The organism is Microbacterium sp. NPDC060117, assembly GCF_042729315.1.
In the GTDB taxonomy this organism is placed as follows: domain Bacteria; phylum Actinomycetota; class Actinomycetes; order Actinomycetales; family Microbacteriaceae; genus Microbacterium.
On the sequence record NZ_JBHWXR010000003.1, the window covers coordinates 622401 to 733231 of the forward strand.

The following is a 110831-nucleotide window of genomic DNA, read 5'->3' on the forward strand; positions in this document are numbered from 1 at the left end:
CAACCTCGGCGGGATCCTCGGCGGGATCACCGGCAGCCTTCCGGGGCTGCCCACCGTCCCCGGTCTGCCCTCGATTCCGGGTCTTCCCGGAACCGGCGGCACCCCGGGCAACGGCAGTGCCCTCCCGGGTCTGCCGAACCTCGGCGGCTTGACCGGGGCCCTCACGGGCGTCCTCCCCGGCGAGCCGAACCCCGGTGCCGGCCTGCCGAACCTCGGCGGAGTCCTCAGCGGGATCACCGGCAGCCTTCCGGGGCTGCCCACCGTCCCCGGCCTGCCCTCGATCCCGGGCCTCCCGGGAACCGGAACCTCGGGCAACGGCAGCACCCTCCCGGGCCTGCCGAACCTCGGCGGAGTCCTCAGCGGGATCACGGGCAGCCTTCCGGGGCTGCCCGCCGGTTCCGGGGTGCCCTCGATCCCGGGTCTCCCCGGAACCGGCGGCACCCCGGGCAACGGCAGCACTCTCCCAGGTCTGCCGAACCTCGGCGGAGTCCTCGGCGGAATCACGGGTGGCCTTCCGGGGCTGCCCACCGTCCCGGGGCTCCCGGGATCCGGTAACCCGGGAACCCCCGGCAACGGCGGAACCCTGCCGGGCCTGCCCAACCTGCCCATCGGTGCCGTCACCGGCGCACTCGGCGGACTGACCGGCAACCTGCCGGGCCTGCCCACCGTCCCGGGAACGGGAACCCCCGGCAACGGCGGAACCCTCCCGGGCCTGCCCGGTCTTGGGAACCTGACGGGTGCTCTCTCGGGGATCCTCCCTGGTGAGCCGCACCCGGGCACGGGCCTGCCCAACCTCGGCGGAGTCCTCGGCGGAATCACCGGCAGCCTTCCGGGGCTGCCCACCGTCCCCGGCCTGCCCTCGATTCCGGGTCTTCCCGGAACCGGCGGCACCCCGGGCAACGGCAGCACCCTCCCGGGCCTGCCGAACCTGCCCATCGGTGACCTCGGCGGCCTCGTCGGCGGTGTCACCGGGTCCCTTCCGTCGACGCTCACCGGCGTCGTCGGCGGGATCACAGGCGCGCTGCCCGGTGTCGTCGGCGGGATCACCGGATCCCTCCCCGGCGTGATCGGCGGGATCACGGGATCCCTTCCCGGTTCGCCCACCGTTCCCGGAACCCCGGGCACGGGCACTCCGGGCACACCCGGCACCGGAACGCCCGGGACAGGCACCGGAGCGACCGGTCCGGGCGCCGGCAACGCTGGAGTCCAGGTCGTGTCCCACGTGACCCGCGGTCTCGTGGGGGCCGCACGCAGCCTGCATGCAGCAACCCCGAGGAACGGCTCTCTCGCGCAGACCGGGTCCTACGACCCGTTCCTGCTCTTCGCCGGACTGATCCTGCTGGCCGCAGGAGCAGTCACGAAGGTGATCGAGCGTCGCTGAACCTCATTGCGGAGGGCCGCCCATTCGGGTGGTCCTCCGCTTCTCTGTCCACCCTCGTCCCCCTGCGCGAGCCGCCAGAATTCCGCGGGGTCGCACGATGCTCCTCCGAGCTCGGACAGCATAGGTTAGGCTTACCTATCTACCCGTTGCCTTCCTCGAGGAGACCTATGCCCTCCCTCCGCCTGCGCCGCGGCGCGGCCGTTCTCAGCCTCCTGACCGCCGGCGCTCTCGCACTCTCGGCGTGCTCCACCGGATCCGCGCCCGGTGCCACCGGAACCGGTTCCTCCGTCGGCGGATTCCCCGCCACCGTCGAGCACGTCTACGGCAAGACCGTCGTCGAGTCGGCGCCCAAGAGCGTCGCCACGATCGGCTGGGGCAGCTTCGACGCCGCGATCGCCCTGGGCACCATCCCGGTCACGATCCCGAAAGCGACCTTCGGCGACCCGGACGGCGACGGCTACCTGGAGTGGACGAAGAAGGCGATCGACGCCGACAAGGCGACGCTCCCGCCGATTCACGACGAGACCGACGGCATCCCCTACGAGAAGATCGCCGACACCTCGCCGGATCTGATCCTGGGCACCAACTCCGGCCTCACGAAGCAGGAGTACGACACCCTCACCAAGATCGCGCCCACCGTCGCCTACCCGGGCGCCCCCTGGGGCACGTCCTGGCGCGACTCCACCACGATGATCGGCACCGCGCTCGGGAAGTCCGCAGAGGCGAAGGCCCTGATCGCGGACACCGAGAAGGCCATGGCCACCGAGATGGCGAAGTACCCGGCGGCCAAGGGCAAGACCGGCATGGTCATGTGGGTCGACGCGAAGGATCTCGGCAAGGTGCAGTACTACGTGCCGAGCGACACCCGCGTGCAGTACCTGAACGACCTCGGCTTCGCCACCCCGACCTCGATCACCGACCTGGCCAAGAACGAGAAGGGCTTCGTCGGCACGATCTCGGCCGAGCAGGCCGGCAAGCTCGACGCCGACGTCGCGGTCGTCTACGTGCAGGGCGGCGACCTGTCGACCCTTCAGAACGATCCGCTGCTCAGCCGGATCCCCGCCGTGAAGAAGGGATCCGCCGTGCTCGTGAACGACGAGGCCCTTCTCATGGCCGTCTCCGCGCCCACCGTGCTGTCCATCCCGTGGGCGCTGCCGACCTACGCCAAGATGCTCGGCGAGGCCGCCGCCAAGGCCTGATGACCCTCGCCCCTGCGCCGACGACACCCACGTCGGGATCCGAGGCACGCCGTCGCGTGCGTCCGTCCCCGACGTGGGCGCTCGTCGTGTGCCTGGTCGCCCTGCTCGCCGCGACAGTGCTCTCCTTGGCGCTGGGTGCGCGCATCGTGCCGCTCGGCGCCGTGTGGGACGCGTTCCTGCGCCCCGACGGATCCACCGACCAGGCGGCCGTGCTCTCCCGGGTGCCCACGACGATCACCGGGCTGCTCGTCGGCGCGGCGCTCGGCATGGGGGGCGCCCTCATGCAGGGCATGGCCCGCAACCCGCTCGCCGACCCCGGGCTGCTGGGCGTGAACGCGGGGGCGTCGCTGTTCGTGGTGCTCGGGATGACCCTGTTCGGGTGGCAGGCGCCGCTCGTGATCGTGTGGTGTGCTCTGGCCGGCGCGGCCGTGGCGGTCGTGCTCGGCTACGGCGCCGCCGCGGCGAGTCCCGGGGGTGCGACCCCGGTGACGCTCGCCCTCGCGGGTGCCGCGGTCACGGCGATCGCGACGGCCGTGATCACCGGGATCCTCATCGTCGACCAATCGACGCTGGAGAGCTTCCGGTTCTGGCAGGTCGGATCCCTCACCGCGGCGTCGTTCTCCTCGCTCGCGCAGCTGAGCGGGCTCCTCGCCGTGGGAGCCGTGCTCGCGGTCGCCTGCTCGGGCCGGCTGAACGCGCTCGCCCTCGGGGACGACGTCGCCCGCGGGCTGGGCGTGCGCGTCGGAGCCTCCCGCCTCACCGCCGTGCTCGCGGTCGTGCTCCTGTGCGGCACGGCCACGGCCCTCGCCGGCCCCATCGGCTTCGTCGGGCTCGCGGTTCCGCACGCGGTCCGCTTCCTCGCCGGCAGCGACTACCGCTGGATCGTGCCGCTCTCCGCCGCGGCCGGTGCGACGTTCCTGCTCGTCTGCGACGTGACCGGGCGGATCCTGGCGCGCCCCGGCGTGCTCGAGGTGGGCATCGTCACCGGGGTGGTCGGCGCCCCCGTGTTCATCGCCCTCCTGCGCCGTCGCAAGGCGGTGGGACTGTGACGGTCCTCGACACCGCCCGCACCGCCCCCGGCACCACACCCGCGGAGCGGCTCCGCACCGCGCGTCGCCGCAACGCGGTGCGCGACGCCGCGCTCATCGCGGGACTCGCCGTCGTCGTCCTGGCGCTGTGCATCGCCGGACTCCTCTTCGGCGCGAAGACCCTGGCCCTGCCCGACGTGCTGCGCGCGCTCACCGGACAGGCCGTGCCCGGAGTGAGCTTCGCCGTGGTCGAGCTGCGTCTGCCCCGTACCGTCGGCGCCCTGCTGGCGGGGGCCGCGTTCGGCCTCGGCGGCATGCTGTTCCAGACGCTGCTGCGCAACGTGCTCGCGAGCCCGGACGTGATCGGCATCAGCACGGGATCCAGCGCCGCGGCGATCACCGCCATCTCGTTCTTCGGCGCGTCCGGGCTCGTGGTGTCCGGCGCGGCCGTCGCCGGCGGTCTCGCGACGGCGCTCCTGATCTGGGTGCTCGCGTACCGCCGCGGTCTCTCGGGCCTGCGCTTCGTGCTGGTCGGCATCGGCGTCGCCGCAGCTCTCCAGGCCGTGATCAGCTATGTGCTCACGCGCTCCGACGTCAAGGCCGCCGAGCAGGCGACCGTGTGGATGGCCGGATCCCTCAGCCGCAGCCTCTGGGATCAGCTGGCCCCGACCGCGCCCGTGCTCGTGGTGCTGCTGGCGATCGGCCTGCTGGCGGCGCGGGCGCTGCCGGTCCTCCGCCTCGGCGACGACTCCGCGACGGCGCTCGGCGCTCGCCCGCAGCGCTCCCGGATCCTGCTGATCCTGTGCGCGGTGCTGCTCATCGCGGTGGCGACCTCGCTGACCGGGCCGATCTCGTTCGTCGCATTCCTGGCCGGACCCATCGCCCTGCGGCTCGTCCGGCGCGACGCGGCGCTCCCCCTGGTCTCGGCGCTCCTCGGCGCGATCATCGTGCTCGCCGGCGACGCGGTCGGGCAGCACCTGTTCCCGATCACGCTGCCCGTCGGCGTGGTCACCGGCGCGATCGGCGCGCCGTTCCTGCTGTGGCTCCTGATGAGAGGACGCACGCGCGCATGAGCTCGCACACCCTCGAGGCGAATGCCCTGATCGTCGGCTACGACGGCGACCCGGTCATCGACGGACTCGACCTGACGCTCCCCGGATCCGGGATCACGATGATCGTCGGCGGCAACGGCTGCGGCAAGTCGACCCTGCTGCGCACCCTCGCCCGGCTGCTGAAGCCGCGCAGCGGAGCCGTGCTGCTGGACGGATCCGCGATCGCGCAGCTGCCCACGAAGGAGGTCGCGCGGATCGTGGGCCTGCTGCCGCAGGCACCGGTCGCCCCCGACGGGATCAGCGTCGCCGACCTCGTCGACCGCGGCCGCACCCCGCACCGCGGCTGGCTGGGCGGACGCGACCACCGCGACGACGAGGTCGTCGCCGACGCGCTGCAGGTCACCGGCATGACGGAGTTCGCCGAGCGCGCGATCGACGAGCTCTCCGGCGGGCAGCGGCAGCGCGCGTGGGTCGCCATGGCGCTGGCACAGGAGCCGGACATCCTGCTGCTCGACGAGCCCACGACCTACCTCGATCTCGCCCATCAGGTGGAGCTGCTGCAGCTGCTGGTGCGGCTCTCGCGCGAGCGCGGCACGCAGGTGGTCGTCGTCATGCACGAGCTGAACCTGGCCACGCGCTACGCCGACCATCTCGTCGCGATGCGCGACGGCCGCATCGTCGCCGAGGGCGCGCCGGGCGACGTCGTCACGGTCGAGCTGCTCCGCGAGGTGTTCGACCTCGAAGCCGTCGTGATCCCGGATCCGATCGCCGGCACGCCGATGATCGTGCCCGTCGACGTGCACCGGGACTGAACCCGGGCTGTGCCTAGGATCGTCCCATGGGCGCGGAGCAGTTCGAGATCAAGGGGCATCCGGTCGACGGGCAGACCCGCTGCGCGCACTATCGCACCGAGCTCGACGTGGTGGCGATCCGCTTCGCGTGCTGCGGCGAGTACTACCCGTGCCACCTCTGCCACACCGAGACGGCCGACCATCCGTCCCGCCCGTGGCCGCTCGCCGAACAGGACGCGAAGGCCGTGCTGTGCGGCGTCTGCGGCCACGAACTCGAGATCCGCGAGTACCTCGGGGTCACCGCCTGCCCGCACTGCGCTGCATCGTTCAATCCTCGCTGCGCCCTGCACGCCGACCTGTACTTCGAGGTGGCGCAGGACCGCGACTGACCCGGCAGTCGCCCAGCGTGCCGTCGCAGCTCGGCCGCTCAGCCCTTCAGCCCGGAATGGGCCAGACCCTCGACGAACTGCCGCTGTGCGATCAGGAAGACCACGAGCACCGGCACGACGGTCATGGTCGCGGCTGCCAACTGCGTGTTCCACATCTCGCCGCCGTATGCGTCGGTGTAGCGGGTGAGCGCCTGGGGCAGGGTGAACAGATCCGGCGAGGTCAGGTACACCGTCGGCTCGAGGTACAGGTTCCAGGAAGCGAGGAAGGTGAGGATCGCGACCGCGGAGAGCGCGGGCTTCGCGAGCGGCAGGCAGATCCGCCACCAGATCGCCAACCGGCCGAGTCCGTCGAGCCTTGCGGCCTCCTCCAGTTCGACCGGCAGCGCGATGAAGAACTGCCGCATGATGAAGGTCGCCAGTACGCACGGCGCGGCGAAAGCGGTCACGAGGATCAGCGGCCAATGCGTGTTGATCAGCCCCACGCCTTTGAACATCTGGAAGAGGGGGACGATCGTCACCTCCCCCGGCACGAGCAGTCCGACCAGCACGACCAGGAAGAGGACGTTCTGCCCCGGGAACCGCAGGCGTGCGAACGCGTAACCCGCCAGGCTCGACACCAGCAGCACGATGAGCGTCACCACGACAGCGATGTAGACGCTGTTCGCGTACTGGCGGGCGAAGGGCTGGAAGCCGAACGCCTGCACATAGGCGTCCCCGGTCGGCGACGCGGTGAAGATCGAGGGCGGAGAGGCAAAGATCTGGTCGAGCGGCTTGAACGAGGAGGCGACCATCCAGACCGTCGGCACGACGAACGGCAGCGCCATCACGGCCAGCGCGACGTAGAGCACGATCCGACGGAGGACGGCGCCCCAGGGCCGGCGGGCACCGACGAACGGAGCCCTCGGAACGGGGATCTTCGACCCCGCGGCGGGCAACGTCTCAGTGCTCATAGAAGACCCACTTCCTTCGGAGCTGCCACTGCAGCACGGTGAGCAGCATCACGAAGGTGAGCAGCATCAGCGCGAGGGTCGAGCCGTATCCGATGTTGTTGAACGTGAACGCCTGCTGGAAGACGTAGTAGACGAGTACCGTCGTCGACAGCGCGGGGCCGCCCTCGGTCAGCACGGCGATCTGCGCGAACGCCTGCAGCGCACCCACGATCGTGATGATGCTCGTGAGCAGCAGCGTCGGCGAGATGAGCGGCAGAGTGATGCGCGTGAAGATCGTGCGGCTGCCGGCGCCGTCGATGCGCGCCGCCTCGTAGAGCTCGCGGGGAACCCCCTGCAGCGCGGAGAGGAACAGGACCATGTTCACGCCGACGCTGCGGATGACCTGCGTGACGATCACGGCTCCCATCGCCGTCGGGCCCTCCTGCAGCCAGTTGGGTCCGTGGATCCCGATCTGAGCAAGCACGGCGTTGATTCCGCCGTTGTCCTGGAGCAGGAACCCCCAGACGAGGGTCCAGGCGACGACCGAGATGACCACCGGGGAGAAGAACAGGGTGCGGAAGAACGTGACGCCGCGGAACCGGCGGTTGAGCATCACGGCCAGGCCGAGCCCGAGCCCGATGTTGAGCACGACCACGCCGAGGGAGAAGACCGCGGTGGCGCCCAGCACGCTCGGCAGTTGCGGATCTGCAGCGAGCGCGGCGTAGTTCGCCCCGCCCACGAAGGTGAGCTGCCCTGTGAAGATGTTCCACTTGTTCAGGCTGTAGACGATCGCGAGGCCCACGGGGATGAGCACGAACAGCACCACGCCGATCATCTGAGGCGCGATGAAGAGGTAGCCGGCGGCGGCGTCGCGACGCCTCATGGTCCAGAACCGTCTGGCGGGCCGGCGCACCGGATCCTGGCCGCCGGGAGTCCGGGAGGCGGCGAGGGCCGCCTCCCGGGGCACGGTGGGGGTGGAGGTCATCGTCACTTCGCCAGGAGCGGGGAGATCGCCGAGCAGACGGAGCTCAGCACCTTCTTGACGTCGGCGTCGGGCTTCCACATCGCATCGAGAGCGGTCTTGCCCTTCTGCGCGATCTCCGCGGGGCTGGTGTGGTTCGGCAGGGTGACGGCGTCGGGGATCTGATCCACGACCACGCTCTGCAACTGCTCCGCCGTGAGCTTGGTGTTGTTCGCCGCGAGCTTCTCGCCGGTCAGCAGCGAGGTGCGCGCCGAGGGGAAGAACTGAGAGAGCTTGGCACTGTTCTCCGGGCCGGTCAGATAGGCGAGGAAGGATGTCGCCTCCTGAGGATGCGCGCTCGTGCGGAGAACACCCATGCCCGCCTGCCCGATCACCGAGTACGCTCCGGCGGGACCTGCGGGAAGCGGCACGACGTCGTAGCCGAAGGTGCCGGTGAGCAGCGATGCCCGGGAGACCTGCGCAACGGTGAATGCCGAGTCACCGGCGAAGAAGTCGGCCTTGGTGCCGGGGCCGGGCATCGCGGAGTCCTTGAAGACGGCGTCGTGCAGGAAGGTGAACGCACCCACCATCTTGTCGTCGTCGAAGGTGCACTTCGTGCCGTCGGCGTTCCATGCGCTCGCACCCCACCCTGTCCAGACCGTGGCCAGGGTGTTCCATGCGGAGTAGTCGAAGTCCCGGATGACGAACCCCGCCTTGCCCGTCGCCGCGTTCACCGCCGCTCCGATCTTCGCGACCTCGTCCCAGGTCACGCCGGAGGCGGGCAGCGACTGGCCCGCGGCGGCGAGGAGGTCCTTGTTCACGTAGAGGGCGTACGGCGAGTTCGAGAACGGGTAGGCGTAGAGCTGGCCGTCGCGGGTGAACTCCGCTGTCGCGCTGGGCAGCAGGTCCCCGTACCCCCACCCCTTCGTGCCCTTCAGTGCGGGAGTGAGCGGAAGCAGTGCGTCCGAGGCGATCAGATCCTTGGAGAGATCCCCCATCCACGCGAGATCCGGGGCGTTGCCGCCGGCGATCTGCGTCGTGAGCGTCGTGTTGTAGTCGGCGAACGGGAGGCTGTCGAAGGTGATGGATTTGATCTCGGGGTGCGTCGACTTGTAGCTGTCGGCGATCGAGGCGAACAGCGCGAGCTGCGCCTCGTTCGAGGTCCACACCGTCATCCGGAGCGCCACGCTGTTCGGGGCGGCGGTCGTGGAGACAGGGGCGCTCGGGGTGGCGCTGCAGCCGGTGATCGCGACGATCGCGGCCGTCGCCAGGGCCGCGGCGCCGACCAGCTTCTTTGCTGTGTTCATGGGGGGCTTTCTTGATAGGAGGGGACTCGCTAGTAGCCGAGGATTTCCGGCCAGTGGAGCTCGATACCGGACTCGACGAGCCGGCTCTGGAACCGCTGCCGCAGTTCCGGGTCCGAGAGCACATGTCTCGGAAGTGTGGATTCATCGATGCAGAAGCTCGCGAGCTCGCCCGCGGACTCCCCGATGTTCCATTCGACGGGATGGAGCCGGTAGGCCCCGTTGGTGATGTGGGTCGTGCCGATGTTCTTCGCGGCCGGGATGAGGTTGCGCGTTTCGACCGGGACGAGCGCGCCGAGCGGGATCTCGAACGGTGCGCATTCGACATCGATGTAGTTGTCGCCGCCCGTCGACGGGTGCAGATCGATCCGGTACATGCCGATGCCGACCGAGTCGGGGAACGTCGCCGGTCCGGCATGACCGCGCGACGTGACCGAGATGTCCTGCTCGACGACGGTGGTGACCGCCTTGATGCGGCGCGACTCGCGGATGTACGGCGCCTGCGCGAACCCGTCCGCGGTACCCGTCTGATCGCCGCGCGGACGGAGTCCTGGCCAGCCTCTTCCGCCGTCGGGCCGCGGCGCCTCGGTCTGCAACCAGTACAGGTACGAGCGGGACAGCTCCTTCGCGGCCGCACGGTGGGCCTCCGCGTCCGGATCGTCGATGATCGACCCGTCGAGATAGTCCAGCATCGGCCAGTTCGCCACGACGATGTCGCTCTCGTAGGCACCGGGCAGGAAGTTCTGACGGGCGATGATCCGGCGGAACTCCCAGAGGTCCAGGTCGCCGGGATCCTCACGGGGATCCTGCGCCGCACGCTCCGCGCCGTAGGGCGGGTTGACGTGGAGCGTGCGGGATTCGGGCTCGAGGGTGCGGGGCTGGGGTGCGGTGAACGACAGCAGCCGGTCGCCCCAGAACGCAGGGGCGTAGTCGCGCCAGTAGTCGTAGGTCTCCGGTCGCTCGATCGTGAAGTCGGCACCCTCGACGTGGTCGAAGACGAAGCACCACGAGATCGCCTGCAGGTTGCCGGGATCCGCCTGCTCCGGCGCGCTCGGCTCCCCCGTCTCGGAGCGCGACTCCGCACCGGCGACGTGGTCCGTCCCGGTCAGCGGGAGCAGCTCGCCCGTCTCGGTGGCGTCGAGCACGAACGGCGCCGAGACCCGCACCTCGGTGCCGTCATGGACATGGCGAAGGGTCACGGACGAGACGACGTGTCCGGCCGCCGCGGCCGCCGTCGGCGCGTAGGGCTGGAGGACGGTGAGCCGGCCGCTGGAGAGGTGCGGGGCGAGCTGCTGTTCGATGACCGCGACGGCGACCCGGGGCTCATGGCAGAGCCTGCTCACGCGTCCGAGCCCGGGGTTGAGCCGCGGGTCACGGCGAGCGGCCTCGGTGAGCGGGTAGAACGAGCGGTAGTGGTCGCGGATCCCGTCGCGCAGCGCGCGGTACCGGGCCGTGACGCCGAACTGCTCGACCCAGATGTGCTCATCGGGGGGAACAGCCTGGGAGGTGAGCTGGCCGCCCAGCCACGCATGCTCCTCGGAGAGGATCACGCGGTTGCCGCGGCCGAGGGCGGCGAGTGCCGCAGCGACGCCGCCGAGCCCGCCTCCGATGATCGCGACGTCGGCATGGAGCTCCCTCATGCGTCGGCCCGACGTGCCACCAGCGTCTCGCCGAGCTCGAGGGATCCCTGCAGGAGGCGCTGCCGATCGATCGCACCCGCGCTCTCGGGGTCGGCCGCGATCAGCTCCCTGAGCAGGCCCAGCGCCTCGAAGGCGATGCGCTGTCGGGGCGTGTGGAATCCGGAGAGGCGCAGGCCTCCGACGGTGTGGCTCTGCACCTCGCCGAGCGCGGCGATCGAGACCTGGGCCGGCAGTGCGACGCCCTGCCGTTCGAGGGCGAGCGCCAGATCTTCGGCGGCGAAGGCGTCCTCGGCGACCACGAGGGTCGCGCCGCTCTCGATGATCCTGTGCGCGGTCGCGGCGAGATCCCCACCGACCTCCGGCAGCGAGCGGAAGGACAGCGCTCCGTTCGCGCCCGCCGCCTCGATCTCGGCGAGTCGATCGCGGGACGACGGGGTGTCCCGGTCACCGTGCAGGTACACCGCGGACGTGTGGCCCAGCTCGGCTGCCCGCGCGACCAGATCGCGGGTGAGTGCGCGGTAGTCGATCCCGACATAGGGCACGCCTTCGGCCTCGTCGCGTCGTCCGACGGCGACGAACGGGAAGCCCTCGCTGACCAGACGGGCCAGTTCCTCCCCGTCCATGTGCTGACCGAGCAGGATGCAGCCGTCCGCGAGGCGCAACCGGGTGTTCCGGTGGAACAGGCGGCGCGAGCCGTTCTCGACGGGCGAGCTGGTGAAGAACAGGAGGTCGCAGTCGTACTGCTCGGCAGCGCGTTCGATCCCGTTGAGCAGCGGTCCGTAGAAGTCCATGCTCTCCGCGGTCAGAGCGGACTCGTAGGTGAAGACGCCGAGGATCTTGTTGTCGAGCCCGGCGAGCCTGCGCGCGGCGGGATCGGCCACGTACGTCGTCTGCTCGATAGCGCGACGCACCCGCTCCCTCGTCGCCTCGGGGATGCGGACGTTCGTGCCGTCCCGATCGTTGAGCACGAGCGACACCGTCGTCTGGCTGACCCCGGCGATCCGTGCGATCTCCTTCTGGGTCGTCTTGCCCGTCTTCCCCGACATGTCCATCCTCCGCGTCTGATAATGCCTATCACCAAGGCGTGACGCCGACGCTAATGCGTATCTTCAGAAAGCGCAAGTCATCTTGACTTCGAACCGGAAGGACGATCAGACTGTAGAACGCTCACGCGCTAATGCGCATTATCACGATCGATGGAGATCCGATGACCAACCAGGACGAGAGAAGCGCAGGATTCACGCGCCGAGGATTCCTCGGCGCGACATTCGCGGCCGGAGCACTCCTCGTGGCAGCCCAGAGTCCGATCCGCGCCACTGCGGCGGCGGGTGATCTGACCCTCAGCGCCGACGGCGTGAGCATCGTCGCCAGCCCCGGTGGCCGTGTCGCGATCAAGGACGGCACAGGCGTCATCCGCCTGCAGGGCTCCAAGTTCCAGACCAAGGACACCGTGACGGGGATCCAGGTGTCCACCGACGGAACGCCCACGCTCGTGACGCTCGCCGACGGCACCCCGGCCATCCGGATGGACTACGTGATGCCCGCCGCAGCCGGGCCGATCGCCGTGTACGGGCTCTTCTCGATCAGCACCCGCCACGTCCGGCTCGAATGGCATGCCTCGGGGTCCAGCACCTTCACCCCGGAGGGCTTCCTGTTCAGTCGCGCGGTCCTGTCGGCGACCGAGTCGGACGGCTATGTCGCACTCACCGAGTGGAAGCGGGACGCCGCCGGCGGGATCCCCTTCGAGGACGCGGTGGGCGTCGCGCACACGTCGACATGGGGCGCGCTGCACGGGCTGCTCATCCTCGACCGCTCCCGTCAGTCCTGGACCAATTCCACCTGGGTGCACGCGCCCGGCGTGCTCCAGACCGACGGCAGCGTCGTGAGCCGGGCGGATTTCTTCTTCAGCGACAAGCGGCCGTCGGCGGTCGCCTCGATCGGCACGGCACAGGACCTCGGCATCGAGGTGTGGACGGACCGGCCGTTCGGGCTGTGGGCATCCGCCGGACAGCAGATCGCGATCTCCGCCCAGGTCGCGAACGGCGCGGCGGCCGATCGCGCCGTCGACCTCGTCTGGTGGGCGCGCGATTTCAACGGGACCCTGCTGGCCAGCCAGACGGTCTCCGTGGTCGTGCCCGCCACCGGGACCCTCGACCACGCCTTCACCCTGACCGCGCCGGGATCCGGCTTCGTCGTCACCGAGGTCGCCGCGGTCTCCGGCGGGATCGAGGCGTTCGCCCGCACGAATCTGGCGGCGGTCCCGCCCCGAGACCACCCCGCGACGGCGGACAGCATGTTCGGAATGGCCAACTACCCCTGGCTCCAGGTGCCCTCCGCGACCGCCGTGCTCGACCTCTGGCAGAGCATCGGCGTGGACCGGGTCCGGATCTCGTACGACGGCGGCCCTGGACTGCCGCCCTCCGCGTTCGACGCACGCGGCATGTCGCACAACATCGAGTTGCAGCCCTCACTGACCGCCGCCGCTGCCGAGGCCACCGCCTGGGCGGCCACGAACACCACGACCGCCGTCGCGGCCGGCGCCGAGTACTTCGAGGTCGGCAACGAGCTGAACCGCCCGTTCAACACCGGGACGGCGGCGCAGGCGTACGTCGACAAGGCGCTGCGTCCGGTGCACGACCGCGTGGTCGCCACCGGGGCGTCGCTCAAGCTGCTGAACAACGGTCTCGCAGGAATGGACGAGCCCTGGGTGCAGAACTTCCACAGCGCCGGCGGCTGGGATCTCATCGACGGCATCGCCTTCCACCCCGGTCGTGGCAACTTCACCCCCGACTACGATCCGCAGGGCCCCGTGGACGCGGGCGCGAACGGCACCTACTGGAATTTCCTCGGCGGCCTGCGCAGGCTCAAGGCGCTCATCGCGCAGTACGGGCCGAAGGAGATCTGGATGACCGAGGCGTACGCCTGCACCAAGCCCAACGCGTGGTGGTACGACACCTACCGGCACGCCGCAGAGAACGTGTTCCTGAGCCTCGCACTCGCGAAGGCCGAGGGCGTCCGCTGCGTGTGCTGGTACCAGTTCCACGACAGCGTGCTCGGCAACCCCCAAGTCGCGAACCCGACCGACGCCGAGTACCACTACGGCTTGATGAACCGCGACACCAGCGCGAAACCGTCCCTGCTCGCTTACGCGAACGCAGCACGACTGCTCGATCGAGCGACGTTCGTCCGCTGGCTCGCCTTCACGGACGACGACAACAAGGGCCTCCTGTTCGATACGCCGGAGGGCGAGCTCGCCGTGCTGTGGAACCGCGCCGACGGCTACATCCTGAACGCCGGCCACGACCCTTCCGGCACCACGTTCGCCGCCCCCGAGCTCTGGCTGGATCCATGGCCGACAAAGACCGCGCTGACGGTCGCGGCGACGGGCGCGAGCGTCACGCAGATCGACTGCATCGGACAGGAGATGCCGCTCACCGTCGGCGCCGGGACGGTGGCCCTCACCCTCGACGGCGCGCCTCGCGTCTATCGTGGGCTCGATTGCAGCGGAATGTGAACCGGAGGCGCCATGAACCCCGTACCCCCCGATCTTCTCGAACTCGAATACGAGGGACTCTTCCTCCGCTTCGATCGGGGCGTCTTCGAGCTCTTCGAGTTCCCGCCGACGACCGACTTCCACTTCCGGACTCCGGCGCGCTGGCTCGCGGCCCAGTTCGACGTGCGCCGTGCGGACCGGTGCCGGTTGAGGTTCGGATTCGTGGAGTCCCCCGATGCTCCGCTCTTCGGGACCCGGCCGGTGCCCTTCGTCTTCACGCAGACGCCTTCCGCCGTGCTGCCGCAGACGGCGGAGGGCGTGTTCCGCGAGTACTTCACGCGCGTCGCCGAGGCGACCGGCCGGCGGCTCGGCACCTAGCCGTCGTCGTGGCGACCGGAGCGCCGATCTGACGGCTATGGCCGGGTGAGCTCCTCGAGCACCTCGACCACGTGCCGGTACGGCCGGCCGGTCGCGCGACTCATGCCGAGCTCGCACGTGCGGTTCGCCGAGACGTAGGCGTCGAAGCCACCGCGATCGGCGCCGGCCGCCGCGACCTCGGCCGCCTCGACGGCGGTCGCGCTCGCGGTCAGCTCGGGATGCAGCATGCCCCGGTCGCCCGCGAACGCGCAGCAGCCCCAGCCCTCGGGCACGTACACCTCGTCCGCGACGGCGCCCGCGAGCGCGCGCAGGGCGTCGTTCGCGCCGAGCTGCGTGGTCGAGCACGTCGGGTGGACCGCGACCGAGTGGATCCGTTCCCGCACGGTCAGCTTCGGCAGAGCCTCACGCGCGAGGAAGGTCGTCGCGTCCTCGATCCGCAGGGCGGCGTACTCGGGGCGCTCCGCAACGGCCTTCGCGAGCATGACGTGCAGCCCCTCGGTGCAGGATGCGGCATCGCAGACCACGGGCAGGGCGCCCTCGTGGCTCGCCCGCCACAGTGCGGGCAGGACGCGTTCGCTCATCGTGGTGTACCCGTCGAGCTGCCCCTTGGACTTCCACGGCGTGCCGCAGCAGAGGCCACCGGCATCCGGCGGCACGCTGTACGAGATCCCGGCCCGCTCCAGCAGCAGCCGCACGGCTTCTCGCGAGCCCTCTCCGTGCACGCCGTCCGCGTCCTGCTCGGCGCCGAACATCGTCCCGATGCAGGATCCGAACAGCACGGCCTGCGCGTCGGCGGGGCTCTGGGCTCTCGGAGCGCGCGAGCCTCCACCAGGGAGCCTCGCGTCATACAACGGCACGGTGTCGGCGCCGAGCACGGCACGGGCGGCCTTGGTCACGCCGGCCACCAGGGGCGCCGGCAGCGCCTGTGCGACGTCCAGCGCGAAGCCGCCGCCACGGGTGATCGCGCCCCAGCCCTTCGCCGCGGCGTTCCACACACCCTGCTCGAGCCGGCCGGCCTCCTCGGCGCGCAGACGGCGCACGAGATCCCCGGTGTTGATGTCGACCGGGCACGCGACCCCGCACATGCCGTCGACGGCGCAGGTCTGCACGGCGTCGTAGTCGTAGTCCCGCGCGATCTCGGCGGCCACCTCGACCTCGCCACGGTGCAGGGCGGCCGTCATGTCGCGGCGCAGCACGATGCGCTGGCGCGGGGTGAGCGTGACGTCCTTGCTGGGGCAGGTCGGCTCGCAGTACCCGCACTCGACGCAGCGATCGACCTCGCCCTCGACCGTCGGAACGAGCTTGAGGTCGGCGAGGTACGATCTCGCATCGTCCGAGAGGACGACACCGGGATTCAGGATCCCGTCCGGGTCGATGAGCCCCTTGATCTCCCACATCATGTCGGTCAGCACATCGCCGTACTGTCGTCGCACGAACGGCGCCATGATGCGGCCCGTGCCGTGCTCGGCCTTCAGCGTCCCGCCCTGGGCGAGCACGAGCTCGACGAGGTCCTCGGTGAAGGCCTCGTAGCGGCGCAGCGCCTCCGGGTCGTCGAAGCGCTCGTTGACGAGGAAGTGCACGTTGCCGTCCTTGGCGTGCCCGAAGATCACGCAGCCCTCGTAGTGGTGCTTCTCGAACAACGCCGTGAGCCCCTCGCACACGCCGAGCAGCCGCTCCACCGGCACCGCGATGTCCTCGAGCAGCGCCGTCGTGCCCGACGGGCGGGCGCCGGCGACGGCGGTGTACAGCCCCTTGCGGACCGTCCAGAGCTCGCCCCGCTCGGCGGGATCCTCGGTCATCCGCGCCGGTGCCGCGAGCGGCAGCTCTCCGATGTGCGCGAGGGCCGTCGCCTTGCCCGCCTCGAGGGCGGTCGCGTCCGCCGCATGGACCTCGACGAGCAGCGCGGCGTGCCCCTGCACCTCGATCCCGGCGATCACGTCGGGCACGGTGCTGAGCCCCTGCGCGACCCTGAGCGAGGCGGCATCCATGAGCTCGATCGTGGCGAGCCCGAGGGCGGTCAGACCGGGCAGCGCCGCCATCGCATCGGAGAGCGTGTCGAACACGAGGAGCCCGGTCGAGATCGCGGGCTGGATGGGGATCGTGCGGAACCGCGCCTCCGCGACGAACGCCAGCGTCCCCTCGGATCCGATCACGAGGTGCTCCAGGATCCGCACCGGATCGTCGAAGTCGAGCAGGGAGTTGAGGCCGTAGCCCATGGTGTTCTTCATCGAGAACTGACGTGCGACCTCGGCGCTCAGAGCGGGATCGCCGCGGAGGCGGTCGCGGAGATGCTGCAGGCCCCGGGCGATCTCGGGCTCCCGATCGCGCAACTGCGCCAGGGCGTCGGGCGCCGCGGTGTCGAGGATCGTGCCGCTCGGCAGCACCAGCACCATCGACTCGATCGTGCGATAGGAGTTCTCCACGATGCCGCAGGCCATGCCGCTCGAGTTGTCGGCGACGACGCCGCCGATCGTGCAGGCGATCTCGCTCGCCGGATCCGGTCCGAGCTTGCGTCCGAACCGCGCCAGGCGCGTGTTCACCTGGCGCACGGTGGCGCCGGGCTGCGCCGAGACGGAGGCGCCGTCGGCGCTCACGCTGATGCCGCGGAACGCCGAACGCGTGTCGACCATGACGTCACCGGTCACGCCCTGTCCGCTGAGGCTCGTCCCGCCCGAGCGGAAGGTGAGGCTGCGGCCCGCCGCGCGCACAGCTGCGAAGACCCGCGCGACGGACGCGGCGTCCTGCGGCACGAGCACCGCGTCGGGCACGAGCAGGTAGTGCGAGGCGTCGTGCGCGCGGGCGAACCGGTCGATCGTGCGCGAGGCCACCCGCACGTCGGCGCCGAGCAGGGCGGCGTCGAGCGGTGAGGTCACGGTGGCGGGCATGCGGAACTCCTCGGCGGATCGGGGTTCCTCCAGTATCGTCCTCGCATCGGGTCGGCGCGGCGCCCGATGCGCGCGACGGCCGCCGGTTCAGGACAGCCGCGGATCCACCACCCGGAACACCCCGTCCACGAGCACCGGGACCGTGGTCGACACATCGGTCTGGGCGGCGAGCTCCACATCCGCGCCCTGGCCTTCCTCCCGCAGCTCGACGCCGCTCGACGAAGCGGTGAACAGATGGCGGGTCGCCCGCGCCAGGCCCGTGTAGGTGGCGCACGCCGCGGCGGCCTCGGGCGAGCAGGCGTCGATGCCGAGCGCGCCCAGGGCGTCGATCACGGCGCCGGCGGTGAGCATGTCCTCGACGGAGAAGCGCACGGTCTCGTCGTCGCGGACCTCGCCGCCCGCGACCACGGCGACCTTCACGCGGTGCCCGGTGGCGTGCTGGTGGTCGAGGATCCACTGCGCGACGGCGGAGCGGTTGCGCAGCGAGGCCGCGAGCACCGGCACGCCGAACCGTGCGGCCGCCGCCGCCAGACGGGAGCCGTTGAACGACGGCACCACGGCACGGGTCGCGCCGAACCCGGCGACGTTCTCGGCGGTGAGGCTCGACGGCGAGAGCGTGACCCCCGCTCCCCCACGCGGGCCCGCGAGCCGCGCCGGGCCGAAGCCGTCCTCCGCCGCGAGGCGCTCGGCCTCGGCGCGAGTGCCGGGGAACGGCTGCACTTCGAGGCCCTCGGTCAGGGCCCGCTCCACGGTCGTCGTGAACGAGATGGCGTCGATCACGACGATGACGCCCGCCCCCTGCGCGATCGAGCGCAGGCCCTCGCGCGCCCAGTCGAAGCGCACCTCGTAGTCCTGCTGCAGCGGGTGGTCGGGGCTCATCGGGGATCTCATCCGGGGAATGCTACCCGGCGGTAGTCCGAGCCCTGCGACTCACCTCGGACGACCGCGACCGCGAACTCAGCGCGAGTCGTCGGCACGCAGCGGCGCGCTGCTCCAGTTCGATGCGGATCCGGTCAGCGCCGCGTCGAGGGATTCCTGCGCGTACCGCATGTTCTCGGCATAGCGCGGCTCCTGCAGGCGCTGCCACATGACCTCCTCCGGCACATCCTCTATCTGGGCGGTGATCCACCAGATGTTGCCGAACGGATCCTTCACGCGCCCGCCGCGCTGCCCGAAGGCGTTGTCGCCGAGCTCGGTCACGACCGTCGCGCCGCGTTCGAGCGCCCGGGCGAACGCCGCATCGGCGTCCGCCACCCATACGCGCAGCAGGCTCGGCATCACCGGCCAGTCCTGACGCCGGTCGAAGGCCAGAACCACGGTGTCCCCGACGCGGATCTCGCCGTGGCCGACCGAGCCGTCCTCGGTCTGCACACGGGCGAGCTCCTCCCCCTCGAATGCACCCGTGATGAAGTCGAGCAGGGCGCCGGTGTCATCGGTCACCACCCAGGGCGCGACGCTCGTGTAGCCGGTCGGAGTAGCGGAGTCGATCATCGCCATGGGGGGATCCTCTCGTCGTCGTGGCGAGCCTACGAGCGGCCTCCGACATCGGACCGGATACCCTGTACTCCGCTGTTCCGCTGCCGCAGACCACCCGAGGAGGGCGATGTTCGACAGTCCGCTCTCCGCCTCCGCGTACGAGGTGCTCGACGTCGCCGCGCACGTCTCCGACGACGAGCTCCGCCGCGCCTACCGTCTCCAGCTGCGCCGCACGCACCCCGATACGGGAGGCGACGCGACCGTGTTCATCCAGGTGCAGCGCGCCTGGGAGCTCGTCGGCACGCCGGAGCTGCGCGCCGCCTACGACCGCGGGCACGGATTCTCCGACGACGAGGCCCCGTGGGACGGTTGGCGTGCACCCGACGCGCGCACCGACACCCGGCCACGAGCGAAGACCTACGGAGCCGCGGGCGGGAGCCGGCGCCGGCACTATGTCGCGCAGGTGCGCGCCTGGGCCGGATCCGACGTGCCGGATCCGTATGATCCCGCCTTCGTGCGCACGATCCCCCGCGAGCTGCGCCGCATACTCGCGAACGCCCTCGCCGAAGAGCACACTGCCCGCACGGTCGCCGATCTGGGCATGGGCTTCACCGCCTGGCACGACGTGGCGGTGCCGACCGGCGCTCCCGCGGCCGGCACAGGCGTCGGGGCGCCCCCGCACCCCGACACCCTCGACCACATCGTGCTCGGACCGAGTGGACTCTACGGCCTGATGTCGGCCGATTTCGGCGAGATCGCGCGCTTCCGCGCCGGCGAGGTCATCGGGTCCGGCGCCGGATCCCGCGCTCCGATCACCGCGCTCGTGACGCAGGTCCGCACGATCGCGCGCGCGGCGCGGGTGCGCTTCGGCGGGGCGATCCTGGTGCTCCCCGACGACGACCTCGCGCAGGCGACGACGCCTCTCGGCGCGATCCGCGGCACCACCGTCGTGGTCGTGCGCCGCAGCGCTCTGCGCCCCGTGCTCCGCACCGGCGTGCCGGGATCCCGCACGATCGGCGGCACCGAGCTGTTCGACCTGCGCACCCGGATCCAGCAGACGGTCCGGTTCGCCTGAGCGACGGATCCCTCCACCGCGATTCCCTCCTCTCAGCGTCTTCCCCTCCTCTGGTTGAGGCTCACCAGAGGAGGTGAACACGCCGAGGGGAGGGAAACGCAAGAGGCGTAGGAGCAGCCTCGCTGTGGCAGCGCACCTGCACAGGACCCAGGCCCATGGTCATCGCACCCCGCCGCGCGACATCATGGGGTGTGCACGTCGTGCGCACCCGGTGCGGCGAAGAAGGAGAGCGATGACGGATCCGGCGACCGTCGACCCGTCCTCCGCCGTGCACCGTCGCGGCGGCTCCGAACACCCCCTGCCCGCGGCCCTCGTCATGATCGCGGTCTTCGCGTTCCTCCTCGGCGCGGTCGAACTGGGCGTCGGGCTGCGCACCCCCGACACGCTCTGGGTGGTGGCGCTGTTCACCGGCGTGTTCTGGATCTGGGTCGCCGCGGGACTGCTCGCGTGGTGGCGCCGCCCGCACAACAACACCGGCCTGCTGCTCGTGATCGGCGGCATCGCGCTGTTCCTCGCCGGGCTCGTGAACCTCGACGTCGACGCGCTCTCGGTTGTGAGTGCGATCTTCGCGACGAGCCCGCTCGCCATGACGATGCATCTGCTGCACGCCTTCCCGTCCGGGCGCCTGCGCGGTCGCCTCTCGATCACGACCGTGGTGCTGGGCTGGGTCGCCTGCCCGGTCTCCCAGCTCGCGCTCGTGCTCCTCTCCTCGTCCGCGCCGGGTGCCGTCCCGCTCGTCGGCGCCGCGCAGAAGACGCTCGGGATCACGGTGATGGTGCTCACGGCGGTCGTGCTGGCCCGGCGTCTCGTCGTCGCCGACCCCGGCCATCGGCGCGTGCTGTTCCCCCTGTTCGGCTACGGCATCGTGGCCGTGCTGCTGCTCGCCTTCGCACCCACGATCGTCGGCGCGCTGGGGTGGGACAGGTCGATCGGCGGCGTCACGCAGCTCATCGTGTCCGCGGCGATCCCGGTCGCATTCCTGCTCGGGGTGCTGCTCGGCGGGTTCCGTCGTACCGGCGAGCTGGAGCCGCTCAGCGCGTGGCTCGGCATCACCGGCGCGGGCGGGCCGGCCGTCGCCCGCGCCCTGGCCGGCACCCTCGGCGATGACTCGCTGCGCGTCGTGTACTGGTCCGCCGAGCGCGGCGAGTACGTCGACGAGACCGGCGGACCGGTCGACCCCGCCCAGCGCGGCCCCGACCGCGGCTGGTGCGAGATCCGGGTCGACTCACGACTTGTCGGCGCGATCGTCTACGACACCCGGATGACTGCGGATCCGGCGCCGGTGCGACGCGCGGGCGATGTGCTCGCGATCGCGATCGACCGCGAGCGGCTCACCGCTGAGCTGCTCGCGAGCAACGACGCCCTCACGCAGTCGCGGATCCGGCTCGTCGAGACCGCCGATCGGGAGCGATCCCGCATCGCACAGGATCTGCACGACGGCATCCAGGTGCAGCTCGTGCTGCTCGCCCTCGCCGCGCAGACCATCGCGAACGCCCCCGACGCGAGCCCCGAGACGAGCGCGGCCTCGGCACGCCTCCGGCACGGGATCGACGAAGCGGCGGCCGACCTGCGTCGCCTGGTGCACAACGTGCTGCCGGTCACACTCACCGAGCGCGGGCTGACCGCCGCCGCGGAGGATCTCGTCGACCGGCTCGCGATCCCCGCGACCCTCGAGGCCGCCATCGACGACGCCACGATCTCGTCGACGACCGCGCACACCGCGTACTTCATCATCGCGGAGGCGCTGACGAACACGGTCAAGCACTCGAAGGCGTCGTGGGTGCGAGTCAGCCTGCGTGCCGAGGACGGCCTGCTGCGCATCGCCGTCCGCGACAACGGCGTGGGCGGGGCGAGCGTGGACCGCGGTGCGGGTCTGCGCGGCCTGCTCGACCGCGTCGACGCGCTGGGCGGCCGCTTGCGGATGCGATCGGATCCGGGACACGGCACCGAGGTGAGGGTGGAGCTGCCATGCGCGTGATGATCGGCGAGGACGAGGTGCTGCTGCGCGAGGGCCTGCGGCACCTGCTCGCACAGGACGGGTTCGAGGTCGTGGCGGCCGTCGGCGACGCCGAGGCGCTGCTCGAGCAGGTCGAGCTGCTCGCGCCGGAGCTGGTGATCACCGACATCCGCATGCCCCCGACGCACACCGATGAGGGGCTGATCGCCGCGCTGCGGATCCGCGAGGCGCATCCCCGGATCCCGGTCGTCGTGCTCTCGCAGTACGTGCAGCGCCGCTACGCGACGGAGCTGCTCGACCAGAACAGCGGGGGCTTCGGGTATCTGCTCAAGCAGCGGATCGCGGACGTCACCACGTTCACCGCCGATCTGCGCCGGGTGGCCGCGGGCGGCACGGCGCTGGATCCCGAGGTCGTCTCGGTGCTGGTCACCCGGGCGAGCCGCGCGAGCGGAGCCGTCGGCTCGCTCACGCCGCGCCAGCTCGAGGTGCTCTCGCTCATGGCGGAGGGCCGCAGCAACGCGCGGATCGCGACGGACCTGTTCCTCTCCGAGAAGGCCGTCGTGCAGCACACCTCGCACATCTACACCGCGCTCGGGCTGTCCGTCGACGGCGACGACCACCGCCGCGTGCTCGCCGTGCTGCGGTTCCTCGCCTCGGTCGCGGAGGAGTACCGCTGAGGCGGATCCATCCCCAAGGGCCCGGGCGTCACTTCCGGGGCGGCGGGACGTAGGCGGTGCCGAGCTCACCGGTGAGTGCGACCAGGAGCCGCACGGCGGGCGTCTGGCAGATGGCGTCCCCGGGATCATCGGTGAGCGTGGGCGAGGTCGTGCAGCCGCCCGACGCGATGTCGCTGTTGGTCTGCACCGCGACCGTGGTGTCCGTCGCCGTGTCGTAGAAGAGCGAGGTGTTGTAGCCGGCGAGGTCGCCGGTGTGCCCGACCCACCCCTGCGAGCAGCTCAGCCCGAAGCCGTAGCCGATGTCCGAGAACGACGTCAGCCGCAGAGTCTGGGTCTTGGCGTCGACCAGCCCCTGCCCGGTGCCCAGCGCGCGGCCCATGGTCAGCAGATCGTCGATGTCCGAGATGATCTCGCCGGCTGTGAAGCTCCAAGACGGGTTCCAGTCCGTGGAGTCGGCCGGGGCGTCCGGGGTCGCGCTGTTCCCGTTCAGCGTGTACCCGCGGGCGTACGGCTCGGGCATCGCGGCCGAGGTCCCGGGCCACGAGGTGTTCGCCAGGTGCAGCGGGGCGAAGATCCGCGACTGCATGAGGGCGCCGACGTCCTGGCCCGTCACCTTCTCGATCACCTTCCCGAGCAGCACCGTGTTCGTGTTCGAATAGGCGAAGCCCTCACCGGGAGGGAACAGGGGCGAGACGGCGGCGCCCGCGGCGATGACCTCCTCGGGCGTGTAGACGGCGGTCGGATCCGCGAAGTACTTCGCCAGGAGCTTGTCGTTCATGGTGTAGCTCGCGATCCCACTGGTCATGTCGGCGAGCTGCGTGAGCGTGATGGTGTCGCCGTTCGGGATGCCGTCCACATACATCCCGATGGTGTCGTCGAGCGTGAGCCTGCCCTCCTGCGCGAGCTGCAGCACGATCGTCGCCGTGTACATCTTCGTGAGCGAGGCGATGCGGGTGTGCATGCCGACCTGCATCGGTGTCCCGGCCAGATCGGCGTTCCCGTAGGCCTTTGTCCAGGTGCCCGCGGGCGTGCGGACCCCCACGACCGCGCCCGGGGAGGCACCGAGGGCGAAGGCCTTCGCCGCCGCGGCGTCGAGCGCGGCGACGGTCTCCGCGGGCAACGCGGACATCGTCTTCGCGCCGGGCTTCGCGGCGATGGTCCTGGCCGGATCCGCGACGCATCCGGCCGCCGCCGGGGTCGCGGACCGCGACGGCGAGGCCGTGCCGGGCGCGGCGCCGGACGGACCGGAGCAGCCGGCCAGGACGAGAGCGCCGGTGACCGCGGCGAGCGCGAGCGCGCGGCGCAGGGCTTGTGGGACAGTGCGGGAGGACGCCATCGTCTCAACCTCCGTAGGTGCGCTTCATGGGCGATGTGGCGATCGTGGCCGCGGGCGGGCGCCCGCCGGCGGTCCCGGTCATCGCGTCCGGGTCGGAGCCGATCCGGAAGCGGTCGTCGGGAGAAACGAGGACGGATCCGTGCCGCTGCGTCACGCCGAAGGTCGCGGTGATGTCGCCCTGTGAGGTGCGCACGAGCATCGTCGCTCCCCGCTGCACCTCGGCATCCGTCGCCATCGTGAGCCTCCTCGTCGCGCACATCGGTCCACCGCGCGTGCGGATCCGACCCTCGTCTCCCCCCTCGAGCATCCCCATGCGACCACAAGTCTCCCCGGGTCGGGCGGGCGCCGGAATGGGCCTACGTCTATTCCTCCCGGATGCCGCGGGTGCCAGAGTCTCCTCTGAGGGAAGGATCGATCTGCCCGAAGGAGCCCCGACATGGTCACCGCCCGTCTCGCGAAGCCGCTCGCGCTCGCGGCCGCCCTGCTCGTGCTCGCGGGCTGCTCCGCTCAGCCCTCGACCGGCCCCGCCTCCACGGGCTCCGGAACCCCCTCGTCCACGGTGCCGGCGGTCTCGACCTGCGTCGCCGATCCGTCGGCGGTGGTGGCCCGCACCGCGGACCTGCCGACCTCGGCGCTTCCGGACGATCTGACCACGACGATCGACAAGGCCGCCCAGGAGGCGTTCGCGCAGACCTCGGCGAAGGGTGCGGTCGTGGCCGTGCAGTCGCCGAAGGGGCTGTTCCTGAAGGCGTACGGCGTGGCGGATCCGGCCACCGGAACGCCGATGACGACCGACATCTACCAGCGCGTCGGATCCATCACCAAGACCTTCACCGGCACCCTCACGATGCAGCTCGCCGCCGAGGGCACGCTGAGCCTCGATGACACCATCTCTCGGTACGTCGACGGCGTGCCGCGCGGCGACGAGGTCACCATCCGCATGCTGGCGGACATGACGAGCTCCGTGACGAGCTACACGAAGGACGAGGCCTGGCAGAAGATCTTCTTCTCCGAGCCGGACCGGGTCTGGAAGCCGGAGGAGCTGCTCAAGGCCGGCATCTCGCTCCCGCCCCAGGACTTCGCCCCCGGGACCGCGTTCGACTACTCGAACACCAACACGATCCTGCTGGGCCTGGTGATCCAGAAGGTGACGGGCAAGAGCTATCAGGACGTGCTCGCGGAGAAGATCCTCACTCCGCTGGGCCTGACGCACACGATCTTCCCCGCCGGCTCCGCCGCGTTCCCGGATCCGCACGCGCAGGGCTTCACTCTGCAGGGCGGCCATGGCACCCCGCAGGACCCGGCGAACACCACGAACTGGAACCCGTCCTGGGGCTGGACCGCCGGCGAGCTCATCTCCAGCGCACAGGACCTGCTGACGTACGGGCGGGCCGAGGCGACCGGAGCGGGACTCGTGCCGGCGAAGGACCAGATCGAGCGGCTCACGTCGTTCCGCGAGTTCAACGGCCCCGGCAACGGCGGATACGGCATCGGCTGGGGCTGCCAGAACGGCTGGGTCGGCCATACCGGCGAGCTTCCGGGCTACAACACGGCCATGTTCTACAGCACCAAGGACGACACCACGATCGTCACCATGGTGAACAGCGACATCCCCTCCGGCGACTGCCCGAGCGATGCCCGCACCCTGACCGACAACCCGACCGACTTGCCGTGCAGCTCCCCCGCGACCCGGATCTTCCAGGCCCTGGCCACGACGCTGGGCACGCCGTTCGCCCCGCAGAAGAAGTAGGCGGATCCCCCGTTCTCACCCCGCCAGCCGGATCCGCGTTTCCCCCGTCGTACCGTCTTTCCCTCCCCGTACGGGCGCCGCTGCGAGGAGGGAAAGACAGGGCGGGGAGGGAAACGCACTCGCCCGCGCGCGCCGGGTCAGGCCTTCGGCGCCGGGGGCGTCGGTTCGCCGAGCGACAGCATGAGGCGGTTGGCCCAGTTGAAGAACGACGCGCTCTGCACCACGTCGACGATCGCCTGATCGTCCAGGCCCGCCGCGCGCAGCACCTCGACGTGCGCGGCGCCGAACCGCGACGGGGTGGCCGTCAGCGCCGCCGCGGCCTCGATGATCGCGGTCCAGCGCTCGTCCTGCGCGCCGTCGATGCCCTCGTCCAGCAGGCGCTGCACGTCGTCGCGGCGCGAGGGCGCCTGGATCGTCGCGAACCGCGAGTGCACGGAGGCGCAGAACAGGCAGCCGTTGACGCGCGAGGCCGCGGCGGCGGAGATCTCCCGCTCGGCCCGGGCGAGACCGGCGTCGGTGTTGTAGAAGATGTCGTTGTCGGCACGGGTCCGGGCTCCCAGCACCACGGGATCGCGCACCAGCAGCCGGAAGTACGGGCTGGCGGCCCGGGAGCGCTCGACGAGGGCCGTGTAGTCGGCGTCGGTCAGCTCGGCCTCGGGCTTCGGCTCGAGCCAGGGCACCCAGCCGAGCTCCTCCTGCGTGAACACGTGCGGCGGGGTCACCTCGGGGTGACGAAGAACCAGCTCTGCCATGTCAGATCGTCTCCTTGAGCACGCTGAGCCCCGCGATCACGCGGAGCTGGAAGTGGGTGAACGCGACGAGCTGCGACACCGTCACGACGCCGTCGGTGCTCCAGCCCGCGTCGAGCAGCGTCTGCAGCGCGTCCGGGCTGGCGTCGCGGGGACGGTAGGTGAGCAGATGCGCATGCTCGAGGGCCGCGGCGAGCCGCTCCCCCGTTGCGGCGCGGAGAGCCGGAGGCGCGACCCAATGCGGGCCGTCCTCGTCCTCGACGCTCAGAGGCCCCTCCGGGTATGCCCCGTACGGACCGGTCGCCACCGCACCGGGCAACGCCGCCGCGATCGCGGCGGTCAGCCCGGGATCGGCGTCGTCCAGCAGCACCCGGTAGTGGTCGGCGAGGCCCTGCGCGCGGCTGAGCGCGGCGACCCAGTAGCCCAGTGCCGCGCGCTCCGCCGCGGTCGCCCGGGCGAGGTCGGCGGGTGCCGTGATGAGCCCGTCGTACGTCGCCTGGGCGTCGCTGCGTGCCACGGGCCGCTTGGCGCGCAGCGCGTCGAGCGGACTGCCCGGGGCGATGCCGACGAGGTCGTCGATGAGATCAGACATGGCTCTCCTCTGCGATGGACGGGGCGAAGACGTCGGGGGCGAATCCCGCCCGGCTCCAGCCCAGCGCCGGGGCGACCTCGGTCGCGATGAGCTCGAGCGAGCGCAGCAGCACGTCGTGCGCCGGGTCGACCGGGTGCGACTGGAACACGATGTCGGTGGCCGAGGCGAGCACGTGGTCCTGCGCGAGCTCCTCGATGATCTGCTCGGGCGTTCCGATGTGCAGGTCGAACAGGATCCGCAGCTCGTCGTCGCTCGCTCCGTCCGGCACCGTGATCCCCATCGGCCGGGCCGCGGGCAGAGAGCGCTCGATGCCGCGCGCCAGCAGCGCCGGGACGTCGGCCTCGTCGTCGACCACGACCAGCCCGCGCGAGGCGAACGTGCGCGGCGCGACGCCGTCCGGAAGCGCCGCCTGGTAGGCGTCGATCACGAGCCGCTGGGTGTCGGCGAGCGCGGTGAGACCGGATCCGGCCGTGTGCGGCTGCGACTTCGACAGCATGAGGCCGGATCCTGCGGCTCCGATCCGGGCCGCGCCCTCGGGCGAGAACGTGGCCTGCCAGAGCGTGTCGAGCAGCTCGGGGGCCGCGGGGTACAGCCTGCCGCCGTCAGCGGTGAGCTCGTCCCCGCGCAGCGCCTCGTGCAGGCGCGCGAGGTGCCGGCCGTAGATCACGCCGCGCTCCTTCGGGTCGTGTCCGAACGGCGGGAAGGAGCTGGGGGTGCCGCCGCTGCCGACGCCGAGCTCGAAGCGTCCGTCACTGAGCAGCGAGAGCACGGCGGCATCCTCCGCCACGCGCAGCGGCTCCTCCAGGGGCAGCGTCACGATGCTGGTGCCGAGAACGATGCCGCTGGTCTGCGCGGCGGCGTGCGCCAGGAAGACGAACGGCGAGGGCAGGCCGCCCTCGTCCTCGTGGAAATGGTGCTGCGCCACCCACGCGGTATCGAAGCCGAGCCGCTCCGCGGTGCGGATCTGCTCGAGCGCCAGCCGGTAGCGTTCGGCGGGCGGCGCGGCGTCGAGCACCCGCGTGAAGAATCCGAGCCGAGGGCCGGATCCGCGATCCGGGCGGGACGAGGACGGGGTCTGTGCGGTCATGAACCGCTCCTTCCGAGGTAGGCCTCTTGAATACGGGGGTCGTGCAGCAGTTCCTGCGCCGAGCCCTCGGCGACGATCTCGCCCGTCGCCAGCACGTAGCCGCGCGACGCGATCGACAGAGCGAGCTCCGCCTGCTGTTCCACGAGGAGCACGGCCACGCCGAGCTCACGGTTGAGCCGTGCGATCTCGTCGAGCACCTGGTCGACGAGCTTGGGCGAGAGTCCCATCGTCGGCTCGTCCATGCAGATGAGCCTCGGCCGGCTCATCAGCGCCCGGGCGAACGCGAGCATCTGCTGCTCGCCGCCGGAGAGCGTTCCCGCCTCCTGCCGGCGGCGCTCGGCGAGCCGCGGGAAGTGCTCCCGCATCCGCTCGATGTCCTCGGCGATCCCGGCGCGGTCGCGGCGCGTGTAGGCGCCGGCGTAGAGGTTCTCGTCCACGGTCATCTGCGGGAAGACCCGTCGCGCCTCGGGCACGCTGGCGATGCCCGCCCGCACCCGCCGCGCGGTGGAGCGGTGCGTGATGTCGTCGCCGGCGAACCGGATCCGCCCGTCCTTGACCCTGTTCAGCCCCAGGATCGACTTCATGGTCGTGGACTTGCCCGAGGCGTTGCCGCCCAGCAGCGACACGATCTCGCCCTCGCCGACCTCGATCGACACTCCGCGCAGTGCGTGGAAGGGGCCGTAGTAGACGTTCAGCGCGTCCAGGCTCAGCAGGGCGGTCATGCGGATCCCTCCTCGCCGGTCTCGAGATCACTGCGTTTCGTCTCGGTCTCGCTTCGCTCGTCCTCGCTCAACGACCCCGAAGGAGAAACGGCCCCGGCGTCCTCGCTCAACGACCCCGAAGGAGAAACGGGGGCTTCCCGCCGCCGGCCGAGATAGGCCTCGATCACGGCGGGGTCGGTGCGCACGCTCTGCGGGTCGCCCTCGGCGATGATCCGGCCCCCGTCCATGACGATGACCCGGTCGGAGACCGTCATCACGAGATCGAGCTTGTGCTCGACGAGGAGGATCGTCTGCCCCGCGGCCTTCAGCTCGAGCAGCTGCGCGAGCACCTCGGCGGTCTCGGACTGGTTCATGCCGGCGGTCGGCTCGTCGAGCACGAGCAGCTTCGGCTGCAGCGCGAGCGCGCGGGCGATCTCGGTGCGCCGGCGGTTCGCGTAGCTCAGCGTGTACGCCGGGTCGTCGCGCCGCGGGCCGAGCCGAGCCTCGAACCGGTCGACCTCCAGGTCGATGACCCGATCGATCTCCGCCCGCTCGCGCCGTGCCGCCGGGGTGCCGAACACCGCGACGAACAGCTCGGCGAGCAGCGGGATCCAGCGCAGCAGGAAGACGTGCGAGAGCCGGCGGAACGGGCGGTGCGCGTGCAGCCGCGAGTGGATCCCCACCTCGATGTTGTCGGCGACCGAGAGCGTCGCGAACACGCGGCCGTTCTGGAAGGTGCGCGCGATCCCGTGCTCCGCGATGTCCACGGTCTTCGCGTGGTCGATGCGGGTGCCGTCCAGCGCGATCGTGCCGCCGTGCGCGGGGATGGTGCCGGTGACGAGGTTGAGCGTGGTGGTCTTGCCGGATCCGTTGGGTCCGATGATCGAGACGACCTCGTGCGGCCGCACCTGGAACGAGACGCCGTCGACGGCGCGCAAGCCCTCGAAGTGGCGTTCCAGGCCGGTGACGTCGAGCAGGGCGGTCATGAGTTCCTCACCAGGACGCCGCCGGGCCGGAAGCGCACGACGAGGATGAGCACGAGGCCGTAGACGATGATCCGCCACTCCGGGGTGAAGCGCAGCAGCTCCATCGCCCCGATGAGCACGATCGATCCCACGACCGCGCCGTAGGGCAGGCCCACGCCGCCGAGGATGACGATCGTGACGACGAGCAGCGACATCAGCATCGTGAACATCGTCGTGTCGATGTAGGTGTACTGGTGCGCGAGCAACGAGCCGCCGATGCCGGCGAAGAACGCCGAGATCGCGAACGCGAGGGCCTTGTAGTCGCGCACCCGCACGCCGGAGGCGAGGGCGGCGACCTCATCGGATCCGACCGAGGAGATCACCTTCCCGAGATGGGAGCGACGGATCCGCCACATCACGAGCAGGGTGAGCACCAGCACGACGAAGTCGATGAGGTAGTAGGCGAGCGGGGTGTTCAGGTCGATGCCCGCGATGGACGGCACGGGGATCCCGTACACGCCCTGTGGCACGAGCAGCTGGATCACGGCGACGATCGCGATGCCGAGCCCCAGGGTGGCGATCGAGATGTAGTGGCCCTTCACGCCCCAGATCGGCGAGGCGAGGATCGACGCGATCACGGCGGCGCCGATGCCCGCGAGCGGCAGCACGACCCAGAACGACAGGTGCAGATGCACGCTGAGCAGCGCCGAGAGGTACGCGCCGATCGCGATGGGCCCCGCCTGTCCGAGCGCGAGCACCCCGGCCTGTCCGGCTGTGACCGTGAAGCCGGCGGCGATGATGGCGTAGATGAGCACCTGGGTGCCGGTCGTGAGCACGTACGTGTCGGCGAGCACCGGCACGAGCACGCCGAGCACGACGAACCCGGCGATCCACACCCAGCGCGGGATGCGGAGCGGCCGCCCCTTGCCGAGGAACGTGCCGGTGAGCGGCTCGGTCGAGATCAGCGGCACCTTGCCGAGCAGTCCGCCGGGGCGCACGATCAGCACGACCAGCAGAACGACGAAGACGATGATCTGGCGCGCCGCATCGCCGAGCCAGTAGATCCCGAACGCCTCCAGGATCCCCAGCACGAAACCGCCGACCACGGCGCCGACGAGCGATCCGAGCCCGCCGAGGGCCGCGGCCACGAAGGCCGTCATGCCGATGTTGAGCCCGGAGACGGGATTCACGACGCCGATGTAGAGCGAGAAGAAGATGCCGGCGAGGCCGCCGAGGCCCGACGCGATCACGAACGAGAGGTTCTGCACCGAGCCGACCGGGATGCCCATCTGCAGGGCCGCCTCCTGATCCTGCGCGGTGGCTCGGATGGCCCGACCGGTGCGGCCGTACTTCAGGAACAGCGACATCGCGACCATGACGACCGCCGTGACGCCCAGCATCACCAGATCCGAGGTGCCGAATCGCATGTTCCCGAGGTGCAGGTTCGAGGTGGGCAGCACCTGCGGGAACGACCGGAACTGCGCCGAGAACGCGAGCTGCGATCCGTTGTCCAGGATCTGCGCGACCGCGTACGTGGACAGCATGGCGGCCAGCGGCAGGTACTTCGCGAGCGGGCGCACCACGGCGACGTTGATCACGAGCCCCAGCACCGCGCAGATCGCGAGCACGAGCGGCAACGCGATCCAGAACGGCTGCTGCAGCTGCACGACGAAGAACCAGGCGAGCATCGCGCCGAGCCCGAAGAACGAGAACTGCGCGAAGTTGACGACGTTCATGACGCCGAAGACGAGGGAGATGCCGACCGCTCCGAGGGCGTAGACGTTCCCTCGGAGCAGGCCGGCGATCAGAGTGTCGAGCATGGAGGAGCGATCAGCCTTCGATGGCGATCCAGGCGCCGTCCTTCAGAACGGTCGGGGTCAGCTGCGGCGACGCCGGGCGACGCGTGTCCTTGTCGAACGAGAGCGTGCCGTAGACGACGCTCGGCACGTCGGTGATCTCCTGGAAGCCCTTGAGGATCCCGGCGCGGTCGGTGCCGCCCTTCTTGGCTGCGGCGACCGCGACGTGCAGCGCGTCGTAGGCGCCGGCTTCGAAGAGGGTGACCTCCTTCTCCTCCGGGTACTTCTTCTTGAAGGCCTTCACGAACGCCTGCACCTCGGGAGCGGTGCTGGACGAGACGAACTCTGTGCCGATGACCGAGCCCGCCGCATCCGGCGTGGCATCGAAGGACTGCTCGTCCTGGCCGCCGTAGAACGTGCCGGTGAACCCGATCGCGCGCAGCTGAGTCACGAGCTTGGCCGCATCGGGGCCGTAGCCGATGTGGGCGAACGCCTTCGGGTTGCCGGCGACGGCCTTGGTGAGCGAGGGCCGGTAGTCGTCGGAGGTGGGGTCGATCGCCTCCGCGTCGGTGATCGCGAGCCCGATCTTGTCGGCCTCGGCCTTGAACGCCTGGAAGGCGGGGATGCCCCAGTCCGCGGTGTTCAAGTACGTCACGCCGATCGAGTCGATGCCCTGCTTCTTGATGTAGTCGGCCGTCCAGGTGTAGCTCGCGGACGTGGTGATGGCGCTCGACCACTGGTACTGCGTGCCCTTGGCCGTGAAGTCGGGGTTCGAATTGTTGAAGCCGTACTGCAGCAGCTTGCCCGCCGTGTAGATCGGCGAGGCCGGGATCGACGCCGCCGACGAGTAGTCGCCGAACACGAGCGAGATCTGCGGGTCGTTCACGAACTTCTGCGCGACGGTCACCGACTGCTTCGGGTCGGACTGCGAGTCCTCGTACTTGAGCGCGACCGGGTGCCCGTCGATGCCGCCGTCCTTGTTGACCTCTTCGACGGCCAGGTCGAACGCCTTCTTGAACTGCTCGCCGTACTGCGCGTACTGGCCGGTCTGGGCGGCGGAGACGCCGAAGTAGACGGTGCTGCCGGCGGAGGCGTCGGCCGACGGCCCGTTCGCCGAGGCGGAGAGGCTGCATCCTGCGAGCGCGAGGGCTGCCGTGGCCGCCATGACCCCGGCGAAAGCGATGCGTCGAGTGTTCCTTGCCATGGGGGCCTCCTTCGGGTCGTCGCACCGCGGGTCGGTGCCGTCCGGGCGGCGCGCTGTGTACGACACCCGGCGATGCGCCTGCGGACGGGCTGCCGCGGCGTGCGTCCACGTTCACACGCCTGCCGGATCCGCCACCGCTGTGTGTCGGTTTTCGACGTCGTATGACGTCACGCACGCGCGTCTGTGACGCCGCGCGACGCGAAGACGGCGCGAGCGGATCCCTCTCCCGCGCGACGCGGTAATCTCCGCGCCGCCCATGGCGCGCCTCCCCTCCCCTGGCTGCCTTTCCCCCTCTGGCGGGTCGGGCCGCTGAGCCCACGCAACGGGCCCGTCGCGGGCTAGGCGAACGCTGCGAGGATCGGATCCGGATCCGCGAACAGCAGCGCATGACCGCCGCTCACGAAACGGGCGGTCCCCTGCGGGAGCCGGGAGACCATCACCCTGCCCGCCGCGGGCGCGACGTTGCCGTCCTGCTCGCCGTGCCACCAGAGGATCGGCGACGCCACGTCCTCCACGCGGAACCCCCAGGGGCGGCAGACGGCGCGAGCATCGTCGGTGGGGCCGCCCGGTCCGCCGCGGAACCCGTCGGCGACGGCTTCGAGCGCGGACCGCGTCGCCTCCGGGTGCGCCCGGGCGAACTCCGCGTCCGGCGACGAGCCGCGCGAGATCAGGGCGAGGGTGCGGTCGATCGCCGCCGGCGTGCGCGGAGTGCTGGATTGCAAGAGCGCCCCGAAGACTCGCGGCGCATGCCTGGCCAGACCGTAGAACAGCCGCGAGGTCGCCGACTGCCTCGCCGCGCCGCGGTACCAGGACTCGTCATAGGGTCCGGATCCCGCGCAGATCGCCGTCGCCGACACCCGGTCGGGCAAGCCGTGGACGACCGCAAGGGCGAACGCGCCGCCTGCGGAGTGGCCCAGCACGCCTGCCTGCTCGATGCCGAGCGCGTCGAGCATCTCGGCCACGTCGGACGGCCAATCCGCGAGCGCCCGATCGCCCACCGGATCCGACGCTCCCAGTCCCGGTCTGTCCAGCGCCAGCAGTCGCACGCCCGCCTTCGCCGCCGCGACGTGGAGCGGGGCGCCGGCCAGCCCGGAGCTGGAGGATCCGGGAAGGAACAGGCACGGACGACCGGCCGGATCCCCGACCTCGTGCCAGGACAGCGCCCGTCCGTCGCGCAGCCCGATCGTGCGCTGATCCGTGGTCATCTCCGCGCCTCTGCGCGACGCCACTCCTCGAGCAGTACGGGCAGTCGCTCGGCCAGGAAGGCGTTGAGCGAGGCAGTGCGTTCGAGCAGAGCGCGCTGCTCGACGCTCTCCGATGCGAGCAGAGCGAGTCCCTCCTCCGCGATCACCGCGGCCTCACGGTACGGTGCGGCATCGAAGCCACGCGCTTCGTCGAACACGATGGCGATGCGGTCCGCCCGCTCCCCCGCCGCGCGCGTGCGCCGCACGAGGCCGCGTGACTCCAGCGCCTGCACCCCGTTCACGATCGCCGTGCGACTGGCTTGCAGCGTGGTCGCGAGCTCGTCGATGGTCGGCGGTCCGGGCTCGCAGACGTACAGATAGCCTGCGATTCGCCCGGTGATCGGAGCGATGCGGTAACGCGTGGCCCAGACGCCCGCAACACGGTCGGCGTACGCCACACGGTCCTCGATGCTCGCCATGAGCGGCATGCTACGCGCGAAATAGCGTAAATGACAGTTTTTTCTGTCATTAACGTTCAACCGACCGCAGAACTCTGGGATAGCGTGGCGGCATGAGCGGCTACGACATGTACGAGGCTGGGGCGATCGACACCTGGGGTGTCGCCGAGGGCACCGGCAAGCGGTTCGTCGACGGGGAGTCGGCGCAGTACCTCGGGATGTCGGTGAACTCCACGGAGCCGGGCGAGAGTTCGCCGTTCTGGCATCGACACAGCCGTTTCGAGGAGCTGTACGTGTTCCTCGACGGCCGCGGGCAGATGGCGCTCGACGACGAGGTGGTCGACGTGCATCCGGGCACGGTCGTGCGCGTCGCTCCCGAGACCTGGCGTGCGGTGCACAGCGCCGCCGACGCCGGCCGGCCGCTGAAGTGGCTGTGCCTGCGCGGCGGAGGCGACAGCCTCGCCGGGATCGGCCGCGACGGCGAGCTGGACAAGGAGCGGATCTTCCCGTGGAACGCGTGAACGACGTCGCCATCGGCGGCGAGAGCATCCGCCTCGGCCAGTTCCTGAAGTTCGCCGGCCTGCTGGACTCCGGCGGCGACGCGAAGGAGGCGATCATCGACGGGCACGTGCGCGTGAACGGCGAGGAGGAGCGCCGCCGCGGACGACAGCTCGTCGCAGGCGATCTCGTGACGGTCGGCGGGCGCTCGGCGCGGGTGCGCGCCTGAGGTCGAGCGCCTGACCTCCGCGTCGCGCGCTCCCGCCGCTGCGACCGGACGAGACGTCACGATGTCCGGCGCGTCCAGGACCGGGCCGGTGCGACCTGGAACCCGACGGTCACTCCTGCACGGGCCGGCGCAGCAGCTCGACGGCGATGAGCACGAGCAGCGACCCCGCCAGCACCCACAGCACGAGCCACGCCGTGAGTGGCTGCACGAGCAGCACCACGGCCGCAGCCAGGAGCGCGACGACGACGAGGATCCACCGGTGCGATCTGTCGATCCGGCCGCCGAGGCGGGCGAAGGCGGTCGGCGGGGCGTCGGAGGAGGCATCGCCGCGCGGTCGCACCACGGCGGCGATGCGGCCGCCGGCGGTGCGCACGGCCCGCGCGGAGCGGGAGGAACCGATGACCCACGCGACGATCGCGACGACGAGGGCGAGCAGCCCGAGCGCGAGGATCCGCTGGGTGAGCGGCGCGGTGATCTGGTCGAACACGGATCCGGCCGCCGCGGGAGTGATGACGGATCCGTTCGCGGCGAGCGCCCCGATGCCCAGCGCGCGGCCGATCGCGACCGCTGCCAGCATCAGCACCATGATCGCCGTCGCCGCGACTCCGGCGGCCAGGACCGCGCGCCGGCGCCGGCGTGCCGCGAGCACCCCGGCGATGAGCAGTGCGAGCGCGATCCACGGCAGCCAGGCGGAAAGCGTCGTGACGATCCCGTACGCCGCGACGGCCTCGCCGAGCGAGGCGCTGTGCACGAGCACGATGGTCTGATCCGTCGTCGGGATCGAGGCGGCGAACGTCACGCCCTCGGCGAGCAGCCGTGAGCGGACGCCCTCGAGGATGGGGCCGAGCTGCAGTCGCAGCGCCCCGTCCCGCCCCGCGGCGAGCGCGGCGTCGGGGGCACCCTGCAGCACCGCGAGAGCCTGGGTGTGCGAGACGCTGAGCGCCTGCTTCCAGACGTCTGCGAACGTGGGCGACGTGATCACGTTCGCGACCATGCCGTGCACGAGGTTCTGGGCGCCCTGCGCGACGGGCGCCTCCAGCAGGCTCAGTGCCGCCGACGCCCTCGGCGGCATATCGAGCGCACGCAGACCGTCGAACACGTCGCCGGTGAGGGCGGGGATGTCGACCTGCCGATCGATCGCGTCATTCGTCGCGGTCACCAGCACGGCCTGCACGGCGGGATCCGCGGCGAGCGGCGCGAAGGTCGCCACGAACTGGTCGGTGTCGGTGAGCAGTGCATGGGCGTAGCTCGTCACCGCGCTGACGGATCCGAGCACGAGTCCGAGCACGATCAGGATCGCCGACCCGGCGCTGCGCCACCACGACCCGGTTCGGCGCTCCCTGCTGCTCCGCAGAGCATCGTTCTCCGCCTCGAGCCGCGCGATGCGCGCCGCCGGATCCTCATCGATCGTCATGGACCGCGCCTCCCTCGGTGAACCCGCGCGGGACGTGGTCCGTCCCCTGCCGCTCACGGCAGACTATGGCCCCACCACGCCGCGTCGCGAGCCGTCCGTGCGCGGCGAGCGCACGGGATCCGCGCACTGACCGATCGGTGGCCGACCCTGACCGATCGGTGGATCCTCGCGGCGTCGCATCCGACGAGCCTGGAGGCATGAACACCACACTCCGCACCTCATCCGCCGGATCGTCCGTCGCCTCCTCGCGCCGCGCGGCCTTCCGCCCCGTCCTCGCCCTCTCCTGGGCGTTCGTCGCGGTCAGCGCCGCGATGATCGCCTTCCTCGGCATCGCGAGCGCCACCGGGATCGGCTTCGAGACCGCGATCTGGATCCGCTGCTCCCTCGTGCTGGCCAGTGCGATCGTCGTGCTGGCCATCGCCGCCTCCGCCGCCCGCGGCTCCCGCGGCGCCTGGGTGCGCCTGCGGATCATCAGCCCGATCATCGTCGCCGCGGTGATCGTGATCGTCTCGATCCCCGGGTTCCTGCCCGACTGGGTCCGCCTGGAACAGGCCGCCTGCGGGTTGCTCCTGCTCCCGGTCGCGATCCTGGTGAACCTGCCCCGCATGAGCGCTCATTTCCCCCAGACGGCGTAAGGTCGGCCCGTGATGGACTCGCGCTGGCGAAGCGTGCTCGCGATCGCCCCGTACGTGGTGCTGGGGCTGCTGGTCGCGTTCGTGCTGTTCGCGCAATGGGGCCAGTGGGCGCGTCTGGCGCCGACGCTGGCTCTCTGCGCCGCCTACGGACTGTGGGTCCTCGTGATGCGCACCCTGCCGTTCCGGTGGCGCGACCGTCCCTCCGTCGTCGCCGTGTTCCTGACGGGCGCGATCGCGCTCAACCTGCTGCTGGTGCTGCGCGAGGGCACGTTCGGATTCCTCGCGATCGCGACCTTCTCGTTCGCGTACTCGCTCGCCGAATGGCCGTGGGAACTGCTCCCGGTCGCCGGGACCGCCGTCGTCGCGGGCCTCGCGCAGAGCTCCGGGTTCCGCGCGGATCCAGCCGGCGTCGCCGGGACGATCGCGGTGGTCCTGCTGAACGTCGTGGTGATGTGCGGGCTGTCGTTCGGCCTGCACCGCGCCGAGGACAACCTGCACCGCACCGCCGTGCAGGATGAGCGCGCCCGCCTCGCGCGCGAGATCCATGACACGCTCGCGCAGGGCTTCACGGGCATCATCACCCAGCTGCAGGCGGCCGAGCAGGCCTCCGACGACGAGGCCCGCCGACGTCACACCGGGGCGGCTCTCGCGCTGGCCCGCGACGGGCTCGCGGAGGCCCGCCGGTCCGTGCAGGCGCTGCGCCCGACGGCGCTCGAGCAGACCTCTCTCGCCGACGCCCTCTCCGGGGTGGCGCGGTCGTGGTCGGCGCGCACCGGCGTCCCGGCGACGGTGACAGTGACCGGCACGGCCCGACCGCTGCCGACCGAGACGGAGGTGGCGCTGCTGCGCATGGCGCAGGAGGCGCTCACCAACGTGGAGAAGCACGCCGCGGCGCATCGCGTGACGATCGCGCTGCGGACGGATCCCGTCGGTGTGCGCCTCGAGGTCCGGGACGACGGCCGCGGCTTCGACGGGGTCGAGCGTCTGCAGCGGGCGGGTGAGGGGTCCGGCGGATACGGGCTCATCGCGATGCGCGAACGGCTCGAGGCGGCCGCCGGCAGCCTCATCGTCGAGGCCCGGCCCGGGCGCGGCACCGTGGTGCGGGCGGAGGTGCCGGCATGAGCGCGCTCACACTGCTCGTCGTCGACGATCACCCGGTGGTGCGCGACGGCATCGTCGGCATGGTCGGATCCGCGGAGGGAATCGAGGTCGTCGGTGAGGCATCGGACGGCGCCGAGGCTGTCGCCCTGGCCGAGGTGCTCGCCCCCGATGTGGTGCTGATGGACCTGCGGATGCCGCGGATGGACGGCGTCGCCGCGCTGCGGGAGTTCGCACGGCGCGGTATCGGCAGCCGGGTCGTGGTGCTGACCACCTTCGACGCGGATGCCGACGTGCTGCCCGCGATCGCGGCCGGAGCCACGGGATACCTGCTCAAGGACGCCTCGCGCGACGAGCTGCTGGCGGCGATCCGCGGGGCGGCGGCCGGCAGGACGGTGCTCGCGCCCGAGGTGGCCTCGCGTCTGGTCGGCCGCGTGCGCGCGCCGGAGGCGAGCCTGCTCACGCCGCGCGAACTCGAGATCCTGGGTCTCATCGCCGACGGTGCGACCAACCGCGCCGCCGGAGACCGCCTGCACGTCAGCGAGGGCACGGTCAAGACGCACCTGCTCAGCATCTACGCCAAGCTCGGCGTCGGCGATCGCGCCTCGGCGGTGGCCGAGGGGTTCCGCCGGGGACTGCTGGACACGGCCCGCTGACGGCTCGGTGGCGCGTTACTCTCGTCCCTCGACCGCGGCGAGCGCCTCGACCGCCCCGCGGGTCGGGGCGATCCGCACCAGTCCGCGGTAGAGCCGCAGCAGCGCGGCCCGGTCGGTCACCCCGGTGCGGGCGCGGTCGCAGTGCACCGACTGGATCGCCGCCTCGAGCTGGAAGCGGCCGGGCTCTGCGCCGCCGGCGATGCCGCTGAGCCGCGCCGCCCGATGCAGCAGCGCCTCGCCCTCGGCGATGAGTGCGGCGTCCCAGAGCGCCGGATCCTGCTCGTCCAGCGCCGGCCACCGATCGCCGGGCGCCGTGGTGAGCCGTGCGGGCGCGCGGGACTGGGCGAGCGTGAGCAGCGCCGCCAGCCCCCACGCCTCGGCATCCGTGTCGAGCAGCGTCGCGGTGAGCACGGCGAGCCAGCGCGCCTCATCGGCGAGCGAGGTGCGCACGTCGTCGTGCCGACCGAGCCAGTCCAACGCGTAGGCGCCGTAGATCGCCTCGAGCACCGCGGTCGTGCGGGCGGGCATGTCGCCGCGCGTCGGCAGGGCGAAGCGGATCCCGGCGTCGCGGATCTTGCGCTTGGCCCGCACGAGGCGCTGCGCCATGGCCGTGGGCTCGACGTCGAACGCGCGCGCCACCTGAGCCGCGTCGAAGCCGAGCACGGTCTGCAGCATGAGCGGGGTGCGGATGCTCTGGTCGATCGCAGGATGAGCGCATGCGAACAGCAGTTCCAGGCGCCGGTCCGGGATCGACTCGCCGCGTTCCACGAGCGCCTCGACGTCGAGCCCGGCGCCCACGCCGTCCACCGACGCGTCGTCGAGCGGGGCGCTGGTGCGCCGCGCCGCGGAGCCCCACACGTCGCGGAGTCTGTTGCGGGCCACGGTGAGCAGCCATCCTTCCGGGTTGTCGGGCACTCCGGCGTCGGGCCAGGTGCGCAAGGCGCGTTCGAGGGCGTCGGCGAGGCAGTCCTCGGCGAGCGCCAGATCACCGGTCCCTCCCGCGAGGAGCGCGACGAGCCGCCCGTACGAGGCGCGGACCGCGCGCTCGGCCGCGGTCCGCGCCTCATCGGCCGTACTCATGTCGCCTCCTGGGACGGGGCGGGACTCGGACGCAGACCCGGATCCGAGTCCGCGTCCGGATCCGCGTGAGAATCGCGAGACCGAACTTCCGTCCCGAGACCGCCGATACCATCGGCGGTCTCGGGCCTCAGGTTAGGTCTCGCGGCCACACGGCGGTGCCGACCACCCGATGCGGTGATCACTGCACCGGCGAGGCGCCCTGCCATGCTCCGTCCGCGAACCGCGTCGCCACGGGGCGCACCTCGACGGCGCCCCATTCGACGGACGGCGCCTGCGCCGCCCACGCGATCGCGGCGTCGAGGTCGTCGACCTCGATCACGAAGGTGCCGCCGAGCTGCTCCTTGGTGTCGGCGAACGGCCCGTCCTGGATGACGGGCTGACCGTCGCGCACGCGCACGGTGGTGGTCGCGGCGGAAGGATGCAGCACCTCGGCGCTGCGCAGCACCCCCGCCTCATCAAGCGCCTTGGCGTAGAGGTCGAAGGCGCGCATGCCCTCGGCCAGCACCTCCGGCCCGAGATCCTCGGCACTCATCTCGGGGTACTGCAGCAGAAGCGTGTAACGCATGATCGGTCCTTTCGCGAGGTTGTCGATGTCCCGATGACCGTCGACACCATGATGACGATCGACGGATCCGCTGATCGACATCCTCCTCCCGAGAAGGCGCGCTCCGGGTGCGTGGCAGGTCCGCGCCCGCACGAGACAAGACCCGCGAGCCGTGTCCGCGAGGCGGAGGCGGGAGCGTTACCCGCGGTCGTGCACGATGATGTAGAGCTTGCGGGTCGGCTCGAGCATCTCCCAGGATCCGGTCCAGCCGGTCGGCATGACGATCGTGTCGCCGACGTTCAGCTCGACGTCCCCGCCGCCGTCGGTGTGCAGGATCGCATGGCCGGAGAGGATCTGGCAGATCTCCGTGTAGCCGTCCCGGCGCGCCGGGAATCGACCCGCGGTGCCCTCCCAGACGCCGACCTCGATCCCGTTGCGGGTGTCGACGTGATCCTCGCGCTCGGCCTCGCGGAAGGCGGCCGGCAGCGCGGTCGCCCGCTCGGTGGGGGCGCCGAGCGGCAGCACCGCGGGCTGTACGAGGTGGATCGGCAGCACGGCCTGCGCAGCGCTCATCGCACGGCCCCGACCCGCTCGCGCACGACCGAGGTGTCGAGGATCTCGGCGGACAGCTGCGCGATCTCCGCGACGCCCACGAACCCCATCGCTGTGACCAGCTCGTCGTGCAGCACCTCGAAGGCGCGGGCGACTCCGGCCTGCCCACCGGCGGAGAGGCCGAAGGCGAAAGGGCGGCCCGCGGCGACCACGTCCGCGCCGAGCGCGAGGCCCTTGGCGATGTCGGATCCGCGACGGATCCCGCCGTCCATGATCACCGCGGCCCGGCCGGCGACCTCCTCCACGATGCGCGGAAGCGTCTCGATCGTGGCCTTCTGGGAGTCGAACTGGCGTCCGCCGTGGTTGGAGACGAACACGCCGTCCACACCCACCTCGACGGCGGTGCGCGCGTCGGCCGTGGACATGATGCCCTTGACGACGATCCGGCCGTCCCACTCGCGACGCAGGCGTGCGAGGTCGTCCCAGGTAGCCGACGGGTTCTCGTTCGCCTCCATCCAGTGCTCCATCTCGCCCATCCGGATCCTGCGGCCGCCGATCGTGTAGTTGCCCCATGTCATCGAACGACCGGTGAGCCAGCGCAGCACCCAGCCGGGGTGCAGCGCCGTGTCGATGACATCGACGAGCGGCGGCTTCGGCGGCATACCGGTGCCGTGCCGGAGGTCGCGGTCGCGCTTGCTCGAAACGCCCACGTCGCCCGCGACGACGAGAGTGTCCACCCCGAGGGCGCGGGCCTGGTCGATGTGCCGGCGCGTCTCGGCCGCATCCGTCCAGAACGCGATCTGCGCCCACACGCGGCCGGGCGCGGCCGCAACGACCTCGTCGAGGGAACACCCCGACCAGGGGCTGTGCGTGAAGATGCTGCCCGCATCCGCCACGGCCTTCGCGATCGCGACATCGGCATCGGGGTGGCACACCGTGAGCAGGCCCATGGGCGAGACGATGAGCGGGAGTTCGAGCGCGGTGCCCAGGATGCTGGTCGTCGCGCTCGTCGGCGCGGCGTCGAAGAGCACGCGCTGCGCGAGCAGCTGCGCGTCGAGCTGCTCCCTGTTGCGGCGGAGGGTGAGCTCGTCGAGGGCGCCGCCCTCGAGGAAGTCGAAGACCATGCGCGGAAGGCGACGGCGGGCGCGGGACCGCAGGTCCCCGATGCTGTTCAGGTTGTTCCGCATGTGCGGCTCCTTCGGGAAGAGGTCGTGGAGAGGGTGGGTCAGTGCAGGATGCGCGACAGGAACGACCGGGTGCGTTCGTGCTGCGGCCGGGCGAGCACGTCCTCGGGGTGGCCGCTCTCGACGACCACGCCGTCGGCCATGAACACCACCTGGTCGCTCACCTCGCGTGCGAACCCGAGCTCGTGGGTGACGACGATCATCGTCATGCCGTCGGCCGCGAGGTCGCGCATGACCGCGAGCACCTCGCCGACGAGTTCCGGGTCGAGCGCCGAGGTCGGCTCGTCGAAGAGCATCAGCTTCGGCTTCATCGCGAGCGCCCGGGCGATCGCGATGCGCTGCTGCTGCCCGCCGGAGAGCTCCTGGGGATAGGCATCGGCCTTGTCGCGGAGCCCGACCTTCTCGAGCAGCACGTACGCCTCCTCGATGACGTCCTTTCGTGGACGGCCGAGCACCTGGGTGGGCCCTTCGATGACGTTCTCCAGCACGGTCCGGTGCGGGAAGAGGTTGAACCGCTGGAACACCATCCCGGTATGACGCCGACTGAAGGCGATCGCCTTCTCCCGCGCCTCGACCAGACGCCCGCGGTGCCGCGTCGTGCCCACCAGCTCGCCATCGACGAGGATGAGACCGGCGTCGACCGTCTCGAGGCGGTTGACGCATCGCAGCAACGTCGTTTTGCCGGATCCGGAAGGCCCGATCAGGCAGGTCACCGACCCCGTCGGCACCTCGAGCGAGATGTCCTTCAGGACCGTGTTGTCGCCGAAGGCCTTCTGAACGCCTCGGATCTCCACCATCGCCGCGCTCATGCGGTCACCCCCTTCGAGGTCGTCGCGCGGACCGGCCGACGCGGCGAGAACCCGCGGGCGTACCGCTTCTCCAGCCGCGTCTGCACGGCCGTCAGGATCGTGGTCATCGCCAGGTACCAGAGGCATGCCACCAGCAGCAGCGGGATGACCTGGTAGTTGAGGGCGTAGATGGTCTGCGCCGAGTAGAGCAGATCCGAGATCGCCAGCACGCTGACGAGCGAGGTGCTCTTCAGCATCGAGATGACCTCGTTGCCGGTCGGCGGGATGACCACGCGCATCGCCTGCGGCAGGATGACTCGCGTGAGCAGCTTGGAACGGGTCATGCCCAGCGCGTGGCCGGCGTCGTGCTGGCCCGCGTCGACGGACGAGATGCCGCCGCGGATGATCTCGGCCATGTATGCGCCCTCGTTGAGGGAGAGCCCGAGCAGAGCCGCGACCATCGGCGTGATCAGCACGTTCGCGGATCCGAGCACGATGCTCAGCCCACCGAAGGGCAGACCCAGCGCGATGACCGGATAGAGCGCTCCGATGTTGTACCAGAGGATGAGCTGGACCAGCATCGGGGTGCCGCGCAGCAGCCAGATGTATGCGCGGCTGACCCCGGCGAAGATCGGGTTGCGCGAGATCCGCATGATGGCGAGGAACACGCCGAGCACGATGCCCGCGGCCATCGCCACGACGGTGAGGACGACGGTCAGCACCAGGCCCTGCAGGATCTGCGGGGCGAACAGGTACTGCACCACGACCGGCCAGCCGAAGCGGGGGTTGGTGGCGACGTTGATGAGCAGCAGGAGGACGGCGAGGCAGACCAGCACTCCGGCGATCAGGACACCGTAGTGCCGCCGCTTGTGCACCTCGAGGGAGGTGAGCGTGTTCTGGATCCCCGTCAGCGTCTCGTCGCCGGGACGGGCGACATCCTTGGTCGTGTCGAACATGGTCGTCATCCCTGGGCTGCGTTCACGCGGGCGTCGGTGATCGCCATGGTCTTCAGGCCGTAGGAGTCGAGCACCTTCTTGTACTCCGGTGACGCGACGATCGCGGTGAGCGCCGCCGAGACGGCCTTGAGCGTTCCGGTGTCGTGCGGGACGCCGACCGCGACGGGGGCGATGTCGCTCACGCCCGCGAGTGCGATGCGGGGTTCCTGCTTGGCGGCGTACCCGAGGATCGGCTGATCGGCGTAGACCACGTCGGTGCGTCCGCTCAGCACGGATGAGATTGCCTGGTGCGTATCGTTGAACTGGAACAACTGCGGTGCGGGCTTGCCCGCGGTCTTGCATGCATCGTCGATCGGTGGGATGTTGACGGTCACCTGGTAGGAGCCCTCGAGAACGGCGACCTTCGCGCCACACAGGGTCTCGAGCGAGATCTTCTTGGGGTTGCCCGTCGGCACGGCGAGGGCGCTGCCCATCTGCACATAGTCGACGAAGTCGAGCTGCTTCATGCGCGCCTCGGTGGGCGTCATCGATGACACGGTGAGGTCGTAGCGTCCCGCCGCCATTCCGGGGATGATCGCGTCGAACGCCGTGACCTCGATCTGCACCTTGAGGCCGAGGGCGCCGCCGATCAGCCGGGCGATGTCGGGGTTGACACCGGTCATCTCCTGCGTGCCCTCCCGGTAGAACTGGGTGGGCGGCTCGTTGGTCGGGATGGCGACCTTGAGGACGCCCGCGCTCTTCACCGCGTCAGGGAGCAGCGCGGCAGCACTGTCCACCTTCGCGATCGTGGGGCCGGACGGCGTTGTTGACGGAGTCGCTCCTGTTGCGCTGCATCCGGCGAGAAGACTTGCGGTTACGAGCGCGACGACACCGAGAACGGTCGTGCGCGTAGTGCGGGTGATACGGATCATTGGGATGTCCCCTCGGGGCTGCGTTGCCTGGAGACCGGCACGGGCGGACCGCGCGGACTGGTCTGGGATGGTGGTGACGGCGTCGGATCGCCGTCGATCAGTCCATGTTCAGGGGTTCCCGGCCCTCGATCCATGGAGGATTCTCTAGACTTGGGCTATGTCTGATGGAGCTCTCTCCAGGCTGCGCGAGTCCGGACCGACGGGGCCCACGCTCGGTCTCGCGATCGACACTCTCGGCGAGCGATTCACGGTCGTCGGGGAGATGGCCGCGCACCGGGCACGCACGTACTCCGGCGTGAGGTTCCATGACGAAGCCGAGGATCCGGACAGGTACCGCGGTTGCGTGGTGCTGTGCCCGGGAATCGGCGACGGGGCCGTTGCCGACGTGCAGGGTCGGCTTCTCGACGCCGGCGCCGTCGCCGTGTTCGTGCCCGGATCCGCCGCCCTCGGCACCGATCTGCCGCCCATGACCTTCGCGCTGAGAGCCGGCGACTGGGCCGAACTCGCGAACCTCCTCCGATCCCTCCTCGCTCTCGCACCGGAGGGGCAGACCAGCGAAGTGCGGCTCGGTGACCTGTTCGGTCTCGCGAATGCGCTGGCTTCGCTCGCCTCGGCCGCGGTGAGCCTGGTCGACGCGACGGGTCAGGTCGTCGGATACTCGACGCACGCCGGGCAGCCGATCGATGAGATGCGACGACGCAGCACCCTGCTGCTGCGGGAAGAGATCGCGCTCTCGCTGGACCCGGACTACCGTGCCGTGCTGGCGGCACGGAGACCGTTGCACTTCCCGCCCGCGAATGACGGTTCGCCCGATGCCATCGGCGACTTCGGACGCGTCGCGATCGCGGTGCGCGCGTCAGGAGAGTTCCTCGGGAGCGTGTGGGTCGTGCAGGTCGATGCGGAGTCCGCCTCGCGCACCGAGCGCCTGCTCGGCGACATCGAGCCGCTCGTCGCCGAGCACATGCTGCGCGCAAGGGAACGCGCCGACGATGACGATCGCCGCGATTCCGCCCTGCTGCGCACAATCGTCGAGAACGAGGCGCAAGCGCGGACCGCTGCCTCGCAACTCATGATCCGACCTGATGACGGCTGTCATGTCGTGTGCTTCCGCGTGCACGCAGCGGACGACGTCACAGTCGCGCGCGGACTGCATCGGCTTCTCGCGCTCGTGCGGAGCTTCGCATCGACATCGGCGCTCCGCGTGCACGCCACCATCATCGGGCCGCAGGTGGTCACCCTCATCACCGGATCGGCGCAGGATCGCATCCGTGCGTTCGCCGGCGCGGTGACACGCATCGACGCGGCCCTCGTGGCCGGGATCGGCACGGAGGCTCGGACTGCCGCAGGTATCGGCCGCTCGTACCGCGAGGCGCTCTCCTGCGCGACGCTGCTCGCCGGCTCGGCGACCGGCACGGACGCGGATCCGCGCCGGTCGCAACCGACGCTCGACCCGGAATCATCATCCGCCGCGCGGGTCGCGAGCTTCGACGAGGTGCGCGACCGACTCGCGATCCAGCACATCGGCGATCTGATCCGCGGGTCAGAGGTGGTGGGCGGCGATGCGGCAGAACGTCTGCTCGCGCACGATCGCGCAAGCGGCGGTGATCTCGCCCGCACGATCCTGGTGTATCTCGACCTGCAGAGCAGTGTCCGCGCGACCGCGGAATCGATGCACATCCACCAGAACACGGTGCGCTATCGGCTCGAATTACTGCGCCGCGAGCTCGGCATCGACCTCGCCCTGCCCGCCACCCGACTGTGGCTCTGGCTGCGACTGTCGACCGCTCTGCGCGATATCGCGTGACGAGCGCGAGGGCATGCCTGCTCTCGCGCTCGTCGGCTCAGAGCCGGCCGAGCACCTCGCGCGGATCCGCGTCGAGCGCGAGCGTCTCCAGCACGCGCAGCAGCTGCCGTTCCTCGAAGGCGAAGTGGCTCTCCATGATCGCGCCGATGCCGTCGAGGTGCCGGTCGATGTCGTCCGGCGGCACCTCGCCGTCGACGGCGGCGGCCAGCGACGTGAGCAGCACGTCGATCATGGCGTGATCCTCCGAGAGCGTGCGCAGCACCGGGGCGAGCTCGGGGTGCGCGGCCTCGATCGCCGGGAACAACGCCCGGTCCTCGCCGCGATGGTGCTGATCGAGGGCCGTGCAGAATCCGCGGCAGTGCAGCAGGAGATCCCGCGTGGGCTGCTGCGGATCCGTTCCGCGCACTCCGGCGCGCACGAGGGCGAGGGCCTCTCGCAGCCGGGCATGCGCCCGACGGAGTTCATTGCTCCAGGCGACGAGCCTGGTCGTCTCGCGCTCAGTCACGCGAGAACGAAGGGTGCGACGAGAGCATCGTCACGCTCCTTCCATCCGGCGCCTCCATGCCTGACACGGTCTGCCACCGGCACGCGACGCTCGGGCCAGCGTACCCGACGCGCTCGGCCTCGGCACCGGTCGGCGCGGCCCGGGTCCGGCCGGGACGACGGCCCACATGGCCCCATTGTCACGCTTTGTCTTGTCACGCCCCGTCGAGCACGGGCCGGCACCGGCACGGCGTCGTCGCGCCTGCCCTGTGCCCCGCGACGACGGCTGCTGTGCCGCAGCACGCCGATCGCAGACCGCGGGGGTCCGTCGGGCGTAGGGTGGCCGCGACGGCCCGACCTGAGGAGACGCGATGTTCGGAGAGAAGCGACGCGAGGAGAAGCGCGAGGAAGCGGCGCTCGAGGAGGCGAAGGAGCAGGCCGCGGCCGCAGTCGAGGACAGCGAGACGGACGACGCCTCGTTCGAACCCGACGAGCGGCTGGAGGAGCGGTTCGAGCCGGACAGCGGCGACGTCCGCGAATAGCGACGCACGGCCTGGAGCGCATCCCCCGGAGGGCGCGCACAGGCGATTTCACACGCCCCGCGTGTCCCTGAGCGGGTCGAACACGGGACGAACGCCCGCGGGTCGGTCGTTTCGGCGCCCCCCGAAACGGCCGTCACCAACGGCTCGATCTCGTGATCGTTTCGTGATATTTTCCTTACCTGATCTGGTCCTTATTGCCCGTGGAATGTCGGTGGCCCCGGGTTGAATGGGGGTATGACGAGCTCGACCGGCACAGCGATCGATCCCGGGGTGGACCCAGTGGATCCGGTCGTCGTGCTCGCCGCGCTGGTGGACGGGTTGGAGTCGACAGAAGCCACGATCATCCGGTTGCAGGCGCTGAAGGAAGCGCACCTCGCGGTCGCGCAGCGCCTCGTCGAGCACCTCGCGTCAGAGTCAGGGTCGGGTGTACGGGGCGAGTCGGTGGAGCTTGCATCACGGTCCGTCGCCGCGGAGTTGGCGGGGGTGCTGCACATGTCCGATCGGGTCGTGCAGGCCCGGATGGCCCGCGCCGCAGAACTCGTCAACCGGTACCCGGTGACGATGCAGGCGTTCACGGACGCGCGGATCGGCCCGGCGCATGTGCGGCAGATCCAAGACGCCGGAGCACGCCTGGACGATGAGGCCAGGGTGGAGTTCGAGCAGGTCGCGGTCGCCGCCTCTGTCGGGGAGACTGCGCACCGGGCGAAGCGGATCGTGGAACGCATCGCCGAGCGGCTGGCGCCGCGCAGCCTGACCGAACGGCACCGGGAAGCGCAAGAACAGCGTCGGGTGTGGCGGGAGGAGCTCCCGGACGGGCAGAAGATGCTCGGGCTCATCCACGCGACCGCGGTGATCGACGGGATCTTCGACCGGCTCACCCAACAGGCCCGGACCGTGCAGGTCGCCAACACCCAGGCGGGGAAAGACGACGCGGGACGCGACATCGACGCGGACGCGCTCGGCGATCCGGCCGACGACCGCCTGATCGATCAGCTGCGTGCGGACCTGTGCGCAGACACCCTGCTCACCGGAACCCCGACCGGCCACGACACGGTGGACGGGCTGCTGGGTGCGATCCAGGCTCGGGTCGAGATCACCGTGCCCATACTCACGCTCATGAAGATCGACACGGGCGCGACCGGATCAACGGCGAGCGCGAGCGGAGCGGCGGACGGCACGAGCCCCGCGCTCGGCGTCCGCACCGAGCAGCCTATCGGGCCCGTTGGCACGACCGACGGCGTAAGCGGCTCGAGCACGAGCACCAGCACCGGCACCGGCGTCCCTTTCGGCATCCGCACCGAGCAGCCCGGGGAACTCGCCGGCGGGCAGCCCATCGACACCCACACCGCCCGCATCCTCGCCGGCGGAACCACCGCCTGGGAACGGGTACTCACCCACCCCATCACCGGGGCGATCCTCGCCGTCGACCACTACCGGCCCAACACCGACCTCCGCCGACTCCTGCACGCCCGCGACTCCCGATGCCGGTTCCCCACCTGCGGACTCCCACCCGCCGCCCAAGACCTCGACCACACGATTGATGCCGCCCACGGCGGACCCACCGAGGAAGGCAATCTCGGCGGGCTCTGCCGCCGCCACCATGTGTTGAAGCACCAGACCGCGTGGACAGTGAAGCAACTCGGCGCCGGGATCCTGGAATGGACCAGCCCGGCCGGATCCACCTACATCGACAAGCCGCCCGCGCCGGTGACCTTCACCATCGAAGACCCGTATCCGCCGCCACCCGACGCGAACGCACCGTTCTGAACCGCAACCCCGACCAGATCGGCCGGACGCCCGAAATCAGACAGACTCGCTCAGCACTTCCTGCAGCACCGTGGCCTCGCTGATGTCGGCACGCTTGGCTGCGGTCAGCAACGTCACGGGCCCCTCGCGCACGAGCGCGCGCAGGCCTGCCAGCGCTGCAGCCGGCCCCGGTGCCCCCAGCTCCGCACGATAGCGGCGCGCAAACTCGGCGAACTTCTCCGGATCGTGCCCGTACCACTGCCGCAGCGCAGTGGACGGAGACACGTCCTTGCACCACTCCCGCAGGTCGGCGCGCTCCTTGCTGACCCCGCGCGGCCACAGCCGGTCCACGAGCACCCGAGCGCCGTCGTCCGGCCCCGGCGGGTCGTAGATGCGGCGCACCCGGACCTCTGCTCCCGCTCCGCCCGTCGTGGTCAACGCCGCGCCCTCACTGCAGGATGACGCTGGCCTCGGACGTGTACGCCGAGAACGTCACCGACTCCTGCGCGTACAGCCGGATCCCGTCCGCGTCGTGCGAGAGGTAGCCGATCGCGACGTCCTGGCCGAGAGTGAGCGCGAAGTCGCCGCCGCGCATCGTGAGCACGATCGCCCCCTCCAGCGCGGGTGCGAACACGATGGTGCCGTCATCGCCGAGCAGCCGGCGCAGGTGCTCGTGCACGGGGTAGCCGTGGTCGACGGTCTCGGAGGCCGCCGTGTACAGCTGGGCCGAGAGCAGCAGCGCGTACGGGCCCTGCACCCCGACGGCGCGCAGCACCGTGAGCGCCTGCGCGACCGCCGCCGGCAGCTCGCGCGCATCCGCGGGCACCGAGATCGTCGCGTTCGAGCTGTTCGCCACGATGCCCTGCACGCCGGCAGCGTCGGAGCCGGCGAAGACCAGCGTGTCCTCCGCCGTGGCCAGCGCCTCCACGGCGTCCTTCACGGGCTGCCAGTCGGAGTCCTGCGCGCCGCGGTCGACGTCGTCGACGGCGTCGCGGGTGACGGTGAACTCGGCGCGCAGCTCGATCAGCGGCTGTACCCGCCGGCGGCGCGCATGCACGGCTGGCGAGGGAGCGTCGATGGTCTCGACGTGCCCCGTGCCGACCGCCGACAGCGCTGTCCCGCCCGGTTCCGGCACGTCCACGACGCGACGCCCGGCGATCCGGGTGATGAAGGTGCGCCGCGCCTCGTCGTCGATCTGGTCCCACGCGGCCGAGGAGATCGGCGCGAGCCTGCGGTGGAGGTTGTCCATGTCTGCGACCTTTCGCTGAGTGGGTGTCAGTGCGCGGCGGGGCTTCGGAGCCCGCCGATCCCCAGGTCCGCCTTCACGTCGGCGGCGGAGTCGGCATCGGCGTCAGCGGGGTCGGCGGTGGCGGACGGAGCGTCGACCGGGACGACCTCCGCGGTCGCCGATGCCGAACCGGGCCCCGGCGGCACATCGTCGAGGAAGTCGAGCGTGGGTGTGAAGAACAGCGTGCCCGTGCGGGCGGTGGAGAAGTCCAGGATCCGATCGGTGTTGCCGGGCGGGCTGCCCAGGAACATGTTGCGCAGCATCTGCTCGATGACGCCCGGATCCGCCGCGTAGCCGATGAAGTATGTGCCGAACTCGTCGGTGCCGAGCTCGCCGAACGGCATGTTGTCGCGCAGGATCTGGCGCTGCACACCGTCGGCGTCGATGACCGTGTTGAGGTGCACGTGAGAGTTGACCGGTTTGACCGCATCGGGCATCTCGACGTCTTCGAGCTTGCTGCGCCCGATCACGCGCTCCTGCTCCTCGATGGGCAGCGCGCCCCAGGTCTCCAGGTCGTGCGTGTACTTCTGCACGATCACGTAGCTGCCGCCCGCGTAGTCCGGATCCTCATCCGCCACGAGCACGGCGGCCGGCGCGGCGGCGCCCTCGGGGTTCTCCGTGCCGTCCACGAAGCCGAGCAGATCCCGCTCATCGAAGTACTTGAAGCCATGGGTCTCGTCGACGACCAGGGCATGGTCGCGCAGCCTGTTCATGACCTGACGGGACAGCTCGAAGCACACGTCCATGTGGTGGGCGCGCACATGCAGCAGCAGATCACCCGGGGTTGCAGGGGCGCTGTGCCGCGGACCGTCCAACGGCACGAACGGATGCAGGCCCTTCGGACGGGGCAGCGCGAACATCCGATCCCAGAACTCGGCGCCGATGCCGAGCACGCAGTTCAGTTGGTCGTCCGGGATCCGGAACGACACCGAGCGCGTGATGCTGGAGAGATCGGCCAGGACGTCGCGGACGACCTCCTCGCTGCCCTCGTTCACCGTGAGGACGAGGAACAGTGCGGCCCGCGCGGGCGGTGCGACGAACTGCTGAGTGACCACCGGATCCGTCCCCTCCGCGCGCGTTCGCGACGCACGGTCAGCCTGTCACGGGCACGCATCCGCTTCAAGCCGGTTGTCGCCGCCCTCTCGGAACATGGCTCGACACGCCAGGGGTACGCGGGACGTGACGGACAATTGTCGTATCCCCCTTTCTCCGACCGAGGATCTGCGTGAGCGACTCTCTGAACGCCTTGGGCCGCTATGTCCGCGCACGACGCGGGGTGGTGCTGCCCGAGGAGGTCGGGCTCGTCCGGCAGCCGGGGCGGCGAGTCACCGGGCTCCGCCGGCAGGAGGTCGCCGAGCTCGCCGGGATCAGCGCCGAGTACTACCTGCGCATCGAGCAGGGGCGCATCGGGCGCCCCTCGGAGCAGGTGCTCTCGGCCCTCGCCCGCGCGCTGCGACTCGATGACGAGTCGATCGCCCACATGCACCGCCTGGTCGCCGGGCGGCCGCCTCAACAGGTCGCCCCCGATCCCGCCGTCGCGGAGCGCATCGCGCGCACGCTGTCCCGCTGGTACCGCACCCCCGCGTACATCTCGGATCCGCAGCGCGACATCGTCGCCTCCAACGCCCTCGCCGCCGCGCTCGGACACGGCGGGCTCGCCGTGGGCGTGAACCAGGTCGCCGCCCTCTTCAACCCCCGCATGAAGAGCACCCTCGTCGAGTGGGAGGCGATGACGCGCTCGGCCGTCGCCACGCTCCGCCGCGACGCCCACCCTGACGCGCCGCGCCTGGCCGAACTGGTGCGCGAGTTGTCCGCGGATCCGGACTTCGTCCGCATTTGGGCGCGACATGACGTGTCCGGCCCTGAGGACACGACGTTCCACATCGCCATCGAGGGGTTCGGCGAGGTCGCGATCGACGCGCACAACTTCGCCGTGCGCAGCCTCCCCGGCTACCAGCTCACCGTGCTCTCGGCCGCGCCCGGCGGGATGGCCGAGACGCTCTTCACCGGCCTCGCCGCATCCGGACCGCTCACGGCGGGGCCGACACCCGGAGTCTCCGCGTCGGGTGCGGCCCCGGCCTGAGGGTAGTACTACGCGGGCCTCCCTCCCGGGTCAAGACCCCGCATAGCGTGTGTTCCGCGGCCCGCGCGGCGCCTTCGTCGCCGTCTCGTGCCGCGAACCCCTCCCCCAGGAAAGGACACACGATGCCCTACATCACCACGCCCGACGGCACCGAGATCTACTACACCGAACTCGGCGAGGGCCGCCCCGTCATCTTCAGCCACGGCTGGCCGCTGAACTCGGATGCCTGGCAGAAGGAGTTGAAGATCTTCGCCGACGCCGGATACCGCGCCATCGCCCACGACCGTCGCGGTCACGGCCGCTCGTCTCGCACCTACCGCGGCAACGACATGGACACCTACGTGGCAGACCTCGCCTCGCTCGCCGAGCAGCTGGATCTGCAGGACATCCTGCTCGTGGGCCACTCCACCGGCGGCGGCGAGGTCGTCCGCTACGCCGCCACCCGCGGCGCGGGCCGCGTGTCCAAGGTCGCGACGGCCGGAGCGGTTCCCCCGGTCATGCTCCAGTCCGCGACCAACCCCGAGGGCACCCCGCTCGAGGTGTTCGACGGCATCCGCGCCGGCGTGCTCAACGACCGGTCGCAGTTCTACAAGGAGCTCGCCGAGTCGTTCTTCGGCTTCAACCACCAGCCGGAGAAGCGCTCGCAGGGCCTCGTCGACGACTTCCAGCGGCAGGGCATGATGGCCGGCCTGAACGCCGCGTACGACTGCGTGAAGGTGTTCTCCGAGACCGACTTCACCGCCGACCTCAAGGCCCTCGACGTGCCGATCCTCCTCGCGCACGGCGACGACGACCAGATCGTGCCGATCGCCGCCGCGGCGGAGAAAGCGGCCACGCTCGTCTCGCAGGGCACGCTCAAGGTCTACCCCGGCGCCTCGCACGGCATCTGGGGCGACTACCAGGTGGCCCTGGACGACGACATCCTCGCGTTCTTCGCCGAGTGACGTCGAAGCGGCGGGGGTCCCAGGGCCCCCACCGCGCTCGAGAAGGAAGCCGCCGCCCCGGGGCTGACCACCACCGGGGCGGCGGCCCCTTCACGCTTCGCTTCGGGTCGGTCAGAGCCGGTCGAGGCCCTCCTTGCGGCGCTCGTCCTGCGAGCCCTCGTCATCGACGCCGCCGGTCTCGTCGAAGGCCTCGTCGCGATGGTGCTGCCGACGCTCCTCCTGGCCCTCTCGCTCGTCGCGCAGTTCGTCGTTCTTGTCGTGGCCCATCGGATCCCTCGCTCGTCATCGTGCGCGGCGCCGGTTCGCGCCTTGCGCGCCTGTGGCCAGCATGCTCCTCCCGCCGGCGGAACGCACGGGTTCTGTGCGTGGCGACAAACAGGACGGATGCGATGCGGGACCGTTCAGCGCCCGGGCGGCCCCTCGAGAACCGTCGGGACGTATTCGAGCAGTTGCAGCCGGCCGTCGAACGTGCGCGACTCGACGAGGTCGAGACGCACGTCCGGGTAACCGTCGAAGATCCGGTCCCGACCCGTCGCCCCGGTGATCACCGGGAACAGCACCACACGATAGCGATCGACCAGGCCGGCGTTCAGCAGCGACCGGCACAGCGCCAGGCTTCCCAGCGTGCGCAGCGGGTGATCGGACTCCTCCTTGAGGCGTCGCACGAACTCGACGGCGTCATCGCGGACGAGGATCGAGTTCGCCCAGGTCAGCGGCTCGTCGAGCGTCGACGAGAACACGTACTTGGTGATCCCGTCGAGCACGTCGATGCCCTCCTCGCCGGCGGCGGCGAACGCCGACATCAGCCGATACGTCGTCGCGCCCATGAGGATCGGATAGTCCTTGTCCGGCGCGGTGCCGAGCCAATCGAAGTACTCGGGACCGCCCATCCCCCACAGCCCGGGCCAGCCCTCGGCGGCACCGTAGCCGTCCAGGGAGCAGATGAAGTCGATCGTCAGGTTCTGCATGTCTTCTCCTCCGGTTCCGCCGCGGCGCCGAGGATCTCCGGTGCGTGCGGAGGCTTCGCGCTGGAGTCTAGGCCGGGGCCGGTGCCTGCGGAAGGCATCGGCGGGTTACGCTCTCCGGCCGGACGTGAGATAACAGAGCCATGCAGATCCCGCGACCGTCCGAGGACTCCAAGGACTTCTTCCGCAGCATCATCCCTGCGGCCCCCGGCGTCGAGGTCAAGCCGATGTTCGGCAACCTGGGCGCCTTCGTGAATGGCAACATGTTCGCCGGGCTCTTCGGCGACGATCTCGGGGTGCGACTCATCGACGATGCATCCCTCAACGCCCTGCGATCCGTCCCCGGCACGGGCCCGTTCGGCCCGGCGGAGAGGCCGATGGGCGGCTACCTCGCCCTGCCCGCCGATTGGCGGGACGAGCCGGAGCGTGCCGCGGAATGGGTGTCCGCCGCTCTCGAGCAGGTCGGAGCGCTGCCGCCCAAGAAGCCCAAGGCGCGTGCGCCGCGAAAGAAGGCCTGACATGAGCGCGACGTTCCCAGGGTGGTCGGAGCGCGCGAGTGCGTTCTACATCGGCCTCGAAGCCGACAACAGCAAGGACTACTGGACCCGCAACCGCGCGGTCTACGACGCCGAGGTGCTCGCGCCGATGCAGGCCCTGCTCGACGACCTGTCCGCCGAGTTCGGCGAGGGGCGGATCTTCCGCCCGAACCGTGACATCCGCTTCAGCGCCGACAAGTCGCCCTACAAGACCTCCATCGCCGCGACGCTCGGCCAGGGCTACGTCGAGTTCTCGGCGCGGGGCATCGGCACGGGCGCCGGCTGCCACATGCTGGCATCTGACCAGCTCACGCGCCTGCGCGCCGCCGTCGCCGACGATGCGACGGGATCCCGCCTCGAGGCTGTCATCGACGACCTCGTGGCATCCGGCATCGACGTCACCTCCCACGATCGCCTCGCCACGGCGCCCCGCGGCTACGCGAAGGATCACCCGCGCATCGAGCTGCTGCGCAACAAGGACCTCGTCGCCCGATCGCACTGGGGCCCTGAGACGCCGTGGCTGCACTCCCCCGAGGCCGCCGAGCACGTGGAGGAGGTGCTCCGCGCCGCCCGCCCGCTCGTGCAATGGCTCGACGAGAACGTCGGCGCGAGCACGATGGAAGGACGTCGCTGAGGCGCGACCCGCAGACGCTCAGCGACGGTCGTCGATCCACGCCCGGATGATCGCCGTCAGCGCGTCGCGCTTCGCCTCGAGATCCGCTGCGTCCGCGAAGCGGGCGACGCGAGAGACCGCACCGTCTCCTTCGAGCAGGCCCCCGGGATCCGCGATCGTCGCCCCCTGGTGGAACATCAGCGTCGCGGTCTTCTTCGACTTCGGGAAGAACGAGGCGATGTTGCCGCGATAGATGAACGTCGGCGCCTGCCACTTGATCGCCTCGGTCACGACGGAATCCACTCCCAGAACGATCTCGCGCACCTGTGCGACGAGCTCGCGCTGCGGGTTGTCATATGCGGCGAGCCAGGCGTCGACCTCGGGATTCCGGTTGCTCACGGCATCACCCTACGCATGCGCGGCCGCTAGCGCGGCCGGTGCGCTCAGAAGCGCGAGGATCCGGTCGTGCGCCGCCGGATCGGCGACGATCCGCAGCTGCTCCGCCCCATCCTCCCCGCCCATCACCGTGCCGAGGAAGGCCGCGATCGATCCGGTGACCATGCCATCCGCGGGCGCATCCGGGAACCCGGACGCCGCGCGGTACCGGCCCTCCTCGAACACGACGTGGAAGCGCTCGTCGTCGATCGAGAACGCGTAGGTCTCCCGGACTCCGGCCGCTTCCGCCGCCGATGGGAGGAGCGCGGTGAGCCCCAACGTGATGATCTCCGCGCGCGACGTCTCGCCCTCTTCTCGCTGCAGAAGAAGCGGGAAGCCCCAGCGGACGATGTCGAACAGGATCGGCCGCAGTCCCTCCCCCCAGGGCGTCAGTGCGTACCCCTCGGTGCGGCCGAGGCGCTCGATGACGCCCGCGTCGCACAGCGTGGTGAGCCGTTCGGAGAGTCGGTTGGTGCCCATCGAGGGGAGCCGTTCGCGGAAGTCCGAGAAGCGCTTGGGTCCGAGCAGGAGCTCACGGACGATCAGCACGGTCCATCGCTCCCCGAGCAGATCCGACGTCCGCGCGATCGGGCACAGCTCGCGGTAGCTCCGAGACGTCACTTCTCAGCCCCTTCGTAGAAACTATATGAATCGTATAGTTCTAATGCTAGCGGCCGATGAAGGCGCGCGGCCCATCCGTCGGCGCGGAGCTCCGTGCCGCGAACCAGGAATGGATGCGAAATGAGCAAGTACCTTGTGCTGTACCGGTCGGGGGTCTCCGCCGCGGAGCAGATGCAGGATCAGGACCCTGCGGCTGCCGCCGAGGGCATGAAGGCATGGATGGACTGGGCGCAGCGAACCGGCGACGCCATCGTCGACCTCGGTTCGCCGACGCAGACCGTCAGTGGGGCGGATCCGGGCGCCACGACGTTCATCGGCGGCTACTCGATCATCGAGGCGGAATCGCCCGACTCCCTCACGGCGCTCTTCGAGGGCCACCCGCACCTCGCCTGGGGAGGCACGATCGAGGCCCTCGAGCTGCTCAGCATCCCTGGGATGGAGTGACGATGGCGAGGTTCCTGGTCACGTACGCAGGGATGGGCCACCCGGATCCGGCGCAGATGGAAGCCGCTCGTGCCGCCTTCGGCTCCTGGCTCGCTCACGCAGGGCCGGTGGTGGTCGATCCGGGCGCGCCGGTCAGCCACGTGGGCGATGTCGCAGCGCGGGATCCGGCCCCCGCGCCGGCGTTCAGCGGGTACTCGATCCTCGAGGCAGACACCGTGGACGAGGTGCGGGGCGTGCTCGCATCGCACCCCTTCGTCTCGCGGGGCGGCACGCTCCAGATCAACCAGCTCCTCTGACGGGATCGTTCGTCGGCCGCCGTTCCTGGCGAACAGGGCGGCGGCCGACGGGCGGTCGACGCCGATCGCCGGCTCGGTCGAAGACCCCTCGGACGGATTCGTGCCGCGCCGGTGCCGGCAGGTCGGAATCAGCGGTGCTCAACCGCGGGCGACGACGCGCGGGTGATCCCGCCAGGCCGGCATCGTCGCCATGTAGTCCAAGGTCTCGCGCTCGAGCTGGTCGCGTGACGCGCCGGGGTTCCGCCGCGCCTGCCACGACACCATGCGCGCGAACCGCTCGTCGAACGACATCAGGTTGCCCGAGGCGTCGGCGCAGTGCTCGCAGTACCGACCCGTCTCGATCGGCATTCCGCAGCTTTCGCAGTGCACGGATTCGGTGTTCATCATTCATCCTTTCGAGGTGATCTTCGTGAGGTCCGCGGACCGACGAGCTCGGAGAGCCCTTCGAGCATCGCGTCCGTCTGGTCGGCCGGGATGCGCGAGAACGCATCCCGCAGCCTGTTGACGTCGAGCACCTGCTGCTCCTCGTGGACGCAGCGGATGCCCTCCGCCGTGAGCCAGACGAAGGTGCGTCGACGGTCGTCCGGATCCGATTCCCGCTCGAGCAGGCCGCGTCGTTCGAGGCGGGTGACGATCTCGCTGACGACGGACTGCGTGCGCTTCAGGTGCTGCGCGGCCTCCCCGATCGTGACCGGCCCGGTCGCCGCCAGATGCAGCAGGACGGCCCGCGACGGACCCGAGAGTGCACTCCTCGGTCCTGTCCTGCGGTGAAAGGACAGATACGTCTCCATGAAGAGCGCGGCGAATCTCTCGGCCTCGTCCTGGTGGCTGTCCCGTTCCATGCTGGAATCCTCGCGAGGACGAAATGCATCGTCAAGCCCGATGGATCCGCGCCGGGTCGCAGCCCGCGCGAGACGGCGTCATGCCGATCGGCGTGTGAGCCAAGACGACGCCGGAACACCTCCGAATCGGACGGAACCTAGTTGAAGTCCCCGCCGCCCTGGAAGTCGCTGGCCATGTCCGCGAAGCGCGAGAAGTGGCCCTGGAAGGCGACCTGGATCGTCGCGGTCGGACCGTTACGGTGCTTGGCCACGATGAGGTCGGCCTCGCCGGGGCGGACATCCTTGTCGTAGACCGAGTCGCGGTGCAGCAGGATCACCATGTCGGCATCCTGCTCGATCGAGCCCGACTCGCGCAGGTCGCTGATCGCGGGCTTCTTGTCCTGCCGCTGCTCGGAGCCACGGTTCAGCTGCGAGAGCGCGATCACGGGAACCTGCAGCTCCTTCGCGAGCAGCTTCAGGGCGCGGGAGAACTCCGAGACCTCCTGCTGACGCGACTCGACCTTCTTGCCGCTCGTCATCAGCTGCAGGTAGTCGATGACGACCATCCTCAAACCGACGCGCTGCTTGAGCCGGCGGCATTTCGCGCGGATCTCGACGAGCGTCATGTTGGGGCTGTCGTCGATGTAGAGCGGTGCGTCGTTGATGCGCCCGCGCGTCGAGGCGACAGTCGTCCAGTCGCGCTGGTCCAGCGTTCCCTTGCGGAGGTTCTGCAGGGGCACGGCGCCCTCGGCGCTGAGCAGGCGCATGGCGATCTCCGCCTTGCCCATCTCGAGCGAGAAGAAGATGGAGGGCTGGTTGTGCCCGATCGAGGCCGCGCGGGCGAAGTCGAGCGCGAGCGTCGACTTTCCCATCGCGGGACGGGCGGCGACGACGATCATCTGTCCGCCGTGCAGGCCGTTGGTGAGCTCGTCGAGTTCGCGGAATCCCGTCGGCACGCCCGTCATGGATCCGTCGCGACCGCTCGCCGCCTCCATCTCCTCGACCGCCGCGTCGACGGCCACGGTGAGCGGCACGTAGTCCTCGGCCTGCTCGGTGCCGGTGACCGCGTAGATCTCGGCCTGGGCGCTGTTGACGAGGTCGGTGGCGTCACCCTGTCCGTCGTAGCCCATCTGCACGATGCGGGTGCCCGCGTCGACGAGCTTGCGCAGGAGCGCTCGCTCCTGCACGATCCCCGCGTAGAAGCCGGCGTTCGCGGCGGTGGGCACGATCGACGTCAGTGAATGCAGATAGTCGGCCCCGCCCGCGCGCGACAGGTTGCCGGTCTTGATCAGCTCGTCGGTGACGGCGATGACGTCGGTCGGCTCGCCGTGCGAGTACAGCGAGAGGATCGCGTCGAAGATCAGCTCGTGCTTGGGGATGTAGAAATCGGCCCCGCGCAGCGACTCGATGACGTCGGCGACCGCATCCTTCGACAGCAGCATGCCGCCGAGGGTGCTCTGCTCGGCCATGAGGTCGTGCGGCGGGGTCCGCTCAGGCCCGCGTCCCGAACCGAGCCGCTCCTCCGCGATGTCCGCGATCGACACGCGCGCCCCCTCTTCCTCCACCGATTGCCGTGCACATCACCGTCGGATCCGCGCCTCGGGCGGGATGATCATCCCGCCGCACAAAGCACACCACCAGGGTCCGACATCGGGATGCTCGACAACGCTACCGGCAGCGTTCGACGGCCTGTGGATAACTGTGTGGAGAGATTGCGGGTAACTCCGGAGTGTCTGTGCAGAACGCCTGGGGATAACTGTGGGGAACGTTCGGCGCGGAGACTTTTTTATTTTGCTTGATCTGCGATTTTCCTTTTCCCCACCCTGTGGACGGAATTCTGCTTAAACCGCTTCTTTAAGGTTCGTGCCGCGATCGTCGGATGTGCACAACTTGGGGACAACACCCACGCCCGCACCTGTTTGTCAAGTCGGCCATTCGGCGGGTGTGGCGCCGCTCGAAGGAGCATCGGATGGAGTCGTCGCCGCGCCGTTGTGCGCAGTGGGACGGTGCCGGCACCGGCTACGGCTTCGACGACACGATCTCCACGCCGTCCGGCAGCGACGTGCCCATCAGTGCGGAGTACTGCGCCGCCTTGTCGCGGTCGAAACCTCCGGAGATCTGGACCGAGTCCGAGAGGGACTGTCCGCACTCCAGCTGGAGGGTCGGAGCCGCGAGGAGCTTCCCGTCCAGGAGTATCGCCATGCGCTTGAGCTCGGGATCCTGCTCGCACGCGGCCTGCCCGGAGAGGGTCGCGAACGCGTCGGCACCGGGCTTGGTGAAGTCGACCTGCAGTCCCCATTGGTTCTGCACGTTCACGGCCTTCACCGTCCGGAGATCCTTCTCCGTGACGCCCGCCGGACCCAGTTCGAGCACCTCGTGATCGTCCGTCGTCACCGTGCAGGCGGCGTCGTCCTTCCCGCACTCGGTCACTGCGGCAGCGTCCGTCCCGACTGCGGTGACAGGGCGGATCCCGAAGGCGCCCGGGGCCCGGAACAGTTCCTCCCTGACCTCGACGTCCTTGCCGGCCTTCTGCGGGGGGTTGTAGCGCACGGTCACCGTGTCGCCCGCGGTGACGATGCGACGCTCGGTGATCTCCGCGACGTCGAGACGGTGCCCCAGTTGGGCCGCGACGGCGTCGGCCGTGCCGGCTGGCGCACTCAACACGACCTCATGGGTGAGGGCGGGGGCGGAGATCGGCAACGCTGTGCAGCCGGTGAGCAGCACGGCTGCCGTGCTGCCGAGGACGCAGAATCGGATCGCGCGGCGCATGCCCGGAGCCTAACTCTCACCCCGGGAGATCTCGGAGGCCGCGCGCCGCGCATCAGGATCCTGCGCCGCCGCGCACCACTCCTGGATGCGTCGCTGTGCGAACGTGCTGCTGAGCTCGCCCCGGTCCGCCGGGTGCTCGAGCCAGAACCGCAGCGCTGCGTAGATCACCCAGGGCGGCGTCGGATACTCGTCCACCCCGATCCGCCACGGATCCCTGCCCTCGCGTTCGATCAGGACGCTCCGGGATCCCTCCGTGTCATCCTCCTCGCGGGCCACGGCGGTGATCGAGCGGATGTCCTCCCAGCGGACCGATTCGATCGCGTCGAGATAGTACCGGGAGACGCCGCTGCACCCGATCGAGAGCCCGATCGGGATGCGTGCGAACGAGGCGCTGCGGAATGCGATGATCAGCGCGATCACCCCGCACAGCACGAGGATGCCTACGCACAGCCCGAGCGGGACGATGAGCAGCAGCCATCCGCCGGCGTCGACGGCGACCGCGCGCATGCCCGCCATCGCCAGCAGGACGACGGATCCGGCCCCGCCGAGCAGCAGCCCCCAGCCGAGCGCCCACGAGGCGAGCCCCTCGCGGAAGAAGTGCACCCAGGAGTCCGGTGGGGCCGAGTCCGCTCGTGTGAGGGCGACCGCATTCATCAGCACGGGGCCTCTGATCCGCCGCCGGCCTCCCTCGCGAGCGACCGAGAACCCGGCCATGAGGGCGCCGTAGAACACGGTCGCCAGGATCGCGCCCAGCACGTCGCCGCCCAGCGCGTGCAGGGCGCCGAACGTCAGCAGGCCTGCCGCGACGGCTGCCATGATCACCACCGCGGTGACGGGCAGCGGCCCCATCCCCCTGTCCCGCCAGTTGCGAGGCAGCGGATACGGGATCGCGCCTCCACCCTCCGTGCTCATGCTCCCCTCCCGCCTCGACAGTAGCGCGCTCGTCCGCGCCGCCGCGGGAGAGTGCCGACACCCCTGGACGTGCGCCGCCGCCCGGCGTACAGTCAGCGCCAAGCGAACGTCGCCTTCGCGACGTCACTGGGGCTCTTGGGGGAGGTGACCGTGGACGTGACCGTTTCGAGCGGTCACCGGCTCCGTGTCGGCCTGCTCTCGGGCGCCTGTCTCGCCCTGGGCTGGGCGGCGCTCTCCGTGATCCTCGGCTCCTCGCCCGCCCATGCGGATGACTCCGGCGGCCTGCTCGGCGGCGCGGGCGAACTCCTCGGGAACACGACCTCCGCGGTCGTCTCGACCGTCGGCGACACGACGTCCGCCGTCGCCGGCACCGTGGACGCGATCGTCGCGCCGATGCAGAGCGCCGTCCAGCAGACCGCCCCGATCGTGTCAGGCGCCGTGGGTGCGGCCTCGGCCGGCGTCCCGGATGCGGCTCAGCCCGTCATCGACGCCGTCACGCCGGCTTCTGCTGTCGCTGATCCGGTCACGACTGCGGTCACAGATGCCGTCGGCTCCGTTTCGAGCGTCGTCCCCGAGGCGCTCGCTCCCGTCTCCTCGGCGCTCGCATCGTCGTCGCCGGCGTCTCTCACAGACCCGCTCGCCGACACCCTGGTGTCCGTTCCGATCGTCGGTGACGCGACGGCGCGACTCGGCGACCCCGCCCTGCTCGCCCGGCTCAACGGCGCTCTCGACAGCGTCGCGCGCGCGCTGAATCCCGTGCTGGGCGGCGCCGGTCCCTCGGATCCGGTCGTGGTCCCCCCGGCGGGCGCGGGCAGCGCGGGCGGCACGGGCGGCATCGGCTCCCGCGGGGCGGAACCGCGCCTTCCCGGGCCGGGCGCGGTCCCGGGATCCGCGGCCGGTCCGCCCTTGCGGATCCACGACCGTTCCCCCGGCGTCGTCGTCCACCTCACCGATTCGCGCACCGGGGCGGGCGATCCGGCGCCTCCGCTCCCATCTGCGCCGACGCCCTCGGGGGCGCCCGGTCCCTGGGCGACGGGCGCGGGGTCGTCCTCGTCCTCCGCCGGGTCCGGCGCGGGCTCGACGTCCTGGTTCGCGACGTTCTCGACGCTTCAGACAGCGACACCGTCCCTCGGCGCGCCGACCGGCACCGCTGCCGACGACGCGCTGCCCTCTTCTCCGGTGTATCCCACCGACGTCTCTCCCGACTGAGTCGATCCGGGCTGCCCATCACGGGCAGGAGCCGACGCGCGTTCCCGCGCGTTCACCCATCGATTCGACGTCAGGAGAGAAACACTATGCGCACTTTCGTGAAGCATGCCCTCTGGGGCACGCTCATCGCCGGCGGGATCACCCTGCTCGGCGCCTCGGCCGCGAACGCGGCCGACAGCACCTCCGGAGACGACGGGATCGGATCCGGCACACAGATCATCGCGCCGATCTCGGTCCCCATCACCGTGACCGGCAACGCGATCTCGATCCTCGGGGTCTCCACCGCGTCCGGTCCAGCCCCGGCCTCCGCGCCCGCGCCCGATCCGGCACCGGCCACGACCTCCGGTGACGACGGGATCGGATCCGGCACGCAGGCGGTCGTCCCCGTGGACATTCCGATCACCGTGGCGGACAACGCCATCAGCGTCCTCGGCGAGTCCGACAGCACGGCGACCGCGCCCCCTGCCGCTCCCCCAGCGACGACGCAGGCACCCACGGCGACCACCAGCGGTGATGACGGGCTGCTCTCGGGCACCCAGGCGGTCACCCCCGTGAGCGTGCCGATCACGATCACCGGCAATGCCGTGAGCGTGCTGGGCGACAGCACCGCCATGACCGCCCCGGCGGCCACCGGTACGACGCCGCCCGCCGGCACTCCGCCCGCCGGCGCCGGTCCGAGCACCAGCGGAGACGACGCGATCCTCGGCGGCACGCAGGTCGTCGCCCCGGTCACCGCGCCGGTCACCGCCCTCGGCAACGCCGTCGCCATCCTCGGCCGCAGCTCCGCCATCACGACGGGAGCCTCTCCCGTGGCAGGCGGCGGCACCCCGGTCGGAACCGGCCCGACGACGTCGGGGATCGGATCCCTCCTCGGCGGCACCCAGATCCTGCTGCCGGTGACGGCTCCGATCACGATCGGGGGCAACGCGATCGCGGTCGGCGGCACCAGCACCACGACCACGGGAACCCCGGGAACTCCCGGCACACCGGGAACGCCTGGCACACCGGGAACCCCCGGCACCCCCGGCACCCCCGGAACTCCCGGCACACCGGGAACGCCTGGCACACCGGGAACCCCCGGCACCCCCGGCGGTCACGGAGCCGCGTCGGTTCCGGTGTCGAACCTGGGAGGTGCGCAGAGCGGGCCGCATCTCGCGCAGACGGGCGGAGCGTCCCCGACGCCGCTGATCCTGGTGGCGCTGCTGCTCGCGATGATCGGAGGCGGGATCCTCACCCGGCGCGCGCTCACCCGATGACCGGTTCGGCAGTGCGGCGCCCGAGGGAGGGTGCACGCCGCACCGTCGGACCCCGCCGGAACGGCCTCGTCCCCAGCTTCGGCCGACCGGCGTGAGAAGGGGGTCGTCTCCCCTGGAGGAGACGGCCCCCGACGGGCGTGCCCGGAGCGCCGGTCAGGAGACGCGCACGGCGGTGACGAACCGCGGTCGCCCAGGGGCTGGAGCTGCGCCGCGCCGAGAGCGGGGAGAACCGCGTCGGCGGCACCGACTGCGACGCTGCTCAGCGGCGGGACGCGCGGTAACGGTTCTCCGGGCGTCCCACCGTGCCGTAACGGGGTGCGACCTCCGCCCGCCCGATCGTGGCGAGGTGATCGAGGTAGCGGCGCGCGCTCACCCTCGACATCCCCAGCGCATCCGCGATCTCCGCCGATGACATGTCACCGGCTGCCCCTTCGAGAAGCTCCGCGACCCGATGCAGGCTCGAGGCCGAGAGATTCTTGGGCGCGACGGCGGCCTCATCCGATCCACCGCCGAGCATGAGATCGACCGCCCGCTGGTCCAGATCCGCGTTCCCCTCCGTCATGTCGAGCGCGCGCTGCACCTCGTTCAGCCGGCGATGCAGATCGGCCTTCGTGAACGGCTTGACCAGGTAGTGCCGGACGCCCAGCATCCGCGCGCGGCGCACCGTCTCGAGGTCGCGCGCGGCAGTCACGGCGATCACCTCGACGTCGGTGCGCATCGTCCGCAGTCGCCTCAGCAGCTCGAGACCGTTCAGGTCGGGCAGGTAGACGTCGAGCAGCAGCAGCTCGGGGCGGTGGTGCTCGATCTCCCGGAGTCCGGCCGACGCGGTGTGGGCCACGGCGACCACCTCGAAGTCGGGGAGTTCCCCGACGAGCTTGGCGTTGAGGCCGGCGAGCAGCCGATCGTCCTCGACGATCACGACCCGCGCGGGGCTCATCGCGGGTCCTTCGCCTCGAACGGCCACGGCACATCCACCACGAAGCGCGCGCCGCCCGATGCCGAGGCCTCCGCGGTCGCGGTGCCCCCCAGCCGCTGCGCCACGCGCTTGACGATGGTGAGGCCGATCCCGCGCCGTTCCTTGCGCGGAACGGAGCCCTTGTCCGAGACGTCGATCTCGAAGACGGCCTCGCGCAGGTGCGCGGGGACTCCGGGACCGTCGTCGTCGACGCTCACGGTGATGCGATCCGGCAGGACGTCGTCCCTGATGAGCAGCACCACCTGCCCTCCTCGTGATCCGAGGGCTTCGATCGCGTTGTCGAGCAGGTTCCCGACGATCGTCAGCAGGTCGTCGTCCTGCTCGACCTCGCGCAGGTGCGACTCGGGGTCCACGATCAGTTCGATCCCGAGTTCCTGGGCACGCGCGGACTTGGCCAGAACGAGCGCCGAGACCTCGATGTCGTCGATGCCGTGAAGCAGCTGTCCGGTCGGCAGGGATCCCCCGCCCCCGACGCGGTGGATGAAGGACAGCGCCGCGTCGGTCTGGTCCGTCTCGAGCAGGCCGCTGAGCACCTGCAGGGTGTTGGAGAAGTCGTGGGACTGCGCACGCAGGTCGTCGGCGAGGCTGCGCGCACCGCGCAGGTCGCGCAGCGTCTCCTCCAGCTCGGTCCGGTCGCGCAGCATCGCGATGTGGCCGACATCGCGATCCTTCACGCGGGCCGCCGCGCCATGCACCACGAGCACGCGCTCACCCGACAGCACGGGGGTCTCTCCGGTCTCTCCGGAGAGCAGGAACTGCGCCAGCTCCTCGTCGAGCACCTCCGCAGCGTCCCTGCCGAGGATCTCTTCCGATTCCACACCGAGGAGTCGAGCCGCTGCGTCGTTGACGACGACGAGACGGCCGTCCGCATCGACGGCGATGAAGCCCTCCTGGATGCCGTGCAGCATGGCCTCCCGGGTGTCCAGCATCGTGCGGATCTCCTCCGATTCGAGACCGTAGATGCGCCGGCGCAGCAGCCCGCCGATCCAGACCGAGCCGATCACTCCGATCACGGCGGCCGCGATGGGCGCGATGATGAGCCCGGGCAGATCATCGACGAACTGGGCCTGGAGATCCGTCTCGAAGATCCCGACCGAGACGATCCCGATCACCCGCTCGTCGGGTCCGTGGATCGGCACCTTCACCCGCCAGGACTCCCCCAGCGTGCCGGTCTGGGTCTCGATCTGCACCTTTCCGGAGAGGGCGACCGAGGGATCGGTGGAGACCTTCTCCCCGATGCGCTCCGGATTCGGATGCGAGTAGCGGATGCCGTGGTCGTCGGTCACGACGACGTAACTGAGGCCGGAGGACTTCCGCACGGCTTCCGAGATCGGCTGGATCTGGCCCTCGGGATCCTGCGCCAGCAGCGCCTCGACCACGGTCGGCAGGCCGGCGACCGACTGGGCGATGGCGACCATGCGATCCCGGTAGGCGTCCCGGTTCGCCTGAGCGGCCAGGAAGGCGGCGACCGCGCCCGTGCCCGCGACGATGACCAGCACGATCGCGATCTGCAGCACCAGCAGCTGCGTGCTCAACGACATCGGACGACGCACCGCAACAGTCTCCCACGCGCCGGGTCGGCGCCCTCCGGATGCAACAGCCTCCGGGTAGGCGCCGCGCGTGCCCTGCGCGACACTCACCCCGGGTCGCTCTGCGTGCCGGCCGCCTCCCGCTTCGGAGCCCGCTCGTCGCCCGACGCGCGCTCCGGCGCCTCGATCGTCGGAACGAGGGAGGTCGGCAGTGCACCCACCTCGACCAGGACGTCTCGCTTCGAGGGTCGGCGGCGCAGCGCGAATGTGAGGATGAACACCAGCGCCAGCGTGCCGTAGATCGCCCAGGTGAAGGGCGTCGAGACCAGCGTCGCGGGGTCGCCGCCCGCGATGTCGAGCGCACGACGGAACTGCACTTCGGCGATCGGACCGAGGATCGCCCCCACGATGAGAGGCGAGACCGGGTACCCGAAACGGCGCATGACGTATCCGAGAACGCCCAGCACGAGCAGCAGGCCCACATCGAAGGTCGACCCACCTGCCGCATAGGCGCCGAGGACGGCGAAGGTCGCGATGCCAGCGAACATGTACGGCTTCGGGATCTTCAGCAGCTTGACCCACAGCCCCACGAGGGGGAGGTTCAGTAGCAGCAGGATGGCATTGGCCACCACGAGGCTCGCGATGAGGCTCCACACCAGGGGGCCATTGGTCTCCAGCAGCTGGGGTCCGGTCTGGATCCCGTACTGCTGGAACGCGACGAGGATCACCGCGGCGGTCGCCGAGGTCGGAATACCGAGCGTGAGCAGCGGCACCATGGTGCCCGCGGCATTCGCGTTGTTCGCCGCTTCCGGCCCTGCGACGCCCTCGATCGCCCCGTGCCCGAACTCCTGGGGCCGCTTCGACAGCCGGCGCTCGAGCGTGTACGACAGGAAGGTCGGGATCTCGGATCCACCGGCGGGGATGACGCCGAGAGGGAACCCGATCGCCGTGCCGCGCAGCCACGGCTTCCACGAGCGCCGCCAGTCCTCCCGGTTCATCCAGCGCCCCGAGAACGGCATGACCTTGAAGAGCAGCGTCGACTGATGGGCGACCACGTAGAACAGCTCGCCGATCGCGAACAGCGCGACGATCAGCACGACCGTGTCGATCCCGTCGAGAAGCGGCAGGAGGCCGAAGGTCAGGCGCTGCTGTCCGCTCTGGAAGTCGATGCCGACCAGCGAGATCGCGAGCCCCACCGACATCGAGATGAGTCCCCGCAAAGGCGAGCTGCCGACCAGCGCGCTCACCGTGAGGAAGGCGACCACCATGAGCGCCAGGTAGTCCTGCGGGCCCAGCTGCACCGCGACGTCGACGATCCATGGGGCGAAGAACGCGACCAGCATCGTGGCTATGGTGCCGGCGACGAAGGAGCCGATCGCCGCGGTCGCGAGCGCCGTGGCGCCCCTCCCCATGCGCGCCATCCTGTTGCCGTCGATCGCGGTGATGACCGATCCCGATTCCCCGGGGGTCTTCAACAGGATGGCGGTGGTCGAACCGCCGTACATCGCCCCGTAGTAGATGCCGGCGAACATGATGAACGCGGCCGACGGGTCCACGGAGTAGGTGAGCGGAAGCAGCAGGGCGATGGTGAGGGCGGGCCCGATGCCCGGCAGCACGCCCACGAGCGTGCCGACGATCGTGCCGATGAGCGCGAAGATCAGGTTCTGCGGCTGGAACGCCAGCTCGAACCCGTGCATGAGTCCTTCGAGGCCGGGCATCAGACGATCCCTTCCAGAACGCCCGCGGGCAGATCGATCGAGAGCAGCTTCGTGAAGGCGAAGAAGATCACGCACGCGGTCGCGAGCGCGATCACGAACGCGATCAGATACCGCCGGGAACCCATCGCGAGCGAGATCAGGAAGAACATGACCGTGGTCGCGGGGATGAAGCCGAGCGGCTCCACGGTGAACAGGAAGAACAGCAGCCCGGCGGCCGCGACGCCCAGCGCCACCCAGTGGGTGCGGGTGACATCGACATCGCCTTCCGCCTGTTCCGGCTCACCGTGCCTGCCCCGTCCGAGTTGCACGGCCAGGACAGCCGCGAGCACGAGCAGCACGCTGCCCACGACGATGGGCATGAAACCGGCGCCGATCCCGGACGCCGAGGTCGACTGACGCTGACTGAGCCCGTCGAACAGGACGATGCCGCCCAGCACGAACACGGCCACGGCGATGACCCACTCGCCGCGCCCCGGGCCGGTCGCCGCAGATGCGGCTTTCTCGGCGCTGCGCGCGCCCTCGTCCTCGTCATCGAGGACCACGGGCGAGGTTTCCTCGCTCATCGGGAACTCCTTCTCGTGTGCACCCGCTCGGGTGCGCAAAACGTTGCGGGGAGGGAAGGCACGCCGCCTCCCCTCCCCGATGGTGGTGTCTACTTCGCGAGCCCCAGATCCTTCAGGACGCTCGTGACCCGCTTGTTCTCGTCCTTCAGCCAGCTCGCGAACTCGTCGCCGGCGATGTAGTTGTCGATCCAGCCGTTCTTCTTCAGCTCTGCCTTCCAGGCGTCGCCCTCGTGCATCTTGTCCAGTGCGCTGAGGTATTGCGCGCTCAGCTTCTTGTCGATGCCGCCGGGGGCCATCACGGATCGCCAGTTGGCGAACTCGAGCTCGGGATCGATCTCCCCCGCCGCCTGGACGAAGGTCAGGTCGCCGTCGTTCTTGAGCGAGGAGACGAGCAGACCGGTCAGCTCGCCGCTGGAGATCTGCGCCGCGAACTCGCCCGTGCCGGCGATGCCCGCCTGCACCTTGCCGCCGAGCAGAGCGGTGGTCGCCTCGCCGCCGCCCGAGTAGGGCACGTAGTTGACGTCGGACGGCTTCACGCCGTAGTGCTGCGCGAGGAGGCCGATGAAGAGATGGTCGGCCGATCCGGCGGATCCGCCCGCGATCGCGACGGACTTGGGATCCTTCTTGATCGCTGCGAAGAGGTCATCGATGTTCGCGAAGGACGAGCCCTTGGGCACGACGATCGCCTCGTGCTCGCCGACGAGACGCGCGATCGGGGTCAGATCGTCGAGGGACACGGCGGTGCCGTTCGTGACGACCCCGCTCATCATCGCCAGCCCCGACATGATCATGAGGTCCTTCTGGCCCTTCTTCGGCGCGACTTGCGCGAGGGCGACGGTGCCCGAGGCGCCGGGGACATTGTTGACCGTCACGGTCTTGGCCAGTTCGTCGGCCTGCAGCGCGCCCTGGGTGGCGCGGGCGGTCTGGTCCCATCCGCTTCCCGGCGCGGCCGGGGCGATCAGTTCGAGCCGGGTGAGCGGCGTGAATGCGGTGCTGCCGGAATCGGCGGAGGCGCCCTGGTCGCTCTTCGGGGAGCTGCACGCCGTCAGGGCGAGGAGCAGAGCCGTCCCCACCGCCGCGGCCCTGGCGAATGTCGAGATCTTCACGGACGATGCCTTTCACATGTCACCGGCGCCATCGCCGGTGTGCGGAGCCGGCGACCCTGCCGGACCCGTTGAATGTACTGAGGCGTCCGCGGCGGAACCGGTTCTGGTCATTAAGAAAAGCTCGGTGATCCGCGGTGGTCCCTTCTGGGCCGCCGAAGACCGCTCCCGGGGCACGCGAAAGGGGCCGCCTCCCGAAGGAGACGGCCCCTGACAGGCAGTCGGCGCGTGCAGCGCCCGCCGGATTACTTGGCGGCGACGACCTGCAGCGTGATCACGGCGGTCACGTCGTCGTGCAGACGAACGGTGGCCTCGTGCTCGCCGACCGACTTGATCGGCGCGGTGATGTGCACCTTGCGCTTGTCGATCGCACCGATGCCCGCAGCCTCGACGGCAGCGGCGACATCAGCGGTCTTGACGGAGCCGAACAGACGGCCCTCGGCGCCGGCCTTGACGGCCAGGCGGACCTTGGCGGCCTCGATGGCGTTCTTCAGCGCCACCGCGTCGTCGAGGTCGTGGATCGCGCGCGCCTTGCGGGCGGCCTGGATCTGCTCGACCTGCTTCTCGCCACCGCGCGTCCACGCGACAGCGAAACCCTGCGGCACGAGGTAGTTGCGGGCGTACCCGTTCTTGACCTCGACCACGTCACCGGCGCTACCGAGCCCGGCGACCTCATTCGTGAGAATCAGCTTTGCCATGTCGGTACCCCTTAGCGGCCAGCGCCGGCGTAGGGCAGGAGAGCCATCTCGCGAGCGTTCTTGATCGCCTTGGCGATCAGACGCTGCTCCTGCACCGAGACACCGGTGATACGACGGGCGCGGATCTTTCCACGCTCCGAGATGAACTTGCGGAGGGTCGCGACGTCCTTGTAGTCGATGACACCCACGCGGATGGACTTCGCGGGAGCGGTGGGCTTGCCACCCTTCCGCGGCTTGCGGCGGTCGCCGCTCGACTTTCCAGCCATGAGTCTTCCTTACGAGAAATGGTTTTCGGATCCGTCAGGATCCGCAATCTTGTTTGTGCTCCGGCCCCTGTGCGGGACCGACGACGGCCTTAGAAGGGCGTGTCGTCGCCGAAGCTGCCGGGAGTGCTCCACGCGTCAGCGCTCGAGGAGCCGGGCGTCGACCACGGCTCGTTCGAGGACTGCTGCTGCGGACGTCCACCGCCGCTGTTGCCACCGGAGAAGCCACCGCCGTTGCCGCCGCCGTTGGAGGCGGCGCGGGTGACCTGCGCGGTCGCGTAGCGGAGCGAGGGGCCGATCTCGTCGACCTCCAGCTCGATCGCGGTGCGGTTCTGGCCTTCTTTGTCCTGGTAGGAGCGCTGACGCAGGCGTCCGGATGCGATGACCCGCATGCCCTTCGTCAGGGATCCCGCCACGTGCTCGGCGAACTCGCGCCACACGGACGCACGGAGGAACAGCGCGTCGCCGTCCTTCCACTCGTTCGCCTGGCGGTCGAAGGTGCGCGGCGTCGAAGCGATGGTGAAGTTCGCCACCGGCAGCCCGTTCTGCGTGTAGCGCAGCTCGGGGTCGGCGGTGAGGTTTCCCACCACGGTGATGACGGTCTCGCCGGCCATGATCCTTAGACCTTCGCGGCCTTGGGCTTGCGAGCGGCCTTCTCCTCGGCGCGCTTGGCCTCGGCTGCGACCATCGCCTGCGCCTCTTCGGCACGCAGAACCTTGGTGCGGAACACGAGCTCCGACAGGTTCAGCTGGCGGTCCAGCTCGTTGGTGGCCTCGCTGGTCGCGGTGAAGTTCACGACGGCGTAGATGCCCTCGGTCTTCTTGTTGATCTCGTAGGCGAAACGGCGCTTGCCCCAGATGTCGACCTTGTCAATCGAGCCACCATCGTTGGTGATGACCTTCAGGAACTTGTCGAGGTTGGGGGCAACCTGGCGCTCGTCCAGCTCGGGGGTCAGAATGACCATGAGCTCGTACTGGTGCGTCACTTACCCACCTCCTTCGGACTAGAACGGCTTCCGGGACTTTCCCGGAAGCAGGAGGGTGTTGTGCACGTGCCGGGGCATGATTCGCCCAGGCAACCTGAACAGCTTAGCGGATCCGGCTGGGTGGGCCGAATCGGGCCGGGTAGCGTGGCGGCATGAGCGAACCCGTGATGAACCCCGTGCGGATCGACTGGGAGCCGGCGAGGGATGCCAACCGCGAGAACTGGGACGACCGCGTCGCATTGCACGCGGAGGCCTATGGCCTTCAGGCGTTCGACGATCCTGACCACCTCTCGGACGTGGTGCGCGAGGACGCCGCGGCCCTCGCCCCGTTCCTGCCGGAGGGCTTCGACGGCCTCGAGCTCTGCCATCTGCAGTGCCACATCGGCACGGACACGCTCTCGTTCGCCCGGCTCGGCGCGCGGGTGACAGGAGTCGACTTCTCCGCCCCTGCCCTGGAGGCGGCCGCCGCCCTCGCGACGCGGCTCGGCCTCGACGCCGACTGGGTCGAGACCGACGTGCTCGATGCCGGCGCAGCGGTCGACGCGGAGTTCGACCTCGTCTACACGAGCATCGGCGCCATCTGCTGGTTGCCCGATCTCGACCGCTGGGCCGCTCAGGTCGCCGTGCTGCTGCGGCCGGGCGGCACGTTCTACATCCGCGACGGGCACCCCGTGCTGTACGCGCTCGACGAGACCCGTGAGGAGCTCGTGCTGCGCTATCCCTACTTCGACACCGGAGAGGCGCACGCCTGGGATGACGACGGCACGTACGCCGGAGACGGCACCGTCGCGCATCCGCGCACCTACGAATGGCCGCACCCCCTCTCCTCCGTCGTGAACGCCCTCATCGGAGCCGGTCTGCGGATCCGCCGCCTCGACGAGGGCCGGACCCTGCCGTGGCGGTTCAGCCCGCGGATGCTCCCCACGGACGGCGGATACGTCTGGCCTGAAGCGGACCGCGACCGGATCCCCTGCACGTTCACGATCGTCGCGACGAAGGACTGAGCGGATGCGCTGGGAGGACGACGTCGAGGTCGGCGGCTGGATCCGGGATCGTCTGGATCCGGGCTTCGCCACGATGCACGGCGTCGTGCCACGCGGGTTCGACGCATACGCGAGGGTCTTCCATCCGGCTTCGGTGCGGAGTCTCACCGGTGGCGGCGTCGTGCCGACCTCCGAAGAGCTGCGGGCGCTGCCGGACGACGACTTCGACCGCACCGTCGCCTCGTTCCACGACGAGGCCGTGACCTGGGCGGACACCGCCGTAGCCTTCGGCACCGTGCTGCATCCTCTCGCGCAGTGGAACCGGATCGTGCGCACCCCGGCGGGCGAGGACTGGCGACACCGGCACGCCCCGGACGGGCGGGAGTTCAGTGCGCCGATCGAGGGCGACCTTCCTCCCGGGATCCTCGCGCACGTGGCCGAGCATCTGGTCGCGCACACGACGACGCCGGGCGACGGGATCGCGGGCATCTGGGCGGGCTGGGGCGGGCTGCTCGGAGGCTACGGCCCCGCGGGCCGCGTCTTCCTGACCGCCACCGACGACCCCGTCGAAGCGCATGCCGCCCTGCTCGCCGAGAGCATCCACGATCCGTTCAACAACCCGTATCAGAAGGCGGTCTGGCACGACGGGATCCTGTCCCGCGAGGTCTCGGAGGGCGCGCATCTCGAGCTCCCGCAGCGGGAGCATGTGCTGTTCGCCGCACCGCCCCGCGCGTTCGCCGATCCGGACTGGGTCGCGTTCGTCCCCTGGCGCGACCGCGTAATGGAGGAACGCGGCATCCCGCCGATGGCTCAGCACCCGAGTCTGATCTGGCCCGCCGACCGCGCCTGGATCCTGGCCAGCGAGATCGACTTCGACTCCACGGTCGTGGCCGGATCCGCCGCGCTCATCGCCGCGCTGTGCGCGGACGAGCGGATCGAGGCCCTGCCCCTCGCGGAGGGCGCGAGCCTGCAGTGGGACGCCGACGAGGTGAATCTGTGACGACGCCCTCGCCTGCGACCCCGGGCTACGGGTTCGACGCCCGGGCACTGACCGAGCCGGTCGATCGGGCACGGCTGGCGGCCTGGGCCCGCGAGGCCGGTGCGCGCGGTCAGGGCCCGCGCGTGGGGCAGATCGTGCTCGTCATCGTGATCGCGCTGTTCATCGCGTTCGTCGGCTTCGGCGTGGTCGGGGTCGTCCTGGCATCGATGCTGGGCTCGTCCGGCGGCGTGGTGCTGCCGCTGCTCATGCTCGTCGTCGTCGGGCTCGCGGTGTGGGGCGGGATCGCGTGGTGGAACCGCCAGCTCGTGCGCGGCTACCGTCTCTCCGGGTTCGCCGCCGCGAACGCGATGACCTACCTGCCCGAGCTCAAGGATCCGCAGCTCCCCGGCATGCTGTTCGACCTCGGTCACGGTCGCGTCTCCACCGATCTCGTCCGCGGAGCCGCTCCGCGCTTCGTCGAGTTCGCGAACTTCCGCTACACCACGGGATCGGGCAAGAACAGTCAGACGCACGACTGGGGGTACATCGCGATCAGGCTCGACGTGCCGCTGCCGAACATCGTGCTCGACGCGCAGGCCAACAACGGGTTCTTCGGATCCAATCTGCCCGCCTCCTACGACGCGCACCAGCGGCTGTCGCTGGAGGGCGACTTCGACCAGTACTTCGCGCTGTACTGCCCGGCCGGCTACGAGCGCGACGCACTGTACCTGTTCACGCCCGACATCATGGCTCGGTTCATGGACAGCGCCTCGGCGTTCGACGTCGAGATCGTCGACGACTGGCTGTTCCTGTACGCGCAGAACCGCCCCGTGACGACCCTGGATCCGACTGTCTGGGCGCAGATGTTCGGCACGGTCGGCGCCATGCTCACCAAGCTGCAGCAGTGGGCGCGCTGGCGCGACGAGCGGCTGCGCTCGGCCGGCGACGGACAGGGGCCTGCCGTCGTGCCGTCGACATCGGTCGTCGGTGCGGCCTCGCTCGGATTCCTGGCCGGCGCGCCGGCGGCCGGGGGTGCACCGGCCCCAGACGCCACGGCATCCGGCATGGGCTTCGCGGCGCCGACGCCCGGCGATCCCGCGCAGCCGTGGGCTCCCCCGCCCGGCGTCGCCCCGGGCGGGCGGCGGCTCAAGCGCGCGTTCCCGTGGGTGTCGGTGCTCATGATCGGCATCGTCGCCGTCGCGTGGTTCGTGTTCCGGATGCTGCTGGGACACTGACCCGTCGCGCGCTCGGGGTCGGGAGCTGACGTCGAGTCGAAACGCGGAGACGGAGCGCGGTGCCCTCGTGAGAGCACCGCGTTCCGTCTCTGTCGCGCTGGCGCGCGGCGTCGCTCGACGACCCCGCTGCGCGACGCCTCAGGCGCCCCGGCGAACCGCCTGCCAGAGCGCTCGGCGCTCGGCCTGCTCCACCGGATCCGGCACCGGAAGCGCCGTGAGCAGCTCCCTCGTGTAGGAGTTCGACGGATCGTTCAGCACCTGCGCGGTCGCGCCCTGCTCCTGGATGCGCCCCTGCCGCAGCACGATGATGCGGTCGGCGACGGCGTCGATCACGGCCAGGTCGTGGCTGATGAACAGTGATGCGAAGCCGAGCTCGGCCTGCAGCTGCACGAACAGCTCGAGCACCTTCGCCTGCACCGAGACGTCCAGCGCGCTGGTGGGCTCGTCCGCGATGAGCAGCTTCGGGTCCAGGGCCAGGGCGCGGGCGAGTGAGGCGCGCTGACGCTGGCCGCCGCTCAGCTCGTGCGGGAAGCGGTCGCCGAAGTTCGTCGGCAGCCGCACCGCGTCGAGCAGCTCGTCCACGCGGGCGCGGGCGGCGGCGACGCTCGACGCCTTGCCGTGCACCACGAGCGGCTCGGCGATGCACTCGGCGATCGAGAGCAGCGGGTTGAAGCTCGTCGCCGGGTCCTGGAACACGAACCCGATCTCGGGGCGGAGCGGGGCCAACTGACGCTGCTTGACGCCGTTCATCTCCTGGCCCAGCACGCGCAGCGATCCGCCGACCACCGTGGTGAGGCCGACGACGGCGCGGCCGATCGTGGTCTTGCCGGAGCCGGACTCGCCGACCAGGCCCACGACCTCGCCGGGGCCGACATGGAAGTCGACGCCCTTCACCGCGACGACGCCGCCACGGCCGAACCGGCCCGGATAGCCGATCTCGCAGGCCCGCGCAACGATGAGGCTGCCGTCCGGGGCCTCGTCCGCTGCGGCGGGGGTCGGGCTCGTCAGCGCGACCGGCTCCAGCGCCGACTTGCCCTGGCCGACGTGCGGCACGGCGCCGAGCAGCTCGCGGGTGTAGTCCTGTTGCGGGTTCGCGAAGAGATCCCGCACCGGGGCCTGCTCCACGATGTCGCCGCGCAGCATCACGACCACGCGGTCGGCGAGGTCGGCGACGACGCCCATGTTGTGGGTGATGAGCACGATCGTCGCGCCGAACTCATCGCGGCAGGCGCGCAGCAGCTCGAGGATCTCGGCCTGGACCGTGACGTCGAGAGCGGTCGTCGGCTCGTCCGCGATGATGAGCCCGGCGTTCAGCACGAGCGCCATCGCGATCACGATGCGCTGCTTCTGCCCGCCCGAGAACTGGTGCGGGAACTCGTCCACGCGCCGATCCGGATCCGGGATGCCGACCTTGCGGAGGATCTCGATCGCCTTGACCCGCGCCTCCTTCTTGGAGAGCCGGCCGTCGTGATGCGCGCGCAGGCCCTCCGCGATCTGCCAGCCCACGGTGTAGACGGGGTTCAGCGCGGTGGACGGCTCCTGGAACACCATCGCCGCGTCGCGCCCGCGCATCGCACGCAGCTTCGCGGCCGAGGCGTGCACGACGTCGGTCTCACCGCCGCGTCCGCGCACGATGACCGCACCCGACATGGTGGCGGTCTCCGGCAGCAGGCCGAGCAGCGCGTTGGCGGTGACGGTCTTGCCGGATCCGGATTCGCCGACGATCGCGAGCACCTCGCCCGCGTGCGCCTGGATGTCGATGCCCTTGACCGCGTCGACGGGCTCGCCGTCGGTCGCGAAGCGGACCTTGAGTCCGCGGAGCTCTGCCACATCGGGCAGGCCGGTGTTCATCGTCGTGCCGGTCATGCCGCACCTCCCGCGCGACGACGGGTGCGCAGTCGCGGATCGCTCAGGTCGTTCAGGCTCTCGCCGACGAGGGTGATGCCGAGCACCACCAGCACGATCGCGAGGCCGGGGAAGATGGACGTCCACCAGATGCCGCTGGTGACGTCCGCGATGGCGCGGTTCAGGTCATAGCCCCACTCCGCGGCCGAGGTCGCTTCGATGCCGAAACCGAGGAAGCCGAGCCCCGCGAGGGTCAGCAGCGCCTCGGAGGCGTTCAGGGTGATCACGACCGGCAGCGAACGCGTGGAGTTGCGCAGCACGTGCCGGGTCAGGATCCGTCCGGTCGGCACGCCGATGACCTTCGCCGACTCGACGAACGGCTCGGCCCGCACACGCACCACTTCGGCGCGGATCACGCGGAAGTACTGCGGCACGAACACCACGGTGATCGACAGCGCCGTGGCCATGATGCCCGACCACAGGTTCGACTGCCCGTGGCTGATCACGATCGACATCACGATGGCGAGCAGCAGCGAGGGGAACGCGTAGATCGCGTCGGCGATCACGACGAGGGTGCGGTCGAGCCAGCCGCTGAAGTAGCCCGACACCAGGCCGAGCGCGATGCCGATGAAGATCGAGCAGGCGATCGCGGCGAGGATCACCAGCAGAGCGGTCTGGGATCCCCAGATCACGCGGGAGAAGACGTCGAAGCCGCTGACGGTGGTGCCGAGGATGTTGGTGGCGCTCGGCGGCTGCTGCGTACCGAACTTCACGCCGTTCACGGACTGCTGCGCCCACGAGTACGGGGCGATGACCGGCGCGAGGATCGCGACCAGCACGAACACGCCGGTGATGACGAGACCGGTGACCAGCATGCCGCGCTGGAGTCCCACGCTCTGGCGCAGCTGCGAGACCACGGGGAGCCGCTCGCTCCAGCGGCGCTTGCGCGGCGCCTGCGCGGCGAGCGCCTCGGTCTTCGGGGTCGGCAGATCGCGGTCGATCACGGGGTCGGGGGTGTTGTCGACGTTCATCTCAGTACCTCACCCGCGGATCGATCATGGCGGCGACGATGTCGACGATGAAGTTGGTGACGGCGACGATCACGGCGATCATCACGACGATGCCCTGCACCGCCACGAAGTCGCGGGCCTTGAGGTACTCGCTCAGCATGAAGCCGATGCCCTTCCACTCGAAGGTCGTCTCGGTCAGGATGGCGCCGGCGAGCAGCAGCGCGATCTGCAACCCCATCACGGTGATGATCGGGATCAGCGCGGGACGGAACGCGTGCTTGGTGACCAGACGGTACTCGCTCACGCCGCGGGAACGGCCGGAGGTGACGTACTGCTGGCCGAGGGTGCCGATCACGTTCGTGCGGATGAGCCGCAGGAAGATGCCGGCCGTCAGCAGACCGAGGGCGAGAGCCGGCAGGATCGCGTGCCACAGCACGTCGAGGATGGCGGGGCCGTTGCCGAGTCGGATCGCATCGAGCAGGTAGATGCCGGTGGGGGTGTTCACCCCGCTCATCAGCAGCTCGGTCTGGGTGCTCGCGCGCCCGGAGACCGGCATCCAGCCCAGCCAGACCGAGAAGACGAGCTTCAGCAGCAGGCCGACGAAGAAGATGGGCGTGGCGTAGGCGAGGATCGCCATGATGCGCAGCGACGCGTCCTGCCACTTGTCGCGGCGGTGCGCGGCGACGAGGCCGAGCGGGATCGACACCGCGAACGCGACGATGAGCGCGTAGATCGCGAGCTCGAGCGTGGCGGATCCGTAGGTCAGCAGCACCGTGGTGACCTTCTGGCCGTCGGTGATGGTGGTCCCGAAGTCGCCGTGCAGGATGTTGCCGAGGTACTCGAAGTACTGGATCAGGACCGGCCGGTCGTAGCCGGCCTCGTGCACGCGCTGGGCGAGCTGATCGGCGGGCAGACGGCCGCCGAGGGCCGCGGTGATCGGGTCGCCGGTGACCCGCATCAGGAAGAAGACCAGGGTGATCAGGATGAGGACGGTGGGGATGATCAGCACGAGGCGGATCAGGATGTAGCGCCACAGTCCCCCTCCGGAGGACTTGGGGCGCGTCGCCACGGGATCTGCGGCGAGGACATCAACGGCCATGGGGAACCTTCGTGAGGGTGGAGCGGATCCGGTCGCTTCGCTGCGAACCGGAATCGGGCGGATCAGGACCCCGTGACGGGCTCGGGGACCGGATCTGCGCCCTGGAACGAGGACGGGGCACCGTCGCGAGTGCGGCGGTGCCCCGTCAAAGGTGCGCTACTTCGTCAGCGGCGCGTAGCGGAACTTGAACGACGCGTCGAGCGTGGTGCCGTTCACGTCCTTGCCGACGACGGCGACCTGCTTGCCCTGCAGCAGCGGCAGGGTGGAGAGGTCCTTCGCGACCATGTCCTGCACCTGCGCGAGGTCGGCCATGCGCTTGTCCTTGTCGGTCTCGGTCTGCGACTTCACGATGAGGTCGTTGACCGCCGTGTTGTCGTAGTGGTTGCCGAGGAAGTTCTTCGTGAGGAAGAACGGCGACAGGTAGTTGTCCGCGTCGGAGTAGTCCGGGAACCAGCCGAGCTGGTACGCCGGGTACACGTCGGCCGTGCGGTCCTTGGAGTACTGCGTCCACTCGGTGCTCTGCAGGTTGACGGTGAACAGACCGCCCTGCTCGAGCTGCGCCTTGACCGCCGCGTACTCGTCACCCGAGGACGGGCCGTAGTGGTCGCCGTTGTACTGCAGGTTCAGCGTGACCGGGGTGGTGACGCCCGCGTCGGCCAGGACCTTCTTCGCCTTGTCGAGCGAGGGTCCGCCGTTGCCGTCGCCGTACATCGACTTCAGCGGCTGGGTGGCGCCGGCCATGCCGTCCGCGACGAACGAGTACAGCGGGCTGTAGGTGTCCTTGTAGACGTCCTTCGCGATCGCCGCGCGGTCGACCAGATCCGCCGCCGCCTGACGCACGGCCTGGGACTTGGCCGGGTCGGCCTCGGGGGTCGTCGCGCCGAAGGGCATCGTGTTGAAGTTGAAGACGATGTAGCGGATCTCGCCGCCGGGGCCCTCGACCAGCTTGACCTTCTTGTTCTTGCCCAGGTCCTCGGTGTCGGTGGCCGACAGGCTGCGGAAGGCCACGTCGATGTCGCCGTTGCCGATCGCGAGCTTCAGGTTCGACGCGTCCGCGAAGTACTTGACGTTGACCTGGCTGTTGGCTGCCTTGCCGAGCTCGCCCTCGTAGCCGGCGTACGGCTTGTAGGAGATGAGCTGGTTCTTCTTGTAGTCGGTGATCTCGTACTGACCGGCGAAGGCCTTGCCCTTGACGATGGTGTCGTCATCGGTGACCTTGTCGGCCGAGAAGACCTTCTCGTCGACGATGGGAGCCGCCGGGCTGGAGAGGATGAGCGGCCAGATCTGGTCGTTGCCGTTCTTCAGCGTGAAGACGACCGTGGTCGCGTCCGGCGCCGCGGTGCTGTCGAGGTTGCCGAGCAGCGAAGCCGGGCCGTTGGGGTCGTTGATCTTGACCATGCGGTCGAAGGAGAACTTCACGGACGCCGAGGTGAGCGGGTCGCCGTTGGCGAACTTCAGACCCTTCTTCAGCTTTACCGTGTACTCGGTCGGCGAGGTGAACTCCGCCGACTCGGCGATGTCCGGGGTGACCTCGGCCGTGCCGTACTTGCTGTTCATGAGGAACGGGTAGATCTGGTTCATCACCGCGAACGAGCCGTTGTCGTACGAGCCGGCCGGGTCGAGGAACGTGATCTTGTCGGTCGTGCCGACGGTGATCGTGCTGCCGGAGGATCCCCCGGTCGAACCTCCGCCGCCCGTGCTGCTCGTCGCACAGCCCGCGAGAACGAGGGCCGTGGCGCCGAGCGCGCCGATGGCGAGGCCGAGACGGCCTCGAGTGCTGTGGAATGACATATACACCTCTGTATCGGTTCCGTGGCCGCGCTTCAGCGCGGCCGCAACATCCATGGCCGTCAGGGTTCACGGCGCACGGGACACCCGATTGTAGGCATGGGTCGGCGATTCGCGGGAGTTCCGACGCCGAGACGTGACCTGACCAGGAGATCTTCCTGACACCGCAGCGGCACGGATCCGGCTGCGGCATCGTCGCGATCCCGTCCTACTCGGGGACGAGCGCGAACTGCCTCGCGTAGTCCTCCTTGAGCACGGCGAGGTGAAGCCAGGCCTCGGTGTGGGAGACCTCCGGCAGGGAGCGCAGGCGCTCCAGGCCTTCATGAAGGGCACCGGGCGAGGGCTCCACGAACGTGATCACGGCGTCGAAGCGCCCGATCGTCCGCGCCGCGAAGTCGACCCCGGGCCAGGAGCGGATGAGACGCAGTGCCCCATCGTCATCGCCGCGAAGACTGACCCCGACACCCATCGACTGCCGCCGGTGCGCGGGTCCGCGGGCCTCCACCGCGCCGATCTGGATGACGTGGGCCTTCCGCAGGCGCTGCACGCGGGTCGCGACCGCCGACGGGGAGAGTCGGACGACCTCGCCGAGCGCACGGAAACTGGCGCGGCCGTCGGCCTGCAGCTGCTCGATCAGGGCGGCGTCGATCGTGTCGATCGCTATCTGACCCCGGTAGCTGGAGACGAACGGACCCTTCACGACCGAGGTGTAGACGAGCGTGTTGACGTCGAGGACCTGCGGGATCGCCCGCACGCGCTCGATGACGGCGTGCAGTTCGGACATCGTGCCCAATCGCACCTCGGTCACGAGGTCGTGCACCCCGGCGACGGCCGAGACGAACACGGTCTCCTCCAGATCCTGCAGAGTGGCGGCGACACCCGCGATGGCCCCGGTGGTGCGGATCGACACATGCGCGATCACGTGCTGCCCCAGGAAGGAGGGGTCGACCGCGCCGATGATCCGGATGGTGCGGTCCTCGAGCAGCAGGCGCAGTCTCGATGCGACCGCGACCCTCGTCTGACCGAGTTCGGCGGCCAGCGCGCGGATGCTGGCTCTCCCGTCCTCACGGAGCGCGCGGATGAGCTCGGCATCGAAATCAGCAGCGGCCACCTGGATCTCCCGACTTTCCTCGTTTGGATTCCGTTGTCGTCAGAAATGCTTTGGAGATTCCATCTCGATGAGGAAATGGGATCTGAATGGCGATGAGACCGAACAATACTCCAGTTCATGACCGTTCACGCTGGACAATTGACGTTGCGACCGACCGCCCGTCGTCCTAGCATCCTTCGCATCCCTGACACCGCAAAGGAGCGGGCATGACCTCCACCCACGCAAAGGCCCGGCGCGCCGGGCTCGCGGCCTTCGTCGGCACCACGATCGAGTGGTACGACTTCTACGTCTACGCCACTGCAGCCGCCCTCGTGTTCGGCCCGCTCTTCTTCCCGAGCAAGGATCCGCTCGCCGAGACGTCGGCCGCCTTCGCCACCTTCGCCGTGGCCTTCCTCGTCCGCCCCATCGGCGGCATCCTCTTCGGCCACATCGGTGACAAGCTCGGCCGCCGGGTCTCGCTCGTCATCACGCTGTTGCTGATGGGCGCCTCGACGGTGCTCGTGGGATGCCTGCCCACCTATGAGAACGTGGGCATCCTCGCCCCGATCCTGCTGATCCTGCTGCGCGCGCTTCAGGGCCTGGCCGTCGGCGGCGAGTGGGGTGGCGCCGTGCTCATGAGCGTCGAGCACGCGCCGGAGAAGTCGAAGACGTTCTACGGCGGCTTCACGCAGCTCGGCAACCCGGCCGGCGCGCTGCTCGCCTCGGGCATCTTCGCGATCATGTCGCGCGGCGGCGAGGGCTTCATCCGCGACGGCGGCTGGCGGATCCCGTTCCTGCTCTCGATCGTGCTCATCGCGGTCGGCTTCTGGGTGCGCTTCCGCGTCGAGGAGTCGCCGGTCTTCGAGGAGAAGATCGAGGGCCGCAAGCAGTCGATGCCGCTGGCCTTCGCGCTTCGCGCCAACTGGCGTCCGATCCTGCTCGGCATCGGCATCCTCCCGATCTCGACAGGCGGGTACTACCTGGCCACGACCTTCGCGACCGCCTACGCGACAGGCGCGCCGATCTCGATCAGCGAGCAGGTGATCCTCGACGCGATGACCATCGCCTCCTTCGTGGAGTTCGTGGTGACGCTCCCGGTGGCATGGCTCGGCGACAAGTGGGGCCGCAAGAACGTGATGTACATCGGCCTGCTGACCTCCGTGCTGACATTCGCGCCGTTCCTCCTGCTCATGCCCGGCCGTGTCGAGCCGCTCATCTTCCTCCTGGCGTCGCTCGTGCGCATTGCGATGAGCGCGACCTACGCGCCGATCGCCGCGATCCTCGCGCAGATGTTCCGCCCGCAGGCCCGCTACACCTCGATCGCCCTCTCCTACGGTGTGGGCGCCGCCGTCTGGGCTGGCTTCTCCCCCTGGTTCGCGACCCAGCTGGTCGCGTGGACGGGCAGCATCTGGTCGGTCATCGGGATGTTCATCGGCATGGCCGTGCTCGCCGCGATCTGCACCCGGCTCGCGCCCCAGCACTCCGACGAGGCCCCCGTCACGTCGTCCTTCACCGCCCGCACCGACACCACCGCGAACAGGCTGCCATGAGAAAGCTCGTCCCCTTCGACCAGTCCCGCCAGACGACCCCCCGGCTCGTCACCGCCCGCGCGATCCATCTGCTCGACCCCTCCGCCACGACCGCGTCGGCGATGCTCCTCGACCGAGGCCGGATCCTCGCGACAGGCTCGGCGGTCGAGTGCGAAGCGGCCGCCGCGGCCGCGGGACTGGCGCCGGAGCGGGTCGACCTCGGCGACGCGACGGTGGTCCCGGGCTTCATCGACGCGCACGCGCATCCGCTCATGTACGGCCAGATGATGACCTGGGTGGACTGCGGGCCGGAGAAGGCCGGGAGCATCCCCGAGATCGTCGCCCTCCTGCAGGAGGCGGCGGCCGCACTCCCGGCAGGGCGACCGGTGCGCGGCTACGGCTACGAGCACCGCAACCTCGCCGAGCAGCGACACCCCACCCGCTTCGAGCTCGACCAGGTCGCGACCGATCGCGAGGTCTACCTCATGAACGCCTCCGGACACGGGGGCGTGGTGAACTCGTACACCCTCGAGAGCAGTGGGATCGGCCCCGAGACGCCGAACCCCGCGGGCGGCGAGTTCTTCCGCGACGCCGACGGCGAGCTCACCGGCGAGTTGTCCGACGCGGCGTGCAACATCCTCACGGGCGTGCACGGCGTGAAGGTCGGCCATCACGGCCCGAACTTCCACCTCGCGGACGAGCCGGAGGAGCACCTGCGTCAGCTCGACGTGGCGACCGCCAGGTTCCTCGCGGGCGGCGTGACCGCGATCGGAGATGCGCAGGTGAGCCGCCGCGAGTTCGACATGTACCTGCGGCTGGCGCAGGCCGGGCGGCTGCCGCTGCGCGTCTCGATGTACCTGCTCTCGCACCTGCTCGACGAGGCGCTGGAGATGGGCCTCGTCGGCCAGTTCGGCAATGCCCACCTCAGCTTCGCCGGCATCAAGTTCTACGCCGACGGGACCCTCGGCGGCTGGACCGCCTACTTCCCCGACGGCTACGTGGGCGATCCCTGTCGCACAGGGCAGCTCTATCACGAGCCCGCCGAGTACGCCGCCCTCATCCGGCGCGCGCATGCGGCAGGCCTCCAGACCGCGACCCACGCGCAATCGCCCACGGCGATCGAGATGGTCGTCTCGGCGATCGAAGCAGCCCTGGCGGAGAACCCCGACGACGACGCCCGGCACCGGATCGAGCACTGCGGGCTGCCGACTCCCGAGCAGATCACGCGCATGGCGAACTCCGGCATCCGTCCCGTCAATCAGCCCCAGCACTATTACAACTGGGGCGAGGGCGTCGAGGAGGCGATCGGGACTCCCGGTGAGCGCTTCAACCCGCTGGGCGAGTTCGAGCGCGCCGGGGTTCCGGTCACGATCTCCTCCGACGCCCCCGTCGCCGACCCGATCCCGCTCGAGGCGATCCAGGCCGCGGTGACCCGGATCACCCGTCGTGGGCATCGCCTCGGTCCGGACGACCTGCGCATCTCCGCGCTGTCCGCCCTGCGCGCGCACACGATCGAAGGCGCCGTCTCCCTCGGCCGCGAGGACGACCTGGGCAGCCTTGAAGTCGGCAAGCTCGCCGACTTCGTCGTGCTGGACGAGGATGTGCTCGAGGCGGATCCCGAACGGATCGGCCGGATCCGGGTGCTCGAAACGTGGGTCGACGGCGAGCCGCGGCACCGCGCGGCCTGAGGGGAACGAACAGATGACGACAGAGACCGACCCCTACGCCGACACCGCCGGTCGCGCCGTCCTGGAGACGATCCGCGGCTACGGAGTGACGGCCGTGTTCGGGATCCCCGGCACGCACAACCTGGAGTTCTACCGCCCTCTCGCCGACCTGGGCTTCCGGGTCGTGACGAACCGGCACGAGCAGGGATCCGGGTACGGCGCCGATGGCTGGGCGCAGCAGACCGGGCTCCCCGGCGTCGTGATCACCACCTCCGGTCCCGGACTGCAGAACGCGATGAGCGCCGTCGGCACCGCCTTCTGCGAGTCGCGTCCGCTGATCGTGCTCTCCCCCGGGGTCGCCCGCGGTGCCGAGTTCGCCGACGTGGGCACCCTTCACGAGACGAAGGACGCATCCGCGATGGTCGGCGCGATCGCCGAGTGGTCGCGCCGCGTCGGCTCGGCCGCGGAGGCGGTCGCCGCCGTGCACGATGCGTTCGCACTGTTCCGCACCGGGCGTCCGCGCCCCGTGCACATCGAGGTGCCGCTGGACGTGCTCGAGGCGCCGGCCGAGGTCCCCGCGTCGGATCGCCTCCCCCGCCCGCTCCCTCGGGCGGAGAGCGGCGACACGGTCGCGGTCGCCGAGGCCGTCGCCCTGCTCGCTGCGGCGGAGCGGCCTGTGATCGTCGCGGGCGGTGGTGCGGCGCGCGCCGGTGAGATCCTCACCGCTGTTGCAGAACGGCTCGGCGCCCCGGTCCTGACCACGCTCAACGGCAAGGGCGCAATCGACGAGCACCACCCGCTCGCCCTCGGAGCGAACCTGCGCCTCGCGAGCGCCCGCACCGTCGCCGAGGACGCCGATGTGCTGCTCGTCGTGGGATCCAAGCTCGGCGAGGCCGAGCTCTGGGCGCCGCGGCTCGAGGCGCGCGGTGCCGTGGTGCGCGTGGACATCTCCGCCGCGCAGCTCGCGAAGAACTTGGTGCCGACGGTCGGCATCCGCGGCGACGCGCACGCCGTGCTCGAACGGATCCTGGATGCCCTCCCGCCTCTCACGCCCCGCACACCCGCGCTGGACGACGTCCGCGCCGGGATGCTCCGGGAGATCCGAGAGACCGCTCCGGCGACCGTCGCGCTGGCCGAGGAGATCGCCGCGGCGCTGCCCGACGACGCGATCGTGGCGGGCGACTCGTCCCAGATCATCTATCTCGCACTGGCGAACGTGCTCCGTCGTTCCGGCCCGCACGCGCTGCTGTACACGCCCACCTATGCGACGCTCGGCTACGGCCTCCCCGCCGCGATCGGCGCCCGCGTCGCTCAGCCGGATCGGCCCGTCGTGGCGGTCGTGGGCGACGGCGCGCTCATGTTCGCGGTGAACGAGATCGCGACGGCCGTCGAGCAGCGCCTCGACCTGACCATCGTCTGCGTCGACAACGGCGGCTACGCCGAGATCCGACAGAACGAGCTCGATCGTGGGATGGCCGCGATCGGCGTCGACCTGGTGCAGCCCGACTGGCCTCTCCTGGCCCGTGCCTTCGGCGCGCACGGCGAGCGGGTCGGCGCACCCCAGGACCTGGCGCCGGCGATCCGCGCGGCCATCGCCGGCGGCGGCGTGCGGCTCGTGCACGTCGTGCAACCCGCCCCGCATCCCTCCCCCGCTGAACAGAAGGACTGACCATGACCACTCCGATCGGCCCCGTCGACGCCTCCGTAACCCCCCGCTATGCGGGCTTCGCGACCTTCGCCCGCCTGCCGCGGCTGGAGGAGGTCGACCACGCCGACATCGCCGTGGTCGGCGCCCCGTTCGATTCGGGCGTGAGCTATCGGCCCGGGACCAGGTTCGGCCCCTCGCACGTGCGCGAGTCGTCGCGACTGCTGCGCCCCTACAACCCCGCCCAGGACTTCTCGCCGTTCGCCCGCGCACAGGTCGTCGATGCCGGCGACATCGCGCTCAATCCGTTCGACATCACGGCGGCGGTCGAGGAGACCGACCGCGCCGCGACCGCCCTCGGCGAGCGCGCATCGCGCCTGGTCACCATCGGCGGCGACCACACCCTCGCACTGCCGCTGCTGCGCTCTGTCGCCCGCAAGCACGGCCCGGTCGCCGTGCTCCACTTCGACGCGCACCTCGACACCTGGGACACGTACTTCGGCGCCCCGATCACCCACGGCACCCCGTTCCGCCGTGCGAGCGAGGAGGGTCTCATCGACATGACGGCCAGCTGCCACGTCGGCACCCGCGGGCCTCTCTATGACAAGAGCGACCTCGAGGATGACGCACGCCTCGGCTTCTCCATCGTCACCAGCGAGGCGATCGAGGAGCACGGCGTCGAAGCGGCGATCGAGCGGATCCTGACCCGTATCGGGGATGCGCCGCTGTACGTCTCGATCGACATCGACGTGCTCGACCCGGCGCACGCACCCGGCACCGGCACGCCCGAGGCCGGAGGGCTGACCAGCCGCGAGCTGCTGCGGATCCTGCGCAGCCTGCGCGACACGAACATCGTGGGCGCGGACGTCGTCGAGGTCTCCCCCGCCTACGACCACGCGCAGATGACCGGCATCGCCGCGAGCCACGTGGTCTACGAGCTCATCACGCTGCTGGCGATGCAGATCGACCGGACCCGCTGAATTCGGCCGGGCGCTCGGTCAGGTCAGAGCGAAGTGCTCCAGCTCGGCCTGATCGAGCATCCGCGAACGCGTCAGGAACCGCTTGCCCGTGGGCGACTCGACGCTGAAGCCGGATCCACGTCCGTCCACGACGTCGATCGTGAGGTGCGTGTACTTCCAGTACTCGAACTGCGACGCGGACATGTAGACGGGCACGGACTCCTCGACGCCGACGTCGAGATCACCGAGCAGCACGTCGCCGGATCCGGTCAGGAACATCCCGACCGGATAGCACATGGGTGCGGAGCCGTCACAGCAGCCTCCGGACTGGTGGAACATCAGGGGGCCGTGCTGCGCAGTCAGCTCGCGCAGCAGCGCCGCCGCCTCGGCTGAGACAGCCACCCGGTGGAACTCGGGCATCGCCCGCTCCTCTCGTGATGCCGGGCAGGAGCCCCACGAAGGGAGCTCCTGCCCGTCCTGGGGAAGGATCCGGATCAGAAGAAGCCCATCGGGCCCTCGGCGTAGGAGACGAGGAGGTTCTTCGTCTGCTGGTAGTGATCGAGCATCATCTTGTGGTTCTCCCGGCCGACGCCGGACTGCTTGTACCCGCCGAACGCGGCGTGCGCCGGGTACTGGTGGTAGGTGTTGGTCCAGACGCGGCCGGCCTCGATCGCCCGACCGGCCCGGTAGGCGGTGTCGCCGCTGCGGCTCCACACGCCGGCGCCGAGGCCGTAGAGGGTGTCGTTCGCGATCGAGATCGCATCGTCGAAGTCGGAGAAGCTCGTCACCGACAGCACCGGACCGAAGATCTCCTCCTGGAAGATCCGCATGTCGTTGGTGCCCTCGAACACGGTCGGCGCGACGTAGTAGCCCTCGCTGAGGTCACCGCCGAGATCGACGCGTTCCCCGCCCGTGAGGAGCCTCGCCCCGCCCTGCGTGCCGATGTCGATGTAGCTGAGGATCTTCTCCAGCTGGTCGTTCGACGCCTGCGCGCCGATCATCGTGGTGAGATCCAGGGGGTTTCCCTGCACGACCTTCTTCACGCGCTCGAGTCCGTCGGCGAGGAAGCCGTCGTAGATCGAGCGCTGGATGAGCGCGCGCGACGGGCACGTGCAGACCTCGCCCTGGTTGAGCGCGAACATCGTGAAGCCCTCGAGCGCCTTGTCGTAGTACGGATCGGCCGTGGAGCTCGCGACATCCTCGAAGAAGACGTTGGGGCTCTTGCCCCCGAGCTCCAGCGTGACCGGGATGAGGTTCTGCGACGCGTACTGCATGATCAGACGCCCGGTCGTGGTCTCGCCGGTGAACGCGACCTTGCGGATCCGCTTGTGCTGAGCCAACGGCGCGCCCGCCTCGATGCCGAAGCCGTTGACGATGTTCACGACGCCGGCCGGCAGCAGATCGCCGATGATCTCGAACAGGAACAGGATCGATGCGGGGGTCTGCTCGGCGGGCTTGATGACGACGCAGTTTCCTGCGGCGAGCGCGGGCGCGAGCTTCCAGGTGGCCATGAGCAGCGGGAAGTTCCAGGGGATGATCTGTCCGACCACGCCGAGCGGCTCATGGAAGTGGTACGCGACGGTGTTCTCGTCGAGCTGGCTGATCCCGCCCTCCTGCGCGCGCAGTACGCCGGCGAAGTAGCGGAAGTGATCGACGGCGAGGGGGATGTCTGCCGCGAGCGTCTCCCGGATCGGCTTGCCGTTCTCCCACGTCTCCGCGATCGCGATGGCCTCGAGGTGCTGTTCGATGCGGTCCGCGATCCGGTTCAGGACGTTCGCGCGCTCGGCGGGACTGGTCTTGCCCCAGCTCGCGAACGCCTTCCATGCGACGTCGACAGCGCGGTCGATGTCCTCGCTGGTGCCGCGGCCGACCTCAGTGAAGGGCTTGCCGTTGACCGGGCTGATGTTCTCGAAGTACTGGCCCTTGACGGGCTCGACGAACTCGCCGCCGATGTAGTGCCCGTAGCGCGGGCGGTAGTTCGCGAGCGCGCCCGGCTGCCCGGGTGCCGCATAGGCGGTCGACACGCTCTCCTCGATGATCGTCATCGCGTCTCCTTCGACGTACCGCGGCTCCGATGCCGCGCGGGTTGATGTGTGCCTCGACGGTAGGCGCGCGCACGTTGCACGCGGATGCGTCACGTTGCATCGAGTTGCACGTCCTCGCGCCGAGGACGCGAGGCGAAGGGTCAGTCCTGCTCGAGCCGTTCGATGCGGCTGACCAGGCCGGCCCGCCTCGGCGAGCGCGCCGGCAGGAGCTCCAGACAGAGGCGCAGGATCTCGGCATCCTCGGATCCCTCGGGGATCTCCGCGTACGACAGCAGCACGTCCACGCTGGCCTCGGTGCGCATCGCCTCGCGCAGGGTCGAGCGCAGGCTCTCGCGGTACTCCTCCACGCCCGGGGAGGTCGAGTCCGGCAGCACCGGACCGCGGTAGGCGCTCAGGGCGACACGGTGCGCGCCGCGGTCGAGCAGCGACAGCACGTCCTGCGCGTCGGTCTCCAGCGGCACCGTCAGCCGGTAGGGACGCGACTCCGGCACGAGCGCGGGCCAGATCCGCTCCAGAGCTTTGCGCAGGCGCACCATCTCCGGCCGCAGCGTGTCGGCCGAGGACCCCTCTCCGTAGACGAACTCGGAGAGACGCTCGGCGGACAGCCCCTGCCGGTGCACGGCGAGCAGCAGCAAGATCTCGGCGTGCCGCGCGCTGAGCTCGACCGACCGCTCGCCGTCGGTGCTGAACACCTCGAGCCGGGCGCGATCACGACCCAGCACCCGCAGCGCGGCGCGCTCGGGCACCGGTCGCCGTCGCGGCGCCGGAGCGGCGGGAGCCGCGGGAGCAGCTCGGGCCCGCAGTCGCGCCACGAGCAGCTCGGCCTCGACGGCGCGGGCGGTGGCGTCGACCAGCATGCGGGCCTGCGGGCTCGCAGCTTCGGGTCCGCCGGTGACGTCGATCACTCCGAGGATGCGGCGGTCCTCCGGGTCGAACACGGGCGCGGCGGTGCAGGACCACGGCTGCACCAGGCGGTTGTAGTGCTCGGCGCCGTGGATCTGCACCGAGGCGCCGAGTTCGAGCGCGGTGCCGGGGGCGGAGGTGCCGACCGCCCGCTCCGACCAGTTCGCCCCCTCGACGAAACCCATCTCGCCGGACAGGATCCGCTGGTTCAGGTCGCCCTCGACCCACAGCAGGCGCCCTGCATGGTCGCCGACCGCCACGATGACGCCTGAATCGTCCGCGGATCCGGGCAGCAGCAGCGCGCGGATCGTGTCCATGGCGCCCGCGAGGGGGTGCGCGAGCCGGTAGGCGTCGAGGGCGTCCGCAGTGAAGTCGACCGGCGGGAGGCCTTCGGCCCCGACCCGCTGCCGCCACGAGCGCTCCCACGACTCGCGCACGAGTGCGCGCACGCTCTGCAGCCGCCCGTCGTCGATGTTGCCCGCGACGAGCTCCTCGTGGGCGCGTTCGATGAGCAGGCGCGCGGGCGCCGGCTCGCGGGAGGACTGCCAGCCAGAGGACACAGGGTCTCCGATCGTCGGCGACGGAGTGGGTCCAGTGTACGGCGGCCGGATCCACCGGGTGACTGTGCCGCGCTCGGCACTACTGTGCGTCGCGTGGTAGTGTGCGGAGCAATGCAGTTCCCGACCCCGATGAGGAGGCCGAATGGACACGACACAGTTGCTCAAGGGCGTGCTGGATCTGGCCGTGCTCGCCGTCGTGCGCGATGAGGACGGATACGGCTACGACATCGTGCGGCGCCTGCGCGATGCGGGCATCGGCGACGTCGGCGATGCGTCCGTCTACGGCACGCTGCGCCGGCTCTACTCCGGCGGAGCCCTGTCGAGTTACGTCGTGCCGTCCGACGGCGGCCCGCACCGCAAGTACTACGCGATCAACACGCAAGGCAAGCAGATGCTCGACGAGCAGATCGCCACCTGGTCGCAGTTCGCCGTCGCGATGTCGGGGCTGCTCGCACCGCACGTGCCACCCGCGACCGCCGCCCCACCCGGATCCACCGCGGCGGTCGCCCCGACATCGCCCGCCCTGTTCCGTCCACCCGCCAACCCGACCGGCATCCTCACCGAAGGAGCTCAGCGATGAACGACACGACCCTCACCGCCACCGAGCGGATCCACACGTTCGCCGATGCCGTGCGCGCGGAACTCGCCGATCTGCCCGCGGAGGAGGTCGACGACCTCGTCGAGGGTCTCGTGGGAGACCTCACCGATCAGGCCGCAGATCACGACGGCGCGATCGACCTGGGCGATCCGGTCGCGTACGCCGAAGAGCTGCGCGCCGCAGCGGGACTGCCTGCACGGGGTCCGGTCGTGGACACGAAGACGCCGTGGCGCGTGCGCCTCGCCGCCGCGGGAGCACGCGTGGCCGAGCGGATCCGGTCCTCGGCGTTCGGCGCCTGGCTGCTGGATCTGCTGATCGCGCTGCGGCCCGTGTGGTGGGTGCTGCGCGGGCTGGTACTGGCCGCGCTCGTCCTCCTCCCCGCAGGCCTCGGTCCCCGAACCCTCACCGGATACTCCGGCATGCCAGCCCAGGTGTACACCTGGGCGCTGGTCGTCCTGTTCGCGCTCATCAGCGTGCAGTGGGGACGTGGACGCTGGCTCCCCAAGAACTGGCTGCGGCACATCCGGGTCGTCGCGAGCATCATCGCGCTCCTCGCGATGCCCGCCCTCTTCGGGTACTTCACCACGATCCTCGTCAACTCGACCAGCGTGCGCGACTTCTCGTACGAGGCCCCACGCGGCCTCCTCCTGGACGGTGCCCAGATCGGCAACCTGTTCGTCTACGACCGGGACGGGAACCCCATCACCGGTGCGCAGCTCTACACCGACAAGGGGACCCCGGTGAACCTGTACGGATCCGACAGCGCTGATCTCAGCAACGGCGTCAATGGACCCTGGCAGTCCGCCGACATGGTCACCGTGCCGTTCCGCGACAGCCAGGGCCGCCCGATCTGGAACATCTATCCGCTGCATGTCGCGCAGTACGATCCCTCGGGCGCCGCTGACACCATCGGGGACTACGTGGATGCGAAGCCGCCGTTCCTGCGAGCTCCCGCTCGGATGATCGCGATACCCGAACCTTCGCCCGGGGCGACGAGCCCCGCGACGCCCGGCACGGAATCCCCGGCCCCGCGGCCGTCCGACGTCGTGCCGAGTCCGTCTCCGACCCCCACCCCGGCGGGCTGAGCCGTGGCCGAGCCGCGCATCGTCTCGATCGACCTCACCCACCTCGTGGAGGCCGCCCTGCACGGCCACGGCGGTGGGAGTCCGACCGGCCCGAACTCCGTCGATCCCGCGCAACAGCGTCAAGCCCCGTCGGAGGCACCGCAAATCGACTGAGCTTCGCACCGGTGCGGAGTGGACGACGTGACCGCATGGAGGGTCAGTCGGCCGGACGCGCAAAGAGCCTCAGTCCCGCGCAGCCCACCAGTCGCGCAGGCGCTTCTCGGCGGCCTCGGGGCCGATGACCCCTTCGTCGAGGCGCAGCTCGAGCAGGAACCGGTACGCCTCGCCGACCTCGCGGCCCGGGGAGATACCGAGGATCCGCTGCACGTCGTTGCCGTCGAGTTCCGGGCGGATCGCGTCGATCTCCTCCTGCTCGCGGAGGGCCGTGATCCGTGCCTCGATGTCGTCGTAGGCCGCGGCGAGACGGGAGGCCTTGCGTCTGTTGCGCGTGGTGACGTCGGCACGGGTGAGGATGTGCAGCCGTTCCAGCTGGTCCCCCGCGTCGCGCACGTAGCGCCGCACCGCCGAATCGGTCCAGGCACCCTCGGCGTAGCCGAAGAAGCGCAGGTGCAGCTCGATGAGCTTCGCCACCGCGTCGGTCGATTCCTTGTCGAATCGCAGCGCCTGCATGCGCTTGCGCGCCAGACGGGAACCCACGACGTCGTGGTGATGGAAGCTCACCGCTCCCCCGGGCTCGAGCCTGCGTGTGCTGGGCTTGCCGATGTCGTGCAGCAGCACGGCGAGTCGCAGCACGGCATCGGCCGGCTCGCCGGGGTGGCGGGCGTGCTCGAGCGCGATCGCCTGCTCCAGCGCCGTGAGCGAGTGCTCGTAGACGTCCTTGTGGTGATGGTGCTCGTCGACCTCCAGTCTGAGCGCGCTCACCTCGGGCAGGAACTCGTCGACGAGCCCGGTGTCGACGAGGACGCGGATGCCGCGCACCGGGTCGTCGGACTGCAGCAGGCGGATCAGCTCCGCCTGCACGCGCTCCGGGCTCACCATGCTCAGCGTCGACCGCAACTCGCCCATCGCGGCGAGCGTGCCGTCCTCGATGCCGAAGCCGAGCTGGGCGCTGAACCGGGCCGCACGGAGCATGCGCAGCGGGTCGTCGCCGAAGCTCACCTCGGGGGCGGTGGGGGTGCGCAGCAGGCCCGCGAGCAGGTCCTCGACTCCCCCAGTCGGATCCACGAGCCGCTGCTGCGGGACGAGGAACGCCATGGCGTTGACCGTGAAGTCACGGCGCACGAGGTCGCCGTCGATGTCGTCACCGAACGACACGACGGGCTTGCGCGTGACGCCGTCATAGGCATCGGCGCGGTAGGTGGTGATCTCGACCTGCTCGGAAGGACCGCCGGGCGAGGGCACCTTGGCGCCGATCGTTCCGAACTCACGGCCGATGTCCCACTGCGTGGTCGAGATGGGCTTCACGATGCGGAGGATGTCGTCCGGGCGGGCGTTCGTGGTGAAGTCGAGGTCGTGCGTGGGCCTGCCGAGCAGCGCATCGCGCACGGGGCCGCCGACCACGGCGAGGTCGAAACCGGCGTCGGCGAACGCCGTGGCCAGGGTCCGCACGACCGGATTCTCAGCGAGGGCGCCCAGGCGCGCGAGGGAATCGGCCATGTTGAGCATGGTCTCCAGGGTACCGGGGTGGGCTCGGCCGATGCCGAGCAGGCGGATCCGCTCGTTCAGGAACCGGCGCTGCGACCGGTCGAAGGGCAGGCCCTGCCGCGCACGCGGATCCGGTCGCGAGCGGCCGTCCTCAGAAGGTCGGGCCGGTGGATCCCGGGAACGTCGTGCCGCCCACGTCGCGGATCGCCTGCTGCTGGGCCTGCATCTGCCGGATGATCATGGTGCTGAGCACCAGCGCTCCGAGGAGTGCGACCGCGATCATGATCCACATGCCGAGGTCGGGGTCGACGAGCTTGAGCACGTAGACCACGACGACGGCGCCGACCAGCACTGCGCCCTCGATGCACGCGAACGCCACGAACATGCGGGCACGCCTGCGGGCGAACTCCTCGGTGATCCGGCGCACCTGCGCCTCGGTCGAGTAGTCTGCGGGACCGGTCATGCTCCGACCCTATCGGGACGCCGGACGCGATCCGGGGGCGGCGTCCCGTCAGTAGGATCGCGGCATGGTCAGACGCAAGAGCTCCCCTGCCCCCGGCGACGGATCATCCCACCCGGCCGACGGTTCCGCTGACGCGCGGGAGAATGCGGGCGGCCTGCCGGAGAACGGCGGGGACGGCGCGGACGGCACCGACGACGGAGTGCTCGAGGGGCGCTCCCGGTCCCGCCGCGACTTCCTGCGCATCGGCGGCCTGACCGCTGCGGGGGCGGTCGTCGGCGGCGGCGCAGGCGCTGCGGCCGGCTACGCCCTCGGCCAGCGCAACGGCTTCGAGGAGGCGCTGGAGGACTACGGCGCGCTCGCACCGCGGCACGCACCGGGGTTCGACCACATCGTGGTGGTCATGGGCGAGAACCGATCCTTCGACAACCTGCTCGGCTACCTCTATACGAAGGAGAACCTGCCCGAGGGAAAGGACTTCGAGGGCCTCGACTTCGGCGAGTACTACAACGAGCTCGACGGCGTCCGCTACGACGCCCATGTCTACGAGGGTCCGACCGACCAGATCATGACCTGGCCGGATCCGGATCCGGGCGAGATGTATCCGCACGTCAACACCCAGCTGTACAACGTGATCAACCCGGCCGAGAACGCCGACCTGTACGACGGCGGCTTCCAGGCCCCGTACAACCACCCCGAGGACGGCCAGGAGCCGACCATGAGCGGCTTCGTCACCGACTACCAGGTGAACCTGATGCGCCTGAAGCACGGCAAGGAGCCCAGCGAGGACGAGCGCAAGCGCATCATGGGCTCCTTCTCGCCCGAGATGCTGCCGACCGTCTCGACCCTCGCGCGCGAGTTCGCCGTGTTCGACCACTGGTTCTGCGCGGTGCCGTCGCAGACCTTCTGCAACCGCACGTTCTTCAACGCATCGACCTCGCACGGCTTCGTCACGAACCACGAGGGCGGCGATTACGACAAGTGGCTGAACGCGCCGAAGTCTCCGACGATCTTCAACCGTCTCGAGGAGGCAGGCCTGACGTGGAAGGTCTACTTCGACGAGCTGCAGATGGTCTCCTTCACCGGTGTGCTGCACGCACCGGTGCTGGAGAAGTTCTGGCGCACCGAGCACTTCGGCACCATGGACGACTTCTACGCGGACGTCGAGCACGGCGAGCTGCCCGCCTACTCCTTCATCGAACCGCGCATGATCTACAACCACAACGACTTCCACCCGCCGTTCGGGGCGCGTCGGCAGAGCGATGTGGACGGATCCGACGTCATCAACAGCGCGTTCTCGGACGTGCGCGCCGGTGATGACCTCGTGCACGACATCTACGATGCGATCCGCACGAGCAGGTCCACGAAGGGATCCAACGCGATCAACACGCTGCTGCTGATCACGTTCGACGAGCACGGCGGCACGTACGACCACGTCGTGCCCCCGAAGGCCACGCCGCCGGACAACTCCGGCACGGGCGAGATGGGCTTCGAGTTCGACCGCCTCGGCTGCCGGGTGCCCGCGATCGCCGTGTCCGCGTACACCCGCAAGGGCACCATCGTGAACGACCAGATGCATCACGGATCCGTGATCGCGACGCTCACCCGCCTGCACGGCCTGAAGCCGCTCACCCGCCGGGACGCGACCGCCAACGATCTGTTCCAGATCATCAACCTGGACAAGCCCCGCCACCCCGCGGACTGGCCCGTGACGACCTCTCTGTACACGCCGCCGAATCCGGAGGCGAAGGCACCGCACCCCGCGCACGCCCACGCCGGAAAGCCGCTGACCCCGCCTGCCCAGGGGCTGCTGGGTCTGCTGCTCGCGCGCTACGGACTGCCGGAGGACCAGGAGCCGCAGACGTTCATGGACGCGTACAACCTGCTGCACAAGCACGGCAAGGGCCTGTTCGGCGCCCCCGAGGAGGACTGAGGTCGACCGGTCAGCCGGTGCAACGGGAACGCGGCAGGCAACCCGCATCTCCGGCGTTCCGGATCCGCCCGGATCAGGCCTCCTGCATGACGGCGCGTTCCCCGAGACGCTCGGCCAGGAAGACGGCGGCGCGATCGAGGGCGCGATCGGCCGCGGCGAGCCTTCCCACCGCCGTCTGATAGTTGTGCGGAGCCCGCGCAGCCGACTCCAGGGTCACGTCGACGTCGGCGTGGGCGGCGTTCACGGCGAGACGGAGCGCATCGTCGTGCAGCAGCTCTCTGCTGCCCACCTGGATCAGCAGCGGCGGGAGCCCGCTCAGATCAGCGAAGACGGGGCTCGCCAGCGGTGAGCGGGCCGCACGGACGGTGTCGTCCTCCGGGAGGTAGCGGCGCACGGACGCCGCGATGTCGGCCGGGCGGAACAGCGGATCGTCCCCGTCACGCCCGCGGAACGATGCGCCGCTCAGGGTGAGGTCGGTGTGCGGGGAGAAGACGGCCGCCGCGACCGGCATCTCGAGCCCGGCCTCTCGCGCGGCGATGAGCGTGGCCACCGCGAGTCCGCCTCCCGCCGAGTCGCCGGCGATGAGCAGACGATCGGCACCGTGGCGCTCGACGAGGTCGGCGTACGCGGCGAGCGCGTCGTCCACCGCCGCGGGGAACCGGTTCTCCGGGCCCAGCCGGTACTCGAGCGAGTACGCCGTCGTGTCCGTGCGCACCGCGAGCCCCGCTGCCATTCCGACCCCGGTCTCCGCGGATCCGAGGACGTACCCGCCGCCGTGCAGATAGAGCAGGATCCCGTCCCCGGCGCCCTCCGGGCGCAGCTCGATCGCGGGCCGGCCTCCCAGCTGACGCCGGGCGGAGACGACCCCCGTCGGTGGCAGGACGGCGCCGCGCGCGAACGCGTCCCTCATGTCCTGCACGGTGGCGTCGGCCGGAAAGCGGTTCTGCGCGTAGCTCTCGGACAGCTGGTCGAACTCGACTCGCGTCTGCATGCTCCCGAATGTAGACGGAGGCTCAGACAGCGTCGCCCTGCACCGGACCCTCGGTGTTCGCCTTCCAGCCCAGCGACGGCGCCACGTGCTCGGCGAACGCCTGCAGCACGTGCAGGTTGTACTCGGGTCCGAGCTGGTTCGGGATCGTCAGCATGAGGGTGTCCGCCGCCATCACGGCCTCGTCCTGCTTCAGCTGCGCGATGAGCACATCGGGCTCAGCCGCATAGGTCTTGCCGAACGTCGAGCGGAAGCCGTCGATCACGCCGACCTGATCGCCGCTCTCCTCGCTGCGCAGCCCGAAGTAGGCGCGGTCCTGGTCGGTGATCAGCGGGAACACGCTGCGGCTCACCGACACGCGGGGCGCACCGCTGTGACCGGCCTCCTTGTAGGCGGCGCGGAACAGGTCGATCTGCTCCCGCTGCAGCTCGTGGAACGGTTGGCCCGTCGCCTCGGTGAGCAAAGTGGAGCTCATCAGGTTCAGGCCCTTGCGTCCGGTCTCCTCCGCGGTGGCGCGGGAACCCGCTCCCCACCAGATGTGGTCGCGCAGCGTCGGCGACTGCGGCTCGATCGCCAGGTACCGGCCTGCGCCCACCATGCGCGGGTCACCGGGTGCCACGCCGGCCCCGTCGATCACCTGCAGGAACAAGTCGAACTTCTCGCGGGCCATCACGCCGCCGCGCTCGGGATCCTCCTCGTCGTGGAAGCCGAACGTCTCGTAGCCGCGCAGCGCGGTCTCGGGTGAGCCGCGGCTGACGCCGAGGGCGATGCGCCCGTCGGCGATCCAGTCGAGCGCCGCTGCCTCCTCGGCGAACTGGAACGGATTCTCGTACCGCATGTCGATGACGCCGGTACCGACCTCGATGCGCCTCGTGCGCGCGGCCATCGCGCTCAGCAGCGGCATGGGCGACGCCGCCTGGCGGGCCCAGTGGTGCACGCGCACGTACGCGCCGTTGACGCCGATCTCGTCGGCGCCCTCGGCGATTTCGATCGTCTGGCGCAGCATGTCGCCGGCCGTGCGGGTCGTCGACCCCGGCACATCGCCGTAGTGCCCGAACGAGAGGAATCCGAAAGCCTTCATGATTCATTCAAACGCATGGATCCGGACATGCATTCCCTTTCAGTGCTCGGCGGGGATCAGGAAGCCGTCGGTCACGAGCACGCGCAGGCGCGGCTCGAGGTCGGCCCAGAGGTCGGCGAGAGGAACCTCGAACAGGTCGGCGAGCGCGGACACGATCTGGACGACGGTGAGGTCGCCGTCGCACGCGCCGACGAAGCCGGCGAGCGCGGGGTCGACCGAAACCGTGCGCCCGAATCCCCCGCCCTGGCGCAGTTCGATCACGCTCGGCGCCTCCTGGCCCGGCAGGTGATGGCGCGCCTCGGTCACGTCGGGCGCGACGAGCAGCACCGCCGGGACGCCGTCGGCGAGTGCATCGTGCCCGGCCAGCCCGTCGCGGAACGCCCGGCCGGCACTCGTCACCGGCTGGGTGAGCGTCTCGAAGCGGCGCAGCGGGTTCGCCGGCGCGCCGGAGTCCACCCCGGCAGGTCGGCGGATCAGCACGTATCCGAATCCGATCTCGGTCACGCCGCGGGCGGCGAAGTCGGCGAGCCACGCGTCCAGCAGCGGTTCGAATGCGGCGTCACGCGGCGTCGTGCCGCCGTCGCGGATCCACAGCTCCGCATAGCCGAGCGGCGACAGCGTCTCGCGCTGCACGACCCAGGCGTCCAGGTCGGGGGCGATCCAGGACTCCAGACGACGGAGGCCTAGCAACGATCCGATCGACTCCCAGTTGCCGAGCAGCTGCGCGGAGCCGCCGGGCACGAGATGCGCGGGCGCCTGCGCCACGAACGCCTCGACGAGCGCGTCGCCCACGAGTCCACCGTCGCGGTACTCGTACTCGGGGACGTCGGCACCGCGCGGCGTGATCACGAACGGCGGGTTCGACACGATGAGCCCGAAGCTCTCGTCCGCGACCGGCTCGAACATGCTGCCCTGACGGAACTCGATGTTGTGCACGCCCGCGAGCATGGCGTTCAACTCGGCGTAGGCGAGGGCTCGCGCCGAGATGTCGGTGGCGACGACGGATCCGGCGTGCCGGGAGACGAGCAGCGCCTGTATTCCGCATCCCGTGCCGAGGTCGAGCGCACGCTCGACCTCGAGCGGCATGACGAGCGAAGCGAGGGTGCGCGAGGCACCGCCGACGCCGAGCACATGGTCGGGCGGCAGTGCGCCGCCCCCGTCCATGTGGTGCAGGGCCAGTTCGTCGAGGTCGCTGGCGATCCACCACTCGCCGACCCCGTCCGCGTCGGCGAAGGACTGCGGACGGATCAGAGCAGCCGGCACCACGACGCCGTCATCGCGGTAGCCGAGCCCCAGGGTCTCGAGCCCGTCGACGCCGGTGCGCGCGAGCGCCGCTGCGACATCGGCCTCCGGCTGCGGCATGCCCAGCACGAACAGGCGGCCGAGCGTGGCCAGGGCATCGGTGCGCCCCTCGATGGCCGCGAGCAGCGGCGAGCGGACGCCCCGGGCGAGGGCGTCGTCGGCCTCCGCACCCCACGCGGTCCGCAACGGCTCGGAGCGCAGGTCGGCGGCGTCGAGGTCGGCGGCGAGCGCCGCGCAGAGCACGGAATCGGGGCGGGGCAGGAGGTGTCGGACCACGGCGCCAGCCTACGCGGGGGCTGCGCGGTCTCCCCGAAATCGCGGGTGGTCGGGGAGGTCGGCCGACCTCCCCCCGGGATCGTTGAGCGAGGACGCCGCAGGCGACCGAGCGCCGTACTGAGCGAGCGCAGTGAGTCGAAGTGACGAAACGCCGTTTCGCAGGGGAACCCCGTTTCGTCTCCCTCCTCGCTGCGCTCGCTCGCTCAACGCCCCCGCACTGCCGACCTGCTGGCACGGGCCCGCTCAACGACGCCGAAAAGCGGAAGCGGGGTCGCACCCTGCCCGCCTCCAGGGATCGGCCCTGCGCGCCGCCTAGAATCTCAGGGCCAGCACTGAATGCGCCGCGTGCGCCCGACGGATCCCCGATGACTGCGACCCAGACCGAATCAGCACCCCTGCGCCTCCGCCTGCGCCGCGCCGCCGGGGCCTTCGCCGTCGCGGTGGGTCTGGTGCTCCCGCTGGCCGCGCTGTCCCCCGCCGCGGCGGCGGAGACGCCCACCCCGAGCCCGACGCAGACCCCGCAGCATGCGGGTGTTCAGCTCTCACTGCAGCCGGACGGGAACGGCACCTACGCATCAGGGTCACCGCTGACCACGACGCTCACGCTCCGCAACGACGCCACCACCGGTCTCGGCGCGGGCACCGTGCACCTGGAACTGGGGCGCACCGCGCTCGGTGATCGTCGTGCCGCGGGCGCCTGGCTGGACGGATCCGGCGACGCACCCGCACTCAGCCCGATCGGCGACGTGCGCACCACGGTGCTGGACGCGGAGGGCACCTCGCGCACCCAGATCGTGGTCCCCGCGGGCGACGTCGGCGCGCTCGCACCGGGGGTCTACCCGCTGCAGGCGCGGTTCGAGGCGACCCCGCCGGCCGCCGACGCACCGGCTCCGACCCCCGCGCGCAGCGCGCTGGTGGTCGCGCAGGGGGCGCCGGCCACGGTCGTCACGGTCGTACCCATCACGGCGACCCCCGCCGGCGATCTCCTGAGCCCCGCGGAGCTGACCGCCCTCACCGCACCCGCCGGCGCGCTCACCGCGCAGTTGAACGGCGTCGCCGGCACTCCCGCCGTGCTCGCCGTCGATCCGTCCATCCCGGCCGCGATCCGCGTTCTCGGTGCGGGCGCGCCCGCCACGGCGACCGCCTGGCTGGCCCGGCTCGAGGCGCTGCCCAACGAGCGCTTCACCCTGCAGTTCGGCGACGCGGATGCCACGGCCCAGGCCGCGGCCGGGCTGAGCTCGCCGCTCACCGTCGACGACTTCGAGCCGTTCCTGAACCCGGCCGGCAAGACCCCGACGACCCCCTCTCCGACGCCGACATCGACATCGACATCGACCCCCTCCCAGAACCCTGCCGCACCCGACGCGATCGCGGGGGCCCGTACCGACATCCTGTGGCCGCGCGGCCAGGTCACCGCCGGGCAGGTGGCGACGATGTCGCATTACGGCCCTGCGGGCGCCGGAACCGTGCCGATCCTGCCCTCCACATCCTTCACCGCGGGTGCGCAGGACGCGCCGGTCTCCTCGCGCGGCGTCGTGGGAGGCACGTCCGTGCTCGTCAGCGACGAGGCCGTGTCCGAGGCGCTGAGTGCGGCGGCCGGCCAGTCCGACGCGGCAGCGCGCGGCGACGCGCTGACCGAGGCGAACGCCATGCTCTGGTTCGATGCTCCGGGGTCCACGGTGCTCGCCGGGCTCTCCCGCACCGGAGCGCGGTCGCAGGAGGCACTGTCCAGCGCGATCACCGCGTTCAGCGGCGGCCAGGACGGGCGGCTGGATCGCGTGCTGTCCAGCCCTCCCGCCGACCTCGCGATGGCGACGGAGTCGGCCGAGGATCGCGCCGCCGCCGTGACCGTCCTGAACGAGGACGCGGGCCGCCTGGCCCAGTTCGCCACGATCCTGGTGCGTCCCGCAGACCTCACCGTGCGCGAGCGCATCTCGATGCTGCGCCTGCTCGGCGTGGGAGTGCACACGACCGCCGACGACTTCGCCGCAGCCCTCGGCACGCATCGCACCGCGACACAGAAGACGCTGAATGCCGTCGGGATCCAGCCGTCCAACCCGATCCTGATCAGTCCGAAGGTCGACGTGCCCGTGTGGGTGCGCAATGACCTCCCCTATCCGGTGCGCGTAAGGCTCAACGTCTCCTCCAGCGACAGCCGCATCGACGTGCCCGCGACGACCGACGTCGAGGCGCAGCCCTCGAGCACGACGCGGGTCCGCCTGCCGCTCGAGTCGCACGTGGCCAACACCGAACTCACCCTCACCATGACTCTGACCAGTCCGACCGGCGTCGCGATCGGGCCGGCGCAGACCGCGCGGCTCACGATCCGTGCCGAGTGGGAGACCATCGGCCTCATCGTGTTCGGAAGCCTGGGCGTGCTGCTCATCGGCGCGGGCATCTTCCGCACCGTCCGCCGCCGCAGGGCCGCCGCGGAGAAGCATGCCGCAGACGGCATGGAGGCATCCGACGGCGGCGCGGATGGGCATCAGCCGGAGACTCCCAAGGACGAGGACTCCCTGACGGAGGGGAAGTCCGGATCCCCTTCGGTCGACAAGGAGACGAATGAGTAGCCTCGGCCGAGCCAGCGCCCTGCTGGCGGCGGGCACGATGGTGTCCCGCATCACCGGCCTGCTGCGCACCATCGTGCTGGTCGGCGTGATCGGCGCCAACCGAGCTCCGGCAGCCGATGCCTTCAACGTCGCCAACCAGCTGCCGAACGATGTCTATTCGATCATCTCCGTGGGCGTGCTCACCGCCGTCATCGTGCCGCAGATCGTTCAGGCGACGACTCACTCAGACCGCGGCAACGCGTTCATCTCAAAGCTGTTCACCCTTGGGACGGTCGTGCTGCTGATCACAACGGCAATCGCGATGCTCTGCGCACCGTGGCTGGTGTGGATCACCATGGGAACCGCGCCCGCCGAGCAGCAGGCACTCGCCATCGCGTTGTCCTACTGGTGTCTGCCCCAGATCTTCTTCTACGGTATTTATTCGCTTGTCGGGGAGACGTTGAACGCCCGGCGCATCTTCGGCCCGTTCACCTGGGCTCCAGTCGCCAACAACATCGTGTCCATCGCCGGCTTCCTCGCCATCGGTGCCATGTTCGGTTCCCCGCTCGCAGAGGTGCACCAATGGACGCCCGATCGGATCGCCTGGTTGGGCGCCACCGTCACGGGCGCGATCGCAGTCCAGGCCGCGATGCTCTTCGCGTTCTGGCCCCGGACCGGTTTGAACCTGCGCCCGGATTTCGGTTGGCGCGGGGTCGGCCTCGGCAATGTCGGGCGCATGGCCGGCTGGACGCTGCTCATGGCCCTGATGAGTCTTACAGCCGGCATCCTTCAGAACCGCGTCGCGATCGACGCGTCGGGCGACGGTCCTTCCGTCGCGGTCATGAGTTACGCCTGGCTCGTCTTCATGCTCCCGTATTCGGTCATCGTGATGTCGATCGGCACGCCATACTTCACGCAGCTGAGCGAGCATGCGCATGCCGGGGACGATGACGAAGTACGCAGCGACATCGCACGATCCATTCGCACTCTCGGCTTCTTCCTGATGGGTGCACTTGCTGCAGTCGTTGCTGCGGTGATCCCGGCATCTCGCGTCTTCACCGTCGCACGCGATGACGCGCCCGCGACCGCTCTGGTGCTGCTCGCCTACCTCGTCGCGCTCATTCCGCTCGGCGTTCTCTTCATCGTGCAGCGCACGTTCTATGCGTATGGGGATACGCGCACGCCCTTCTTGTTCACGCTTGTCCAGTGCACACTCATCGTCTCCACGACGTTCGGCGCGAGCGCCCTCGTCGCAGGTCACATCATCGCGATCGAACACCTCGCCGCGGCTATCGCGCTGGGACAATCGATCTCCAGCATCGTCCAGACGATTCTCGCCACGTGGCTCCTGCATCGTCGACTCGGAGGCATCGGCACAATGACGTGGGTCTTGGCCATCGGCCGCTTCGCACTCGCCGCCGTCCCTGCCGGAGCCGCAGGCTGGGGCGTATTCCTTCTCCTCGGCGGGGCTCAAGGGTGGACCACCTCCAACCAGCTCACCGGAGCGATCGCCGCCGCGATCATCGCGATCCCCGTGCTGATCGTCTATATCGGCATCCTCGCCCTCCTGCGCGCCCCCGAACTCGACGCGCTGAAGAGCGTCGCCCGCCGGCTCCTCCCTTCGAGGTGAGCGCCGCGCGCCTCCCGGATCGATCTGCCATCATGACGCGCATGCACCCCGACACGATCGCCGCCCCCGTCACGCGTGAGCTCGTCGTGAAGAAGTCGCGCTTCATCGCCCACCTCGTGCCGGTCCGGTCCGTCGCGGAGGCGGAGGAGGTCATCGCCTCTGTCCGCCGGCAGTACTGGGATGCCCGCCACAACTGCACGGCGATGGTCACCGGGGTGAACGGGGATCAGGCGCGGTCCTCCGATGATGGCGAGCCCTCCGCAACTGCCGGGATCCCGATGCTCGAGGTTCTGCGTCGGCGCGGCCTCACCGACGTGGTCGCGGTCGTCACCCGCTACTTCGGCGGTGTGAAGCTGGGCGCCGGAGGGCTGATCCGCGCGTACTCGACCGCAGTCTCCGAGGCGCTGGACGACGCAGTGCTGCTGCACCGTCGTGAGCTGCTCGAGGCGCGCGTCGACGTACCGCACGCCGACGCCGGGCGCATCGACAACGCGCTGCGCGACTGGGCCGCGACGCACGGCGCGTCCTTCGGCGACGTGGCCTACGGCGCTGCCGCGACCTTCGCGCTGTGGATCCCGCCGGCCGCCAGGGAGGAGCTCGCCGACGATCTCGCCGCGCTGTCGGCCGGGTCCCTCTCCCCCGTCTACGGCGCGACCCGCATCGTGGACGTTCCTGGCGACCGGACCTAGCGCGCCCGCCGGGCGCGGCAGCGGCCTCCCTTTCGCATCGCGGGCTGGCAGAGGACGGCGGGCAACGTCCAGGCCCGCGGAATGCCGCGCCGGTACCATGTGTTGAAGCGTGCGACAGCAAGGAGAAGCAATGCGACAGGTCATCATCATCGGTTCGGGACCGGCGGGTTTCACCGCGGCGATCTACGCGGCTCGGGCCAACCTGAACCCGGTGCTCGTGGCGAGCTCGGTCGAGGTCGGCGGCGAGCTGATGAAGACCACCGAGGTGGAGAACTTCCCCGGCTTCCCCGAGGGCATCCAGGGTCCCGACCTGATGGCCAAGATGCAGGAACAGGCCGAGCGGTTCGGCACCGAGGTCCTCTACGACGACGTCACCGAGCTCGAGCTCGACGGCGAGGTCAAGAAGGTCACGCTCGGCAGCGGCACCGTGCTCGAGGCGGCGTCGGTCATCTACGCGACCGGATCCGCCTATCGCACGCTCGGCATCCCCGGTGAGGAGCGACTCTCCGGCCACGGCGTCTCCTGGTGCGCGACCTGCGACGGCTTCTTCTTCCGCGAGCGCACGATCGCGGTCGTCGGCGGTGGCGACTCGGCGATGGAGGAGGCGACCTTCCTCACGAAGTTCGCGTCGAAGGTCTACATCATCCACCGCAAGGACTCGCTCCGCGCCTCCAAGATCATGCAGGAGCGCGCCTTCGCGAACGAGAAGATCGAGTTCATCTGGAACAGCGCCGTCGAGGAGGTCCTCGGCGATGACGCCACCACGGGCGTGCGCCTGCGCAACACGGTCGACGGCAGCACCACGGACCTCCCCGTCGACGGCTTGTTCATCGCCATCGGCAACGACCCGCGCACGCACCTCGTGCACGGCAAGCTCGATCTCACCGCCGAGGGCACCATCTGGGTCGACGGCCGCACCTCGCGTACCTCCGTGCCGGGCGTCTTCGCCGCCGGCGATGTCATCGACCCGACCTACCGTCAGGCGATCACGGCAGCCGGGTCCGGCACCGTCGCGGCGCTGGATGTCGAGCACTTCCTCGCCGCACTCTCGGACGGAACCGCCGCAGAGCCGGCTCTCGTCTGAGCCGCGGGAACACTTCAGCCCCTCTCACTGTTGACGCATCTGAGCGTCTCACGCTTTCACAAAGGAGAATCATGACTGCCAAGGCAACCAGCCAGGCGACCTGGGAGCAGGACGTGCTTCAGGCCGATGGCGCCGTTCTGGTCGACTTCTGGGCCGAGTGGTGCGGTCCGTGTCGTATGGTCGCGCCCGTCCTGGACCAGATCCAGGCCGAGAACGCCGACAAGCTCACCATCCTCAAGCTCAACGTGGACGAGAACCCCGATCTCGCCATGAAGTACCAGATCACGTCGATCCCGGCGATGAAGGTCTTCCAGGGTGGCGAGGTCAAGACCACGATCATCGGCGCCAAGCCGAAGTTCGCGCTCGAGCAGGATCTGGCCGCCTTCCTCGGCTGATCCGCCACACAGCCTCGAAGCCTGCTCTCCTCCAGGAGGGCGGGCTTCGTCGTTCCTGGCCCGTTTCGGTCAGAACGAGGTCCGGTCGCTCTCCACGGACTGCCGTCCCGCGTGCTGAGACGGTGCAGGCGGAGCGTCGACGGGCGTGATTCCGGCACCGCTGCGAGTGCCGCCCGCGACGGCATAGGTCACCACGACACGGGACCCGAATTCGACGAGCGTGCCGGGTGCGACGTCTTGCGCCGTCACCCCGTAGGGCCCTGGCCACGTCCGGGCGTGCAGACTGGCTCCGGCCAGATCATCGCCCGTGAGAAGGATCCGATTGTCGGCGGCGTGCTCGATCGCGATGTGCGCGGTCGTCCCGACGAAGTCCGGCACGACGCCCTGCTCCTGCTCTCGCACCTGCCCCTCCCCTCTTCATGCATCCCGGTGCGGCCGCGTTTCGCACCGTGGTTCGATTCCGCGCACTCTACGAGGCCGACAGTTTCACGTGAAACATCTCCACCCGACGCACGCGCGCTCGACGTTGTGAACGGTCGTTTCACGTGGAACACGTCGGGCGGCACCCATGGAGGTGAGGGCTCCGGTGTTCACTTTTGCGCTCCTGTTCGACGGTGGATCGGTGATGATCTCTCACCGAGGCAGGGCTCCTTGCGCCCAGAACGGCGACGCCGAGGAACCGATGCACCGTACAATCGCGGTGAGACGGACCAGCGGTTTCACGCGTGTCGTGCGAGGGAGGGGTGTGGATGTTCGGTTCACGGAAGAGGCTCGACGATCTGATGGGGCAGCTCAGGCCCGACCTGAGTCGGGAATCGCTCGGTGTCGGACCCGACTTCCCCGGCGTCGCCCCGAATCCGCTCCTCGACAAGGACGCGCGCCGACGCAACGCCGAGCTGCGCACAGGGACTCTTGCGCTCGGTGTGCTCGTCGACTGGCGCGAGGTCAACAACAATCCGCGGGTGGTCCTGATGCTCGACGTGACGACCGTCGATGGCCACACGTTCCGAGGAATCGCGGACGAGGGTCTCACGATCACCGAGCTCACCCGACTTGCACCGGGCCAGACGTTACCGGTGCGCTATCGACCGTCAATCATGGACCACTATGTGGCGCTCGCCCGGGACGTGGATCCGGCCCGGGTTCAGGAGCTCGCTGACGTCATCGGGAACAATGGGCGCCCCTGACCCGCGACTCTCGGTCAGATGTCGCGCACACATGTGGTCGCGGCGGGCGACACCGCCGTACGGGACCGATGTTTCACGTGAAACGCGCCAGTGGTGTCAGGATCGCGCATCGTCGGCGAGAAGATCCCAGCGACGGTACTTCGGGCCGTCGCCGAGCAGACTCCACACGACCGGGGTGAGCTCCGAGTAGTCCAGAGCAATGCGGCGGAGGACCTCGAAGTTCCGAGCCTCGTCGGGGCGAATGCCCCCGTTCTCCACGATCTCATCAGCGCGCAGCAGGAAGACGACCAGCTCGTCCACGCTGGGGAGCTCCTCCATGAACTCCCACGGGTCCTCTCCCCCCAGCAAGCGCTCCTGTACGAGGACTGCAAGCTCGTCCGCCGCTTCGGCGCGCAGCACTTCGAGGCTGGCTCGACGGGTCGGGGATTCGTTCACCCCTCCAGCCTACGCGGCGCAGGATCGACGAAGGCCCGGAGGATCCGCATGTGCAGATCGTCACCGGGCCTTCGCAGGAGCAGACGGGTCGGGTCGTGCGGTCCGTCAGGAACCGAAGCCCTGCTCCCCGAGCTCCGAGAGGATCCGATTGAGATCCTGGATCGAGGCGAATTCGATCTTGACCTGGCCTTTCCGAGCTCCCAGAGCGATCTGTACGCGGGTGTTCAGTCGGTCGCCGAGCTTGCCGGCCACGTCATCCAGGTAGGCCCGACGCGCGCCGGCCTGCGGCTTCACCGACTTGGCGACTGTGCCTGCCGCGGCGACGGTCTTCGCCGCTTCCTCAGTCGCGCGCACCGAGAGATCCTCGTTCACGATCTTGTCCGCCAGGCGCTGCATGAGATCAGCATCGTCGAGCGAGAGGATCGCCCTCGCATGCCCGGCTGACAGCACCCCCGCCGCCACCCGCTGCTGCACGGGAACGGGCAGTTTCAGGAGGCGGATCGTGTTACTGACCTGCGGCCGGGACCGTCCGATGCGATTCGCGAGCGCCTCCTGGGTGATGCCGAAGTCCTCGAGGAGCTGCTGATAGGCAGACGCCTCCTCCAGCGGGTTCAGCTGCGAACGGTGCAGGTTCTCCAGCAGCGCGTCGCGAAGCAGGTCCTCGTCCGCCGTCTCCCGCAGGATCGCGGGGATGGAGTCCAGTCCAGCCTCCCGGGCAGCGCGGGTACGCCGCTCGCCCATGATCAGCTCGTACTTGCCCTCGTCGTTCTGGCGCACGACCACGGGCTGCAGCACCCCGAACTCGCGCACGCTGTGCACGAGTTCCGCGAGATCATCCTCGTTGAAGTGGATACGCGGCTGTCGCGGGTTCGGAACGATGTCGTGCGGATTCACACGGATCAGGCGGGCACCGGGAACAGCGACGAGATCCTCCGCCGGCTCGGCTGCCGGCGTGGCGGGGGCGGGCTCAGTGACTGATTCGATGCGTGCGCCGGGGAAGAACACGTCGACAGGCCGCTCCGTGGCATCCGAAGTGGGGATGAGTGCACCGATCCCCCGGCCGAGTCCTGTGCGTTTGGCCATCAGTGCCCCTTCTCGTTCTCTTCGCTCGCCCGACGGGCGATCTCCACTGCTGCTTCTCTGTAGGCGACCGCGCCCACCGACTGCCCGTCATAGGCGATCACCGTCTGCCCGAAACTCGGTGCCTCGGAGACACGCACCGAACGCGGGATCACCGTCTCCAACACCTCCTGCGGGAAATGTCCCCGCACCTCCTCCGCGACCTGCTGTGCGAGTCGGGTGCGCCCGTCGAACATCGTCAAGAGGATGGTCGACATCGTGAGCTCGGGATTCAGATGCTTCTGGATCATGCGGATGTTGCCGAGAAGCTGGCTCAGACCCTCCAGCGCGTAGTACTCGCACTGGATGGGGATCATGACCTCGGTCGCCGCAGTGAAGGCGTTGATCGTGAGCAGGCCCAGCGACGGCGGGCAGTCGATGATCACGACGTCGGCGGGGTGCACGGCAAGGTAGTCGTTGAGCGCGGTGCGCAGCCGGTGTTCGCGTGCGACCTG

At 70.1% G+C, this 110831-nt stretch carries 108 protein-coding genes and 2 pseudogenes (1 of these 110 only partly in view); 44 read left to right on the plus strand and 66 right to left on the minus strand.

The window, feature by feature from the left end; all coding sequences use genetic code 11:
• The 6 genes and pseudogenes from ACFWCK_RS14590 to ACFWCK_RS14615 form a co-directional block, all read left to right on the plus strand.
• Positions 1 to 1381: pseudogene (locus ACFWCK_RS14590) on the plus strand (hypothetical protein); the annotation flags it as partial.
• Positions 1382 to 1548: 167 nt separating this feature from the next.
• A complete protein-coding gene (locus tag ACFWCK_RS14595; protein ID WP_378806535.1) occupies positions 1549 to 2580 on the plus strand; it encodes an iron-siderophore ABC transporter substrate-binding protein in 1032 nt (343 codons plus the stop codon).
• Positions 2580 to 3629, plus strand: coding sequence for a FecCD family ABC transporter permease (locus tag ACFWCK_RS14600; RefSeq protein ID WP_378806536.1), 1050 nt, complete (start codon positions 2580 to 2582; stop codon positions 3627 to 3629). Before ACFWCK_RS14595 ends, ACFWCK_RS14600 begins: the two co-directional genes overlap by 1 nt.
• Positions 3626 to 4681: a FecCD family ABC transporter permease gene (locus tag ACFWCK_RS14605; protein WP_378806537.1), complete on the plus strand. Its 1056-nt coding sequence runs from the start codon at positions 3626 to 3628 to the stop codon at positions 4679 to 4681. The genes ACFWCK_RS14600 and ACFWCK_RS14605 overlap by 4 nt, the downstream gene beginning before the upstream one ends.
• Positions 4678 to 5472, plus strand: a complete 795-nt coding sequence (locus tag ACFWCK_RS14610) for an ABC transporter ATP-binding protein (RefSeq protein WP_378806538.1) — start codon at positions 4678 to 4680, stop codon at positions 5470 to 5472. Before ACFWCK_RS14605 ends, ACFWCK_RS14610 begins: the two co-directional genes overlap by 4 nt.
• A gap of 26 nt (positions 5473 to 5498) precedes the next feature.
• Entirely contained in the window at positions 5499 to 5840 is a 342-nt protein-coding gene (locus ACFWCK_RS14615; protein WP_378806540.1) for a CHY zinc finger protein, read from the plus strand.
• 38 nt (positions 5841 to 5878) lie between these two features.
• On the opposite strand, the gene ACFWCK_RS14620 is transcribed toward ACFWCK_RS14615, so the two are convergent.
• Genes ACFWCK_RS14620 through ACFWCK_RS14640 form a run of 5 tightly spaced genes read right to left on the minus strand, consistent with a single transcriptional unit; the run spans position 5879 to position 11720 of the window.
• Entirely contained in the window at positions 5879 to 6790 is a 912-nt protein-coding gene (locus ACFWCK_RS14620) for a carbohydrate ABC transporter permease (protein WP_378806542.1), read from the minus strand.
• Positions 6780 to 7754 carry a carbohydrate ABC transporter permease gene (locus tag ACFWCK_RS14625; protein WP_378806543.1) on the minus strand — a complete coding sequence of 325 codons (975 nt, stop codon included), beginning with the start codon at positions 7752 to 7754 and terminating at the stop codon, positions 6780 to 6782. Before ACFWCK_RS14625 ends, ACFWCK_RS14620 begins: the two co-directional genes overlap by 11 nt.
• A gap of 2 nt (positions 7755 to 7756) precedes the next feature.
• On the minus strand, positions 7757 to 9037 hold the full coding sequence (locus tag ACFWCK_RS14630; RefSeq protein WP_378806545.1) for an ABC transporter substrate-binding protein: 1281 nt from the start codon (positions 9035 to 9037) through the stop codon (positions 7757 to 7759).
• Between the two features lie 29 nt (positions 9038 to 9066).
• On the minus strand, positions 9067 to 10674 hold the full coding sequence (locus ACFWCK_RS14635) for an FAD-dependent oxidoreductase (protein WP_233310927.1): 1608 nt from the start codon (positions 10672 to 10674) through the stop codon (positions 9067 to 9069).
• Entirely contained in the window at positions 10671 to 11720 is a 1050-nt protein-coding gene (locus ACFWCK_RS14640) for a LacI family DNA-binding transcriptional regulator (protein WP_378806546.1), read from the minus strand. The genes ACFWCK_RS14635 and ACFWCK_RS14640 overlap by 4 nt, the downstream gene beginning before the upstream one ends.
• A gap of 161 nt (positions 11721 to 11881) precedes the next feature.
• Here ACFWCK_RS14640 and ACFWCK_RS14645 point away from each other — a divergent pair, with 161 nt between their 5' ends.
• Positions 11882 to 14188 carry a hypothetical protein gene (locus tag ACFWCK_RS14645; protein ID WP_378806548.1) on the plus strand — a complete coding sequence of 769 codons (2307 nt, stop codon included), beginning with the start codon at positions 11882 to 11884 and terminating at the stop codon, positions 14186 to 14188.
• Positions 14189 to 14200: 12 nt separating this feature from the next.
• Positions 14201 to 14545 (plus strand): hypothetical protein, encoded by a 345-nt coding sequence (locus ACFWCK_RS14650; RefSeq protein ID WP_378806549.1) that lies wholly within the window; start codon positions 14201 to 14203, stop codon positions 14543 to 14545.
• Positions 14546 to 14580: 35 nt separating this feature from the next.
• Here ACFWCK_RS14650 and ACFWCK_RS14655 read toward each other — a convergent pair whose 3' ends face one another.
• From ACFWCK_RS14655 to ACFWCK_RS14665, 3 genes are all read right to left on the minus strand, one after another.
• Positions 14581 to 17430, minus strand: coding sequence for an FAD-binding and (Fe-S)-binding domain-containing protein (locus tag ACFWCK_RS14655; RefSeq protein WP_378806551.1), 2850 nt, complete (start codon positions 17428 to 17430; stop codon positions 14581 to 14583).
• Positions 17431 to 17517: 87 nt separating this feature from the next.
• Positions 17518 to 18321, minus strand: a complete 804-nt coding sequence (locus ACFWCK_RS14660; protein WP_378806552.1) for a 2-phosphosulfolactate phosphatase — start codon at positions 18319 to 18321, stop codon at positions 17518 to 17520.
• Positions 18322 to 18387: 66 nt separating this feature from the next.
• Positions 18388 to 18927: a VOC family protein gene (locus ACFWCK_RS14665; RefSeq protein ID WP_378806554.1), complete on the minus strand. Its 540-nt coding sequence runs from the start codon at positions 18925 to 18927 to the stop codon at positions 18388 to 18390.
• A 106-nt stretch (positions 18928 to 19033) separates the two neighbouring features.
• Between ACFWCK_RS14665 and ACFWCK_RS14670 the strand changes: the two genes are divergently transcribed.
• From ACFWCK_RS14670 to ACFWCK_RS14680, 3 genes are all read left to right on the plus strand, one after another.
• Positions 19034 to 19981: a J domain-containing protein gene (locus ACFWCK_RS14670; protein WP_378806555.1), complete on the plus strand. Its 948-nt coding sequence runs from the start codon at positions 19034 to 19036 to the stop codon at positions 19979 to 19981.
• 232 nt (positions 19982 to 20213) lie between these two features.
• A complete protein-coding gene (locus ACFWCK_RS14675; RefSeq protein WP_378806556.1) occupies positions 20214 to 21959 on the plus strand; it encodes a sensor histidine kinase in 1746 nt (581 codons plus the stop codon).
• The gene (locus tag ACFWCK_RS14680) at positions 21950 to 22615 is read left to right on the plus strand and encodes a response regulator transcription factor (protein ID WP_233310916.1); all 666 of its coding nucleotides are present in this window, start codon (positions 21950 to 21952) and stop codon (positions 22613 to 22615) included. The genes ACFWCK_RS14675 and ACFWCK_RS14680 overlap by 10 nt, the downstream gene beginning before the upstream one ends.
• A 28-nt stretch (positions 22616 to 22643) precedes the next feature.
• Here ACFWCK_RS14680 and ACFWCK_RS14685 read toward each other — a convergent pair whose 3' ends face one another.
• Together ACFWCK_RS14685 and ACFWCK_RS14690 are read right to left on the minus strand one after the other, a co-directional pair.
• A complete protein-coding gene (locus ACFWCK_RS14685; protein WP_378806557.1) occupies positions 22644 to 23951 on the minus strand; it encodes a serine hydrolase domain-containing protein in 1308 nt (435 codons plus the stop codon).
• Between the two features lie 4 nt (positions 23952 to 23955).
• Complete coding sequence (locus tag ACFWCK_RS14690; RefSeq protein ID WP_378806558.1) at positions 23956 to 24186, minus strand: hypothetical protein; 231 nt, start codon at positions 24184 to 24186, stop codon at positions 23956 to 23958.
• A 201-nt stretch (positions 24187 to 24387) separates the two neighbouring features.
• Here ACFWCK_RS14690 and ACFWCK_RS14695 point away from each other — a divergent pair, with 201 nt between their 5' ends.
• On the plus strand, positions 24388 to 25701 hold the full coding sequence (locus tag ACFWCK_RS14695) for a serine hydrolase domain-containing protein (RefSeq protein ID WP_378806559.1): 1314 nt from the start codon (positions 24388 to 24390) through the stop codon (positions 25699 to 25701).
• A 137-nt stretch (positions 25702 to 25838) separates the two neighbouring features.
• On the opposite strand, the gene ACFWCK_RS14700 is transcribed toward ACFWCK_RS14695, so the two are convergent.
• The 9 genes from ACFWCK_RS14700 to ACFWCK_RS14740 all read right to left on the minus strand — a co-directional run bounded on the left by ACFWCK_RS14700 (position 25839) and on the right by ACFWCK_RS14740 (position 34458).
• On the minus strand, positions 25839 to 26453 hold the full coding sequence (locus ACFWCK_RS14700; protein WP_378806561.1) for an alkylhydroperoxidase domain protein: 615 nt from the start codon (positions 26451 to 26453) through the stop codon (positions 25839 to 25841).
• Position 26454: 1 nt separating this feature from the next.
• A complete protein-coding gene (locus ACFWCK_RS14705) occupies positions 26455 to 27042 on the minus strand; it encodes a CMD domain protein (protein WP_378806562.1) in 588 nt (195 codons plus the stop codon).
• Positions 27035 to 28129: a putative FMN-dependent luciferase-like monooxygenase gene (locus ACFWCK_RS14710; RefSeq protein WP_378806564.1), complete on the minus strand. Its 1095-nt coding sequence runs from the start codon at positions 28127 to 28129 to the stop codon at positions 27035 to 27037. Before ACFWCK_RS14710 ends, ACFWCK_RS14705 begins: the two co-directional genes overlap by 8 nt.
• A complete protein-coding gene (locus tag ACFWCK_RS14715) occupies positions 28126 to 28851 on the minus strand; it encodes an ABC transporter ATP-binding protein (RefSeq protein ID WP_378806565.1) in 726 nt (241 codons plus the stop codon). Before ACFWCK_RS14715 ends, ACFWCK_RS14710 begins: the two co-directional genes overlap by 4 nt.
• Positions 28848 to 29816: an ABC transporter ATP-binding protein gene (locus ACFWCK_RS14720; RefSeq protein WP_378806566.1), complete on the minus strand. Its 969-nt coding sequence runs from the start codon at positions 29814 to 29816 to the stop codon at positions 28848 to 28850. The genes ACFWCK_RS14715 and ACFWCK_RS14720 overlap by 4 nt, the downstream gene beginning before the upstream one ends.
• The gene (locus ACFWCK_RS14725) at positions 29813 to 31615 is read right to left on the minus strand and encodes an ABC transporter permease (RefSeq protein WP_378806567.1); all 1803 of its coding nucleotides are present in this window, start codon (positions 31613 to 31615) and stop codon (positions 29813 to 29815) included. Before ACFWCK_RS14725 ends, ACFWCK_RS14720 begins: the two co-directional genes overlap by 4 nt.
• Before the next feature lie 10 nt (positions 31616 to 31625).
• Positions 31626 to 32795, minus strand: coding sequence for an ABC transporter substrate-binding protein (locus ACFWCK_RS14730; protein ID WP_378806569.1), 1170 nt, complete (start codon positions 32793 to 32795; stop codon positions 31626 to 31628).
• Positions 32796 to 33133: 338 nt separating this feature from the next.
• Positions 33134 to 34000 (minus strand): alpha/beta fold hydrolase, encoded by an 867-nt coding sequence (locus tag ACFWCK_RS14735; RefSeq protein WP_378806570.1) that lies wholly within the window; start codon positions 33998 to 34000, stop codon positions 33134 to 33136.
• Positions 33997 to 34458 (minus strand): GbsR/MarR family transcriptional regulator, encoded by a 462-nt coding sequence (locus ACFWCK_RS14740; RefSeq protein WP_378806571.1) that lies wholly within the window; start codon positions 34456 to 34458, stop codon positions 33997 to 33999. The genes ACFWCK_RS14735 and ACFWCK_RS14740 overlap by 4 nt, the downstream gene beginning before the upstream one ends.
• A 92-nt stretch (positions 34459 to 34550) precedes the next feature.
• On the opposite strand from ACFWCK_RS14740, the gene ACFWCK_RS14745 reads away from it, so the two are divergent.
• On the plus strand, positions 34551 to 34958 hold the full coding sequence (locus tag ACFWCK_RS14745) for a cupin domain-containing protein (RefSeq protein WP_378806572.1): 408 nt from the start codon (positions 34551 to 34553) through the stop codon (positions 34956 to 34958).
• Positions 34946 to 35164 (plus strand): RNA-binding S4 domain-containing protein, encoded by a 219-nt coding sequence (locus tag ACFWCK_RS14750; RefSeq protein ID WP_233310902.1) that lies wholly within the window; start codon positions 34946 to 34948, stop codon positions 35162 to 35164. Before ACFWCK_RS14745 ends, ACFWCK_RS14750 begins: the two co-directional genes overlap by 13 nt.
• A 109-nt stretch (positions 35165 to 35273) precedes the next feature.
• Here ACFWCK_RS14750 and ACFWCK_RS14755 read toward each other — a convergent pair whose 3' ends face one another.
• Entirely contained in the window at positions 35274 to 36578 is a 1305-nt protein-coding gene (locus ACFWCK_RS14755; RefSeq protein ID WP_378806574.1) for a hypothetical protein, read from the minus strand.
• Between the two features lie 197 nt (positions 36579 to 36775).
• Here ACFWCK_RS14755 and ACFWCK_RS14760 point away from each other — a divergent pair, with 197 nt between their 5' ends.
• From ACFWCK_RS14760 to ACFWCK_RS14770, 3 genes are read left to right on the plus strand one after another with little or no spacing between them, the layout of a single operon-like run.
• Positions 36776 to 37213: a hypothetical protein gene (locus ACFWCK_RS14760; protein ID WP_378806575.1), complete on the plus strand. Its 438-nt coding sequence runs from the start codon at positions 36776 to 36778 to the stop codon at positions 37211 to 37213.
• Positions 37214 to 37225: 12 nt separating this feature from the next.
• Entirely contained in the window at positions 37226 to 38335 is a 1110-nt protein-coding gene (locus ACFWCK_RS14765) for a sensor histidine kinase (protein WP_378806762.1), read from the plus strand.
• On the plus strand, positions 38332 to 38967 hold the full coding sequence (locus ACFWCK_RS14770) for a response regulator transcription factor (protein WP_233310899.1): 636 nt from the start codon (positions 38332 to 38334) through the stop codon (positions 38965 to 38967). The genes ACFWCK_RS14765 and ACFWCK_RS14770 overlap by 4 nt, the downstream gene beginning before the upstream one ends.
• A 15-nt stretch (positions 38968 to 38982) precedes the next feature.
• Here ACFWCK_RS14770 and ACFWCK_RS14775 read toward each other — a convergent pair whose 3' ends face one another.
• From ACFWCK_RS14775 to ACFWCK_RS14805, 7 genes are all read right to left on the minus strand, one after another.
• Positions 38983 to 40047: an RNA polymerase sigma factor gene (locus ACFWCK_RS14775; protein ID WP_378806576.1), complete on the minus strand. Its 1065-nt coding sequence runs from the start codon at positions 40045 to 40047 to the stop codon at positions 38983 to 38985.
• 178 nt (positions 40048 to 40225) lie between these two features.
• A complete protein-coding gene (locus tag ACFWCK_RS14780; RefSeq protein ID WP_233310897.1) occupies positions 40226 to 40612 on the minus strand; it encodes a YciI family protein in 387 nt (128 codons plus the stop codon).
• 177 nt (positions 40613 to 40789) lie between these two features.
• Positions 40790 to 41164: a cupin domain-containing protein gene (locus tag ACFWCK_RS14785; protein ID WP_378806577.1), complete on the minus strand. Its 375-nt coding sequence runs from the start codon at positions 41162 to 41164 to the stop codon at positions 40790 to 40792.
• Positions 41161 to 42330 carry an alpha-hydroxy acid oxidase gene (locus ACFWCK_RS14790; RefSeq protein WP_378806578.1) on the minus strand — a complete coding sequence of 390 codons (1170 nt, stop codon included), beginning with the start codon at positions 42328 to 42330 and terminating at the stop codon, positions 41161 to 41163. The genes ACFWCK_RS14785 and ACFWCK_RS14790 overlap by 4 nt, the downstream gene beginning before the upstream one ends.
• A 38-nt stretch (positions 42331 to 42368) precedes the next feature.
• Positions 42369 to 43136 (minus strand): amino acid ABC transporter ATP-binding protein, encoded by a 768-nt coding sequence (locus tag ACFWCK_RS14795; protein ID WP_378806580.1) that lies wholly within the window; start codon positions 43134 to 43136, stop codon positions 42369 to 42371.
• The gene (locus ACFWCK_RS14800) at positions 43133 to 44071 is read right to left on the minus strand and encodes an amino acid ABC transporter permease (protein WP_378806581.1); all 939 of its coding nucleotides are present in this window, start codon (positions 44069 to 44071) and stop codon (positions 43133 to 43135) included. The genes ACFWCK_RS14795 and ACFWCK_RS14800 overlap by 4 nt, the downstream gene beginning before the upstream one ends.
• 5 nt (positions 44072 to 44076) lie before the next feature.
• Positions 44077 to 44847, minus strand: coding sequence for an ABC transporter substrate-binding protein (locus ACFWCK_RS14805; RefSeq protein WP_378806582.1), 771 nt, complete (start codon positions 44845 to 44847; stop codon positions 44077 to 44079).
• Between the two features lie 292 nt (positions 44848 to 45139).
• Here ACFWCK_RS14805 and ACFWCK_RS14810 point away from each other — a divergent pair, with 292 nt between their 5' ends.
• Positions 45140 to 46786 carry a PucR family transcriptional regulator gene (locus ACFWCK_RS14810; protein WP_378806583.1) on the plus strand — a complete coding sequence of 549 codons (1647 nt, stop codon included), beginning with the start codon at positions 45140 to 45142 and terminating at the stop codon, positions 46784 to 46786.
• A 37-nt stretch (positions 46787 to 46823) separates the two neighbouring features.
• Here the strand turns inward: ACFWCK_RS14810 and ACFWCK_RS14815 are convergent, their stop codons facing one another.
• Positions 46824 to 47291, minus strand: a complete 468-nt coding sequence (locus tag ACFWCK_RS14815) for a hemerythrin domain-containing protein (RefSeq protein WP_378806584.1) — start codon at positions 47289 to 47291, stop codon at positions 46824 to 46826.
• 349 nt (positions 47292 to 47640) lie between these two features.
• Here ACFWCK_RS14815 and ACFWCK_RS14820 point away from each other — a divergent pair, with 349 nt between their 5' ends.
• Both ACFWCK_RS14820 and ACFWCK_RS14825 read left to right on the plus strand, forming a co-directional pair.
• Positions 47641 to 47811 (plus strand): hypothetical protein, encoded by a 171-nt coding sequence (locus ACFWCK_RS14820; RefSeq protein ID WP_378806585.1) that lies wholly within the window; start codon positions 47641 to 47643, stop codon positions 47809 to 47811.
• Between the two features lie 234 nt (positions 47812 to 48045).
• Positions 48046 to 49578, plus strand: coding sequence for a DUF222 domain-containing protein (locus ACFWCK_RS14825; protein WP_378806586.1), 1533 nt, complete (start codon positions 48046 to 48048; stop codon positions 49576 to 49578).
• A gap of 36 nt (positions 49579 to 49614) precedes the next feature.
• On the opposite strand, the gene ACFWCK_RS14830 is transcribed toward ACFWCK_RS14825, so the two are convergent.
• Genes ACFWCK_RS14830 through ACFWCK_RS14840 form a run of 3 tightly spaced genes read right to left on the minus strand, consistent with a single transcriptional unit; the run spans position 49615 to position 51900 of the window.
• Positions 49615 to 49995, minus strand: coding sequence for a DUF488 domain-containing protein (locus tag ACFWCK_RS14830; RefSeq protein WP_378806588.1), 381 nt, complete (start codon positions 49993 to 49995; stop codon positions 49615 to 49617).
• Between the two features lie 10 nt (positions 49996 to 50005).
• On the minus strand, positions 50006 to 50806 hold the full coding sequence (locus ACFWCK_RS14835) for a family 1 encapsulin nanocompartment shell protein (protein WP_378806589.1): 801 nt from the start codon (positions 50804 to 50806) through the stop codon (positions 50006 to 50008).
• A 26-nt stretch (positions 50807 to 50832) separates the two neighbouring features.
• On the minus strand, positions 50833 to 51900 hold the full coding sequence (locus ACFWCK_RS14840; protein ID WP_378806590.1) for a Dyp-type peroxidase: 1068 nt from the start codon (positions 51898 to 51900) through the stop codon (positions 50833 to 50835).
• A gap of 170 nt (positions 51901 to 52070) precedes the next feature.
• Here ACFWCK_RS14840 and ACFWCK_RS14845 point away from each other — a divergent pair, with 170 nt between their 5' ends.
• Together ACFWCK_RS14845 and ACFWCK_RS14850 are read left to right on the plus strand one after the other, a co-directional pair.
• A complete protein-coding gene (locus tag ACFWCK_RS14845; protein WP_378806591.1) occupies positions 52071 to 52928 on the plus strand; it encodes a helix-turn-helix transcriptional regulator in 858 nt (285 codons plus the stop codon).
• Between the two features lie 122 nt (positions 52929 to 53050).
• Positions 53051 to 53872, plus strand: coding sequence for an alpha/beta fold hydrolase (locus ACFWCK_RS14850; protein ID WP_378806592.1), 822 nt, complete (start codon positions 53051 to 53053; stop codon positions 53870 to 53872).
• A 111-nt stretch (positions 53873 to 53983) separates the two neighbouring features.
• Here the strand turns inward: ACFWCK_RS14850 and ACFWCK_RS14855 are convergent, their stop codons facing one another.
• Complete coding sequence (locus ACFWCK_RS14855) at positions 53984 to 54139, minus strand: hypothetical protein (protein ID WP_378806593.1); 156 nt, start codon at positions 54137 to 54139, stop codon at positions 53984 to 53986.
• Between the two features lie 134 nt (positions 54140 to 54273).
• Positions 54274 to 54840 (minus strand): dihydrofolate reductase family protein, encoded by a 567-nt coding sequence (locus tag ACFWCK_RS14860; RefSeq protein ID WP_378806595.1) that lies wholly within the window; start codon positions 54838 to 54840, stop codon positions 54274 to 54276.
• A gap of 140 nt (positions 54841 to 54980) precedes the next feature.
• Here ACFWCK_RS14860 and ACFWCK_RS14865 point away from each other — a divergent pair, with 140 nt between their 5' ends.
• Both ACFWCK_RS14865 and ACFWCK_RS14870 read left to right on the plus strand, forming a co-directional pair.
• Positions 54981 to 55355 (plus strand): TfoX/Sxy family protein, encoded by a 375-nt coding sequence (locus ACFWCK_RS14865; RefSeq protein ID WP_378806597.1) that lies wholly within the window; start codon positions 54981 to 54983, stop codon positions 55353 to 55355.
• A 1-nt stretch (position 55356) separates the two neighbouring features.
• Positions 55357 to 56007, plus strand: a complete 651-nt coding sequence (locus ACFWCK_RS14870; RefSeq protein ID WP_378806598.1) for a DUF2461 domain-containing protein — start codon at positions 55357 to 55359, stop codon at positions 56005 to 56007.
• 18 nt (positions 56008 to 56025) lie between these two features.
• Here ACFWCK_RS14870 and ACFWCK_RS14875 read toward each other — a convergent pair whose 3' ends face one another.
• Positions 56026 to 56385: a DUF1801 domain-containing protein gene (locus ACFWCK_RS14875; RefSeq protein WP_378806599.1), complete on the minus strand. Its 360-nt coding sequence runs from the start codon at positions 56383 to 56385 to the stop codon at positions 56026 to 56028.
• Between the two features lie 9 nt (positions 56386 to 56394).
• Complete coding sequence (locus ACFWCK_RS14880; protein WP_378806601.1) at positions 56395 to 57042, minus strand: winged helix-turn-helix transcriptional regulator; 648 nt, start codon at positions 57040 to 57042, stop codon at positions 56395 to 56397.
• Positions 57043 to 57162: 120 nt separating this feature from the next.
• Here ACFWCK_RS14880 and ACFWCK_RS14885 point away from each other — a divergent pair, with 120 nt between their 5' ends.
• Together ACFWCK_RS14885 and ACFWCK_RS14890 are read left to right on the plus strand one after the other, a co-directional pair.
• On the plus strand, positions 57163 to 57486 hold the full coding sequence (locus tag ACFWCK_RS14885; RefSeq protein ID WP_378806602.1) for a YciI family protein: 324 nt from the start codon (positions 57163 to 57165) through the stop codon (positions 57484 to 57486).
• Positions 57487 to 57488: 2 nt separating this feature from the next.
• Positions 57489 to 57782 (plus strand): hypothetical protein, encoded by a 294-nt coding sequence (locus ACFWCK_RS14890; RefSeq protein ID WP_378806603.1) that lies wholly within the window; start codon positions 57489 to 57491, stop codon positions 57780 to 57782.
• A gap of 138 nt (positions 57783 to 57920) precedes the next feature.
• On the opposite strand, the gene ACFWCK_RS14895 is transcribed toward ACFWCK_RS14890, so the two are convergent.
• The 5 genes from ACFWCK_RS14895 to ACFWCK_RS14915 form a co-directional block, all read right to left on the minus strand.
• Positions 57921 to 58166, minus strand: coding sequence for a hypothetical protein (locus ACFWCK_RS14895; protein ID WP_233310881.1), 246 nt, complete (start codon positions 58164 to 58166; stop codon positions 57921 to 57923).
• A complete protein-coding gene (locus tag ACFWCK_RS14900; protein WP_378806604.1) occupies positions 58166 to 58624 on the minus strand; it encodes a MarR family winged helix-turn-helix transcriptional regulator in 459 nt (152 codons plus the stop codon). The genes ACFWCK_RS14895 and ACFWCK_RS14900 overlap by 1 nt, the downstream gene beginning before the upstream one ends.
• A 137-nt stretch (positions 58625 to 58761) precedes the next feature.
• Positions 58762 to 60147 carry a replicative DNA helicase gene (gene dnaB / locus ACFWCK_RS14905; RefSeq protein ID WP_233310879.1) on the minus strand — a complete coding sequence of 462 codons (1386 nt, stop codon included), beginning with the start codon at positions 60145 to 60147 and terminating at the stop codon, positions 58762 to 58764.
• A 475-nt stretch (positions 60148 to 60622) separates the two neighbouring features.
• On the minus strand, positions 60623 to 61372 hold the full coding sequence (locus ACFWCK_RS14910) for a hypothetical protein (RefSeq protein ID WP_378806605.1): 750 nt from the start codon (positions 61370 to 61372) through the stop codon (positions 60623 to 60625).
• A gap of 9 nt (positions 61373 to 61381) precedes the next feature.
• A complete protein-coding gene (locus tag ACFWCK_RS14915; protein ID WP_378806607.1) occupies positions 61382 to 62284 on the minus strand; it encodes a hypothetical protein in 903 nt (300 codons plus the stop codon).
• Positions 62285 to 62434: 150 nt separating this feature from the next.
• On the opposite strand from ACFWCK_RS14915, the gene ACFWCK_RS14920 reads away from it, so the two are divergent.
• Both ACFWCK_RS14920 and ACFWCK_RS14925 read left to right on the plus strand, forming a co-directional pair.
• Positions 62435 to 63493: a hypothetical protein gene (locus ACFWCK_RS14920; RefSeq protein ID WP_378806608.1), complete on the plus strand. Its 1059-nt coding sequence runs from the start codon at positions 62435 to 62437 to the stop codon at positions 63491 to 63493.
• Positions 63494 to 63579: 86 nt separating this feature from the next.
• On the plus strand, positions 63580 to 64749 hold the full coding sequence (locus ACFWCK_RS14925; protein ID WP_378806609.1) for a chaplin family protein: 1170 nt from the start codon (positions 63580 to 63582) through the stop codon (positions 64747 to 64749).
• A gap of 259 nt (positions 64750 to 65008) precedes the next feature.
• Here ACFWCK_RS14925 and ACFWCK_RS14930 read toward each other — a convergent pair whose 3' ends face one another.
• The 9 genes from ACFWCK_RS14930 to rpsF all read right to left on the minus strand — a co-directional run bounded on the left by ACFWCK_RS14930 (position 65009) and on the right by rpsF (position 72584).
• Complete coding sequence (locus ACFWCK_RS14930; RefSeq protein WP_378806610.1) at positions 65009 to 65686, minus strand: response regulator; 678 nt, start codon at positions 65684 to 65686, stop codon at positions 65009 to 65011.
• Positions 65683 to 67266: an ATP-binding protein gene (locus tag ACFWCK_RS14935; protein ID WP_378806612.1), complete on the minus strand. Its 1584-nt coding sequence runs from the start codon at positions 67264 to 67266 to the stop codon at positions 65683 to 65685. The genes ACFWCK_RS14930 and ACFWCK_RS14935 overlap by 4 nt, the downstream gene beginning before the upstream one ends.
• A gap of 95 nt (positions 67267 to 67361) precedes the next feature.
• Positions 67362 to 68972 carry a tripartite tricarboxylate transporter permease gene (locus ACFWCK_RS14940; protein ID WP_378806613.1) on the minus strand — a complete coding sequence of 537 codons (1611 nt, stop codon included), beginning with the start codon at positions 68970 to 68972 and terminating at the stop codon, positions 67362 to 67364.
• A complete protein-coding gene (locus ACFWCK_RS14945; RefSeq protein WP_378806615.1) occupies positions 68972 to 69535 on the minus strand; it encodes a tripartite tricarboxylate transporter TctB family protein in 564 nt (187 codons plus the stop codon). Before ACFWCK_RS14945 ends, ACFWCK_RS14940 begins: the two co-directional genes overlap by 1 nt.
• 89 nt (positions 69536 to 69624) lie before the next feature.
• Entirely contained in the window at positions 69625 to 70641 is a 1017-nt protein-coding gene (locus tag ACFWCK_RS14950) for a Bug family tripartite tricarboxylate transporter substrate binding protein (RefSeq protein ID WP_378806616.1), read from the minus strand.
• A gap of 242 nt (positions 70642 to 70883) precedes the next feature.
• Entirely contained in the window at positions 70884 to 71336 is a 453-nt protein-coding gene (gene rplI / locus ACFWCK_RS14955; RefSeq protein ID WP_233310869.1) for a 50S ribosomal protein L9, read from the minus strand.
• An 11-nt stretch (positions 71337 to 71347) separates the two neighbouring features.
• Complete coding sequence (gene rpsR / locus ACFWCK_RS14960; protein ID WP_071641238.1) at positions 71348 to 71602, minus strand: 30S ribosomal protein S18; 255 nt, start codon at positions 71600 to 71602, stop codon at positions 71348 to 71350.
• Positions 71603 to 71691: 89 nt separating this feature from the next.
• Complete coding sequence (locus ACFWCK_RS14965; protein ID WP_378806617.1) at positions 71692 to 72213, minus strand: single-stranded DNA-binding protein; 522 nt, start codon at positions 72211 to 72213, stop codon at positions 71692 to 71694.
• 5 nt (positions 72214 to 72218) lie between these two features.
• Positions 72219 to 72584: a 30S ribosomal protein S6 gene (gene rpsF, locus ACFWCK_RS14970; protein ID WP_233310867.1), complete on the minus strand. Its 366-nt coding sequence runs from the start codon at positions 72582 to 72584 to the stop codon at positions 72219 to 72221.
• A 152-nt stretch (positions 72585 to 72736) separates the two neighbouring features.
• Here rpsF and ACFWCK_RS14975 point away from each other — a divergent pair, with 152 nt between their 5' ends.
• The 3 genes from ACFWCK_RS14975 to ACFWCK_RS14985 are packed head-to-tail and all read left to right on the plus strand — an operon-like array spanning position 72737 to position 75781.
• Positions 72737 to 73588, plus strand: coding sequence for a class I SAM-dependent methyltransferase (locus tag ACFWCK_RS14975; protein WP_378806618.1), 852 nt, complete (start codon positions 72737 to 72739; stop codon positions 73586 to 73588).
• A 4-nt stretch (positions 73589 to 73592) separates the two neighbouring features.
• On the plus strand, positions 73593 to 74567 hold the full coding sequence (locus tag ACFWCK_RS14980) for a hypothetical protein (RefSeq protein WP_378806619.1): 975 nt from the start codon (positions 73593 to 73595) through the stop codon (positions 74565 to 74567).
• Positions 74564 to 75781 carry a hypothetical protein gene (locus ACFWCK_RS14985; RefSeq protein ID WP_378806620.1) on the plus strand — a complete coding sequence of 406 codons (1218 nt, stop codon included), beginning with the start codon at positions 74564 to 74566 and terminating at the stop codon, positions 75779 to 75781. Before ACFWCK_RS14980 ends, ACFWCK_RS14985 begins: the two co-directional genes overlap by 4 nt.
• Before the next feature lie 138 nt (positions 75782 to 75919).
• Here ACFWCK_RS14985 and ACFWCK_RS14990 read toward each other — a convergent pair whose 3' ends face one another.
• The 5 genes from ACFWCK_RS14990 to ACFWCK_RS15010 all read right to left on the minus strand — a co-directional run bounded on the left by ACFWCK_RS14990 (position 75920) and on the right by ACFWCK_RS15010 (position 82634).
• A complete protein-coding gene (locus tag ACFWCK_RS14990) occupies positions 75920 to 77647 on the minus strand; it encodes a dipeptide ABC transporter ATP-binding protein (protein ID WP_378806621.1) in 1728 nt (575 codons plus the stop codon).
• Positions 77644 to 78657, minus strand: a complete 1014-nt coding sequence (locus ACFWCK_RS14995) for an ABC transporter permease (protein WP_378806622.1) — start codon at positions 78655 to 78657, stop codon at positions 77644 to 77646. The genes ACFWCK_RS14990 and ACFWCK_RS14995 overlap by 4 nt, the downstream gene beginning before the upstream one ends.
• Position 78658: 1 nt before the next feature.
• Positions 78659 to 79735, minus strand: coding sequence for an ABC transporter permease (locus tag ACFWCK_RS15000; RefSeq protein WP_378806623.1), 1077 nt, complete (start codon positions 79733 to 79735; stop codon positions 78659 to 78661).
• Between the two features lie 156 nt (positions 79736 to 79891).
• Entirely contained in the window at positions 79892 to 81526 is a 1635-nt protein-coding gene (locus tag ACFWCK_RS15005; protein WP_233310860.1) for an ABC transporter substrate-binding protein, read from the minus strand.
• A gap of 205 nt (positions 81527 to 81731) precedes the next feature.
• Positions 81732 to 82634 (minus strand): Lrp/AsnC family transcriptional regulator, encoded by a 903-nt coding sequence (locus ACFWCK_RS15010; protein ID WP_378806624.1) that lies wholly within the window; start codon positions 82632 to 82634, stop codon positions 81732 to 81734.
• A gap of 206 nt (positions 82635 to 82840) precedes the next feature.
• Here ACFWCK_RS15010 and ACFWCK_RS15015 point away from each other — a divergent pair, with 206 nt between their 5' ends.
• Genes ACFWCK_RS15015 through speB form a run of 4 tightly spaced genes read left to right on the plus strand, consistent with a single transcriptional unit; the run spans position 82841 to position 88434 of the window.
• Positions 82841 to 84163, plus strand: coding sequence for an MFS transporter (locus tag ACFWCK_RS15015; protein ID WP_233310858.1), 1323 nt, complete (start codon positions 82841 to 82843; stop codon positions 84161 to 84163).
• On the plus strand, positions 84160 to 85830 hold the full coding sequence (locus tag ACFWCK_RS15020) for an amidohydrolase (RefSeq protein ID WP_378806625.1): 1671 nt from the start codon (positions 84160 to 84162) through the stop codon (positions 85828 to 85830). Before ACFWCK_RS15015 ends, ACFWCK_RS15020 begins: the two co-directional genes overlap by 4 nt.
• A 13-nt stretch (positions 85831 to 85843) precedes the next feature.
• Positions 85844 to 87478, plus strand: a complete 1635-nt coding sequence (locus ACFWCK_RS15025; RefSeq protein ID WP_378806626.1) for a thiamine pyrophosphate-binding protein — start codon at positions 85844 to 85846, stop codon at positions 87476 to 87478.
• Positions 87479 to 87480: 2 nt separating this feature from the next.
• Complete coding sequence (gene speB, locus ACFWCK_RS15030) at positions 87481 to 88434, plus strand: agmatinase (protein WP_378806628.1); 954 nt, start codon at positions 87481 to 87483, stop codon at positions 88432 to 88434.
• Between the two features lie 18 nt (positions 88435 to 88452).
• On the opposite strand, the gene ACFWCK_RS15035 is transcribed toward speB, so the two are convergent.
• From ACFWCK_RS15035 to ACFWCK_RS15045, 3 genes are all read right to left on the minus strand, one after another.
• The gene (locus ACFWCK_RS15035; protein ID WP_378806629.1) at positions 88453 to 88833 is read right to left on the minus strand and encodes a DUF779 domain-containing protein; all 381 of its coding nucleotides are present in this window, start codon (positions 88831 to 88833) and stop codon (positions 88453 to 88455) included.
• A gap of 74 nt (positions 88834 to 88907) precedes the next feature.
• Positions 88908 to 90458, minus strand: coding sequence for an aldehyde dehydrogenase family protein (locus ACFWCK_RS15040; protein WP_378806630.1), 1551 nt, complete (start codon positions 90456 to 90458; stop codon positions 88908 to 88910).
• A 140-nt stretch (positions 90459 to 90598) separates the two neighbouring features.
• Positions 90599 to 91921 carry a GAF domain-containing protein gene (locus ACFWCK_RS15045; protein ID WP_378806632.1) on the minus strand — a complete coding sequence of 441 codons (1323 nt, stop codon included), beginning with the start codon at positions 91919 to 91921 and terminating at the stop codon, positions 90599 to 90601.
• 142 nt (positions 91922 to 92063) lie between these two features.
• Here ACFWCK_RS15045 and ACFWCK_RS15050 point away from each other — a divergent pair.
• Positions 92064 to 92372 (plus strand): annotated as a pseudogene (locus tag ACFWCK_RS15050) (PadR family transcriptional regulator); the annotation flags it as partial.
• A 125-nt stretch (positions 92373 to 92497) separates the two neighbouring features.
• Positions 92498 to 93604, plus strand: a complete 1107-nt coding sequence (locus tag ACFWCK_RS15055; protein WP_378806633.1) for a hypothetical protein — start codon at positions 92498 to 92500, stop codon at positions 93602 to 93604.
• 222 nt (positions 93605 to 93826) lie between these two features.
• On the opposite strand, the gene ACFWCK_RS15060 is transcribed toward ACFWCK_RS15055, so the two are convergent.
• A complete protein-coding gene (locus ACFWCK_RS15060) occupies positions 93827 to 95269 on the minus strand; it encodes a CCA tRNA nucleotidyltransferase (protein WP_378806635.1) in 1443 nt (480 codons plus the stop codon).
• 130 nt (positions 95270 to 95399) lie between these two features.
• Positions 95400 to 95711: a hypothetical protein gene (locus tag ACFWCK_RS15065; protein WP_378806636.1), complete on the minus strand. Its 312-nt coding sequence runs from the start codon at positions 95709 to 95711 to the stop codon at positions 95400 to 95402.
• A gap of 64 nt (positions 95712 to 95775) precedes the next feature.
• On the opposite strand from ACFWCK_RS15065, the gene ACFWCK_RS15070 reads away from it, so the two are divergent.
• Positions 95776 to 97641: an alkaline phosphatase family protein gene (locus ACFWCK_RS15070; protein ID WP_378806637.1), complete on the plus strand. Its 1866-nt coding sequence runs from the start codon at positions 95776 to 95778 to the stop codon at positions 97639 to 97641.
• A gap of 73 nt (positions 97642 to 97714) precedes the next feature.
• On the opposite strand, the gene ACFWCK_RS15075 is transcribed toward ACFWCK_RS15070, so the two are convergent.
• From ACFWCK_RS15075 to ACFWCK_RS15085, 3 genes are read right to left on the minus strand one after another with little or no spacing between them, the layout of a single operon-like run.
• On the minus strand, positions 97715 to 98632 hold the full coding sequence (locus ACFWCK_RS15075; protein WP_378806639.1) for an alpha/beta hydrolase: 918 nt from the start codon (positions 98630 to 98632) through the stop codon (positions 97715 to 97717).
• Between the two features lie 22 nt (positions 98633 to 98654).
• Positions 98655 to 99710 carry an LLM class flavin-dependent oxidoreductase gene (locus ACFWCK_RS15080; protein WP_378806640.1) on the minus strand — a complete coding sequence of 352 codons (1056 nt, stop codon included), beginning with the start codon at positions 99708 to 99710 and terminating at the stop codon, positions 98655 to 98657.
• Between the two features lie 39 nt (positions 99711 to 99749).
• A complete protein-coding gene (locus ACFWCK_RS15085) occupies positions 99750 to 101288 on the minus strand; it encodes a methyltransferase (RefSeq protein WP_378806641.1) in 1539 nt (512 codons plus the stop codon).
• Between the two features lie 365 nt (positions 101289 to 101653).
• Between ACFWCK_RS15085 and ACFWCK_RS15090 the strand changes: the two genes are divergently transcribed.
• The 5 genes from ACFWCK_RS15090 to trxA all read left to right on the plus strand — a co-directional run bounded on the left by ACFWCK_RS15090 (position 101654) and on the right by trxA (position 107635).
• Positions 101654 to 103858, plus strand: coding sequence for a DUF6049 family protein (locus tag ACFWCK_RS15090; protein ID WP_378806643.1), 2205 nt, complete (start codon positions 101654 to 101656; stop codon positions 103856 to 103858).
• A complete protein-coding gene (gene murJ, locus ACFWCK_RS15095; protein ID WP_378806644.1) occupies positions 103851 to 105467 on the plus strand; it encodes a murein biosynthesis integral membrane protein MurJ in 1617 nt (538 codons plus the stop codon). The genes ACFWCK_RS15090 and murJ overlap by 8 nt, the downstream gene beginning before the upstream one ends.
• Before the next feature lie 41 nt (positions 105468 to 105508).
• Positions 105509 to 106156: an IMPACT family protein gene (locus tag ACFWCK_RS15100; RefSeq protein ID WP_378806645.1), complete on the plus strand. Its 648-nt coding sequence runs from the start codon at positions 105509 to 105511 to the stop codon at positions 106154 to 106156.
• 130 nt (positions 106157 to 106286) lie between these two features.
• On the plus strand, positions 106287 to 107240 hold the full coding sequence (gene trxB, locus ACFWCK_RS15105) for a thioredoxin-disulfide reductase (protein ID WP_233310839.1): 954 nt from the start codon (positions 106287 to 106289) through the stop codon (positions 107238 to 107240).
• A 71-nt stretch (positions 107241 to 107311) separates the two neighbouring features.
• Positions 107312 to 107635, plus strand: a complete 324-nt coding sequence (gene trxA, locus ACFWCK_RS15110) for a thioredoxin (protein ID WP_378806647.1) — start codon at positions 107312 to 107314, stop codon at positions 107633 to 107635.
• A gap of 69 nt (positions 107636 to 107704) precedes the next feature.
• Here the strand turns inward: trxA and ACFWCK_RS15115 are convergent, their stop codons facing one another.
• A complete protein-coding gene (locus ACFWCK_RS15115; RefSeq protein ID WP_378806648.1) occupies positions 107705 to 108037 on the minus strand; it encodes a hypothetical protein in 333 nt (110 codons plus the stop codon).
• A 347-nt stretch (positions 108038 to 108384) separates the two neighbouring features.
• Between ACFWCK_RS15115 and ACFWCK_RS15120 the strand changes: the two genes are divergently transcribed.
• On the plus strand, positions 108385 to 108822 hold the full coding sequence (locus ACFWCK_RS15120; RefSeq protein WP_378806649.1) for a hypothetical protein: 438 nt from the start codon (positions 108385 to 108387) through the stop codon (positions 108820 to 108822).
• Between the two features lie 96 nt (positions 108823 to 108918).
• Here the strand turns inward: ACFWCK_RS15120 and ACFWCK_RS15125 are convergent, their stop codons facing one another.
• The 3 genes from ACFWCK_RS15125 to ACFWCK_RS15135 all read right to left on the minus strand — a co-directional run.
• A complete protein-coding gene (locus ACFWCK_RS15125) occupies positions 108919 to 109257 on the minus strand; it encodes a tryptophan synthase subunit alpha (protein WP_378806651.1) in 339 nt (112 codons plus the stop codon).
• Between the two features lie 105 nt (positions 109258 to 109362).
• Positions 109363 to 110340: a ParB/RepB/Spo0J family partition protein gene (locus tag ACFWCK_RS15130; protein WP_378806652.1), complete on the minus strand. Its 978-nt coding sequence runs from the start codon at positions 110338 to 110340 to the stop codon at positions 109363 to 109365.
• Positions 110340 to 110831: the 3' portion of a ParA family protein gene (locus ACFWCK_RS15135; RefSeq protein ID WP_378806653.1), read on the minus strand. The gene runs 435 nt beyond the window's last position; 492 of the gene's 927 nt are visible here — the last part of the coding sequence; its start codon lies beyond the right edge, outside the window — the gene reads right to left on this strand; it ends in the stop codon at positions 110340 to 110342. The genes ACFWCK_RS15130 and ACFWCK_RS15135 overlap by 1 nt, the downstream gene beginning before the upstream one ends.

Excerpts from the sequence above, each read along its gene's own strand:
- ACFWCK_RS14675 (WP_378806556.1), top strand. The coding sequence starts at position 20,214 with ATGACGGATCCGGCGACCGTCGACCCGTCCTCCGCCGTGCACCGTCGC.
- trxA (WP_378806647.1), top strand. The coding sequence starts at position 107,312 with ATGACTGCCAAGGCAACCAGCCAGGCGACCTGGGAGCAGGACGTGCTT.
- trxB (WP_233310839.1), top strand. The coding sequence starts at position 106,287 with ATGCGACAGGTCATCATCATCGGTTCGGGACCGGCGGGTTTCACCGCG.
- speB (WP_378806628.1), top strand. The coding sequence starts at position 87,481 with ATGACCACTCCGATCGGCCCCGTCGACGCCTCCGTAACCCCCCGCTAT.
- ACFWCK_RS14770 (WP_233310899.1), top strand. The coding sequence starts at position 38,332 with ATGAGCGCGCTCACACTGCTCGTCGTCGACGATCACCCGGTGGTGCGC.
- ACFWCK_RS14640 (WP_378806546.1), bottom strand. The coding sequence starts at position 11,720 with ATGTCGGGGAAGACGGGCAAGACGACCCAGAAGGAGATCGCACGGATC.
- ACFWCK_RS14730 (WP_378806569.1), bottom strand. The coding sequence starts at position 32,795 with ATGGCAAGGAACACTCGACGCATCGCTTTCGCCGGGGTCATGGCGGCC.
- ACFWCK_RS14780 (WP_233310897.1), bottom strand. The coding sequence starts at position 40,612 with ATGCGTTACACGCTTCTGCTGCAGTACCCCGAGATGAGTGCCGAGGAT.
- ACFWCK_RS14835 (WP_378806589.1), bottom strand. The coding sequence starts at position 50,806 with ATGGACAACCTCCACCGCAGGCTCGCGCCGATCTCCTCGGCCGCGTGG.
- ACFWCK_RS14720 (WP_378806566.1), bottom strand. The coding sequence starts at position 29,816 with ATGACCGCCCTGCTCGACGTCACCGGCCTGGAACGCCACTTCGAGGGC.
- ACFWCK_RS15090 (WP_378806643.1), top strand. The coding sequence starts at position 101,654 with ATGACTGCGACCCAGACCGAATCAGCACCCCTGCGCCTCCGCCTGCGC.
- ACFWCK_RS14915 (WP_378806607.1), bottom strand. The coding sequence starts at position 62,284 with ATGAGCACGGAGGGTGGAGGCGCGATCCCGTATCCGCTGCCTCGCAAC.
- ACFWCK_RS15015 (WP_233310858.1), top strand. The coding sequence starts at position 82,841 with ATGACCTCCACCCACGCAAAGGCCCGGCGCGCCGGGCTCGCGGCCTTC.
- ACFWCK_RS15035 (WP_378806629.1), bottom strand. The coding sequence starts at position 88,833 with ATGCCCGAGTTCCACCGGGTGGCTGTCTCAGCCGAGGCGGCGGCGCTG.
- ACFWCK_RS14735 (WP_378806570.1), bottom strand. The coding sequence starts at position 34,000 with ATGACCACGGATCAGCGCACGATCGGGCTGCGCGACGGACGGGCGCTG.
- ACFWCK_RS14765 (WP_378806762.1), top strand. The coding sequence starts at position 37,226 with ATGGACTCGCGCTGGCGAAGCGTGCTCGCGATCGCCCCGTACGTGGTG.
- ACFWCK_RS14705 (WP_378806562.1), bottom strand. The coding sequence starts at position 27,042 with ATGTCTGATCTCATCGACGACCTCGTCGGCATCGCCCCGGGCAGTCCG.
- ACFWCK_RS14795 (WP_378806580.1), bottom strand. The coding sequence starts at position 43,136 with ATGAGCGCGGCGATGGTGGAGATCCGAGGCGTTCAGAAGGCCTTCGGC.
- ACFWCK_RS15055 (WP_378806633.1), top strand. The coding sequence starts at position 92,498 with ATGAACGACACGACCCTCACCGCCACCGAGCGGATCCACACGTTCGCC.
- ACFWCK_RS14965 (WP_378806617.1), bottom strand. The coding sequence starts at position 72,213 with ATGGCCGGCGAGACCGTCATCACCGTGGTGGGAAACCTCACCGCCGAC.
- ACFWCK_RS14710 (WP_378806564.1), bottom strand. The coding sequence starts at position 28,129 with ATGACCGCACAGACCCCGTCCTCGTCCCGCCCGGATCGCGGATCCGGC.
- ACFWCK_RS14810 (WP_378806583.1), top strand. The coding sequence starts at position 45,140 with ATGTCTGATGGAGCTCTCTCCAGGCTGCGCGAGTCCGGACCGACGGGG.
- ACFWCK_RS14980 (WP_378806619.1), top strand. The coding sequence starts at position 73,593 with ATGCGCTGGGAGGACGACGTCGAGGTCGGCGGCTGGATCCGGGATCGT.
- ACFWCK_RS14990 (WP_378806621.1), bottom strand. The coding sequence starts at position 77,647 with ATGACCGGCACGACGATGAACACCGGCCTGCCCGATGTGGCAGAGCTC.
- ACFWCK_RS15100 (WP_378806645.1), top strand. The coding sequence starts at position 105,509 with ATGCACCCCGACACGATCGCCGCCCCCGTCACGCGTGAGCTCGTCGTG.
- ACFWCK_RS14745 (WP_378806572.1), top strand. The coding sequence starts at position 34,551 with ATGAGCGGCTACGACATGTACGAGGCTGGGGCGATCGACACCTGGGGT.
- ACFWCK_RS14890 (WP_378806603.1), top strand. The coding sequence starts at position 57,489 with ATGGCGAGGTTCCTGGTCACGTACGCAGGGATGGGCCACCCGGATCCG.
- ACFWCK_RS14860 (WP_378806595.1), bottom strand. The coding sequence starts at position 54,840 with ATGCAGAACCTGACGATCGACTTCATCTGCTCCCTGGACGGCTACGGT.
- ACFWCK_RS14850 (WP_378806592.1), top strand. The coding sequence starts at position 53,051 with ATGCCCTACATCACCACGCCCGACGGCACCGAGATCTACTACACCGAA.
- ACFWCK_RS14670 (WP_378806555.1), top strand. The coding sequence starts at position 19,034 with ATGTTCGACAGTCCGCTCTCCGCCTCCGCGTACGAGGTGCTCGACGTC.
- ACFWCK_RS15005 (WP_233310860.1), bottom strand. The coding sequence starts at position 81,526 with ATGTCATTCCACAGCACTCGAGGCCGTCTCGGCCTCGCCATCGGCGCG.
- ACFWCK_RS14925 (WP_378806609.1), top strand. The coding sequence starts at position 63,580 with ATGCGCACTTTCGTGAAGCATGCCCTCTGGGGCACGCTCATCGCCGGC.
- rpsR (WP_071641238.1), bottom strand. The coding sequence starts at position 71,602 with ATGGCTGGAAAGTCGAGCGGCGACCGCCGCAAGCCGCGGAAGGGTGGC.
- ACFWCK_RS14700 (WP_378806561.1), bottom strand. The coding sequence starts at position 26,453 with ATGGCAGAGCTGGTTCTTCGTCACCCCGAGGTGACCCCGCCGCACGTG.
- ACFWCK_RS14655 (WP_378806551.1), bottom strand. The coding sequence starts at position 17,430 with ATGCCCGCCACCGTGACCTCACCGCTCGACGCCGCCCTGCTCGGCGCC.
- ACFWCK_RS14775 (WP_378806576.1), bottom strand. The coding sequence starts at position 40,047 with ATGAGTACGGCCGATGAGGCGCGGACCGCGGCCGAGCGCGCGGTCCGC.
- ACFWCK_RS14645 (WP_378806548.1), top strand. The coding sequence starts at position 11,882 with ATGACCAACCAGGACGAGAGAAGCGCAGGATTCACGCGCCGAGGATTC.
- ACFWCK_RS15080 (WP_378806640.1), bottom strand. The coding sequence starts at position 99,710 with ATGAAGGCTTTCGGATTCCTCTCGTTCGGGCACTACGGCGATGTGCCG.
- ACFWCK_RS14825 (WP_378806586.1), top strand. The coding sequence starts at position 48,046 with ATGACGAGCTCGACCGGCACAGCGATCGATCCCGGGGTGGACCCAGTG.
- ACFWCK_RS14615 (WP_378806540.1), top strand. The coding sequence starts at position 5,499 with ATGGGCGCGGAGCAGTTCGAGATCAAGGGGCATCCGGTCGACGGGCAG.
- ACFWCK_RS14945 (WP_378806615.1), bottom strand. The coding sequence starts at position 69,535 with ATGAGCGAGGAAACCTCGCCCGTGGTCCTCGATGACGAGGACGAGGGC.
- ACFWCK_RS15120 (WP_378806649.1), top strand. The coding sequence starts at position 108,385 with ATGTTCGGTTCACGGAAGAGGCTCGACGATCTGATGGGGCAGCTCAGG.
- ACFWCK_RS15075 (WP_378806639.1), bottom strand. The coding sequence starts at position 98,632 with ATGCAGACGCGAGTCGAGTTCGACCAGCTGTCCGAGAGCTACGCGCAG.
- rplI (WP_233310869.1), bottom strand. The coding sequence starts at position 71,336 with ATGGCAAAGCTGATTCTCACGAATGAGGTCGCCGGGCTCGGTAGCGCC.
- ACFWCK_RS15070 (WP_378806637.1), top strand. The coding sequence starts at position 95,776 with ATGGTCAGACGCAAGAGCTCCCCTGCCCCCGGCGACGGATCATCCCAC.
- ACFWCK_RS14630 (WP_378806545.1), bottom strand. The coding sequence starts at position 9,037 with ATGAACACAGCAAAGAAGCTGGTCGGCGCCGCGGCCCTGGCGACGGCC.
- ACFWCK_RS14870 (WP_378806598.1), top strand. The coding sequence starts at position 55,357 with ATGAGCGCGACGTTCCCAGGGTGGTCGGAGCGCGCGAGTGCGTTCTAC.
- ACFWCK_RS14930 (WP_378806610.1), bottom strand. The coding sequence starts at position 65,686 with ATGAGCCCCGCGCGGGTCGTGATCGTCGAGGACGATCGGCTGCTCGCC.
- ACFWCK_RS14885 (WP_378806602.1), top strand. The coding sequence starts at position 57,163 with ATGAGCAAGTACCTTGTGCTGTACCGGTCGGGGGTCTCCGCCGCGGAG.
- ACFWCK_RS14865 (WP_378806597.1), top strand. The coding sequence starts at position 54,981 with ATGCAGATCCCGCGACCGTCCGAGGACTCCAAGGACTTCTTCCGCAGC.
- ACFWCK_RS15060 (WP_378806635.1), bottom strand. The coding sequence starts at position 95,269 with ATGCTCAACATGGCCGATTCCCTCGCGCGCCTGGGCGCCCTCGCTGAG.
- ACFWCK_RS14635 (WP_233310927.1), bottom strand. The coding sequence starts at position 10,674 with ATGAGGGAGCTCCATGCCGACGTCGCGATCATCGGAGGCGGGCTCGGC.
- ACFWCK_RS14790 (WP_378806578.1), bottom strand. The coding sequence starts at position 42,330 with ATGCGGAACAACCTGAACAGCATCGGGGACCTGCGGTCCCGCGCCCGC.
- ACFWCK_RS15065 (WP_378806636.1), bottom strand. The coding sequence starts at position 95,711 with ATGACCGGTCCCGCAGACTACTCGACCGAGGCGCAGGTGCGCCGGATC.
- ACFWCK_RS14620 (WP_378806542.1), bottom strand. The coding sequence starts at position 6,790 with ATGAGCACTGAGACGTTGCCCGCCGCGGGGTCGAAGATCCCCGTTCCG.
- ACFWCK_RS15130 (WP_378806652.1), bottom strand. The coding sequence starts at position 110,340 with ATGGCCAAACGCACAGGACTCGGCCGGGGGATCGGTGCACTCATCCCC.
- murJ (WP_378806644.1), top strand. The coding sequence starts at position 103,851 with ATGAGTAGCCTCGGCCGAGCCAGCGCCCTGCTGGCGGCGGGCACGATG.
- ACFWCK_RS14595 (WP_378806535.1), top strand. The coding sequence starts at position 1,549 with ATGCCCTCCCTCCGCCTGCGCCGCGGCGCGGCCGTTCTCAGCCTCCTG.
- ACFWCK_RS14900 (WP_378806604.1), bottom strand. The coding sequence starts at position 58,624 with ATGGAACGGGACAGCCACCAGGACGAGGCCGAGAGATTCGCCGCGCTC.
- ACFWCK_RS14610 (WP_378806538.1), top strand. The coding sequence starts at position 4,678 with ATGAGCTCGCACACCCTCGAGGCGAATGCCCTGATCGTCGGCTACGAC.
- ACFWCK_RS14995 (WP_378806622.1), bottom strand. The coding sequence starts at position 78,657 with ATGAACGTCGACAACACCCCCGACCCCGTGATCGACCGCGATCTGCCG.
- ACFWCK_RS14685 (WP_378806557.1), bottom strand. The coding sequence starts at position 23,951 with ATGGCGTCCTCCCGCACTGTCCCACAAGCCCTGCGCCGCGCGCTCGCG.
- ACFWCK_RS14895 (WP_233310881.1), bottom strand. The coding sequence starts at position 58,166 with ATGAACACCGAATCCGTGCACTGCGAAAGCTGCGGAATGCCGATCGAG.
- ACFWCK_RS14820 (WP_378806585.1), top strand. The coding sequence starts at position 47,641 with ATGTTCGGAGAGAAGCGACGCGAGGAGAAGCGCGAGGAAGCGGCGCTC.
- ACFWCK_RS14660 (WP_378806552.1), bottom strand. The coding sequence starts at position 18,321 with ATGAGATCCCCGATGAGCCCCGACCACCCGCTGCAGCAGGACTACGAG.
- ACFWCK_RS14625 (WP_378806543.1), bottom strand. The coding sequence starts at position 7,754 with ATGACCTCCACCCCCACCGTGCCCCGGGAGGCGGCCCTCGCCGCCTCC.
- ACFWCK_RS15020 (WP_378806625.1), top strand. The coding sequence starts at position 84,160 with ATGAGAAAGCTCGTCCCCTTCGACCAGTCCCGCCAGACGACCCCCCGG.
- ACFWCK_RS14690 (WP_378806558.1), bottom strand. The coding sequence starts at position 24,186 with ATGGCGACGGATGCCGAGGTGCAGCGGGGAGCGACGATGCTCGTGCGC.
- ACFWCK_RS14680 (WP_233310916.1), top strand. The coding sequence starts at position 21,950 with ATGCGCGTGATGATCGGCGAGGACGAGGTGCTGCTGCGCGAGGGCCTG.
- ACFWCK_RS14800 (WP_378806581.1), bottom strand. The coding sequence starts at position 44,071 with ATGTTCGACACGACCAAGGATGTCGCCCGTCCCGGCGACGAGACGCTG.
- ACFWCK_RS14695 (WP_378806559.1), top strand. The coding sequence starts at position 24,388 with ATGGTCACCGCCCGTCTCGCGAAGCCGCTCGCGCTCGCGGCCGCCCTG.
- ACFWCK_RS14725 (WP_378806567.1), bottom strand. The coding sequence starts at position 31,615 with ATGCTCGACACTCTGATCGCCGGCCTGCTCCGAGGGAACGTCTACGCC.
- ACFWCK_RS14760 (WP_378806575.1), top strand. The coding sequence starts at position 36,776 with ATGAACACCACACTCCGCACCTCATCCGCCGGATCGTCCGTCGCCTCC.
- ACFWCK_RS15025 (WP_378806626.1), top strand. The coding sequence starts at position 85,844 with ATGACGACAGAGACCGACCCCTACGCCGACACCGCCGGTCGCGCCGTC.
- ACFWCK_RS14910 (WP_378806605.1), bottom strand. The coding sequence starts at position 61,372 with ATGCGCCGCGCGATCCGATTCTGCGTCCTCGGCAGCACGGCAGCCGTG.
- ACFWCK_RS14940 (WP_378806613.1), bottom strand. The coding sequence starts at position 68,972 with ATGCCCGGCCTCGAAGGACTCATGCACGGGTTCGAGCTGGCGTTCCAG.
- ACFWCK_RS14715 (WP_378806565.1), bottom strand. The coding sequence starts at position 28,851 with ATGACCGCCCTGCTGAGCCTGGACGCGCTGAACGTCTACTACGGCCCC.
- ACFWCK_RS14740 (WP_378806571.1), bottom strand. The coding sequence starts at position 34,458 with ATGGCGAGCATCGAGGACCGTGTGGCGTACGCCGACCGTGTTGCGGGC.
- ACFWCK_RS14650 (WP_378806549.1), top strand. The coding sequence starts at position 14,201 with ATGAACCCCGTACCCCCCGATCTTCTCGAACTCGAATACGAGGGACTC.
- ACFWCK_RS14665 (WP_378806554.1), bottom strand. The coding sequence starts at position 18,927 with ATGGCGATGATCGACTCCGCTACTCCGACCGGCTACACGAGCGTCGCG.
- ACFWCK_RS14935 (WP_378806612.1), bottom strand. The coding sequence starts at position 67,266 with ATGTCGTTGAGCACGCAGCTGCTGGTGCTGCAGATCGCGATCGTGCTG.
- ACFWCK_RS14975 (WP_378806618.1), top strand. The coding sequence starts at position 72,737 with ATGAGCGAACCCGTGATGAACCCCGTGCGGATCGACTGGGAGCCGGCG.
- ACFWCK_RS15000 (WP_378806623.1), bottom strand. The coding sequence starts at position 79,735 with ATGGCCGTTGATGTCCTCGCCGCAGATCCCGTGGCGACGCGCCCCAAG.
- ACFWCK_RS14785 (WP_378806577.1), bottom strand. The coding sequence starts at position 41,164 with ATGAGCGCTGCGCAGGCCGTGCTGCCGATCCACCTCGTACAGCCCGCG.
- ACFWCK_RS14855 (WP_378806593.1), bottom strand. The coding sequence starts at position 54,139 with ATGGGCCACGACAAGAACGACGAACTGCGCGACGAGCGAGAGGGCCAG.
- ACFWCK_RS14755 (WP_378806574.1), bottom strand. The coding sequence starts at position 36,578 with ATGACGATCGATGAGGATCCGGCGGCGCGCATCGCGCGGCTCGAGGCG.
- ACFWCK_RS15040 (WP_378806630.1), bottom strand. The coding sequence starts at position 90,458 with ATGACGATCATCGAGGAGAGCGTGTCGACCGCCTATGCGGCACCCGGG.
- ACFWCK_RS14600 (WP_378806536.1), top strand. The coding sequence starts at position 2,580 with ATGACCCTCGCCCCTGCGCCGACGACACCCACGTCGGGATCCGAGGCA.